The organism is Neolewinella persica DSM 23188 (genome assembly GCF_000373105.1).
Classification (GTDB): domain Bacteria; phylum Bacteroidota; class Bacteroidia; order Chitinophagales; family Saprospiraceae; genus Neolewinella; species Neolewinella persica.
In genome coordinates, this window is sequence record NZ_KB890447.1 from 134312 (window position 1) to 220500 (window position 86189).

Below are 86189 nucleotides of genomic sequence, written 5' to 3' on the forward strand. Positions count from 1 at the left end.
TAGTACCGGGTGCTGGGTTGCTGGGCAACAGCTGCCGCAAGGTTTGGCTGGCGTAGAAGAAACCGGCTTTGTCGGCGGCCTTTATTTCGATCTCTTCCGGGCTTACGTCAAGGACATAGCCTTCTGCGGACAGGCTGCTGTCGGTGATCAAACGGAAATTAGAGGTGCCGTTTACCATCAAAGTCAGTGGTTGACCTCCAGCGTCTTCAAAAGCATTCAGAAAGGGTAATAATTGCCCGCCTTGTTCCGTGCTTTCCAGGCTAATGATCAGGTCTTTGTCGAGGACAAAGTAGCCTTCCTTATCCGTTTGTTCCTGTGGTTGGGGAAGGAGTAGTGCCTTTCCCGTTTGGATGTTTTGGGGGGCGGGGCCGCAGGTGCAAAGGAGAAGTGTAAGGAGCAGGGGGAGTAGTCTGAGCATGGGGATAAAACTAGTGCTTGCCCCCTACTTCCGCAAGCAACACTGCTTATACTTCTTCCCGCTCCCGCAGGGACAAGGAGCATTACGCCCGACTTTCGGCTCCAGGTTGCGCACGGGCGTAGCCGCCCGTTCCTGTTCTTCCTCGTACTCCCGCATCATTACTGCGACTTCCTTCATACTCGCTTCAAGGATGGATTTCGTACGCTCAGAGACCGGGGCAAATGGTTCCGGAGCGGCTTTGGTAAGATGGTACTCTCCTTTATGGACCCGATCCATGATCACCTCCAGCTGGGCCGCAGCTACAGCCATTGCGGAGTTTTCCACGTCGCCATGCAGGAAGCCGAAGGAGACGAGCCGGTCGAGGCGCTGCCGCGCCTCCTCCAACTTGTCTTCCAACAAGGCGGCACGGATGGCCATTTCCTCGAAGGCGAGAAATTCCAGGGTGTGGTAGTAGCCGTCGTTCCCTGCGGGATGGTTCCGAATATCAAGTGGTCGGGGAAACCTTTTAAGCTCCTGCAGGAACTCCCCCTCGTCCTCGGAAGACATAGTGCTGGTGATGTTCAGCTCCAGGTGGTCCGGGAAGTCTCGCGTTACCCGTTCCATGAGCCTGCGGGCCTTTGGGGCCTTGCCGGTCAGGGCGTAGGCTCCGGCCAGTTCAATGGCCAGCATCGGGTCGTTCGGATATTTCTTTTGAATTGGCTCGATCCTGCGGAGGTAGTTGCGTGGGTTTTCCAGGTCATCTTCCGTGACGGTGGCGCGGAAAGCCGCTACTTCCAAGGGGGTGTTCCGGACGTCGTCCTCCCGGACTTTAATACCGTGTTCTTGTTCGAGCCAGGCGAATTGGAAAGGTAAATCGGCGTTGTCGGCGTCGATGTCAACATCGTCCGTATCAAAGTCGTCCAGGTCGTTCTCGTCCTCGTCCCAATCTTCTTCTTCCTCCAGGCTCATCAGGATCTCCCGACGAAATTGTTCCGCCCGCTGGGCGTCACGATACTGAAACCAATCGATCCGGACGCTGGTATCGTCGACAACATTCTTGAAATTCCGGAATGGTTTATGGCCATTAAGCGCTTGCTCCAGTGCCGTCCGTTCTTCTCCCGCCGGGAGTTGCTCCACGAAGGCCGCCATGGTACGGAAGCCATCACTGCTGCTGACGTCGTAGATCGGCTCGTAGCGGGCCTCATCAGCGGCGTAACGCTCCGCCTCGGCGCGGATTTGGTCTTCGCTCTCCTCGTCAAGGGCTCCCCAGTCGTATTCGTCCAAATCCCACGACCTGACGACCTTCTCCTCTGCCCGGTCGTAGTAGGCGTTCATGAAGTTGAAGGGGGTATCGACGAGTAATTGCAGGTCTTCCTGGCTGATGTTGGGCATGGCTTTGTGCATTTGAACACGAAGGTACGGGAGTGCGGGGGATGTGCTGTGCTGGAATAAAGAAAACGAGGGGATGAATATTCACGCTAAGCCAGACGACCCTTGCTTCGTGAACTTCCCCTGCACCTGCGGCCCCGCCCGTATCCGGAAAAGAAATTACCTGTTATCCCTACTCCTTATAAACCTCATAAAACGCAACCACCTTAAGTTGCAACAAATAGGAGTTGATTGCGTGCTGGTTGGCGTAAGCGAAGTAAAAATGGAAGATGTTTCGGCCTGTATCCTGATCTTGGGAAATGGTGCCGTTCAAACTTTGGAGCTGCTCCCCACTGACGATACCGAAATTTGGCCAATTAGGGTCGCGGGGAAACAGGGGCGTGTAGTCTTCTTTTTGGGTAAAAGCACCTCTTCTCAGGAGGTCGACGAAATCAAAACGCACCTGCTCCCGCTGGAACCGTTCTTCACTGAAGCCAAGGCCAGGTAATACTATAGGGTGCTTCAGGACATAAGCAGCCAGCGGAGCGCTAACACCCGGCTGACTCCATTCCTGGGGTACTTCTTCCACCAGTGCATCATAGGCCACAATGGGTTGTTCCCCGACACCGATCCAGTAAGCAAAAGCAATGAGTGAATCCTTAGTGTCAGGACCAGTGGTTTTCAGGTTGACGGGGATGTTTACTTTCATACTTCCCTGACGTACTCCCAGTGGGTTGCGCTGGCCGACCACCGTTGTGGAGAGATCGGCAGCTTGAAAAAGCAGGGTGTCTACCTGCCGTTTGATGGGCACAGTTGTTACGCTGGGTACGGGTGGGTCGGTGGGCAAAATTACATTCTCCATGGTATCCTGAAGCGTAATGGAAGTATCCACTTTGACCTCAACGCGGTTGTCGTCACTGCCGATAACCTTAGGTTTTACGGTTTTGCAGGCGTATAGCCCGAAAAGCAAGAGGGATAAGCTAATAAAAGTAATTCTTGTCATAGTAGCATGGAATTAACTTGTTTGGGTATTCCATTCCACCTCCAACCACTTATCGACCCACGGTAGGCTGATGACGGAAATGGTCCACGGAAGAAAACTAAGAATAATATCGTAACCGGCGCTGGTCACTTGCAGCGACCAGTGTGCGTCATGTTCCCGCAGCAGCCCTTCCCGCAAGATGAAGGAGCCCCGCAGGTTTTCCACCGTGGAGTTACTCATTTTGTCCCAATTCTGCAATATGGCGTTGAGCACCTGTTCAGAGATTTCAACTTCTTGCTCCGTTGGTTCCAACGTTGTCGGGACCGGGGTGGCCACCTCAAGACCGCAAAGCACTTTGTTGAAGGCCAGCTCGTGCTCCTCAACTTCGGTTCTCCCCGAAGCCAGGTATTCGAGGAGTAAGGCCCCCCGAATGGCGTCTTCTTCGCTGCGGAAGGTCGCACCGTCCAGCATGTCCAGCAGGCCGAAATAGCGAGGTAGAAAAGCGGCCAGAATGACCAGCCCGGAATTGTGGATGTACATGGAATCTTCCATCGCTTATGAGTTTGTTCCCGATTGTTCAGCCGCCGGACCTTCGGCGAAGAGGCCATCGTCCCAAAGGTTGGTGATGTGAAATTTAATTTGGCTTATTTTTCCTTCGTCGGCTAAGCCGTAGTGTCGGCGGGTCCGGACTTTTAGGGAGTAGTCCTCAGTATTGCCTGCCCATTTTAGCTCAATTCGGTTCCAGAACCAACCATAGTAAGCACGGGTTTTGGTAATCCGGCTCCGGGAGCCTTTGCCTCCGAAGGTGCTTAGGGCAATGGCGTGGGTCATGGCGTATTTGCCACGGCCTTTGGGGCCATCAATCCTGGCAACGACTTCAAAGGCATTCACCCCATTTAGGTTACTAAGGATGGAATGCCATTCCCCGTCACCGGGTACCTGCCCGTAGTAGGCATTCGTTTCTACGCTTGCTTTTATTCCCTTCATGGTAACTCCCGGTTATGTGTCATAATTGTGGTGATTTACGCCTGTAGATCTTATGTTTACCCGCCAATCATTACGGTAGGTAAGCCCAGCACGATGGCGCCGCCGTGGGCGGTGGTGTCTCCCATTCGGGCGGCTGGTTTTCCGCCGATCATTACGGTGGCGGACCCCTTCACGATGGAGTCTGGTGGTCCTACGCACACGCACAGATCGCCCATCACTGCGGCGGGCATTTTTCCGATCAATACGGTGGGGATTCCGGGGCCGACGATGGGACCGCCGACGTGTGGCATCGGTGGTACCCCAGGGGTGACCATCGGGCAAGTGTGCATATCGGTAAGTCTGGCGGCTGGAGGCATGGGTAGTGAATTTTGAAGGGAATGATTTTTGGCGCGGACGCTGGTGCAAAAAAGGTTAAAAGAGCGGGGGGGGAGGGAGGCGTTTTGTCTTCGTGCATTAGTTGATCATGACCATAGCGCCCTTGACGGTCGTTTGTCCACCGGCACTGAGTTCCGCAGTGGCGCCGCCTTTGAGCGTTGCACTTACTTGTCCATTACCGGCTACGTTTAGCCCTTTCAGGGATACATCGCCGCCAGCCGAAGCAGCGTCGATGTTTTGCTTTGCTTTCAGGATCAGTTTTCCGCCGGCGTCAATGGTAATGTCCTTAGCACTTTTTATCGTGATGCCTCCACCATCCATGGTCAGGGTGTTGCCGTTCTGGTCCTTTACGGTAATTGATTTGTCCTTGTCGGACAGGGTGAAACTGTTCTTCCCGGGGGTAGAGATGGTGAGCACTTTGTCCTTATCATTCAGCTCGACCTTGAGGTCGTTCTTGGTCACAAATGCTTTAATCGAATTCTCTTTGTTGGCGGTATATGGTGGCGCATTCCTCGAACTGTACACGCTACCCAGGATCACGGCGTAGCGAGGGTCGTCGTTAAAAAAGCCGACGATAACTTCATCGCCTACCTCCGGGAGGAAGAAACTACCTTTTCCTTTGGTGGCATAAAGCCCCGCCTGCCTGGCCCAGATGTCGGTTTCCAGTACGGGTATTGAGGTCAGGATCCGGTACTCGCCCTCGGGGTCCTCTTCGATCTGTTTCACTACACCGTTCTTTAAGCCACTCACCGAAGGGAGAAAGTTTTGGCTGCCGGTCGGCTGGGGGTGTTTTTCATGAAACAACTCCGGAGATAAACCGAAGCCCGTTTCTGTTCGCCAGGCTCCTTCTCGAATAGTATGGCGAATGCTGGAGATCAATGCCTCCCCGTTGAACCGGGCACCAAAACCCTTTAATTCAATGAGGGTGTTCAGCTTTGGTTTGGCGTTGCCGAAAAAGCTGACGTGCCCCCGGATGGCTGCCAGGCGGGAGCGTAAGAGAATCCCATCGGAAATTCCTTTTAGCTCATCGACTTTCATTGGGCCGGTAAAGGGCAGGGTGACGTCTTTTGCGGCAATAACTTTACCCAGTGTTTTGCTGTCCAGATTGCCCATTTTGTTGATGGTTGGCTCAGTGGATTTTGCCTCCACAAATTTGGCCGTGGCGAAATCCCAACCCGATGCTGTGACCGACGGCAACTGGTACCCTGCGTCGATCTCCGCATCAAAGTCGAAAACATCCCGATCGTAGATGAGTTCCAGCTCCGGGCTGCCGCTGGCCAATGGTTTTTGTACGAAAACCTTTCCTTCATCAGCGTATACAATCATCCCGCTGGCTTCCGCCCGGGTTACTACAAAGTCCCAGTCTGTGGTTCCAGTCTGCAGTAGCTGAGGATGTTCATAAGCGGTAGCGGCTACTCCCTTACCAAGGCTATGATCCCCGATGATGCTACTGCAAATGGCACTGTCGGTCTGCTTTGTGAAAGCTTTTACTTTTCGGCCGATGGTCATTTTCACTGCCTCGTCCTGGCAATGCAGTATTAGGTTGGCTCTTTGCTGCGGCTGGCTTTTCAGGCCATGCCGGATGATTATGCCCTTGAAGATTGTCTCCGTTTTGGAGTTGTAACCAGCTTTGATCTCTACCTTTTTGCCTGGTTCAAACTCGTCCGCCTCGCTAATCTCGAATGCTTTGTTTTCCTCACTCCCAAAGGGTAATAAAATACTAAAAACAGCAGCGGGAATTCCGTTGACGCGGTTGTTTACCTCAATCGACAGCAGGTCGTAGACATCCTTTATCGGTTTACCTTCTATTCGAATCTCAACCGAGAGGTATTCCATGTTTTCTACGAGGGGAGAAGTGGCCATTGATGATTAATTTTTTAAAGAATGGGGAATGTACTTGCGTTGCGGCAAATACAATCTAAGTTTCATGGCCTTATCTGTACCACGCTTTTTCGTTCAGGGCGAGTGGGCCGCCATTGAATGCTGAAATCCACCAGTACTTAGGTCGATGTATTTAAGTTGCATTAGTAAGCTTACTTATTACTACCGCCGCCAACGATCATCCATCATTTTCCTGACCTCCCGCAGGAGGTCGTCCATTAATTGTCGCCGGTCCTCAGGCGCGAGCCTGACGCCTTCGGCATTGAGGGTTTTAATGATGTCCTCCTTCAAGGGACTGATGTCTGCTTCGGTAAGTACCTGCGTACCTTCCTCCGCTCGGTCTTCGTCACGAGCGAGGCTTCCTTTGATGATTAACTCACGTATTTCTATGGGCATGGCATTATGCTTTTTCGAAAGATAAGCCTTCGTGCGCCAGCACGATTTCTTCTACCGCAATTTCACTGTTTTGTGCATTGAGGTCGGTACCGGAGACCTTCATCGGGAAGGCGTTTTTCAGGGTCCAGGTGAACATCGGGTTGTTCTCCTCGTCGAGCAGCTGAATGGTGACCGTTTGCCGGGCCACCGTATTCATCTTAACCTCGTTGAAGTAATCGTATAAGGCCGTGTCGTCCTTAAACATACCTTTCTTCAGCGTTACGTCGGATCCTTTGCGTAAACCGGGCATTTTGACGGTGGAGAAATCCACGCTGTTTCCGGAGCGATACTCAATGATGTCGTACTCCGTGTCGAGTCCAGAGACCTCCTGAAAGGCAATCACCCCCTTATCGCCAATGGTGGCTTTAAAGTGGAACTTTGGTACGGGCCAGGGCGTGTTGTTGTCATCTGCCATGATGGTAATAATTAAGGGTTAGTTGAAAAACTCGGTTTGGTTCTCTGCTCTTTGGTCCTTCACTTTTCACCTGCGTCCGCGCCCAAAAGCGCTAAGACTGCTGCATCTTCTGCTCGAAAGTGATTACGATGAACTCCGCCGGGCGGGTAACCGCAATTTTTATGCTGATGCGCATGTAGCCGTCCAGAATATCTGCCGGCGTCATCGTAGTTCCGAGGCCTACGTCGACGCTGAAGGCATCTTCTGCCGTAGCACCGGCAAGGGCGCCGGATTGCCAGACGTTGGTAAGGAAGTTAGTCAGCATGGCCTTCATATTGGACCAGGTGGAAGCTGTATTCGGCTCAAAAACGTACGGCTCCGCCGCGTACTTGACCGATTGCTCGATGAAGATGACCGTACGGCGAACGCTGATGTAGCGCCAGTCCTGGCTGTTGCCGTCGAGCGTCCGCGCACCCCATACCAGCACCCCTTTGCCGGGGAAGAACCGGATAGCGTTGACCGCCTTACCGTTAAGGGGCATATTGAGGTCTTCTTGCTGGTCGTTACTGATGCTGAGCGCCGGCTTGATGACCGCCCCTACGGAGACGTTTGCGGGAGATTGGAATACGCCAACGCTATTGTCCACCATGGAGTAGATGCCAGCCATGGCCCCACTGGGTGGCAGTAGGTTGAGTTGTTTACGAAGGTCCGACATCAATGATTTGAACATTGGAGAGACGGTCAGCAGCGTCTGCGTAAGGCTGGTAGCGTCAGCCTCAGTTACTTCCGCAATTTTTTTCAGTTCAGCCTTGATCTTTATGGCTCGATTCACCGTCTCGTTGCCATCGAATACATCCTGATTTAGCGACTTTTCGAGCAAGGAGGTCAGGGAGGTCACCTTGGTGGCAAGGAAGGTAGATTTGAATGCTGACCGGTTGAGGATCTCTCCTCGTTCATTGAATTGTTTTGCCGGGCTGTAGTCCATCACTTCGGTCGCCTCACCAAGGTTGGCAACGTTGAGAACACTGACCTCGGAAGGGGTGAGTATCGTCGTTTCTAACCACGGGTAGTAGGCCGCACCCCACTGTAAGTTATTGGTTCCGATACCCTCCCGGAACCAATCAATATCCGACGTCAAATCGTAATCCTGAGCGCTAAGGTTCTCCCGATTCATCCAGACGTCCATGATGGCGAACCGGCTGCGCATGTCCATACCACAATGCTTTAACATCTCTTGGTGGAGGCCGTAGATGGCTTTAACACTGTCTTCCAGGTTCCCTTGATCTACCGTGGCATTAACGGCTTCGGGAATAACGAGCATGGTGGGTTCCAATTCCTTCTGTAGTGGGTCTATGCCCGTCTTTAGCACCGCGATGTCCACCGTGTTTGGAGATTCAGTACCATCGTCGGCCGTTTTGGTGTACCCACCCACGGAGACGATGTAACAATCATTACCTCCGTTGGAAAAGAATATCTTCATCTGGCTGTGCAGCGTGAAGTAACTTTCAGTGATCGCCATTTTATAGGGCACGCCCTTTTCCGTCGAGGCAGCTACAGTTAGCTTTGTAGTGGGCGCACCTCCGAAGAACATCAGGTATTCTCCGTAGGAGCTGATTTTCGTTGGTTGGAGGGTGAGTGGTTTCTTATCACGAACGGCTTTTTCCGTGTAGCCGATGAAGGCGGGTACGGCGGTAGCTACCGGCACGGCTGAATTAGGAAAGGCACTTTTTTCTTCAATGTAGACGCCGGGAGTCTGGTATGTTTTTGCCATGGATAAGACTGGGTTTAATGGTGGTGGCCGGAATTAGAGGTAGACGTACATATCGGAATAGAATACGGGGTCTCCTGATGTGTCCGGAGTCGGTGAATCATCTCTACTGATGTGGGAAGCATCAGCAGAAGGTAGGTTGATAGTTGTTGGTGTTGTTCTCTCTGTCCCTCCCATTTCCATACTTAGCAAAAAACGAGCGCCAGGGCGTTGCCGCAGGGGAATGATTTCGGTGGTAAGCAGGACGGCTGTACTACCGTCAGGCATTTGCTTGGTGGACGGTGAATTGGCTGGCGGAGGAATTGGCTGTCGGGTTTCAATATCCAGGAGTTGAAAATTGGTATAGCCGGTATTGCCGCTGTCAATCAGGTGGTAGCGCCACCTGGTTGATCGTACGGCGAAGGCGATGGTGTATTCTCCCGGAGTAACCACCCCGTTGTCCAGGATTTTCGTTTCCCCGGATTCCGTTTCTCCGATGTAAATGGTCAGCAATCCAAGATCACCGTCGCGCCAGTTGCCGGGAAGGTCTATTGCCGGGCCATTGGTTTCCAGGTTGTTGAAGAACCGCGGATCGGTTGCTGATTTTTCATCTTCCGGTAAGGTGTAGTTGTGGAAGAGTGGATCAGTGGAGCGCAGGATGAAGGAAAGTTGGACCAGGTCCTCTGTTTGTAGTAATTGGCCCCCGGGCATTGACCCTACATTATAGAAGAGTTCAGTCCCGAAGTCCCTTGCTACCATTCTGATGCCCAGTTTTTGCATTGCCCGTTCTGTTTCCACGGCAGGGACTAGGCTGATCACCGGGCAGTTGCCATCCTGGAAGTAGTCGTGCCTGAGCCGTATGCTAGCGAGTGGTTCGTACTGTATTTGCATGGTTGAAACTGAGGTTAATTCTTATCAGGAGTGATGATGGTATTAATACCCGTGATTTCTGGGATTTCCGTCAGGATCTGATCTGTGGTAATCGGGATCATTCGAAGTTTCATGCTGATGGATGGCATCATCTTAGCGCCGATGGCGCTCCATAACCGATGTTGAGCCTGCTGGTCCAGGTTGGTTATTTCAACGGTGATCTTGTCAGCCCCGGGCGGCAGGCCGGGGGTGTTTTGTGGCGTAAAAACCTGCTTGCCCTGGAAAAAGGAGATGACCAGAGAGATGAATTTCAACGACTCTTCGTAACTGCCGGGGAAGTAGGCGGCAAACAACAGGTAGATGTTGAGGTAGATGGGTAAATTCCGAAGTGCCGGGCCGGTAGGAAGCTTATTGAAATTGCTCCGCTCCTGCTCAATACCCGTGAGCATGCAGACTACCTTATTTTTTCCCGAAAAGGCCACGGAGCCGGTCTGATCTACTATGTCTGATAGCACGATCCAGTCCTCAGGAGTTCTGGAGGTTGCCTGTTTCAGGTAAGCATTTAACTCATCAACTATTATGGGCAGTACCTTGTGAATCATTGTATTTAGAGGTGTGAGGTTCTATTTGTTGCTACAAAAATGTTAGCCCCCCAAATCTAAATAAAAAGCTTCTAGCATTCCACAGGCCGTGAAAAACAGCGGTCGAGCAGGCGAAAAACAGGTGTTTCTACGTGTTGTTGGGGTTATGTCGACGAAAACGATGGGTTGGGGGCGATGTTAATGATGGGGTTGTGTTGACGAAAACGATGGGTTGGGGGCGATGTTAATGATGGGGTTGTGTTGACGAAAACGATGGGTTGGGGGCGATGTTAATGATGGGGTTATGTCGACGAAAACGATGGGTTGGGCGTGATGTTAATGATGGGGTTGTGTTGACGAAAACGATGGGTTGGGGGCGATGTTAATGATGGGGTTATGTCGACGAAAACGATGGGTTGGGGGCGATGTTAATGATGGGGTTGTGTTGACGAAAACGATGGGTTGGGCGTGATGTAAATGATGGGGTTGTGTTGACGAAAACGATGGGTTGTGGGCGATGTTAATGATGGGGTATCGTCAACGAAAACGATGGGGCAAGCCCCATCGCTACAAGAGACGGACCTCCGGCCCTGGAACGTCAGGAAATTGATATTTGGGATTGAAATCCGGATAACCGAAAGCAATCAACATCCTGGTGTATTCCTGTTCGAAGTCCATCAGCTGGTTGTTCAGGCCATGATGAATTTTCTGTTTCCGTACGTAGGTTAATAGTCCATCCAACTTACGGTAATCGGCCGAAAAGGCACCATACCCATCTTGCCAACCAAACCATGCGTACTGCTCGCCTTTCGTTTTTATCCAACTGCTGGAGACAGACTTTACGTCGTTGAGAATTGTCGCTAATGCCTTTGTTCTGGGTAAGGTATGGACGATGTGTACATGATCTGGCGTGCCGTTGATTTCAAGGACAATGGCTCCGTAGTTGGCAAAACAACTAGTCATCACTTTGTGTAACTCCGGCTCGATGGTCTCGTCGATCCAGGGCTGGCGGTATTTGGTACTAAAGGTGGTGTGGATTATGATGCGGTCATAGGATTGTGGCATAGGGGGGCGTTTTGTTTGACAATGTTAAGGGAGTGTAAAATAAAACACAAATAATGTTTAATTTTTCTTTCAAACATTTTTTGCAGGGCCGGAGGTCCGTCTCTCGTAGCGAGGGGATTCATCCCCTCGTATTCGTTGTTGTGCAGGTAGGCCAACGAAACCGATGGGAGCAAGCCCCCTCGCTACGAGAGACGGACCTCCGGCCCTGCCCCGCAAACAGACGCAACCCTCGACCAGAATCCATAGTCCTTTGTGAAGGGTCATCCCAATGCCCTATCTTCCCTGCTCCTTAATCACCCCCACTATGCACCAGCGTCCGCGCCCCCAGAACCTAATACTCGTACTGCTATGTACGCTTTTTATCACCCACCTCTCCGCCCAGGAAGCCCGGCTGCTCCGCCAGCCCAACCTCGGCACGGACCGTATCGCCTTCACCTACGGCTCCGACGTATGGACCGCAGAGATGGACGGAAAAGACGTCCGTCGTATCACCAGTACAGCGGCCGTAGAAAGTGACCCGCACTTCTCGCCCGATGGCAAATGGCTGGCCTTCAGCTCTAATCGCGACGGCGGCACCTCGGTCTACATCGTAGACGCCATGGGCGGCATGCCCACCCGCCTGACCTGGCACCCCAGCGGTGGTGCCGTACGCGGCTGGACGCCCGACGGAAAATCGGTCCTTTTCGCCAGCTCCCGCAACAGTGCGCCGGTGGGCTTTAATCGCCTGTGGACGATCCCCGCCACCGGCGGGCCAGCCGTGCAACTCACCCACCAGTGGGGTTTTGACGGCAGCTACAGCCCCGACGGTAAAAGCATTGCCCTCGACAAAATGAGCCGCTGGGACACCGAATGGCGCGCCTACCGCGGCGGCCAGAACACGCCCCTGATCGTGCTTGATCTGGCCACCAACGACGAGGTGCTGATCCCCAACGAAAAAACGACGGACATACAGCCTAACTGGCTGAAAGGGGAAGTGTTTTTCCTCTCCGATCGGGACTGGACGATGAACGTCTGGGCCTATAATGTGAAGACCAGGGCCCTCCGCCAGGTTACCAAATTCAAGAAGACTGACGTGAAATGGCTCGACGCAAATGGCAGCCAACTGATCGTGGAGCAAGACGGTTACCTGCACACGGTAGACCCCGAAACGGGCAAAGCAAATAAGCTGAACATTAACATCGTGGCCGATTTCCCCTGGGCCGCTACGCAGTGGGAAGACGTGAGTAATAATGCGGGCTCCATCTCCCTTTCCCCGACGGGTAAACGTGCCGTGATGGAAGCGCGCGGAGACATCTTCACCGTACCCGTCGACAAGGGCGATTCCCGCAACATCACCCGGAGTTCGGGCACCGCCGACCGCGCACCGCTCTGGTCGCCGAAGGGCGATCAACTGGCCTGGTTCTCCGACGCCGACGGTAAGGGCTACCGCCTGCACCTGTCCAACCAGGACGGCCGGGGTGAAACAAAAACCCACAGCATCGGCGTCTCCAAAATGGCCTGGGACCCGGCCTGGAGCCCGGACGGAAAACACATCGCTTTTGTGGACGACGACGTGCGCATCCGCGTGATCACCCTGGCGGATGGAACGATAAAAACCGTGGATTCGGGCGGGACTAACCTGGATCGTAGCCGGACGGATCCCGAATGGAGTCCGGACAGCAAATACCTGGCCTACGTAAAATCGGCGGAGAATAACTTCCGTCAGATCCTGACCTGGAACAGCGAAACGGGGGACATTGAAGCGCTGACGAATCGCTTCGCCGACGCCTTCAGCCCCGCCTGGGACCGGGACAAAAAGCACCTCTACTTCCTCGCTAGTACCGACCTGGCCCTCGGCTCCAGTTGGGCAAACACCAGCGCCATGCAGGCCGACCCGAGCTACGCCGCCTACGTGATCGTGCTGCGCAACGACGAGGATTCGCCCTTCCTGCCCGAAAGCGATGAGGAGGAAGTGAAGGAAGAAAAGGAAGATAAAGCGGAAGGCGACAAAGAAGAAGGGGACAAGGAAGATAAAGAAGAAGAGGGCGCGGCCGCAGGTGCCATGGATAAGGACGAGGGAGCAGGCAAGGACGACGCTAAAGACAAGGATAAAGATGAGGGGGTACGCATCGACTTTGACCGGATTGAGCGACGGACAATTGCGCTCCCCGTCGACAACGGTAACTACTACGCCACCGCTGCCGGCCCGGCCGGCACCCTCTTCCTGGCCCGCCAACGGAGTGATAGCCCGGGTGGCCAACTCATGAAATTCACGCTAAAAGACCGTGAGGCCAAGGAATTCGCCGGCGGCCTCCGGCAGTTCTCCGTCTCTGCCGACGGGAAGATGATTCTGGTGCAAACGATGGGCGGCTGGTCCGTCGCCAAAACCGGCGGTCCCTCCGCCAAAGGTGGAGAGTCATTAAAACCCAGCCTCCGCATGAAACTCGACCGGCCGGCCGAGTGGAAACAGATGTTTGAAGAAGCCTGGCGCTACGAACGCGATTACTTCTACGACCCGGGCATGCACGGTCGCGACTGGAACGTGGTGTACGAACGCTATGCACCACTGGTGCCACACGTCCGCCACCGCGCAGAGTTGAACTACATTTTGGATCAGATGAACGGCGAACTTTCCGTGGGCCACAGCTTCGTTCGCGGCGGGGATTACCCGGATGTCGAAAGCTCCCGCGTCGGCCTCCTTGGCGCAGACCTGGTGGCCGAAAACGGTCGTTGGCGCATCAGCCGCATCTACACGACGGAGAGCTGGAACCCCCGCTTGAGTAGTCCGCTGGACCGCCCCGGTCTGAATGTTAAAGACGGTACCTACCTGGTCGGTGTCAACGGCCGCGAACTGACCGCCGCCGACAACCCCTACGAATTCCTGGACGGCACCCGAGGCCGGCAGACTACGCTCCACCTCAACGACAGTCCGAGCTTCGAAGGACAGCGCGAAGAAACGGTGGTCCCCATCTCTAACGAGGGCGCGCTGCGCCAGCGCGCGTGGGTGGAAGACAACCGCCGTAAGGTAGATGAACTCTCCGGCGGCAAACTCGCCTACATCTGGGTGCCGAATACCGGCGGTTCCGGCTTTGTCAATTTCAACCGCTACTTCTTCGCCCAGCAGGATAAGCTTGGTGCCGTCATCGACGAGCGCTTCAACGGCGGTGGTAGCCTCGACGATTACATGGTCGACCTGATGACGCGGTCGCTCCGCGCCGCCCTCACCAACGAGGTCCCAAATGCCAGGCCGCTGCGCCTGCCCGGCGGTATCCTTGGCCCAAAGGTGCTCCTGATCAACGAACGCGCCGGTTCCGGTGGCGACTTCTTCCCCTGGGCCTTCCGCCAGCAAAAGGCCGGTAAGCTGATTGGAGCCACCACCTGGGGCGGACTGGTCAAATCCTCTACCCACTACCGCCTCATTGACGGCGGTTCCCTCACCGCCCCCGACAACGCCGTCTTCGACCCCATAAACAATGTTTTTGTTGCCGAGAATGAAGGCGTTGCGCCGGACATTGCCGTCCGGCAGGACGCTAAGTCTTTAGCTGCGGGTAAGGACCCGCAGTTGGAGCGGGGGGTGGCGGAGTTGCTGAAGCAACTTGGGCAGATGAAGCAACAGGAGGTTAAGAATCCTCGGTATCCTACGCCTGCGGTTAAGGGGAATTAAAGCCCCGGCCGGGTTCAACAGCATTTATGCTGTAGGGCCGGAGGTCCGTCTCTTGTAGCGAGGGGATTCATCCCCTCGTATTCGTTATTGTTGCGCGGTCCTAGCGAAAGCTAAGCCCGCGCAACAACAAATGCGATGGGTTGGCGAAACAACGAAAACGACGGGGCAGGCCCCGCCGCTACGAGAGACGGACCTCCGGCCCCTGCCCACCACTAAGCAAAATTGGAAACCCGCCATAAATAAATGATTTTGGCCAAAAGTCACCCACCCATGCACCTCTTCTTCGATACCGAAACCACCGGCCTACCCAAAGACTGGAAGGCCCCCAGCTCCGCCACCAACAATTGGCCCCGGATGGTCCAGATCGCCTGGGTACTGACGGACGACGCTGGTAATAGCCTGGAAACCTACTCCGCCATCATCAGGCCGGAGGGATTTACCATCCCCAGGGAAGCATCCGATATCCACCGGGTTACTCAGGAGCGGGCCCTGGCCGAGGGGCTGCCCCTAAGCGAAGTGCTGGAGGCTTTCACTACCACCATGACCAAAGCCCAACAACTGGTGGCCCACAATATGGCTTTCGACGAAATGATCCTCGGGTGTGAATATCACCGCATTGCCGGTCGGGACCCGCTGCGGAGCAAGCCGAAGGCTTGCACCATGAAAAACGACGACATCATCGAATGGGCGGCCATCCCGCCGCACCGCTACGGTTCCTTCAAATGGCCGACGCTGGAGCAGTTGCACCGCAAGCTGTTCAGGACCGGGGTGCCCGATGCACACGACGCGCTGGTGGATGTGGAGGCTACCGTTCGGTGTTATTTTGGGTTGCGCGGGCTGGGGGTGATTTGAGGATGTAGCGGAGTTTGGGCTTTCATTGCTTTAATCCTTTTCGCTGCACCTGCGTCCGCGCCCATCTTATAATAGAGGCGCGGACGCAGGTGCAAGGAAAGGCTAAGGGAGCAGGGACCTTTCAACCCGGGGGTGAAACGGGACCGCAGGCTCCCGAAGCGTGTAACCGCCGTAGTTACTACTTTCGAGCCTGAAATTTCCGGTTGTAGGCGGTATCGTTTTCCAACTAAGTGCGTTGCCTGAGCCTTCATTCGGTATAGCTTCCCAAGATCGACTAAATTCAGAATATGAAGACCTTCCTAATGTGCAGCTTTGTCCTTCTAACGGTCCTTTCGTGCCAGGGAAGGGTGACCGCACAGACCAGCCTCGGTGATTATTTTCACGGCGGCAAAAAGCAACGCACCTTAATCTGCGGCCACCGGGGAGGCAGCGATTCGGCCTTACCCGAAAACAGCCTCTCCCTTTTTACCGCGCTGGCCGGGGCGTTTGGTCAGCAAGCGGTGATGATTGAACTCGACGTTCGAAAAAGTGCGGACGGGGAGCTCTTCGTGCTCCACGACGCTACGCTGGATCGGACCTCCACCGGAACGGACAGTATCCACATCGTCGAATCGGCCTACCTGCAACAACTCCACCTCAAAACCGACGCTGGCGAAGTGACCGAAGAAAGAATTCCCACTTTTCAGGAAGTTCTGACCTGGCTTGTTGCGCAGGAAAACGTGTTCCTGATGGTCGACGTAAAGGGAGACTGTTGGCGTGAAGTAACCGAAATGATTCGGGATAACGGGCTGACGAACAGGTGCCTGCTGCTCACTTTCTCCCTGGCCGATACAAAGCAAGCTTATGACCTTTTGCCAAATGCCTGGATCTCAACCCTGGTAAAAGATGCCGCCGATTATGACCAACTGCGCACCCTGAACCTGCCTACCAGCCGCCTGTTCGCCTACATCAACGGCAGTACCCCGAAGCGCCTGATAAAGCAGCTGAAGCGAGACGGTATTTTACTGACGACGGACGTTAGTGAACGGCGGAATGGGCACCCGGCGGCCCTGACCCGACGGTTTTACCGGTCTTTTATACGGAAGTACGGGCTGGGGGTGTTGATTACGGATTATCCGGTGGGGGTTAGGGAGGTCTTTTGAAGGAGTCGCTATCTTTAGCCATTACCCATACCCATACCCATCCCCATCCCATATGTCCTCCAACCTGCACCTGTTCTTCTTTATCGGACCACTACTGGTCAGCCTGGGCGCTTGCGCCCCGCCCCCGGAATCTGGTACGGACAAGGAATTCGTTGGCCGCGAACTACTCTTTGCCGCCGAGTTCAACGAGCCCGGCCCGGTCGACACTACCCTGTGGATACCGGAGCACGGCCTGGTACGCAACCGCGAATACCAGTGGTACCAGCCCCAAAACGCCGTGCAGACGGAAGACGGATTGCTCCGCTTCGAAGCCCGGCGGGAGGAGACCGTCAACCCCCGCTATGACCCCGACAGTAAGGACTGGCGCAAAAGCCGCCCCGCCGCCACCTGGACCTCCGCCTGCTTCAAAACCAAAGGGACGTTCGACTTTAAGTACGGCACCCTGCTCGTCCGCGCCCGCCTGGATACCGCGCTGGGCGCCTGGCCCGCTATCTGGACCCTCGGCGTAGACCGCCGCTGGCCCGCCAACGGGGAGATCGACGTGATGGAATTCTACCAAAAGCAGGGCGTCTCCAGCATCTTAGCCAACACCGCCTATTTGTCGGACGGCCCGGGCAGGAAGGCCAAATGGGATGGCTTCCACCGCCCGCTGCAGGACTTCCTGGACAAAGACCCCGCCTGGCCCGAAAAATTCCACCTCTGGCGCATGGACTGGACGGCAGAAGCCATCCGCCTCTACCTTGACGGCGAACTGCTCAACGAAACCCTGCTGAAAGACACCGTCAATCCCGACGGCTTTAACCCCTTCCAACAGCCTCACTACCTGCTGCTGAACCTAGCCATCGGCGGCGATAACGGCGGCGAGCCCCGGCCGGGTACTGAGCTTATTACTTATGAGGTGGACTGGGTGCGGGTGTATGGGGAGTGAGGGAGCGTGGTGAGCTTTTAGTCTGCCGAAATGTTGTTGTGGAATAACGTAAACTCCGGGTCTGGGTGGCACAAGAATAGTCCCGTAGCCCTGAAGTTCGATCACAAACGGGGCCGCAGGCTTCCGGAGGGGGTTAACCAACTCCACCAAAAAAAAATCCCAAAGGAGGTAAGGTTTTCCGCTTACCCGCAATCAGGTGGCAAATTAGTTAACCGAAACAAACTGCCATGAAGTCCTACACCATTTTATTCACTTTCTTCGCGATCCTGTTTTCCAGCCAATTGGACGCGAAGCTTTTTGACGCGACCATCGTCGACGTTGAAGGAAAGACAATCAAGTGCCAGATCAAGGCCAATATGATGTTGTTCCGAGATGAAGTCAACCCACTTTTTGTCATCAAACCGATTCGGGCCATTTTGTCCGACGGTTCAAAAGTTAAGTTTCGCCCCGACGAAGTGCAGCGGTTGACCCTGCACACTACGCCATCGGGAATGCGGGTTTTCGAAAGTCATCAGGTTAAGAAAAAGCGGTACCTGCTGGAAGTCGTCAGCACAGGCCCCATCCCGCTATTCAAGAAATATACTCAGCATGGATATGACGGTAGTGTAATGGCCCGTTATGCCCTCAAAGACCCTTACGACACTATCGTGTTGTTGAATGCAGATAAATGGCGCCGACATTTAACGGAGATCTACCCCCACGTCCCTTATTTCGAGCAAGAATTTGAACAGCGAAATTTCAAGTTCAGGGACTTAGAGGAGTTTTTGGCGGGGTATACCTCCGCAGATTTGGCTGGAGACAAATAACGCGCTCTACACAAGACTTCGCCTTTAACTCAAATAGAAAATCTATTCCTGACCCGTTGTGCAGCTGTTGCTGTGCGGCGGGTTTGGTGTTTTAGGGGCTGGTCGAGGGCTTGTAGGCCGAGCGCGAACGGGGCCGCAGGCTCTTGGAGTGGGTTGGGCGGGGGACGTGGTAATCGATTTTAGCCCGCCTGGATGGCGTTGCCGGATAACGAACAGGAGAGGGTAGATCCGGAGGGTCGCCCTGCGTAGCGGTGGGCTTTAGCCCATCGTATTCGTTATTGCATGGGGGCGATTCGGAAAGATTGCCCAACAACTAAAGCCGGAAGCCAACGAGGATTCGGCGGCGGCTAGTAGCCTTGAATGCGGGGTGTGGGCAAGATCGAAAACAAGGCGGCGTGGCGTAGCCTTGAAGGCGAAGGGGCGCGCACCAACGAATACCAGGGGCGGCGTTTGGACCTGCGGTCCTGCACTTACCCCTGGCTACGTAGGGTTACCCTCCGGGTCTCAGAATGCCCAGCGGGCAAAACAGCGTACTTCTGCCATCACTTGCCGGCCACTATCTTTGTTGCTAATGAAACGCACCTACTATTTCCTTGCTGCCTCCCTGTTCTTGATCGCTGCCTGCGCCGGCCCCTCCGAACCGACGACTTCGGAGGTGACCAGCTCCAATGATGACCCAGCCGCCGAGAAGGCCGCTATCCTCCGCGTACTGAACGAGGAGACCATCGCGGCTTTTAGCCGCGACTATACCGGTTGGCAGGACAAGTGGGTCCAGACACCCTACGTAACCAAAACCTACATGAACTTTGCCGACAGCAGCCTGACGGAAACCCTGGGCTGGGCCGAGGTTAACCAGTTTGTCGTCGACTATTTCGCGGAACATCCGGAGCCCGACCCGCTGCCCGCTCCCCTCACCACCATCGACGTGCGCCTGTACGGTACCGGCGCCTGGGTAAGCTACGAGCAGGACGACCCCGCCCGCGGCCGAAAGCGGGAGACCCGGCTGATGGAACTGATTGAGGGGGAATGGAAAATCGCGGGGATGGGGACGGTTATTTATGGGGAGTGAGGGGGTGTGGTGGTGGGCTTTCGCTCACCGAGAAGGTGTTGTCGGGCAAGGATAAGGAAGGGCGCGCGGCTTAGCGAGGGGATTTATCTCCTCGTATTCGTTATTGCATGGAGGCGATTCAGAAAGAATGCGCAACAACTAAAACCGTAGGACAACGAGGGTTCGGCGGCGGCGAGCAGCATTGAACACCAAGGACCGCGTACCAACGAAAACCAGGGGCGGCGTTTGGACCTCCGGTCCTGTACTTACCCCTGGCTAAGTTGGGCGACCCTCCGGGTCTGGGCTAGGGTTCAAATTTATGTTGTAGCGATAGGATTAGGCTATTAATTTCACCAGTTAGATATAGTCTTTTCAATCAGAACTATACTCTAGAAAAAATATGGGCTTTGATTAGATGATGATCAGTTGATTTATCCCTTTGTCGAACGCTTAAAAGTAACAGCTTGAAAAATTAATTGAATAATTTACCAATACGTTCCGCACATATTTTCACGAACTGAGTTAATGTGGAAGTAAGTCTCATTTATACGGCTATTGCCGAAAACCTAAATACCCACTCCTTGAAAGCCACCGAATCCAAACTCAATGAGTTTCTAGCCACCCCCAAAACCCGTTTTGTAATCCCTATTTACCAGCGTAACTACGACTGGCAAGACCATCAGTGCAGCCAGTTGTACAGCGACATTTGTAGCGTCGCCGAAGATGAAAACAGAGCTTCCCATTTCGTTGGTAGTATCGTCTATTTGCAGGATGGCGTGTATTCCGCTTCAGACGTAAAAGAACTGGTCGTAATTGATGGTCAACAGCGACTTACCACATTATCATTGGTTTATATCACATTATATCAGTTTGCCGAAGCACATGGATTGGAGGAAGAAGCTGCGGAATTAAAAGAAACCTACCTGATCAATCGCTTCGTCAAAGACCGACAGGAGAAGCTGTGGCAAACCGAAGAGAATGATCGTATCTACCAACGCCTCATCCGGAACCAGTCAGAAGAAGGCGAACCATTCAGCCGGATTCGGGAAAACTTTGCCTACTTCAAGGAATTGATCCGCGATGAGGCAACCTACCGAATGGTCAAAGAAGGTATGGGGAAGTTGTCCTTCGTAGATATCTCTCTGGAAAGGGGGAAAGACGATCCCCAGCGCATTTTTGAATCGCTTAATAGCACTGGTTTGGCGCTTTCTCAGGCTGACCTGATTCGCAACTACATCTTGATGGGCCACATCCGCGAAGAACAAGAGCGGCTCTACATTGAGTATTGGAAAGAAATAGAAAAAAACGCACGGGATGATGAAAGCAGAACCAATATGGTGTCCGATTTCGCCCGTGACCTGCTCACCTTCAAGAACAAGCGCATCCCACGTAAGAACCTAGTTTATGATACCTTCAAAATCCGTTTCCCCGAGCGGGAGAAATCTGAAGTAGAAACTTTGCTTAAAGAAATGCGTCGCTACTCTGAGCATTTTGGCAAACTCACTAATCCGGCCAGGGAACCAGATGCACAAATCCGCTTAGAGCTAGAGTACATCCGGCAACTGGAAATTAACGTCAGCTATCCATTTCTACTACAGGTGTACGATGATTACCAAGCAGAGGTGATTGATAAGGACGGATTAATCAGCGTCCTGCAATTTGTACAGCGCTTTGCCTGGCGACGCTTTTTGGTTAACCTGCCAACCAACGCGCTCAATAAAATTTTCATGCGCTTGTATGAAGAAATTCGGCAAGACGATTACATCAATTCTCTTGAAAGGGCCATTGTGCGTAAGAAAGGAACACAACGGATTCCTACGGATACCGAAGTAAAGTCCAGCCTGCGGGAAAGAGACTTCTACAATATAAGGTCTAAGAACAGGAGCTATTTCCTCGACCGCCTTGAGAATTATAATAATCGGGAACGCGTAGCCATCGATCACCTCACCATTGAGCACATCTTCCCGCAAAAGCCGACCCCTGCTTGGAAAAAAACGTTGACGGTGGAAGACTACGAGGCTTTCCAAGACAAGCACCTCCACCAACTCGGTAATCTCACCCTCTCCGGTAACAACGGCAGCCTTTCCAACCGCGCCTTCAAAGAAAAGAAAACCCTCAATACCGGAGGGAAAGAACAAGGCTATGAATTTAGCAGACTATGGCTTAACCGGGACCTGATGAAGCTTGACGCATGGACCGTTGCAGACTTCAAAGCCCGGCACAATCGCCTAATCAAGCGAACCCTGGAAATATGGCCTTACCCCGAAGTTGAAATCGTGGAAGACTTAGGCACCCGGGATGAAATGACCATCTTCGAAATAGACGACCCTACCGGTTTCAAGGTGAAATATGCCAAAATTGGTAACGAAACGATCGAGCCACGCTCCGTAAAAGAGTTCTATGTTACGGTACTTTCTAAGCTATTCGCCGATAACCCGAACCCAATGATGCAACCCGAGGTGTCGAAGACAATTCTTTTAGAAAGAAATGATCCGAATGCCGCTGATAACGAGCACATCGGAAGAGGCTACAGCGTGGATGCCGCCAATTCCTCGTGGGTGAAATTTAAGCGGTTGGAGACGGTACTTACGGCGTATGATCTGGAGGATTTTGTGCGGGTTCGGTTGGTGGAGGCTTAAGGTTTTATTCGCAAGTATAAATTTAACAAAACCCCATGAAACACCCACCCAACTTCTTCCGCCTAAACTACAACCACGGCCGCACCCACAGCGGGATGATCGCTTATTTGGTCGAATTATGGAATGCCGGAAAGGAAACCAGAGAACCACTTCGCCAATTTCTGGCGGGACTCGGAGTGAAGGATTTTCCTCCACACGAGAGGTACATCGCGCAGCTGGAATACAATAACATTGACCTGGCTATATGGAAATATCCGTATGATAAGGGAGATAAGCCACTACTCTTACTCGAAATGAAAGTGGACGACCACGAAGGCCGGAAATCATCAAGAAAAAAAGAATGGAAGGGTAAGATTCGCCAGACGGAGGCTTACCTCCTGCGGAACCGGCACGAAAACTGTAGTTACCTGTTCGTAACCCTTGGACTAGGGGAGCACTATGAGGACTTTGTTTGCCCGGAAGAGAGCAATAAGCCCGTTTGGCAATGGCTAAAACTCGAACATTTTGCCGCTGCCGCAGCATCTGCCGCTAAGTCTCTTTCCGACGACCAGTTACTTACCCAATGGGCCGGTGCCATGGCGGCTACGCTAGAGGATTACCGAAATCCCTGGGGTGAACCCAACACCGACGAGCGCCGTGCGGCGCTCTACCGCCTGGCGAACCTGCGGAAACTACTGCGAGCACGCTGGCAGCAACGCGACGAACTAAGCGAGGTGACCCCGAGCCTTTACGCCCGGGGACCTAGGGATACCATCCTGCATTTCCGAATGACAGGCAACGGCCCACTCTTTTGTGAAATCAATAGCAACGGCCGGCTGAATTTTAAGATTGCTTTCCCGGAAAGCATGAAAGACGCAAACACCAAGATTAGGGCGTACCGAGCATTAGCTGATGCGCTGAAAGATCAAGTACCGGAACTGAAGGTTAAGTCCATCTGTGACACGGCGAAACCCGGGGCGACAAAGACCTTGGCCTCCTTGGTATTAGGCCTACGGAAAGGGAGCTTACAACTGAGCGATGAAGCTAGCCTGGACTCCGTCATAGACCAGATAACCATCGGTGTGAAACTATGCCAAGCCATTAAAAACCAAAGCCCGTAGCTACTCCCCCCGCACCCGCGCCCCCGCCCCCCAAATTTTCTCTACATTGCGCCTCCTAACCTACAAACGCCCCAACCCATGATCACCGGCCAAATAAAATCCCAGGTAGACGCCATCTGGAACCTCTTCGCCAACGGCGGGCTCACCAACGCCCTCACCGTCATCGAGCAGTTCACCTACCTGCTGTTTTTGCGGCGGCTGGACGAGCGGCAGATCAACGAAGAAAAGAAAGCCAACCTGCTCGGTCAGCCGCTGAAGAACCCCATCTACGGCCCCGGCGAAGCAGACCTGCGCTGGCACAACTTCCTCAACTTCGGCCCCGAGCAGAAACTTGAGATCTTCACCCGCGGCATCCAGGTCAGCAACGACCCGCCCGAATTCCTCAACGCCTTCGATAAAATGAAGACGGTGGGCAAAGCCGGCGGCGTGTTCACCGAACACATGAAGGGGGCCACCTTCATGGTCAACAAAGCCCGGCTGCTCGATTCGCTGGTGATGAACATCAACGACATCACGATGAGCGACCGCGACACCAAGGGCGACCTCTACGAATACATGCTGAGCAAGATCGCCAGCGCCGGCCGCAACGGACAGTTCCGCACCCCCCGCCACATCATCCGCCTGATGGTGGACCTGACGCGGCCCACCAAAGACGACGTCATCTGCGACCCCAGCTGTGGCACCGCCGGCTTCCTGGTCAGCGTCGGAGAGTACTTCCACGAGAACCACCCGGACCTATTCCTGGACAAGAACTTCCGCCAACGCTACAACTCGGAGATGTTCCACGGCGTGGAGATCGACCCCAGCATGCTGCGCATCGGCGCGATGAACCTCCAGCTCCACGGCATCGAAGACCCCCAGCTGCTGGAACGCGACGCCCTGAGCGAGCAAAATGCCGACCAGCGCGATAAATACACCCTGCTGCTCGCCAACCCGCCCTTCAAAGGCAGCCTCGATTACGACAGCGTGGAGGCCAGCCTACTGCAAACGGCCAAGACCAAGAAAACCGAACTCCTCTTCCTCTCCCTGATGCTGCGGATGCTGCAGACCGGTGGCCGCGCGGCCGTGATCGTGCCCGACGGCGTCCTGTTCGGTAGCTCGAAGGCCCACAAAGCCATCCGCTCTGAGATCATCGAGAAGCACAAACTCACCGCCGTCATTTCCATGCCCGGCGGCGTGTTCAAACCCTACGCCGGGGTGAGCACCGCCGTCCTGTTCTTTACCAAAACCGGCACCGGCGGCACCGACGACGTCTGGTTCTACGACATGCAGGCCGACGGCTTCAGCCTCGACGACAAGCGCCAAGCCACCGAAGCCAATGACCTGCCCGATATCGTCACCCGTTTTTGGGCGCGGACGCAGGAGCAGGGGAGGGCTCGAACGGAGCAAAGTTTCCTGGTCCCCAAAGCTGAAATCGTCGAAAACGACTACGACCTGAGCATCAACCGCTACAAAGAAATCATCTACGAAGCCGTGGAATACGACCCGCCCGCCGCCATCATCCAGCGGCTGAAGGATATGGAGCAGGAACGGTTTGAGTTGTTGGAGGAGTTGGAGAAAATTATGGGGGAATGAGCGATTTAAGTATAAAGAAACTGGGAGAGATCACGATTAACCTTGATAGGAAAAGGATACCTTTAAATTCAAAACAAAGAGCAGAAAAAGAATCTTCCCCTCAATACCCATATATCGGAGCGAATAATATAATGGGATATATTGACGAATACATTTTCGATGACCGAATATTGTGTATTGCAGAAGATGGAGGGAGTTGGGGAAGGAATGAGAGGTGTGCTAAAATATATGAAGGAAAGGTTTGGGTAAATAACCATGCACATGTACTTACAGAGTGCGAAGGAATAAGTCTAGATTACCTATGTTATTTTCTGAATTTTGCTGACCTCTCAATGAGTATTACAGGTGCAACACGTGGCAAACTTACGCAAGGTGCACTGAACAATATCCTAGTTCCGGTACCTGAATTTGCTAACCAACAAAAAATCGCCCACCGCCTGGACCAAATCGACCGTCTCCGCCAGTCCCTGCGGGCGGAGGTGGCGGAATATGGGCGTTTGGGGGAGGCTGTTTTTTTGGAGATGTTTGCTAGGGATAAAGCAGTCAATTGGCCAGTTCGTTTATTCGGAGAATTAGCTGACTCTAGATTAGGGAAAATGCTTGATAAGAAGAAACAACACGGAAAAAGGCAGCGAAAATATCTTCGGAATGCAAATGTGCAGTGGTTCAGATTTGAATTAGAGGATTTGCATACAATGGATATAGAAGAATCCGAAGAGGAAAAGTATGGTTTAAAAAAAGGGGATGTTTTGATTTGTGAAGGTGGAGATATTGGGCGTGCAGCTATCTGGGACGATGAGCTTCAGTCTTGCTACTATCAGAAAGCGCTGCATCGTGTTCGGGTAAAGGAATCTCTAATGTCGCCTGATTTCCTAGTTCACTGGTTATACTTTCAGTCTAAGAATGGAGGCTTTGACGATTATAGTTCTTCAGCAACGATTGCTCATCTAACTGGAGCAAAGCTTAAGAAGATGAAAATAAGTTTACCCCCAATCAACCTCCAGCACAAATTCGCCGCCCGCATTCGCGCCATTGAGGCGTTGCGGGGGAAGGCGGAGTTGGCGTTATTGGAGGCTGATGGGTTGTTTGGGGCTACTTTGCAGGGGGTGTTTGGGGGATGAGAAGGTGTTGCTTGGTGATAAATGTCTATTGTTTTTTGTGAAAGCATATAGACTTGATTAACTTTGGTGAAATTCCTTCAAGTATTTTTGAAATGTTTCTCGTGGTTTAAACCCGGATGTTTTACGTGCACCTTTACCGAATGATCTTATGAGACTATCCTTCCACTTGTTGTTAGCGTGTATTTTTCTAAGTGGCGGTCTTGCTGCGCAGCTGTCCCCCTCGAACTTAGACGAAGACTGGGAGCACTGGTCGGAAACGGTAAAAATTTCGCTGGGTGTTCGTAAGGGCTTCATGAGCAGCGTGAGTTCTGCACCGGTGAACCTGAATACCTTTTTCGTGTGGAAGCCGGACCGGGAGATAGAAGAGATATGTGTTTTGGTGCGCACCAATGATGGGCTGTACAATGCCAATATGCGGTTTAATGTTGCGGGGGAAGCTCGGGGCTTCGTCGAGCTTGCCTGGCCAACGGCCTACAAAAAAGAATTACGGGGCTACAAGCGTGATGAAATAAGTATGATTGGGGCTATTGGTGATAATTGCGACGTCGGGGGGCAGGTGACGGCCTGTAGTTTCGTACCGGAAGAGGTTGTAGAGCATCTTACCTTTTTTGTTAAAACCAGCGGGCTCACCGAATTCTCTATTTTAGACCCTGAGACGGGCAGCAAAAAATCTTTTACTTGTAGTCGGCTGGAGGGGCTTGCGGCATCCAAGGGGGTTAATTGCCGTTGTGAAGTGCCGCTCAGGCATTTTTCAAATGGCCGGCGATATTTTATTCAGGAGTTTCCTGAAGGAGAAGAGTTGGGGACCAATAATACTTACGAATTGAAAATCCGGCTCTGATGAGTAATTTTATAGTCATTGTGCTGGCAGTGGCCTTTTGGGCACTGACTGTGTTTTTCTTCTATTATTTTGCACCTGACCGTCGTGCCCGTTTTCTTCGGCGGGGCTTGGTTTTCTTTTCACTGGTAGCCTTCACTGCCTTCCTCATTGCCATATACCGGCCAGCCAATGCGCTGTACACCGTGGAGGCTCGCACAGAATACCTGGAGTTTACGAGCACAGAGGTGGAAGGGCGTTTAAACCTCACTAACGTAAAATACATCAACCAGAGATCTCCGGTAATAGATTCTGTGTCCGGAAGTATCGCTACAGCACCGGGGGTGAAAATCCGACTGTTGCGAATTGGGCATGGTGCTTTTAGCATTGAATTAAGTTTTCCCGGTGACGCTCCGGGCCAACTGGGTATTTTTACGCGTACCGGGATGTCCCCCGATACCCTTATAGACCGCGCGCGCATAGTTTTGGCAAACCCCGATGAAGCGTTCAATGCTGGCAAAGGTCATCTTGTTTATTTTGAGGGGAAGGATTTGCAGGTAGGAAAGTATATTGCCAAGCCACCATCTTCCGCAAGTAGTGCCGTATTAAAGGAGGGGACGGTAACGGCGAGTGACCGCGAGCTGTTAGGTGAAGATCGCTATGAGAGCGTTCGTTACGACCTTGGCTACGGTGAAACGTTGACCTTTGAAACCAAGTTGAAGGACGGGCAGGCTTCAGGAGGGATTGGCTTCGCGGTTTTAGATGGGGGGGCTGGTTTGAAAATGGCCTATAATATCAATGCTGAAAACGCCCGAATTGGTAAAGCCGGGATGGATAAGTCTGATAAACACCTTCTCATCCGGCCAACCTTATTAAACCGGTTCTCTTCGGATGGCTTTTTGCAGGTTATTTCTTTCTTTTTCGCCAGCCTTTTGGTATTGACTACGCTTTGGACCTTCTACTACGATACCCGCTCCTACCACGAGCTTAAAAAAAGCATTGACAAATGAAGAAATACATACTATGTTTATTGGCTTCGACGCTTTGGTTCCTATCACAAGGAATACAGGGGCAGGCGCTCACTAATGGAGTTCGGGTGGTCAATCTGAAAGTGGATTATGATGAAGAAGGACAAGGGACGGTCTTTCGTCGGAACGGTGAAAGGCTTGTTGTTACGGCGGGCCATGTGGTTAAAAATGGCGCGGTTGTCGAGGTGGTCTCTGAGTTAAATGGCGCTAAAAGCGAGGCGTCGGGTGTACATCTTTTTAGCGGGCTCGATCTCGGTACCGTTACTTGGCCAGGACAGGCTTATTTAGAGGAATTACGCCCTTGGAAGGTGGGAGGAAACTATCGTAAGCTACTTCGGACGGGTAAGGATTTTCGTCTTGTTACGAGGGATAAAGATGGTCGTGAATCCAGGCGGGAAGTCAGAGTGGTCGGGGCAGAAGACGACAAATTAGATATTCATTTTGTAAGGGACTTTACCTTTGAGGAAGGAGAAAGTGGGGGCGCACTTATCCTTCGCCCCAAGAGTGGAAAGGACATCTACATGGGGCTGCTGTACGAGAAATCCGGAGACGGTGCCACCGGCTACGTTTATCCTGCAGATGTTATGGATGACCTGATAAAACGGCGGATGAAGGAGATTAAATCTAGCTCTGTGCGCAAATTAATTCCTGCTATTGGCTACTTGGGAGCGGTGGTTGCTGTAGGTACAGGCTACCTTTCTACTTATCAGAACGCAGAAAAGGTTTACGAAGATTACGCGAATAACTTACAGGAAAGCACATATGCAGCGTTGAACACTGGTTTTTCCAGCAGGGGTGCCGCTTATAAAGAGTCGGAGCGGCTGCGTAAGAAATCATTACGGCTTTATATGGTTGGTGGTGGTTTAGCAGTTGGTTCTGCTTTATATCAACTAGTAACCAAGCCAAGCAAGATTGACAAGCCTGTGGATAACGACTTTGAGTTTAAAGTCGAAAGCTCTGGAGTTTCCCTTACCTATACTTTTTAGACATTTAATCCCTCAATTATGCGTAACTTTATAATCCTGATCTCCCTTATCCTGCTTTCTGGTTGCCTTACAGACCCATTTAGTTCATTTGAGGAAATTGAGTCTATTTCAGAACCTGTCCGGATTGATCGCCAAATTTTGTCTTTTGAAGATTTTGAAGGTATTTCTGCCGGAGATAATAATTCAATTACTCCTTTAGGGGTGGTAACTGATTATACAGTTAGTGAAGACCCTGTTACAGGGAATAGTTTCCTGACAGGAAAGGGAGAGGGGAGTATAATAGTGCCAGAGGTAGAGCTTTCCTCTATTGATTCATTTACGTTTACTTGTTGGATGCGAACGTATTCAAATAATTTTGAACGTATTTTGTCTCAAACAGTTAATGGTGCGGATTCTGCGCGAATCATTATAACTAACGACCGGATCTCAGTGGGCGTAAATTCCTTGAATGATAGTGCTCCATTAATGGGATTATTGTTTAATGGAGAATGGGCCATGCTGACAGTTACTTCCGCTTCTGTGAATGTTGAGGTACCTAGTTCGGGCTCCTTAATCTACATCAATGGAGATTTAATAACTTCTTCCAGTGCCGGTCTATTGAAATTCGAACAGGGACCGGTACTTAAACTGATGGACCGCTTTACCGGAGATTTCGACGGACTGAAAATATTTGATACTAAACTTAACGAGGCTGAAATTAGAGACCTTTACCTTCAGAGCCGTTCGCGTTATCCTGAAAAACAAGAAGAAGCCATAGTGCCAGATGGACTGGCGTCTTATTACAGGTTTGACGATGGAGATGGCTCGCTTGATGCAGTCAGCAGACTGAACGGAACTTTTTCAGGAACTCCTACTTTCGGAGAAGACGTAAGTATAGCCTCTGGTCGTTCATTGTCCTTTGACAATACTTCTGGCAATAGGTCTGTTTTAGAAATTTCCTGCTCCTTATTCGATAATGTTAATGGTTTTTCGCTCTCTTTTTGGGCAAAGAGTACTGCAGCAGTTTATAGCCCGATGATTATTCAAGGACCGAATCTATTTGCAGGAACGCACTTAGTCAGTTTTAACAATGGAGAAGTTTTTGCTGGGAATACGGAATATTGTTTTACTTGCCCACCTAACGCGGAGGTGTATAATGATGGTGAATGGCATCACTTCACTATTACTTGTTTCAGTATAAATACCTCTGCGCCCAACATCCCAATGACACTATATGTAGATGGAGCCTTTGAGGGCCAATCGCCTAATAGCGAAATAAATTTCCTGTCAGATCATAAGCTTATAATTGGAGGAGATGGTTCCGGTACTTCATTTACAGGTAGTATTGATAATATTCGCTTGTACAATCGGCCGATATCAGAAGAAGAAGCACGTGAAATATTTAATAGTGGTTCATAGGTTGAATAATTGCCTGCTAACCTTTACCTGTGCAGGTAGTGGGGTGAATTTGACTTTGTCGGGTTAATTACCAGAATCTTTCAGAGTGAAGAAACCTTGGTTATTTTACTCTTTTTCCTATCTTATCATATGTAACTTTAGCTACCTCAGCCTTGTCCAACTTCACCTTCCTAACCCCCGAGTGGCCCACCCTTTATAATAAAGCTCGCCGCTCCGAAACCCGCGCTCGTACCGAGCCGGTTTCGTCATTGACCTACGCCCGGCTGGCCATGGAGGAAGCGGTTTACCAGCTATACGACTTGGAGTACCTGGACACGCCATATAATACCGCGCTTAATAACCTGATGACGGAGCCGGAATTTGTCCGGCTGGTGCCAACTACTCTGCTGAAGGGCCTGCACATCGTCCGGAAAAACGGCAACCAGGCTGCGCACTATGGCAATAGAGTGAGTGATCAGGAGGCGATTACGAGTTTGCACTACCTGTTTTCTTTCCTGAAATGGTTTGCGGGCAAATACAGTGAGGCGGAGCCGGAGTTGCCGGGAGGATTTGACGGCGGGTTCATTCCCCTGGAAGAGGGAGATGCATCGGCAAAGGTCGCCCAGGCAACAGCGCGCGCCCAATTAGAGGAAGCCATTGCGGCGGGACTGAAACTAGAGGCGGATTTTAAGAAATTGCAGGAAGAGCGGGATGCACTGGCGGCGGAAGCCCAACACAGTAAGGAAGCCCGTGCCCGGCTGCAGGCACAGATACTGGCCCAGCAAGCAGAGGTGGCGGAGCGCAAGGCAAGCCGCACGGTGGAAGTCGCCTCCGAATTCAGCGAAGCCGAAACCCGCAAGCACCTCATCGACGCCAGTTTGGCGGAGGCTGGCTGGCACTTGCTGCGCAATGGACGGGAGCTTGAATTTGAAGTGACGGGGATGCCGGTGTCCCGGCAAAGCAAGAACGGGCGGGGCTTTGTGGATTACGTTTTGTGGGGAGACGACGGCCAACCGCTCGCGCTGGTAGAGGCAAAACGCACCAGTGCCGACCCGGAAAAAGGACGCCACCAGGCTTGGCTTTACGCTAATGCCCTGGAGCAAACTTACGGCCGGCGGCCCGTTATTTTCTACACGAACGGCTACGATATTTATCTGCTCGACGATGCGTTTTACAGCGCTCCGCGTCAGGTGTCGGGCTTCCTGACCAAGGACACGCTGGTCTGGCGTATCCAGCAACGAGGATTGCGGCAAGACATCCGGAAGGTTAGCCCTAAAGCGGACATTGCCGGCAGGAGTTACCAGCAGTTAGCGATTCAACGGGTGACGGAAGCCCTGCTCGCGAAACCTTCCCCTGCACCTGCGGCCGCGCCTACTGCTGAAGCTCCCGTGCTCAATGACGGGCCGACCATAAATACCTATGCGAAACTACGGGGCAGTCGCCGTACCGCGCTGCTAGTGATGGCGACTGGTTCGGGCAAAACCCGGACAGCGGCGGCCCTGACCGACATATTGCTGAACCATGGCTGGGCACGCCGTATTCTTTTCCTGGCAGATCGCAATGCGCTGGTCACCCAGGCAAAGGACAGTTTCAACGAACACCTTCCAGAGGTTTCGGCCATCAACCTGACGACCGAAAAGGAGAACGATAAGACGAGGCTGGTCTTTAGTACCTACCCCACGATGTTGAACCGGATCGAGGCTTCTTATCGGGGCGCGGCCGCAGGTGCAGGGGAGGGTAAAGGCACCGGGCCCTACTTCGGCATTGGTCACTTCGATCTCATCATAGTTGACGAGGCCCACCGGAGTGTCTATAATCGATACCAGGCTATCTTCGATTACTTTGATGCCATGGTACTAGGTCTTACCGCTACCCCTCGCAGCGCCATCGACCGCAATACCTACGAACATTTCGGCTGCGCTGATGACGACCCTACCTTCGAGTATCCACTTGATGAGGCCGTTGCGGTCGGTCACCTGGTCAGCTACCAAAACATTGACGTCTCCACCAAATTCATCCGTGAAGGCATCAAGTACGCCGAACTAAACGAACGGGAGAAAGCGGCTTACGAAGAAGAGTTTCGGGACAACGTCAGCGGCGAACTGCCCGAGGAAATTGCGGCCTCCTCGATGAATAAATGGCTGTTTAACAAAGACACGGTCAACAAGGTGCTTGACACCCTGATGGCACAGGGCCTGAAGATCGAAGGCGGCGATAAAATCGGGCGAACCATCATTTTTGCCGTGAATAAAAAGCACGCTGATTTCATTACAGAATGCTTCATTGCTCGCTACCCGGAACTGCCCTCGGGCGCTATTGCCAAGATCTACAACGATATATCCCACGCTGATACGCTGATCAAGAGCTTTTGCAATAAGTTCGAGGAGAAATTACCCCAGATCGCTATTTCTGTGGACATGATGGACACCGGGATTGATGCCCCACGGGTACTGAACCTGGTATTCTTTAAGGTGGTCCGGTCCTTCGCCAAATTCTGGCAGATGATCGGCCGGGGCACCCGTACCTGTCCGGATGTATTCGGGCCAGAGCAACCGAAAGAGCAATTTCTGATCTTCGACGTTTGTCAGAATTTCGAGTTTTTTGCGGTGAACCAAAATGGCAGGGACGCAGGTAGCCAGTTGCCGCTCTCCGCTAAGATTTTCGTTGCCCGCTTACAACTAAGCCAGCTGCTGTTTCAAACCGGCGATGTTGAAAATGCCGGCTACGGTCGCCGCCTGCTGGATTTTCTGCACGGGCAATTGTCGGAACTACGTACGGAGGAGCAACAACGTCGTTTCCGGGTCCGTAATGCCCGTCGTTACCTGGATGCCTACGCCGACCGTAAAAAGTGGGACCAGCTGAACAACGACCACATTGGAGAATTGAACCGGGAGATTGCCCCATTGGTACTTCCTTCGGCGGACGAAGAGTCTGCCCGCCGGTTCGATTTATTGATGCTGCAACTACAAATTTTGGGCTTGCAGGGCGGCGGGTCAAAACAGGAACAACTACAGAGTAAATTGATCCAGATCGCGACCGGCCTGAGCAAGAAATTCGGCGTGCCGGAAGTATTGGCCAAAGCTGATTTGATTCATGAAATGCAAAACCCGGAATTTTATCCGGACAAAACCTCGGACGATCTGGATCACATCCGTACGGAGATCAGGAACCTGCTGATTTACCTTTCTTCAGACGGCCAGAAACCAATCTATACGAATTTTACGGACGGGGAGTTGGCGGGGACAATCGGAGAACCACTGCCTGGCGGCGGAAGTGATATCTATCGCCGTAGGGTAGAGGCTTATTTGCGGGAACACCGCCAACACGTCACCATCCGTAAGCTCCGAAATAACGAACCCATCACCCCGGCGGAGATGGATGCGCTCAACGACCTCTTGTTTCAGCAGGGCCCACTGAACAGCCGGGAAGAATTTTCCACCGCGTTTCCGGATAAGCCATTGACGGTTTTTGTCCGCCGCCTGTTGGGGATGGAAGAGTCGGCCGCCCGCGCTGCTTTTGCTGAATTTCTCCACTCCGGTACCTTCTCTGCTGATCAGATGACTTTTCTGGAGAACATCATCAGCTACCTGACGAAAAACGGCATCATCGACCCCGGAATGTTGTTTGAGGCTCCATTCACGGATTTACATGATAATGGTATCCTGGGGGTGTTTGATGATGCGCAGGCGCAGCGGCTGGTGGCGGTGGTTCGGCGGGTTAATGGGGAGGTAGGGTGAAAAGTTAGAAAATATTGGATGAAACATGGATTGTTTTTAAAGCAACTATCTTTCAGGCAAATGTCAAAAAGTAAACCTAAAAGTTTAGAATGTACAACATCGAGACTATATTTGCTGTTCCAGGGTCAGGCCAATCGGTGTATACCCTTAGGTTCAAAGAAGAAAGTTATGCGAACAGCAATGATAACGAGTTGTACAAAGTTTTCCGTCAGTGGCAGGATGGAGAATATCTCTCCCGCTTCTTCCGAGCCAACAAAACCAACTTAGAGGCTTATTATGGAAAAGGGATGACTTCGCTACGAGCTATGGAGCGAACGCTTGACGAGAGCCACAAGCTCTTTAAGAAGTTGATCGCTGCCCTATCGGATGCCGAGGCAGGCAACTTTTCACCCCTGAGTCAGCTTTTCACCAACGTAGATGATTCCCCCCGCTTTAGTGACTACGTCGAACAAAAAATAAAACGCTCTTGGCTGCGTCTTTTTGCGGTACGCACGGATGACGGTCTGTTCTTTATCACCGGAGGGGCCATTAAACTTACTGCTTCATTACAAGGTGACAACCCCCACGATCCTCCCCAGACAGACAAGGAATTAAAGAAAGCTAGAGCAGTGGCAAAATATTTTAGAGAAGTCGTAGACAAGGATAAGTTCTACGAAGTCTACGAGATGATTATTTAATGCAATCTTATGAAGAACGATAAACTGCGCCAATTCCTTCAGCAAGAAGCCAAACCTATGGCTGGTTGGGAAGAATTCAAGAACGGAATGCTTAACGCTGACCGTGAGGAGCAACGCTACCGTTTTCGGATTGCGGCGAAGATTCTGGAATACATTGCGGATAACGACCTGACGCAAAAGGCTTTTGCTGAGCAGATTGGCTGTAAACCTCAGTACCTCGGTCGGGTACTGAAGGGTAAGCAGGATTTGCGTTTGAGCACCATGTTAAAGATCCAGCGTGCTATGGATACTGACCTGATTCGGGTAGCAGAGGAAAGCTTTGTTGAAACGAAACAGCCTGTTGTTGAAACTAAGGTGGCCTTCGGGAAAGAGGTGGTTTTCACGCAGGCTGCCCTTCTCAATAAGTTTCCTAAAGGGTATTCTGATGCTGTCAATCCTCAATTCTTTTCATCATCAAAGTTTCAGTTGCCAGAGATGAGGCAACTCAGTTACCAAAAGCTTGTTCCTGGGAACCCCCGGTACGTTACTGCTGACGATGTAAACAAGATTCCCGAAGTTATTGCAAACGCCTAATTATTATGAGTGAAGATTTACGGATAGGCTTTCACTTGCTAGACATTAAACGGCTTACGTTTAACCTAGATGCTGGCGTTGACATCGCTGAATCTGAGTATAAACTGTCCGTCCAACTTGGATTTGGAGCCGCTCCTGGGCTGCAAAGGGTAAAAGCTGTTCCACGGATAATTTTTGAAGTTGAAGGCGAGGCATTTATTACGCTTGAACTGGCACTGACTTTCGCCATTGCTCCTAATGCGTGGGAAAGGATGATTAATGAGGATGGTGATTTAATTCTTCCCGTTGGTTTTGCTCGCCATCTTGGGGTAATTGGGGTAGGAACTGCGCGCGGGTTTCTCAGCGCTAAACTAGAGGGTGATCCAGATTACAGTCAGCTGGTTTTGCCTACCGTTGACCTTACTCAAACGGTGACGGAAGACATAGGAATTGCTTTTGCGGAGGAAGAGTAAATTGATGACAAAAGTATGGGGGAAACATTTAATAAAATAACCGTTGATGTTGGCACGGGGGCTTTTGCTCACGGGCAGGTATATGTCGCTGTTAGTAGATGTAAATCCTTAGAAGGAATACCATAGTTACCCAAAGCCGACAAGCATCAAATTTTAGTCAACACCCATTACGTCAACCAGCATTGAAGGAGGATCAGTTAAATTGTTTTAGGTTAAATTAACGACAGTTAATTTAATCGCAATGATTGAATTCTCCGAAAGCCACGAATTCTCAAGTCGTTTGATTTTCCCGCTAAGTTTTACCTGGCCCAGCAGCTCGGCCCAACCCTAAGACCCACTCGGCTAAAGCCAAGGGTACACGTGTACCTCCGGGTGCGCTTCGCGTCTACCTTCGGCGGTCAGCCGGAATGGTCTTCCCCCTCCTCCACCAACAACGCACAAACCCCAACCCCCAAAACCCCCGCAATCCGATACAACATCTCCACCCGAGGTTGCATACGGTTCAGGCACCAGCGCGAGACCGTCTGTGGTGATGTGTCCAGCTTTTCAGCTAGCCATTTGTATTTGATGCCTTTCTCATCCAAGACCTCCTTGATACGGTTGTAACGTTGCATGTTTCCAATGAAAGCCACTGGCGGCGCATATCCAAGTAAAACGATAAATGGAATTAAAATGAACTTTAAACGTTCAATTATTTGTACGTTAAACGTTCAAACGCTATATTTGCTATCGTAACGTAATCATTTCTTTCCACCCGGTTCCACCAAATCAGCTGCCCCAAAGCGGCCGGTCATACCCATGGCCAGTGCGGACCATCACCCACACGCCCACATGCTAACCCTACCAAAACCCAGCAGCCACCAGCTGCCCGGAGCACTAATCCTATGCCTACTAACCCTGCTCCTATTCACCTCCCTCCGCACCTGCGCCCCCGCCCAAATCACCCAACTCCCGGCGGTGAAAACAACGGTCCCCATCCCGAAGCCTCCACGGGGAAACATCGACCCGGCCCTCCCCGTCCTGGCCCTCGCGCAAAGCCCGCCCCACGTACAGCGCGTGGTGCAGCACCTGCGGACCATCAAAAGCTGGAATCCCCTCGCTGGTTTCCGGGGCGGCCGTACCTTTCGCAACCTCGAAGGAGTGCTTCCAAAAAGAGCGGTGTACCGCGAATACGACGTCTTGCCCAACCTGGCGGGCGTCCCCCGAGGCGCCGAACGCATCGTCGTCGACGCCACCCGCCGCAACTTTTACTATACCTCCGATCATTACACTACATTCACCCAAATCCTCCTCCCATGACCAAGACCGAATTCTTAACCGCCCTGGCCGAAGCCTACGACTTCGCCAAATACGCCGACTACACCGCCGGCAATTTAGACAGCGCCGACGAATGCCTGGCCGACGCCCGCGCCGCCGCCGGCACCGATAAATTAGACATCCGCCGCTTGTTCGAGGTCTTATTAAAAGACGCCACCCGCACCGAACGGGCGGGGATCATGGTCCTGTTGGACGATTACTTGCTGGAGGATTCAACGACTGACCCAGATCCGGAGGGGCGCCCCGCGTAGCGGTGGGCTTTAGCCCATCATATTCGTTTCAGCCCAAATAAAGATGGCGGACACCAAAACTGATGTCCGCCATTTGGTTGGCCGGGTAGCGGCTGTAGAAGGGCGATTGCTGCAATTAACCCATTAAATCACAGAATGGCCTGCAGGGTGTTGATTTAGTCACTAATAATATGCTTCAGGGAAGTGCTCGTTTTACCTGCCGCATTGGTTATTTGCAGGGTGTAGGTGCCCACAGGCAGGCCGCTTTTCACGAAGGTGAGTTGCGTGGTGTTTGGCGCTGCCTGCTGCCGGTGTACTTCTTTTCCTATGGCATCCAGCAGCCGAACCGTAACCGGAGCGTTCGAATCACCTGGCAGCATCACGGTGAAGACTCCCTGAGAAGGATTAGGGAAGGCAGTGGCCTGGGTGTTCGCAGCTTTGCCCACTGGGGCATTATCTCCAGTGAAGGACACCGGGGTGGTAAAGGTTTTGGAAGCAGAGTAGGCCGTCCAGGCACTGGTAGAGACGCAGCGACGGCGCATTCTTACTTCGTAAGTCCGGCCAGTCAGAAGGCCCGTGAGGTTGAAGTAGGCGGCTGCCGTATCCGTTACGTCGACCCAGGTACCATTTTGCAAGCGGTACTGCAGGTCAATGCGGTAGTTCGTACCTGCGAGGGAAACACGCGCGCTGTTTTTAGTGAGGTTCGATAGGCTGATCTGGCTGGTGGTTGGGACGGTGCAGGTGGCTACAGGAGCGGAGATATTGACGCTGATGGTACTACTGCTACTGGTCTTATGTAACAAAATCCAAGGTGAGCTGGAGGAGGCTCTTGACTCTATCCAGATTTTGTAAGCTCCTGGCACAGAACTAATAGTTGACTTTGAGAAGGTCAGTACCTTCGTCTGGTTCGCACTAAAGACTTCACCGTTTCTCAATTGGATTTCTCCAAGGAATTGGTTTGCGCTGGAATAGAGGGCACATCTGAAATTTGAAGTAATGGAGGAGTTATGATTGTTTTTTACCGTCACCTGGACGGTCAACCCCTGGCCCTGAACAATGGGGTTAGGGTTCAACGTGGAGCTTTCCAATCTGAAGCGATTGTAGCGAATGTACCTGGGCGCACTTACGTTCCTGGTGCCGAAGGTGCAATTACCCGTTCGGTTATACTCAGAGATTGATGCGGAACCATCAGCATTAACGGATTCTACGAACGCTACGTGCCCGTAGGTTGCACTTGCGCCAGGGTCGCCTGCGGTCCAGTGGGCGATAGCTCCCGGCGTGGGGACGTTTGACACGAAATATCCCGTGCTTTGCATTCTCATTGCCCACCTGCAGGCATGGCGTAAAGCACCTGAGTTGGAGTTGCAGTCTTCGGAGCCGCCTGTTCCGGTAATGTCGTTTCTGAACGGATCGTTGGCATCGCCGGGCGAATTGTCAAAGGCTTGATTAAGTTTGAAAGCGACGAAGGAAGTACACTGCTTTTTGTAAAAAAGCCAAGGATCTGAGCCAGCACTTGTTCCGCAAGTTCCGCCATTTCCATAAGGGTAACCGCTAGTCTGAGCAAGCATGAAAAAGCTGGACATTATTACCAGCACGAGGAGGAAAATCTTCTTCATTGACATATAGGGTTTGACCGGTTCCTGGGAACTGGCAAGTGATTGGTAAAGAAATTAAAGTCAGTATCCGGGCGGTAGAGGAGCGTAATTCTCGCAGCCGGAGCGGTTTGGGAGTGTAGACAAACACTAGCCTTAGTATAGCGTAATCAAGAGATTAGTGTTCGATACATAAGCGTAAATATTTTTTTAAAAAAGTTGACCTGGACCCGGAGGGTCGACCGGCTTAGCGGTAAGCTTTAGCCCATCGTATTCGTTGATCCTGCGGGGATCTCATGCTCCTATTAGAAGGTTATTCCTTAACGCCCCACCACCCGCACTCGTTCCGCTCCCGCTACGAGGAAGTACATGCCGCCTCATTGCTCCAATAACTTTCCCCTGCACCTGCGGCCTCGCCTGAAAATGCTTCGGAAGCTGCTTGGGGATCTGGTGGCAGTACCGACCATTTGGTGCCGTCAGCAGAACGTTTTACGGAGAAAATGTCATGGTTTTCGGTGGCGGATACAAACCACGATAATTTTACCGCTTTATGCCAGGTCACCTGAGCCGTAAAGCTTTCCCAGGCCCGGCAGCATGGTTTGGCACTTTATGGCAATTTGCCAACGTTTCGATTTTACCGTTTAACCCCAACCACTCCCAGCGTGCACTACATTGACCAACTTCTCTTCTTCTTCGGAGCCATCGGTGTCTTTAACAGTTTTATCATTGGGGGCTATTATCTGCTGACGGCGAAGCGGGAGAATTTACCGAAGATTATTTTCAGCTTATTCCTGCTGGTTTTTAGCCTGCGGGTAGCAAAGTCCCTGTTGTATTCCTTTTCCACGGTCGAGCCGATCTTCATCCTGCAGTCCGGGCCGGCATTTTTCCTGCTGATCGGACCGCTGTTCTACGCTTACGTCATCTCCGTTCAGGAAGCACGGGACGGGGCCATCAGGGCCATCAGGTTACACGGTCTGGTGTGGATGTGCGTGATCGCCTTCCTACTGGTCGTTTTCCCTTTTAGCCACTACGTGGCGACGAATAAGGAAATCATCCTGCCACTGATCAACCTCCAACTCCTGGTCTACATAATGGCTTCCTTGTGGCGCATCCGGTCCGTGATCTTTGATTTTCGGCGAACTACGGTGCTTAATAAATGGCTGGTGTTGCTGAGTACAAACCTTTTGCTTTTGTGGGCGGTATTTGCGTTCACCACATTCCGGTTCTTTGTTGTTGGGTCAATCATCTACTCAACCCTGTTTTATGGTTGTTTTTTCCTTCTCCTGAACAACAGGAAACTGCGGTTCGACCTGTTTCAACGAGCTGTTCCCCAAGACCTAACGTCGACATTCACCAGGGGAGGGGAGTTGGAGGAGGCTCTGATCACCCGCATTACCCAGCACCGCCTTTTTGCGGACCCGGACCTGAAGTTGCCCGACCTCGCTGAACAGATGGACCTATCGCTCCACGATTTGTCTCGTTTTCTCAACGATGACTTGAAGGTTAATTATCCTGATTTCATAAATTCTTTCCGGGTCGAAGAGGCCAAACGGTTGCTGGAAACTGATTCGGTTTTTACCGTTGAGGCGCTTGGTAACCATGCCGGGTTCAGGTCAAAGTCGGCGTTCTACCGGGCCTTCAGGAAATGTACGGGAACTACCCCGGCAAGGTACCAGGCAAGAGGGGCAAAATCGGATGGCGGGTGAGTTCGGGCTTTATACTACTGTTGGCCATATGAGATGAAAATTATTAGTAGGCGCCCTTTACGGCTAGCGTCTACACGCCTCTTTACCTAGTACCTCTCAGGCCATCATTATAGCTCCGCCAGCGGCGTTTTCTCCTCCGAGGCGTCGAGCTGGCGCAGCCGCGAGCACCTGGGAGGTCTAAAACGACGGGCGGGCGGCTACCACCTGGAGTAACCCGTAGAGGGGGTAAGTTTATTTTACTGTAGCTCCAGGCCTGAAATGTTCTGATCTATAAATCGGAACAAGAAGGGACCAGCTTTGCTTGCGGGCTGGCAAAATCGACGGTAAGATTGTAGTCGAAAGAGCACTGCCCCAACATTAAGTAATCCTTTTACCCAAGATATCCCGCATGAAATTGCCATTCCTACTAGCCGCCACCTTTCTACTGATCTCCAACTGTAATGGACAGCCGGAGGAGAGGTTTTATGCCGTCTTTCCCAAAATGCAGTACCTGGAGGACCTGGACTCCCTGGCGGCCAAACTGGTCTCCATCCACCCCTCGCCCTTTGAGTTTACCGGGGAGGCGGACTTTAACGAACGTTACCAGAAATTGAGGGACAGCGTCGATGAGGATACAGCATTCAGGGAGTTTATTTGGATGTGCAGCGAGCTGGTGGCCAGCCTTAATTGTGGGCATACGTCGTTGGGATGGTTTAATCAGGAGGCCAAAATCCTGCCAAAGAAACTGATGTTTCCGCTGGAGGGGAAGGTGATCGATGGCCGGTTGTACGTAACGGATCCATTGGTCAATCGTGAGGTAATCAGGCCAGGGGCGGAGATCTTTTCGATCAATGGGGTAGAGGTGACCACTTTGGTGGATCGGATCTATGCGCACATCAACTCGCAGGGAGATAACACTACGTATAAAGGATTGCTGATGAGCAGCTATTTGCCTTATTACGTCAGTTATGCGTTGGATTTTCCGGAAACGTTCAGTGTGGTTGTTTCCGGGGAGTTGGATCCCGTAAATCTGGCAGCGCTCAGCGAATACCGGCCCAAACCCAGGATTAGCCCGCAGGCGGCTTGCCAGGACAACTTGTGCCTGGAGATACTGAAAGACCAGCAAACGGCTCTGCTGACCATCCGTTCCTTTGCTTACTATGGGAATAAATTCCCCGAATATGAGGCCTTCATTGATCGGTCCTTCGCCGAAATAGAAAGCAAGGGGATCGAAAACCTCATCATTGACGTCAGGATGAATGACGGAGGGCCCTCTTATGCGGCCATGCATTTACTTAAATACCTATTCGATTCACCGTTCAGGTACTGGTCCAAAACTGCATTTGACGACGAGGCCGTCGAAGTCTACCAGCCTCACGCGAATGCGTTTGACGGTAAGCTCTTCGTCCTTATGGACGGGAATTGTAGTTCTACCACCCCCCACTTCTTATCGATATTTAAACAGAACAGATTAGGAGTGCTGATCGGTCAGGAAGCCAACGGGAACCATCTTACCTTCGGAGGGCAAAAATGGCTGGAACTGCCCAATACAAAAATTAAGTACTGCGTGGGCCGGAACACTTACATCTCCTCAGCGACCAACTTCGATAAGCGACGAGGTATCTTACCCGACCACCACGTCGTACAGGGTATAGGTGATTTGTTGGACGCTAAGGACACCGTACTGGATTATGTATTGGAAATGGTTGGGAGTACAGGGGAGTAGGTAGGCCATTCGTTAAATTCAGAACCATTCTCCGAATTCAGCCGTTAGGTTTTTAACCAACTTTTACCGCCATGAAATTGCAAATTATCTCCCGTTCCATCCTCTTTCTAGCCGTCCTGTTGTTAGTACTGACCGGCTTTTTTCCCTCGCCAACCATGATCGCCCTCACGGCCACCGCTTCGTCGGTACTCGTGCTCTGGCAGGCTTACGCCATTTTGCGGGATGACAGCGGACTGACCCCATATGACAAGCTATCGAAGTATGACGGGTACCTGCGTAAGTAGGTGCTAAGGGACGCCGTATAAATAACTTACTGGTTTGAAATACATTGGAAGCACCACTTTCGCCATTCAGTTATCTTCGATGAGCTACCCGGTCTAATATACCACCCGAAATTTTTTCCAGGCAGACCATTCTCCGGTGTCGTCACGCTTTCGGAAGTTACCATCTTTATGCTCATAGATGAGCGTATCGTTTTGATCGTAGGTACGAACGGTATAATCGTTTTTTCCAGTGTTCGATAGGACTGTTTGAGGAGCGTGGGTTTCAGTACCATCATATACCGCCGTTGTTACGCTGCGCGTAACCTGCTTACCATCAGCTTTCTCAATGACTTCTTTCTTTATCTGATTTTGCCAGGCGTCGTAGGTAAAGCTAGTGTGCGACTCCTTGAGTACGCCCGTTTGTTTGCCGACCTTCCAAACAGACTCTTTGTCGATCGAGATAATATGGTTGTTTTGATTGAAGGTGTTCTTCGTTGTCCTTTTAATTTTCGGATCGTCGAATGCTTCTAGCAACATATTTCCCCGGTCGTCGAAGGTCTTGGCGGTGATGCGGTCCCCGTTGAGGTGGGTGGTAAGCGTATTTCCTTCAATGGTGTAGGAGTCCGTAAAGCTTCTTTTCTCTTTTCCTTTTTTTCCTTTCTTGGAAGCTGTTATCTCTTGCGTGATCTCCATCGTCGCTGGTGACTTCTGTACGCGGTAAACTACTTTCGACGTCGATATGCTCGTGGGAGGCGTAGGTCGGATCGACTTTGGGCTGATGTACGATTCCTTTTGGGTTTCAATTTTACTGATGAGGCCCTGCTCATTGTAGGAAAAATTATGTATCGGTCGGTAGAAGATGTAATCCTTTTTCTTTGCTTTACTGCCTCGGTAAAAACCAACCTTGGTTAGCTTAGTAACTCTTCCGTTTTCAAACTCGGGGATGAACGTTGATCCCCGGTCTATCTTGGTGATCTTTCCATCCTTGTCGGTAAAAACGGAGGCCATTTTAAATTTCCCATGGTAAAGATCAAGCCTTTCGGGAGTTACCTGGTGAAGGGACAGGACTACTGCCGGTTCGGCCTTCAGTAAATTAGATTTTGGGCCCATTAAAGTTTTGTCGTAGTCAACTGACCAACGATTTTCCTCCATCTCTTTCAGAGAGGTAGGGTCCAGGGGTAAAAGGTTTTCTGGGAGCTGGCCTTCGAGCGGCATGGCGGCATTGAAAGCCGCTAATTTTTGTTCCAGATTGTCTATCGCTTGCCCGCTTAACAGGCCAGTCGTTAATAATAAGGAGACGAAAATTGAAATGCGTGAAATTGTCATAGAGGTTTTATTAGGTGAATAAGACGATCTTTCAAAGTGGATGTGTGCTAAAACAAGCATGGCTGGTTTACCACACGACATCCAGGTATTTATCAAGAAATGATCAATCGCAGACCCAAAGTGAGTCCTTTTCAGGTAGGTGTATATTCTCTCAAAAGAGCCGCTAAGGTAGGAAAACGTTTTAATTCGGGACCGTGAAGACCCCATTGCGAAACCAATGCATTGAACCTTTGCTCCAACAACCTCCCCGGCACCCGCGCCCCCGCCCAAAAGAAGTCAGCCGGTCAAACACGCACCTGACAGCGCACCAGACGCCGTACAGGGAAAGCGAAGAGTCCGAACGACAGCGACTCTCCGGCTCCCTGACTTTGCGACTCTCTGACTCCTTGACTATCTTCGCCCACCTATGGCAAAGGCAAAGAAAAAAGGCTCCAAAAAGGTCACCCCCCTAATGCAGCAGTACAACCAGGTGAAGGCCAAGCACCCGGACTCGCTGCTCCTCTTTCGCGTGGGGGACTTCTACGAAACCTTCGGTGAAGATGCCGTCAAAGCCGCCCAGACCCTGGGCATCGTCCAGACCAGCCGGAACAACGGTGGGTCCGACGTAGAGCTGGCTGGCTTCCCCTACCACAGCCTCGATACCTACCTGCCCCGGCTCGTAAAAGCCGGCTACCGCGTCGCCATTTGTGAGCAATTGGAAAAGCCCTCGAAGGAGAAGAAGATCGTCCGCAGAGGTGTCACCGAAATCGTGACGCCCGGCCTGGCCGTCGATGATAAATTACTGGAGCACAAGACCAATAATTTCCTTGCCTGTGTCTCCTACGCCGGCGGAAAACAGGACCTCTACGGCCTGAGCTTGCTCGACATCAGCACCGGCGAGTTCCTCGCCGCCGAGGGCGCCGCCGACTACGTCGATAAGCTGCTGCAAAGCTTCCAACCCAAAGAAGTCCTCATCAATAAGGGCCGGAGCAAAGACTTTCTCAAAACTTTCGGCGACCGGTTCTATATGACCACCCGCGACGAGTGGATTTTCACCACCGACTACACCCAGGAAAAACTCCTGCGGCAGTTCAACGCCGTTAGCCTCAAAGGCTTCGGTATTGAAAAAATGGAACTGGCCCAAATCGCTGCCGGTGCCATTCTCCACTATCTCGAAACCACCGAGAACAAGAACCTCCAGCACATCACGCGCATCAACCGGCTGGCCAACGACCGTTACGTTTGGCTCGATCGGTTCACCATCCGCAACCTCGAATTGCTACACTCTCCGCACGACAACGGCGTGCCGCTGGTGCAGGTCATGGACCAGACCGTCACCCCAATGGGCGGACGCCTGTTGCGTAAGTGGGTGGTACTGCCGCTCCTCGAAGCCAAGGCGATCAAAAGTCGGCACACCGTTGTCCGTGCCTTCGTCGAAAACGCCGTTTTGCTGCAGGACCTCGACGAGCACCTCCGCAAAATCGGCGACCTCGAACGTCTCATCTCCAAGGTGCCACTGGGCAAAGTAAACCCGCGCGAAATCCGATCGTTGAGTAACGCGCTTTGCGCCCTCGATCCGATCATAGGTCTGTTGGCAGATACGGGAAACCCCGTACTGTCCGACATTGCCAATCGCCTTGATCCGCTGCCCGACGTCTGCACCGAAATTGACCGCCAGCTGAAGGAATCACCTGCCGTGAACCTGCATAAAGGCGGTGTCATCGCTGACGGCTTCGATCCGGAACTGGATGAACTGCGCGACATCACCCGCAACGGTAAAAGCCGCCTTGCCGGCATCCAGCAACGCGAAGCCGAGCGGACGGGCATCAGCAGCCTCAAGATCGGCTTCAACAACGTTTTCGGCTACTACCTCGAAGTCACCAATAAGTACAAGGACCAGGCACCGGAGGATTGGACGCGTAAGCAGACGCTCACCAACGCCGAACGCTACATCACCGAGGAACTAAAGATCCTGGAAGACAAGATCCTTAACGCCGAAGACAAGATTCTGCAGCGGGAAGAGGAACTCTACGAAGAGCTCGTCGTCTGGCTCCAACAGTACATCGCGCCGGTACAACGCAACGCCGCTTTGATCGGCCAACTCGATTGCCTGCTCAGCTTCGCCAAGCTCGCCAACCGCAACCGCTACGTGGAACCGGTATTGGACGACAGCAAAGACATCGAGATCGTACAGGGCCGCCACCCCGTGATCGAAAAGCAACTTGCGGTGGGGGAGCAGTACGTCCCGAACGACGTGCAACTCGACCCCGACGGCCAGCAAATCATCATGATCACCGGTCCGAACATGAGCGGTAAATCGGCCCTGCTTCGGCAGACTGCCCTGATCTGCCTCATGGCGCAGATGGGCAGTTTCGTGCCGGCGGAGCGGGTTCGCTTAGGCCTCATCGACCGGGTATTTACTCGCGTCGGTGCCAGCGACAACATCAGCTCTGGCGAGTCGACCTTCATGGTGGAAATGAACGAGACGGCGTCGATTATGAACAACATCACGGACCGTTCGCTGATCCTGCTCGACGAGATCGGTCGGGGTACCTCCACCTTCGACGGCATCAGCATCGCCTGGGCCATCGCCGAGTACCTGCACAGCAACGGCAACACGCGGCCCAAGACCCTGTTTGCCACGCACTACCACGAGCTCAACGAGCTGGGCGACCGGCTGGAGCGCATCAAGAACTACAACGTGGCCATCAAGGAGCACGGCAACAAGATCATCTTCCTGCGTAAACTCGTGCCGGGCGGTTCCAACCACAGCTTCGGTATCCACGTCGCGCAGATGGCCGGCATGCCCCGGGAGATCGTGCGGCGGGCTACGGATATTCTGGCGCAGCTGGAGAGCCAGCACATCAATACGCAGCAGGAGGGCGGGGCCGCAGGTGCAGGGGAGAGCTCGTCGGCCGAGACGGCCGGCAGGCCTGGCTCGTCCGCCGAGCGTTCCGGTGCTCCCGCCGTAAAGCCCATAGCTGCTGCAAATTTCAGCCAACCCGCCCCCCAGCTCTCTATCTTCGAAACGGTGGACCCCACCGCCGGGGCCATCAAAGCCGCCCTCGAACAGGTGAACATCAACAACATGACGCCGATTGAGTGTATGATGAAGTTGAATGAGATGTTGGGGTTGTTGGAGGAGTAGTTGGTAATTACTTAACAAAGGGTATACCTTAGCATAACTATTAACCAGCTATTTACCCTCATTAATGAAATATTTCCTACAGTTTCTATTGCTCTTTACGCTATTTTATTCTGCTTGTGCGCAAACCCCGGAAACAGAAGAGCCAACTACCTCACCCAGCACTAGCCCGGAGCGCCCTCCTCAGGTAGAAGGGATAACCCTAAATACCGTCTCCTCCCGATTTACGAAAGCGCAAATGGGGCTAACATATAAATTTTCTAAAGACAAGCTACAGGGCATGAAGTATGGTGACAGTATTGTCATCCCATTCATCTATGAAGAGCTCCCTTACCGTTTAAGCCCAATCATGATCGCAAAGCTCAACGGGAAATTCGGAATGATCAATGATGAAAACGAGACAATAGTCCCCTTTGAGTACGACAGGATTCGCTATCACCGATCAGGGATAGTGATTGCCGTGAAAGACGGTAAGCATGGCGCAATTGACTTAGCCGGTGGCCCGCTGATCGCTTTTGATTACGAAGACCTCTCCCTGCCTTATTTCGACGTTACGTCGAATAAAGTGATCTTTAAAAAAGATGGCAAGATGGGCCTGATGACAAAGAACGAGGAAGTCCTGGTGCCCGCCGAATTTGAAATGTTTTACTGGGTAGCGCCGAATAGAATTGTATCGGCAGAAAAAAAAGAAGGAAAGTATAGTGTGCTCGATTCCCTCGGTAATATGGTCGCTAAAAATGCTTTTTCATCGCGTCCCGAATATTGGCATGACGGGCACTTTATCATTAAACAAGACAACTTATACGGTATAGCTTCAGAGAAAGGGAAAACGCTGATAAAGCCTGCTTACAGGCAACTAAAACGTTTTCCATTGGGCTACGGCTATTTAGGAAAGAACCTGGAGATCAGGGGAGAGAACGGCTACGGGGTATTGAGTACTAACCTAAAAGAAATCGTTCCTCCGCAGTACGAGAAAGTTGAGGTAAAGCCTAACGGCTTTACCATCGTACAGTCTGGGGATGACTTTGGAGTTTACACGCCTACGGGAGAAGTACTAATCCCCGTCGGGCTTCATCGTATTCGGAGCATTAATACACTTCACTTTAGGGTATTCGATAAGGAATCTGCCTTGTCAAAAATTATTGACACCTCGGGAAATGTCATCCTGAAAGATCTTACGCAGAGTTTTATTGCGGGAGCTGGAGAGGTGATTGCACTAAGTGTTAACCGTCCCGGATCACGCATGGTCTCCGGTTCTCAGATGTATGATAAAGCGGGTAACAAAATCAGTGAGGAAGTATACCGCGAAATTCGGGCCTTTTTACCTTTCCTAAGGCTAGAGAAAGACACTCCCAGCCGCTACGCAATGTTTACCAGTGACGGAAAACCCCTGACCGACTTCATCTATCAGCGAATGATTCTCGGGAGCGCCGAGGCTGGAGAACCAACGCTCGATCATTACCGTACACGAGCAGCCAGAGACGGACGTTGGTATGCATTGGATCAGTATGGGCGGGAGCGGGAAAAACTCGGCGTTTTCGTAGATCCGGATCAAAAATTTCTTGACGAATTATCGGCAAAAGCAGGAAAGAAAGTTGAGATGAAACCCTACACCGGACTCACCCCACAGCAAGAAAAAATACAGAAAAAGGTAGGGGAGACCCTTACCGGGTATTGGTACAATTCACATGTCATAGAGGAGGGCAAGGTACTCGAAGAAATTACCATTGATGCCGAAGGCAAGACTACTCGTATCCTGACGTGGTACGATTCTGAAAAAAAATACCACACCTTCAGGCAGGTTTACTTCGCCCAGTTTCTTGGAAATAGTACGGTCTTAATAAAACCCCAGTACGATTGGTTTGTCGATACTGGAGGTCGGACTAAACTTCCTGCGGGTCTTGAAAAGATCATTGAAAACCGGCTGGAAATCCAATACAACTACGGCGGGTCTGATCCCACGTTGGCACATTACGTCATGGGGAAAGATATGGGTATCGAACTGTCCAACAAGTCGGTGCATGAGGTCTTGGTTGATAACCTCATTGCGCAAAACAAATTGCGCGGAATATCAGAAGGGCGCCCGGGAGGCATAATGGACCCCAAGTACTTTATTGACCTCGACCAGAAGACATTGACCATAGGAACCTGTTTACCAAGTTATACACTTGGGAAGGTGGCCGAAGATAAGGATGGCCTCTATCTAATACCCACCACATTTCAGGGCAGTCGCACTGGTGCAATCAGCGGTATGATCATGCAAGTTCGCTACATCGGGCCAGATGGAAAAATGAAACAAGGTAACCTCCAATTGGAATTGATGAATGGCAGCACCATGGGGATACGAGAAGTGAATTAATGAAAGAAAGCTCTTATTATTGTCAGTAGCGCGCTATTTGCTTTTCATTTGCGGGCTTAACTTTAGTGCCAGACCTATTAACAAATGAAAAGCCTTTTAACCCTAATGCTCCTTTGTGGGTATCGTCTTACTATTTGCGGCAAACTACCAATTACCTGAACACCCTGGGCAACGGTACGCAGGAACTCACCATCATCACTGACTACCTGGTAACGGAAGCCGAGTTCAAGTCCATTGTCCGTGCCGTACAATACCAGGCCCCGGATTGGCCAACTATGGACGGCGAACACGCCGTTCACGTAAGCTATGAATGGGCCTGCGGCGAGCTGAACGACTTCGACCAAATTTTCCTGGTCACCAGCCCATCCATTTTTCCGGGGGTTAATGCGGGGGCGGATACCATCGTTTGTTTTCCTGACACCCTCTCCCTGAACGTTGCCAGCCCCCTGGGAACAAACTTCGCCTGGAACAACGGAGATACCTCCCGCATCATCACGGTGACGGAGCCAGGGGACTACGCCGTCACCGTCAGTAATTTTTGCGGTGCCGACTCCGCCTTTTTTATGGTAGTAGCTAATCAGGATCCACCGTTGACGAATGAAAGTTACCTCTTCGAACTGTGCCCCGGAGACAGCGTACGCTTTCGTCCGGAGAGTGACGGTGCCCGAACCCACTGCTGGGAGGACGGCAGCATTAATCCCTGGCGAACCTTTGCACGGCGGGAGATTACCGGGTCATACGCGGAGTAAAGGAGCAAGGAGGAGAAGGGGCGTCCGCAGGTCAAAATCCGTTGCTGGGCAAGCCCGCCAGAAAGCTTAAATCGGTTGAATAGAAATTGGGACAAGGGGCGGCTAAAATAGGTAAAAAGATAATTGGTTAACCAATTCTTATATTTACGTTCCAAACGTAAACTTGTCTAATAACCGTCGTATCATGCAAATTGCCATCAAAACAAGAATTAGCAGCGTGTTTGCGCTAGCCCTTCTCCTTTTCTCCTTTACCCTCTCCGCCACCACCTACCCCATCAACAGCGCCGACGACCTAGACGACCTAACCCTGGCCCCCGGAGACACCGTACTATGGGCCAACGGCACCTACGCCAACCAGGAGATCAATTTCATCCGATCCTTTGGTACCGCAGTAGCGCCCATCGTACTGAAAGCAGAGACCCCGGGTGGGGTGATCTTCACTGGGGAATCTACCATGAACCTCTACGGAACTCACCTGGTCGTCGAAGGATTTTACTGGCGGGAAGGAATAGGGGAGAACAACCACGTCCAGTTTCGCCGCAGTGGCTCTAACGAAGACCTGTGTACTGATTGTATTATCCGCGATTGTGCCTTCGACAACCTGTTTACCGAGGCCCCCGACAAAAGCCGGTGGGTCGTCCTCTACGGCCAGCGCAACGTAGTAGAGAACTGTACCTTCCAGAATAAGAACAGCACCGGTGTCGCTATTTTAGTAGAGCTTTCGTATCAGGGGGAAACGACTGCGGACCACGTCATCCGCAATAACTATTTCTACAACATCACCCCAAAAGACGATTTTGCCTCTAACCAGGGAGACAGCGAAACTATTCGGATCGGCTCCAGCAGCGAGCAAGCCGTCAATGCCCGGGTGACGGTGGAGCACAACTACTTTCAGGCGACTGACGGTGAGAACGAGATTATCTCCAATAAATCTGCCGGGAACCGCTATCTCCGTAATACGTTCCGTGCCAGTCGTGGTTCGCTCGTACTCCGGCACGGTGCCCGTGCCCGCGTAGAAGGGAATTTCTTCCTCGGTGAAGGAAAATCGAAGTCTGGTGGTATCCGCATCACGGACCGGGACCACGTGGTGGTCAATAACTTCTTTACCGGGCTGAATAACCTTGGCGACCAGTGGAACAATGCCATCACCATCGTCGCGGGCAACGCCACCTCCGGTGGCAATAGCAACGGCTACCAACAGGTAGACGACATCCTGATCGCCTTCAACACCATCTACAACGCCGACGACCCGATTTTCTTCAACGACCGGGACAACAACGTTTCTTCCGGAACCATCGCCTATAACCTGGTGTACAGCACCGATGGTCAATTAGTAGCGGGAGACTTCGCCAATACCGGTGCCGGCATGACCTACGAAGGGAACATCTTTGGCGGCTCGCCCGTCGGCATCACTAACGCTGGCATTACCGTTGGCGATGAAACCTTCGCTGCCGATGGGGAACTTTTTGTTCCCGTAACCGGTGGACTGGTCGATGGTGCGGCCGGGGCAGTCTACACAGACCTGGTTGAATTAGACGTGCGCGGCCTTACCCGCCCTGCCGTTGGCCGGGATGTCGGCGCTCATGAAGTGTCTGGTGCTACTGGCACCGCAGTGAACCAGCCCATCGTCAATAATGACGTCGGAAACGGCGTTGGTGCATCCTACCTGAGCGCCGATGGGCACAGTGGCGTGGCCCAGAGCCTGAGTGTTACCCCTACGAACTTATTCGCTGCGAGTGGCGGTAGCCAGACAATCAACGTTTCGGGCAACGTTGACTGGGAGGCAACGGCCGATGAGGATTGGATCAGTTTGTCACCATCCACCGGCTCAAACAGCGGAGTGGTCGAGGTCACGGTTTCGGCTAATTCGAGTGGTGGAGAACGCGCTGGCACAGTAACCGTAGCTGGGATGGGTCTCTCGCGGGAAATTGAAGTAGTGCAGGAGGTTGCGCTTACCCCGGCTAATTGTCCCCAGGGCACGAATATTGCCATCGAAGGAGCGGTCATTGCTTTCAGTACCCAACAGAACGAGGACAATGCCGCCACGAACGTAATTGATGAAAGTAATAGCAACCGTTGGTCCGCCGAGGGATATCCACAATTCCTGGTCATCGACCTGGGGGCAGCCTTTTCCATCAACACGGTTAGCCTCATTCCTCATCAGGAGCGGGACTACCAGTTTCTGCTCGAAGGCAGTAATGATGCGGACGATAATTTTGTGACGCTGGTTGACGCCACCGATAACGCATCGGGCGGAAGCTCCATTGATCGCAGTTTTGCAGAACAGACCTACCGTTACGTGAAATTGACCGTAACCGGCGCTGCAACTTACGATGGGCCATGGGTCTCCATCGGAGAACTGAAAGTCGGCTGTTCCGGTACCGCAGTGAGCACCCGTAACCCGGTTACTGCAGCTGCTGCCGCGGCCATTCTACTCCGGCCGGTGCCTGCCACCAACGTTCTTTACGTTGAGGACGTACCCCGGGAATACACCAACTACGTGCTTCGTGACCTGACGGGGCGCACCATACTGACCGGGCGGTTAACGGGAGAGGGGCTTGATTTGTCAAGTGTCCAGGCAAGTGGAATGCTGCTGCTTAGCGTCACCGGAACCGGCGTGCCGGTGCTGACTCGTAAGGTGGTCGTGCAGCGGTAGGCCTGCCTCACGATTTACGCATCGGAGCAGCTCAAAACGATGGGCTTCGCCCATGACCCGACGCCTCTGATGAGAAATCGTTTCACTCAAGGACTAAGTGATTTCTCCTCCGAGGTGTCGAGCCAGACGCGAAGCGGATGGTACAAGCTCCTCGGAGGCGTAAATCGAGAAACTGCCGTGGACTAGAGTAATTAATCGCCCCGCCTCCAAGCGAAGAAGCGGTGCTTTACCGCCTTACTCATCGCTCCTCCACCAGCCGATAAGTCCGCACCCAATCCACCAGCATCCTGTTTTTTGCCGGATTGGCCAGATCTTCGTCTTTAGCAACGATGCCCTGATTTGACCGCCAATGATGGTCTTCCGTATCCAGGATCATGACTAAAGGTTGGTCCATCACGTATTTTTCCTTATCCATTGGCGTTTTGGTGTAGTCTTTATCGAACATCTCGGACTGGTCCCAGGAGCCGGTGGGAAGTTGCTCCCCGTCAATGTAAAAGTAGATTTCCGTTGGGCTCTTCCAAAACATGCCGAAAGTGTGGTAGTTCTCCCGCCAGTAAGCAGCGTCGGGCAGCATCACGTGGTTCTGGTCGTTGAAGTTGCTGGTGATGCCGGTGGCCCTGCCGCGAAGGAAGACGTGAAAATTGGTTGACATATGCTTTGCGAAAAAATCTTTGGCAGCTCCGCCGTATACTTCAAGTACGTCTATTTCCCGCCGGCTGTCCCGACTGAGGAACCAGAAATTGGAGCTGAGTTCCAGGTTGCTGACCTTAATCCGGGCCTCAGTGTACACCGGGTACATCAGGTCTGCCTTACCGGTGATGATGCCACAGTTCACCTGCTCCGTCCCCTCCAGGCGGGAGGCTCGGATCACCAGGTTTCCGTTTTCTACCGATGAGTGATCGTTTTGCCACTGGGTAAGCCCCGGGCCGGTCCACTTATTGAAGTAGTGGTCGTTCCACCGTTTGTGGAATCGCTTCTTTTTACCATTGTAGTTGAAGTCGTCTGAGAGCTCCTTTTGAAGGATCCAGGTCTGGCCGGGGCCGGCATCGACGGGAACGGGAAGATCCGCCCAATCCTGCGCCAGAACCAGTGAGGAAAAACCTATGAAAAATAAGAGTAGGGAGCCGCGTTGTGCGCCTGATAAACTATGCGAACTGATCATGCGGCTAAAGTAGGTTACCCCTCAAGGTTCACTTGCCACTGAAGGTTCGTTTTTGGCGACGGATGGTTATTGCTGGCCAGACTCGAAAAATCCAAACAAGCGCTTAAACTCCAATTTCGATCATATTCATGAGCAGGTTTACGACGAATACTGGCTGGAGAATAGGTGTATCTACCTGTATTTTAGATGTTTAGGGGCAATAATCTTGCAGCATGTAAGATAAGTCCAGTAAATTACAAGATATGTGTTAGTCCGGGCGGGGTGAAGACAACAACTTTGCTTCGTCACGGAGGCTACTCCACTAATTTTTCCCATCCCTTATTTATCATACTATGAAAAACGCTGGATTTTTACCCATTATCTTTCTTCTTTTCGCGCCTTTTTTCCTGCAAGCCCAGGACTTTCTCGGTTCATGGACGATGTCCGGTACCACCCCTGAAGGCCAGACCATAACCAATACCATTGCCTTCAATGCCGACGGAACTATGACGGTCGATTTTGGCAACGACGGTAAGGTGGACGTAAACGCCACTTACACCCACAAAGGCAACCAGATTTCCGTCAGCGATACAAGTAAAGAAAGCGATTGCTACGGTAAGCTCGGCGTCTACAGCGTGACCGTTTCCGGAGACACCTTCACCGCCGTTCTCGTCAGCGATCCTTGCGACGCACGTCGAGCAGACAAGATGGTGATGACCCGCAAGTAATCTTATTCCCTTATCCCTGTATTCGGACATAATGTGGAGTGCCTTCCCGCTTGCGCCAGGCACCGCTGTGCGTCCAGCCTAAATTAAGCACTATGAAAACGAGAAGAAAATTCCTCCTTGGCACCCTTGGCGTGCTTGGTACTACGGCACTTGGTGGGTGGTTATTCCGCCAGCCCATTCTTAAACGTATCGCTATGAGCCAGGGCGACTTTGATGCCACCCTGCTGACTTACGCGCCAGATGGGGAGACGGCCTGCGTCCTGACCACCACAGCTACGGATGGCCCATTCTTTTTCCCGTCCCCCCTCCGGCAAGACGTTCGGGAAGACCGGGAGGGCGTTGATTTTGATTTCAAAATGCAACTGGTCCGCCATGACGATTGCACGCCGATTGAAGGTGCCAACATAGAAATTTGGCACTGTGACGCAGAAGGACGTTACAGTGGCTACCCGGAAGAAATGTCGCACGACCTGTGGAAATCAGCCATGTTCCTGAAGAATAATGCGGATTGGGATCGCCCGGATCTCCACACCGAACCGGTCACCGAGTCTAAATACCTGCGCGGCCGACAGGTGACAGACGCCGACGGGTGGGTGAACTTCCTGTCCGTTTTCCCCGGCTGGTATGCCGGGCGTGTGCCGCACGTCCACGTCAAGGCCTTCCTGCCAAACGGTGAGCAGGTCAGTACCCAGTTTTACTTCCCCAACGAATTCTGTGACGAGTTGTATACCACGGTTCCACCTTACGATAAGTACGGCAAGTCCGAATTTCGTTTCGAGCACGACGGTGTGCTGACCGAAGGAGGGGACGGTGCCGGTGTTTTGCTGAAGATGAACCGGAAGGAAGAAGCTGAGGGGCTTTGGGCTACCGCCAGAATGGGGGTGAAGATGGCGTAGGGGAGTATTGTTCGGTCATCTGATTTGTACTCCCATCGGTAGGGGCGCTAGGGGTAATCTGTCTGCCTGGCTCCTACCTGAAAGCAGGCCAGGTCATTGGTTACCACGAACTGGTGCATCATACCGCCGCCTTATGCATCATCGATCATGAAGGCATTCTTCGTAAAAGATTTTATGAAATGAATGGATTTAATTTCAAGGTGAATTCCCAGGAGGGCAAAAAACAAATATAATCTGCCTTAATTTAAAGTCGAAGGACGAAATATTTGCTGTTTTTGGGTGAAATGTTCTGAACGACAACCAGAAGTTGCCAAATAGCAATTTTACCCGCCTGTAGAGCTGGGTAACGTCAACTAAATGAAACGTCGATCATTTAATCCCACATTAGCCAACCAGGGTAGAAGGTAGATTGGTAACGCGGCAGTTGACAGTTGTACAGCAGGTACTTAAAACTCCAGTCGGTAGTTTAATATCGGAATTAAGCCCAGCTGTGAAGTCGTTACAATTTGATCCAGATTGGAACTGCGCACTGATTGAAGTCCAGGCTAATTATGTATTTTGCTCTCCCTACCTCGAACGGCATGTACTACCTCCTTTGCTGTCCTCAACGCCAAATTCTTTCTGGAAGAAAGAAATGACCTACTAGCTGCTGGTATACTTGAAAAATTTATCGCCGAAAATCCAAAAAGCTGGAAGCTGGGCGAAGTGTACCACCTGCGCTGTGAAATAGCCTTGTCCTACGAAGAAGAGCTGGCTGATAAATAGCTTAAGCGCTACTTAGAAGCAGATCCAAGCGTCAAAACGTTACGGTTTGCCCTTGAACAACGCCCCCAACGGACAAGCAAATTCGAAAACGTTTTACGAAAGGCCTCCCCGTGGGCACTGGCAACTTACCTCGAAGACGAGGATCGGCTCGACGAAGTTGTCGCCATACATGAAGCATACCCGGAGCAGTTTGATCTGACACGGTCCGTTTTTCAGTTTCATCAACGGTACCCGTAGCGGTATCCGAAGCAGGTAAATATAACAGCACAGAAAGTCCTGGAGGAAAACCTGGGAGAGACCGGTAATAATTACTACGAAAACGTCGTGTCAGCACTACTAATGTTGCAATTGGTAACTCCTCCGGAAGAGCTAGAAGCCCGGGTGCAAAAAATCGTTGTCGAAAATAAGCGCAAACGAAACCTCATCAAATACCTCCGGGAAGCAGGGCTTTGGGCCGGGTAACCCCTGCTTCTTAATCCTCCCATCTGCACCTGCGGCCGCGCCCAAATTGAACAGCAGATATTCCCCAAACAGAAATGTGCTCACCCCGAACGAACGAAGTGAGCACACCCATGCGGTAGCCCTACAAGACTAAAACCTACGGCTTAACCGTCCCCTTATTCTTAACCCACCGTTCCATCCACTGGTCCTGTTCCCACAACAGGTGCAGAATTGATTCCTTAGCGCGATAGCCGTGTGATTCCTTGGGCAGCATCACGAGCCGAACCGTAGCACCAAGGCCTTTGAGCGCGTTGAAGTAGCGCTCCGATTGCAGCGGGTAAGTACCCGAGTTATTGTCTGCTTCGCCGTGTACCAATAGTAGCGGCGTTTTCATTTTTTCAGCGTGCATGAAGGGAGACATGGTGTTGTATACCTCCGGCGCTTCCCAGTAAGAGCGTTGTTCGGACTGGAAGCCGAAGGGCGTCAGTGTCCGGTTATAGGCACCGGAGCGGGCAATACCCGCTGCAAATAGGTTGGAGTGACTCAGTAGGTTCGCCACCATGAAGGCACCATAGCTATGGCCGCCGACAGCTACACGCTCCCGATCAACATACCCAAGCTTATCTACCGCGTCAATGGCAGCTTGGGCGTTGCTGACTAACTGCTTGCGGAAGGAGTCATTGGGCTCCGTATCTCCCTCTCCAACAATGGGGAAAGCCGCACCGTCGAGCACGACGTACCCGCGGGTCACCCAGTAAATCGGGCTACCATAGTAGGGGTAGATGAATTCGTTGGGGTTGGCAGTCGACTGGCTCGCGCTGGCCTTGTCCTTATACTCCCGGGGATACGCCCACAGGATCATCGGCATCTTCTCTTTTTTTGCCATGTCATAGCCGACGGGCAGGTACAGCGTGCCAGACAGCTCCAGACCATCTTCCCGCTCGTAGCTGATGACCTCCTTATGCACTTTCCCGAGGGCTTCGAATGGATTTTCGAAGTCCGTTAACTGGGTCAGTTTACCACTTTTTGCGTTCCGGAAGAAGTAGTTGGGGTACTCCGTCGGCGACTCGATTCGTACCATGAGCTGATCCGTTTTCGGATCGTAATCCTGCAGGTTTTCAACTTTGTCGGTGTACTTAGATTGGTAGAGGCGCTCCGTCTTTCCACTCTCCAGGTCCAGCTTGTCAAGGAAAGGAAACTGCCCTTCATCGGAGTAGCCGTCGCCAAGCAGGAAGGCTTCATCACCTTTGAGGGCCAGCACGGAACGCCCGAGGGTATTACGCATCGTAACAAAGTTACCGGGATCGGAATACTGATCCTGATAGTTCCGGTCGGAGATCACTTTGGCTTTCTTGTTGGCGTCCGACGGGTCGAAGACGTAGGTCTTGGTGTTTCGGGTGTCCCACCAACGGTCGTAGGCGACGGCGGTATTGTTGTCTCCCCACTGAATCCCGCGAAAGCGGTTGATGGTTTTGAGCATCGGGATGCCCTTGCCGGAGAACGGGGCGGGCAGGCGGAAGACCTGATCGCGGAACTCGACTTCCTTAGCGGGGTCACCGTCGTCCAGTGCTTCGACGTAGATGAGGCTCGCGGGCCGGTCGTCCCGCCAGCTGACGTTGCGCCGACCGGGCTGGGTAGCCATGAAACCTTTGGGCAGGTCCTCGATCAGTGGTACGGTGTTTACGATGTTGACCCGCTCGCCGTCCTGTTTATACACAGTAGTGACGGAGGGAAAACGACGGTAAGGTACCAGGTAGCTGAACGGTCGCTCAACGTGGGTTACCATCACGTACTTTCCGTCCGGACTAAACGAAATGGAACCGTACATGTCGGTGGGTAGGAAAGCTTCGGACCGGCCGTCGAGCCATACTTTCATGATGGTGGAGCGCGCGAGCTGTTCAAAGTTGTGCTCGTCGTTAGGGTTTTTAAGCAGATCCTGATAGGTCCGGTTCTGGGCCTTTTTGCCATCGGCCGTGGAGATGGTTGGGCCGGTCGGTACGGCAGTAGCGCCGTCAATCAGTGGTTTACGATCCTTCGGTAGTACTTTGATCAGCATCGACTGTCCGTCGTCGAACCAGTTGATGACGTCGCCAAGGTTGGCGTTGATCGGTGTTTCCTTTGCGTCGGTAATTTGCTTTGCCGAAGCGGCCGCTACATCGAGAAACCATATTTCAACTCCGTCGGGAGAAGTGTGAGTCATGGCGACCTTAGTCTGGTCCGGGCTCCAGGTCAGGTTAGACAATTTTGGCTTTTCCGGGAGGCCCATTACCTTTTGTAGTTTGGTGTTTCCCGTCACGCTGCGCACCGCAACGTTATTGTAGTAAGTAGTCCGGCTGCCGATGTTTGTCTTTGGGTCTATTCGCAGCCCGCCTAGCCGCATTTCCTGTTGGCTCAGCTCTTCGATGGATTTGTAGGCATCGCGGTACAATAGTATCATCTGCGATTTATCTTCATCCATCAGCACCGTCGGGGCCAGGGGCACATCGACCAGGTCCATAATTGCTTTGTCGGGCGTTTGGTAGCCAACGTTCTGGGCGCGGACGCTGGTGCAAAGCAGGAATAGTAAAAGCAAGGGGAGGTAATAACGCATGGTATGTTGTTTTTTTGAGGTTAGAACTGGAAGATACGGAAGAAGTTTCAAGTTGCAGGTTGCAGGGGCGCTACGCTCCGGTTGCAGGGGTTGCAGCTACCGCACCAGGCAGTTCGCTGCGCTCGTAAATTTCAGGAAAAATCTAAAAAAACCTGGAAAATTTTGTTGAATTGCCTACGGCAATTTTTTTTCTGCAACCCCTGCAACCCCTGCAACCCCTGCAACCCCTGCAACCCCTGCAACCCCTGCAACCCCTGCAACCCCTGCAACCCCTGCAACCTAGTCCACCACCGCCCGTGCTAAAGCCAAAAACATCTCAGTAGTCCCTAAATCACTACCCGTGGTAAAGCCGGGATTAGCCGAATGCTTCACGATAACCGTATGCGTTGTTGGGTTGATGTAGATGAACTGGTTATAGACACCCACGGCCAGGAATTCTCCCTGGTCTCCCTCCGGGATCCACCACTGATAACCATAACCCAGGCTGTGGGCAGAACTGGTCCGTTCGCCGGGTAGCAGGTGGGGGGCGTCGGGCGTAACCGAAGCATCTACCCACTCAGCGGGAACGACCTGCTTGCCGCGCCAGTTTCCCCGGTGTTCATACATGCTGCCGAGTTTGGCACAATTACGGACGGTGGTATTCAGCCCGCCAAGCGCCATTTCCATACCGTAGTCGTCCGTCAGCCAGTAAGAGTCGTGTTCCATACCTAAGGGGTTCCATAGTTTCTCCTGCGCATAATCCGTAATGCCACGACCGGTCGCCTTCACCAATACCATTCCCAATACGTGGGTGTTGATGCTGACGTAATGGTTGTAAGTTCCAGGTTCATGCTCCCTAACGAGGTCTGCAGCAAAACCGTCCTGACTGGCACCCCAGGCAAAACCCCGCCCCCAACGGTTGATGTCGGACCAAAAGTCGCCATAATCTTCATTGAACGCTACGCCGGATGACATCTGCAGTACATCCTTGATGCTGACCCCTTCGTAGCCCGAACCTTTTAATTCCGGGCAGTATTCGTCCACTTTCTGTTCAATGCTTTTGATGTGCCCTTCGCCTACGGCAATGCCGAAAAGCGCCGAGAGAAACGACTTGGAGACTGACCAGATAATCTGCGGAGTGTCGGCGGTATGCCCGCGCAGGTATTCCTCGTGTACAATGGTATCATTTTGCAGCACCAGCAACCCCGTGGTGTAGGAGGAGTCCAGAAAGGTAGGAACGTCCATCGTCAGCCCGGCGTAGGTGAAGCTGGCGGGCAGCGGATCAACCGATGTATTTGTCGGAAAAGAAACGGGGTTTTCCGCAGCCTCAATTTCCTTGAATGTAATCATCTGGTTTGTCGTCCGGAAATTGTCGACGATGATGTCCCGGTCAAAAAAGTGCATCACCTGGTTGACACGTTTAAGTTTGGGGTAGTAATAAAGCCCGGCGCCCAGTAGAATGACGACAAGGACCAGTAGAACCTTTTGGTAAATTTTCATGCGGGAAAGGTAATTGATTCTTAAGCTAACGGCCGTAGATTCCTGGCTCTCTGAAACCAATTACTGCATCCTGCGGCCGCGCCACTACCTTATAATTACTACCTGCATTAATTCCCGTATTTTTCGGGCATGGCAAAAAAGAACAAATCGAGTATCTCTCTTAACAGCCTGCGAGACTACCTGGTGCAAGTTTCGCTGATCATCATATCACTGCTGATAGCCGTTGGGGTGGACCGCTGTAATCAAAGCGTTAAAAATGAGCGTACGCTCGACGCATACCTTGAGGCCATCCACAAGGAACTGGTGGAAGAAGAGGAGGCCACCAACAACAACCTGGGTGACTGTGAGAAGGACATCGATGGATTGTTAGGGGCCGCCCAGGGCTTCTCCTCCGGCGGGGACGAACAGCTTATACGTGCAATTGGTAGCACGGCTCAGGTCTTCGTCCGGGGTGTTTTCCGGTCTTTTTCGCCTACTTCATTCGACGTGATGATCAATTCAGGTCACGGCCTGTTAATGAAGGACCTGGAGCTTCGTCAAAGCCTGTCGGGCGTCATGGCCTTTCGGGAGAACTACATCAAAGCTGATCTGCTCAGGCATGATGAATTGACGCTGGAAGCAATTGGTGATTTCTCCGAATACCTGGACCTGGACTGTCTGCGACGGGTAGAACCCGCAGCTTTTCTTACGTGCCTAACCGATCGCCAGTTGGCAGAGCAAAACGGAGCCAGAGACCTGGCCGTGCTCCTCCGGCATTCCGAAATTCGTTCCTTCCACCTACAAGCTTATCAACGGCTGCTAAAAAGCGTTATTCCGATGGTGGAAGCGGCGAGGGAGAAATGATCATACAAGTAGTATTTGGTTGGATGAGTCGCTTAATCTTAGCCGGCAGACAAACTTTTGTCCGGCTTCGCCAGGCCAAAAGGATTTGTCGGACGGCCGGTCCGCCCGTCTGACGGGTTGAGCCGGTAACCGCCTACTGCCCGATCTCCAACCCCTCCCGCTCCGCCCAGTTCTCCAGCCGTTGGCGTAATTCCTGCGCTGGAGTAGCATTATGACGCCCATAGAATTGTACGATGCTTCTGCTTTTTACACGGACCTCAATGGTGGCCACACTGTGCCACTCGCCGCTCAACCGAAGCTCCCGGATTGACCAGATGGACGAATGCCGCCGCAGACAGGCCTCGGCATAAGTACCTACACAATGCCGCATATCGCGTCCTTCTTCCGCCAGCTGGTTGCGGTTGGTCAGTTCTACTATCTTCCACTTCCGGAGAGGTCCGTATTTGTTCAGCGTTTCCACCCAACCGGCGACGCCGGAAAGTGGAGGCCAGCGATCGGGGTCGCGTTCTTGCGCTCTGGCAGCATTTCTTTCCGCCTGGCGGCGCTGCGCTTCTTCCTGTCGGGCGTCGATGCGTGCATAATAGGCCGCTGCTTCCCGTTCCAGCTGCTCGATGCTGATGGCATTGACGGCAAAGCCGAACTGGTCACGTACGGCATGGTGCAGGTAACCGAGCAAATGATCCCCCTCGCCGGCGGACCAGTCAAATCGTGCGGCCTGAAGCTTTTGAACGATAGGGTCCATCGTTTCTTTCCAACCGGTCAGGGCTGCGGGCTCCGCTGGCCGACGAAAAAAGCGTTGCAGGGCAAGAGCCATCTCAGTGGATGCTCCCAGCGATAGAAAGAAACAATGCACGTAAGTGTCGGCCTCCCTGTTTCCCAGTTCATTAGGTAATGCAAGAAACTCCTTGGCCATGCGCCTGGAATAAGGCGGGTGGTCGGGTAGTTTGCGCAGGCTTCCCCCCGTAGCCAGCCAGAAGAACGTCTCGCTGTAATACTGGAATTCCTTGGCGCCATTGAAGTACGGCACCCCGTTGTTCCAGAGAATAACCGGCGGCAGGTATTTCACGATGTTGTCAAAGGAAACATTGTAGTAGCTATGCTCCTGTGGGATGTTGGGGACTTCCCTGCGGCGATGGTGCAGCCAGAGTTTGAACCAGTCGGCCAGGTGCTCCTCGTGGCCCGGCTGGCGGCAATCTGGAAATTTATCAAGTAGGGCGGGATAGGCTTCCTCCAGAAAGTCTTGGAGTTCTTCATTGGAGCAGAGCTCGCCGGCTTCGTGAAAGAAGGTTTCGAGCAAGAAGACGTAGGCCAGGCCGCAGGCAACCTGGTCGTTGGCCGGGAAAAATTGGTCCATAAATCTGGCCAGCTGATTGAGCGCCCTCAGCGGAGCCGCCCGCAATGTTCCTAATTCGTTGGGAGCGCAGAGGAAAGGGGGCAGATTTGTCAGTAGCCTCAGGGTATCGGCATCGAGCGTCCGGGCATCGAGATAGAGTAGGACGTCGAAGAGCGGTTCTTCGGCTGTTTTCCGGTCAATCCATGTGTCGAGGTGGTTCTTTATCAGCGGTATCCGTTTGCTTGCCGGAGTGCTTTCCCGTAGTAAATGAGCAAATGGCGTCATCTCTGCCACCAACCGACGGTAAATGACCAACAGGTGGCCCGGCCGGTCGCCCACCAGGTATCTGGTAGGGTCGAGCTGGCTGATTTCCTGATGGAATTCTACTTTCTCCGCTGGTGAGCTGTAGGCTAGTTTGGGGAGTGGGAATGACATGGTGAGGCAGGAATAAAGTACATCTTTTGGTAAATGTAAAGGACCTTGGCAAAAGTTGCGTTTTGGGGCGGGGGCGCAGGTGCAAAAGTAGGGGGGGGTATAGGAGCAAGGCAGGTGAAAGTAATCGCTCGTCGGCCGAGGCGCGACGCAGGAGCTGACTCGTCCGCCGAGAGATTCCGTATCTATAACGACCTCTCGGCCGACGAGTCAGGCCTTTCAGGCCGCCTCGGCGGACGAGCGGTCTTACCGAGGCTACTTGAATTCTTATCACCCCACATCCGATGTGTAAAATCCCACCTACCTTAGCCCCATGTCCATATTCCCCAACATTGACCTGATTGGCCAGCCAGAGTACGCCGAAGCCCTGCGGAAGCTGTCGCCCAACGCCGTAGCGGGCGTAGACACCTTGGTTGTTTATGACACCGACCTGGCGTTTCTCTCCCGTGTGCTCAACGCTGCGGGGTATGATGATCCGGCGCTGCAATTACACCTGCTGGGCTGGTCTCCGGATCAGGGGGATATCGACATGGCCGGCCTGGTCCGTCACTTGAAAATCAGGAAAGTGATGTTGTTCGGTCAGGAACTTAAGGGCCTGGGGCTTCACTTCAACGTGGCCGACTACTTCCCGGTGGAAGTGTCTGGTTGTACCTACCTGGTCTGTCCATCCGCAGAAACGATTGCTACGGCAAAAGCTAATGGAGACAACGGCCCCGCCGGTGCGCTGTGGCGGGCAGTGAAAGCCCAATTTATGAACCCGCAATAGTCCACCGACTTAAGCTACCTATGAGCCCAATCACGAAACTGGTTTTTGCGACCAACAATGCCCACAAAATAGCCGAGATCAAAGCCCAGCTTGGTGAGGCGTATGACTTTCAGAGCCTGGCGTCCATCGGCTGCCACGAGGACGTCCCCGAAACCTCGCCCACGCTGGCGGGCAATGCCGAACAAAAGGCCCGTTACGTCAAGGAAAAATACGGCTACGATTGCTTCAGCGAAGACACCGGCCTGGAGGTCGATGCCCTCAACGGCGCACCGGGGGTGATCACCGCCCGATACGCCGGACCCGCGCGCAGCGCGGAAGCCAATACGGCCAAAATATTTGCCGAATTGTCCGGGAAAACAGATCGTACGGCCCGGTTCCGTACGTTCATCTGCCTGGTCATGAACGGCGAGGAACACCTCTTTGAAGGCCGCTGTGAAGGCCGGATCAGTGAAGAAGTCAGGGGGGGAGAAGGGTTTGGTTATGACCCCATTTTTATCCCCGCAGAAGGAGATGGGCGGACGTTTGCCGAGATGAACGGAGCTGAAAAACGCAAATACAGTCATCGTGCCCGGGCAATGGCTAAGCTGAGTGACTTTTTACGGGAAAATGCCGCCAGCTGATGCGGACACTGATTCCAATCCTTTTACTGGCCGTCCTCGGTTATACAGGTTGGTACTACTGGGAACAGTATACGGATAAGCCCCTTAGGGCGAACCTGGTCGCTACGTCCATCGCAGACTTGAAACAAGTATTCATTACTGATGGCGTAACCGAAGATTTTGCCCTGGTCAGAATGGAGGGTACGGAGGACTGGGCGGTAAAACGGGAAATTACGGAGCTTTACGACCAGTCAGAGAAGGTCCGGAAATTACTAAATGGATTGGCCGGAATACGGACCGATTCCATCATGCGGAGTTTCCCGGAGGATGGATTCATTTCTCTGGTGCTGGAAAGTGAAGGGCGGTCAGAACTCGTCGATCTGTTCTTTTCAGAAGAGGGCAGGCACCTGGCCAGAAGAGGCGTGACGGGGGATGTTTTTGCCCTTAATGCCACGACGCTCGGGGGCATACAACCATTGTTAAGGTTTGAAAATTACCGGGAGCGTCGCCTGCTCCGCATCTTACCCGAGCGGATTGATAGCATAACGGCGGTCAGCAATGATTCCATTCACTGGAAGAGTAAGCTGCCAGAAGCCGTATTGCTCGCTAAAACTTTCATTGCACCTGCGACCGCGCCCTATGCCGAATATTTTGATGAAATAATGGACCGCGATAAGCATTTTGCTACCCTGAGCCTGTTCGCCAATGGAGAACCTCACCGAATCGAAGTGTACCTGGATTCTTTGTGGCCCAAGCCCTATGTGTTGGTTGGGGAAGATTATCCGCGTCGGTTTTTGGCGGTGGACAGCTTGAGGTAGGTTTCAGGTTTCAGGTTTCAGGTTTCAGGTTGCAAGGGTTGCAGGTTGCAAGGGTTGCAACCTGCAACTGGAGTGAAGCGACCCTGCAACACCTGCAACGGAGCGGAGCAACTCGTGCAACCTGCAACGTGAGCGAAGCGAACTTCTGCAACCGGAGCGCAGCGACCCTGCAACAAGGGGCGCAGTCCCCCCCCCCGACAACCCTTCCGCCCCCCAAACGTTATCCCAGTCCATTTCCCCGACCAATGAACATACGTCTTCTAATTTTCCTTGCTATCCTCCTGGCCCTCGATATTTACGCCTTTCAGGCCATCAGGAGCTGGCTGTCTCCCTACAAACCAGCCGTGCGTAAGCTCGGCTTTACCATTTACTGGGGCATCTCCCTGGTGGCTTTTACGCTACTGTTGCTTAACGTCTTCGAGGTGGTGGACGACTGGGGGAAAACGGCCAAACTATTCGTCCGGGTGGGGCTTTTCCTTTTCTGGATCTGCAAATTGCCCATCATTATCCTCCTTGGCGTTGACGATCTGAGACGCGGAGTAACCTGGGTCATCAATAAAGTCAGCCCGGTTTCGGAGCGGGATACCAGTCGCTCCCGATTCCTGTCAATGGCCGGTCTGGTGGCCGGTGGCGTACCCCTGACTATGCTGACTTACGGGGTGGTCCGCAACGCCTATCGTTATCGTCGCTTCGCTGAGGATATCGAGATCAGGGATTTGCCCGCCGGCCTGGAGGGATTGAAAGTTGTGCAGATCAGCGACATGCATTCTGGTAGCTGGACGCAATCCGAACCGCTGAAGGCGGCGGTGGAGATGATCAATGCTGAGAACCCCGACATCGTCTGCTTTACCGGTGATCTGGTCAATAATATTGCTACGGAGATGCTGCCTTACGTCGACATTTTTAAGCAGGTCAAGGGAAAGTACGGTGTGTACAGTATTCTGGGTAACCACGATTATGGGGACTACTACGACTGGGGGCATCCGCGCGGGAGCGCGGAGCGGGAAGCCGCGCAGGAGGCCAACATGCAGCAACTGTACCAAATCCACGCCGACCTCGGCTGGGATCTGCTCCGGGACGAAAACCGCCTGCTCGATATCAATGGGCACAAACTCGGCATCCTGGGCGTCGAGAACTGGGGCTCAGCTTTTCGCTTCCCCCGCAAAGCCGACCTGGCGAAGGCCACTGCCGGGACGGAGAATTGCGACTGTAAGATTCTGCTAAGTCATGACCCCACGCACTGGGACGCTAAAATCCGCCCTGGCTATCCTGACATCGACCTGACCCTTAGCGGGCATACCCACGGTTTCCAGTTCGGAGTGGAAATTCCCGGATTTAAGTGGAGCCCCGCCCAGTACCTCTACAAGCAATGGGCTGGTCTTTACACGGAAGGCAATCAATCTTTGTATGTGAACCGGGGACTTGGCTTCCTGGGTTACCCGGGTCGGGTGGGGATTCTGCCGGAGGTTACGGTGCTTACGCTTAGACGCGCCGTCTAGTAGACGCAAATTCGCTACGCTCTTTGCTTGGTAGACTGCCTTCGGCATCGGTAGAGGGTAGCCTATCAACGCGAATCAAGAGCTAAAGTGAATCTTTCTACTTTACAATGAACTTGGGATTCAGCGAATAATTGAAGGAGAGAATGAAAGAATAGGCTGCCGCACTAACCAATCGCTTCGCTACGGTGCACTTCGTGGCTACCTTTGGTAGTCGTTCGCGATGGTGAGCAAGCGTAGCCCAGTGAATGGTGCTTGCGGTAGCCATTCCATTATTCACCGTTTGATTGCCAGCGCGACTGTTTCAACAGATAAGTGCTCGTTTTAGCCCTTGATTCGCGTTATCAATCCACTAAAGCCATGCAGCGGTCGTCTATCCAAGCAGATCAGCCAGCGCTCCTTCCAGCTCAGGAAACTTAAATTTAAAACCTTCTGCCTCTAATTTGGCTGAAGAACAGCGCGTGCTGTCTAGGACGGTATGGCTCATTTCGCCGAGGGCAATTTTGAGGGCGAAGGCTGGCGCGGGGATGACCAGCGCGGGTTTTCCCTTTGCCGGGCCGAGGGCGGCAGCCATCGTTTTGTTACGGGCAGGGTGGGGGGCCACGGCGTTGTAGGTGCCGGTAAGCTGGTGCTCAATGGCGTACACAAAGGTCTCCACCATATCATCAATATGAATCCAGGAGTAGAATTGTGCGCCGTTTCCGAAGTAGGTGGAGATAAAGAAGTTTAGCGGGATCAGCATTTTCTCCAACGCACCATTATCGGGGTGCAAAACAATGCCGGTCCGGTTGATGCAGACCGGAATGCCCTGATCGCGCACGGCGTCTACGGATGCTTCCCACTGGAGGCAGCTTTCGCTGAGGAACCCACTTCCGGGGCCGTGCGCTTCGGTCATCAGTTTTTCGCCCTGGTTGCCGTAGTAGCCTACGGCGCTGGAGTTGAGGTAAAGTTTCGGCCTGATGTGCAGTCGCTTCAGTGTATCGGCCAGTAATTTGGTGCTGTCCGTTCGGCTGGAGATGATGAGTTGCTTACGCTTGTCCGTCCAGCGCTGGTCTGCGATGCCAGCCCCGGTAAGGTTGATGATGTACGCCACACTTCTAAAGGCCGCATCATCAATGGTCTGCTTCTCTACATCCCACTGGAAGGTCTCGAAGGGACTGTCCGGTCGCTTACTCCGGCTCAGGTGCCGTACTTCGTGCCCTTTTTCTTTCAACCGTTCACTGAGATGTTTGCCGATAAATCCGGTACCGCCGCCAATTAGTATTGTTGCCATGATGGTTAAAGTAGTCTTAGGTGCAAAGTGTTCAAAATAAGAAGCGACTGGTGAAAAAATGGCCAACTCTTATAACTGAAGCATGAAATTCGCTTTAGAGAAGGCTTTTAAAATTAAAAAATGGCTGGGTTCTCGAAAAATGGCTTATATTTGGCTCACCAAACTGGTGCACCACTTTGAAGAACCAACCTGGTGAACCAATATTAGATACCTTGAATTGAGAACTTTTCTGGATTTCGTGACAGGATAAATAAAAGAAAAGTAGTAGGCGAAAATGCCTTTTTTGGCAAAAAAGCATACGGAACTCAGTCTTTCTACTCACAGCTTATCGAAAATGCAAAACGTATGAATTTAAGAAATCAACTAATCTTAGTAGGAATATTCTTACTGAATATTTCAATCTACGCCCAAGACGCAACCCGTACCTTAACTGGTACGGTGACGGACACAGACGGCTTTGAGCTTATCGGTGTCAATATAATTATAACCGGCACCTCCAAGGGAACTACTACTGACTATGACGGGAACTACGAGTTGACCGTCAATACTGGTGATGTAATACAATTTTCCTACACAGGTTACCTGTCCCAGGATGTCACAATTTCAAATCAGACAGTAGTGGACATTACCTTGTCAGCAGATGCCGAGATTTTGGAAGAAGTTGTTGTAGTCGGTTATGGCTCTCGTAAGAAGAGTGACATTACCGGAGCTACAGCTAGGGTAAGTACTGAAGAACTGACTGCATTTCCCGTATTGGATGCGGCCCAGGCACTTCAAGGACGCGCAGCTGGTGTAGTTGTTCAGTCTAATAACGGTGGTGAGCCAGGAGCCCCGATCAACATTAAAATTAGAGGTAACACTTCTATTAGTGCGAACAGTTCTCCACTGATTGTTGTCGATGGATTTGTAGGTGCAACTATGCCACAAGCTAATGATATCGCTTCGATGGAGGTGTTGAAGGACGCGTCTGCAACAGCTATTTACGGTTCAAGAGGCTCGAACGGTGTTGTTCTGGTAACTACCAAGAAAGGTAAAAGTGGTAAGTTGACAGTTGAGCTCAATTCTACTTATGCCGTTCAAAACACGGCCAATAAACTTGACTTGTTGAATGCTAATGAATTTGCGGCTTATCAAAATCAAATTCGGGCTAACCAGGGTAATTCTACTCCTTACCCTCAAGGTGCTGCTGATACGGATTGGCAAGACTTGATTTACCAATCTGGTAATACACAGAATCACCAGCTTTCTTTCTCAGGGGGGTCAGACAAAGTAAACTTTTACGCTTCCGGTAATTATTTTGACCAAACTGGTATTGTCGTTAATTCTGGATTCGAAAGATCAACATTCTTAACGAACGTAGATGCACAGGTAACAGACAAGTTCAAAATGGGCATTAACCTTTTTGGCAGCAGAGGTGCTAAAAACGGCGTTACTACTCAATCAGACGGTTCGGTTACTGTTGGTGGAGATGATGTGATTTCTTTAGCTATGAGATTTGCACCAGACAAGCCAGTATTTAATGAAGATGGCAGCTTCACTACGAATGATGCCGTTGGCGATGAAGTTGATAACCCGTTTGCAGTTGCAACCGCAAGGGTGGATGAGACTACCACAAATAATTTCCGGGCTAACTTTTATGCGAGTTATGACCTCATGAAAAACCTGACGTTCAAAACGACATTTGGTTTAAGTAGCAGAAATGAGACTCAAGGTGTTTATCAGCCGTCATCTTTAGAAATTACGGCATCTGCTGTAAACGGAAGAGCAAGGGTTATAAATGAAAACAGGAAAACTATCTTGAGTGAAAATTACCTGACCTACAATACTGACCTGGGAAATGGTAGTCTGACTTTATTGGGTGGATACTCTTACCAAAAGAATGACTCTGAGGTATTTGCTGCAGCAGGTACAGGTTTCCTGTCGGATGCTTTTTCTTACTATGCTTTAGGTACTGCTACGGGTCTGTTACAACCTGGTTCTGGATTGTCCAAAGTAGAGATTCTATCTCAATTCGGAAGAGTAAACTACGACTACAATAATAAATACTTGTTTACTGCTACCGTTAGACGAGATGGAGCGTCAAATTTTGCCGCGAATGAAAAATATGCGATTTTCCCATCAGCTGCCTTTGGTTGGAAAATCTCCAATGAGGATTTTTTAATTGACAATCCAACTATTTCCAGCTTGAAATTGAGACTGAGCTATGGTGCTACAGGTAACCCGGCAATCAGCCCTTACCAATCGTTAGCAAGGTTTGCGAGTCTTTATGCTTCAAGAGAGGGACAAACTGTATTTGCCATTACGCCAGACCAGCCGGCAAACCCAAATCTTAAGTGGGAAACATCTTACCAATCAAACTTTGGTATAGATTTAGGCTTGATCGATAATAGAATTAATCTGTCCTTCGATTACTATAACATTGACACTAAAGACTTGATCTTAGGAAACAATGGTATCCCTGAATACTTCGGTAACCAGAATGATCAAATCCTTACTAATCTTGGTGAGATCAACAACAGGGGATTCGAAATTTCCTTGAATACGAAGAACATCGTTAGAGGTGATTTCAGATGGAGCACAGACTTTAACCTGTCTGCAAATAAAAACGAAGTAGCAGCTTTGATCAACGATGCCGATATATTTGGCAACGCTGCTCCAAGTTATTTCAGCCATGACCGGAGTTACATCCTGAGAGTAGGTGAAGAAGTTGGTCTTTTCTGGGGCTATGATTATGCTGGTGTTTACCAAGGAGGTGATCTGCCTTCAGGCACGCAAACCCTGGCAGGTGGTGTAGCAGGTGATCCATTGTTTGTAGATACCGACGGTAATGGTGAAATCACTGAAGCAGATAGAACAACTATTGGGAACCCTAATCCAGACTTCTCTTTTGGATTTACCAACAGTTTCACTTATAAGAACTTTGACTTGAACATCTTTTTCCAGGGCTCTCAGGGTGGAGACATTTTCAATATGACCAATGTACAGTTGAATAATGGCGATGCAAATACTACCCGGGACTACGTTAACAGTGCCTGGACAAGCTCAAATACCGATACCAATACTCCTCGTGTTGGAAACAACAGTAACCGAGAGATCTCATCTCGCTTTGTAGAGGATGGTAGCTACATCAGATTAAAGAATGTAGCTTTAGGGTTCAACATGCCTTCAAGTGTTACTGATAAGTTGAATATAGGTAGCCTGAGGTTGTCTGTTAGTGCTCAGAATCTGCTTACTTTCACTAACTATTCCGGCTTAGATCCTGAAGTAAACTACTTTGGTGCCAGCGGCAATAATAGTGCGTCAAGCAATGTTGTTCAAGGATTTGACTTTGGAAACTACCCAACCGTAAAATCGGTTAACTTTAGCCTCAACTTGAAGTTCTAGTATAGAATCCAAATTGTACATCAAATCCGTATGTACACTTGACAATAAGTAGTTTACACTTTTTAATTTATTACAAAGTTGTAGAGTGTAAACTACTTTTTAATTCATTCTTCAGTTTTAATAAAAAAAAGCATGAAATATTTAAAGTATTTGTTCCTTGCATTAGGAATGTCAATTGTCGGATGTTCCGACCTTATAGAAGAACCCGTTGGCTTACTGGCACCGGATGGTTTCTTTAAAACCACAACCGATATCCAAACAGCTGTCGATGGCGCGTATACACACGCAATCAATGAAAAATTCTGGGGAAGGAAACTTTCCATAGCACTAATGCTCCGTTCTGATATGGTAGATCTTGCTTCAAACGAAACAAGAAGGGTGGAGATGAATGAATTCACTACTCTGGCTAGTAATGGAATGCTTAGCGAATTTTGGCCAAAAACTTACCAAGGAATTGCTGCCGCTAATCAAGCAATTGCAGGAGCTGAAAATGTAGATGCATCCGAAGCAATTAAAAACCCGGTTACTGCACAAGCATACTTTATCAGGGCATTTTATTACTTTCATTTGGTAAGACAATTTGGAGCAGTTCCCTATATCGATGCACCAATAACAGATGCTGACGCTGCAGCCGCAATTAGTAAAACCTCAGCTGCTGACGTTTATGCTAACATTATTGCAGACTTGGAATATGCTAAACAATGGTTGCCCAATACACAACCTTCCCGGGCTATTCCTGCTAAATCAGCAGCGAGTGCTTACTTAGCTTTGGTGCATTTGACGATGGGTGACTACCAAAATGCGTTTGACGAGGCTAAAGAAGTGATTGACAATAAGGCAACTTATGACTTAGCTTTAGAAGCAGATTTTCAGACACTATTTAATGCCAATCTGATTGATGGTTCTAAAGAACCAATTTTTGCATTAGATTATAACAACGTTGAAGCTCCTGATAATGCCTATGATCAAATCGCTCCAATGACTGGTATCCGAGGAGACGACAGAAATTCAGGAGGTGGTTGGTCCGTTGCAGTTCCTGCGCTTGCAGTGTATGACACATGGCCTGCAGGGGATTACAGAAGAGCGGTTAGTTTGGATGAGCAAGCATCAATTGATGGTAATGTAGTTGAGTACACCAATTTTATTGTAAGTGGACATCAATTTGCTAAAAATCAACCATATATAGCAAAATATACCCGCTTTCCCGGACCATTTGCACGCGGAAATGCCAGAGCAACAAGCCATAACTATTCTATGTTGCGTTATGCAGAAGTGCTGTTGATCGCTGCAGAAGCAGCTGTTGAACTGGGAAACAACGCGTCGGCAACTACCTATATGAATGAGGTAAGAGCAAGAGCACGAGCTGGTGGATCATGGTTGGACACGGCACCAAGTGCTGTTCCCGCAGACATCACCGGCACTGTAACAGTTGCTGACGTTCTGGAAGAGCGCAGATTCGAGTTTGCTTTTGAATGTAAGCGTTGGTACGATATCGCCCGTAGACGAATTGGTGGTGAGGTATTTAGTGCTAATGGCTTAGAAGGAGCAAAACCTGAATTTAGTGCGGATGACTATTTATTGCCATTACCTGGAGATGAGATAGAGAGAAACACTAACCTAACTCAGAACCCCGGTTATTAAAACTACTTGGGCATCGATCGGTGCCTAGATGAAATGATGCAAAGGTTTGTCAACGGCTAATGAGCTGGTTATTAGCCCGGTAGCCGTTGACAAACCTTTAGTTTTATTGGATGGGGAAGGTTTTGAAATTAGCAGTATTCTGCAAAAAAAACTATGAAAAACTGGTGAACCAATTTTGCGGCCCCATTTTTTTAAACTAATTTGCCCCAATGAAACTTGATTCACTTGTAAAAAACGACAGTAATGAAGTCCTGACCCGGATTATTTCCAACATCCGGGATTTGATCAATTACAAAAACTTGGAACCGGGCGATAAGCTGCCTTCAGAAAGAGTCCTGGCGGAAAAGTTTGGCGTCAGCCGAAGGAATATCCGGGAGGCTATTGAAACTCTTGAGTTTTACAAGCTGCTTAAATCAATTCCACAGTCTGGGACATTCATCGCCAATATCGGACAAGTTGCCTTGAACGGAATGGTCGATGATATTCTGAGGCTAAGGGGGCATGACTTTAAGTCATTGGTGGAAACCAGGCTACTACTGGAGTCCAAGGCAGTGGAATTGGCGGCCAAAAGAAGAACGGAAGAAGACCTGGAGTTGATTGGCGTCGCACTTGATAGCTATAGGAAGAAGGTAGTTAATCGTGAAGATGCCTTACAGGAAGATCTGCTGTTTCATTTAGCTATTGCGAGGGCAAGTGGAAATAGTACGATGAATGCATTAATGCTGCAGATCACCCCCAAAATCATTTCAGTTTTTGAAAACAATCGCGTTTGTGATGATAAAGAAGATGTTACGAACCTTCGTAAACATGAACTTATCTTCGAAGCGATTAAAAATCAAAATGTAGAAATGGCCGTCAAAAGTATGGAGGAGCATTTTGCCACACTAGTCCAGTTTTGTGACAACTTTGAAGAAAGTAAATAAGGGGGGATTTAATCATTAGGTCACTTTTTTGATAAAACTATGTATCGCACGTAGTCGGAGAATCCTCTGGATTCGCTACTACCGAAGTACCATTAACTAAACAACAAAAATAATTTATGAGTAATTCAAATGGTAAAGTAGCTATCGTCACTGGTGCCACCGGAGGTATCGGCTTTGCAGTAGCGAAAAAATTAGGTTCGGAAGGATACTCCGTAGTGTTAAACGGAATCAACGATGACGAAGGTGCCAAAAGAGTTGAAGAACTCCTGGCAGAAGGGATTAAGGCCGAGTACTGCGGTTTTGATGTTACCAAAGAAGAAGCGGTTACTGCCAATATTACTAAGATTGGCGAAAAGTACGGCAAAATCGATGTGCTCGTAAATAACGCAGGAGGGTTAGGTGGAAGGTCCCGGTTTGAAGAAATGACAACGGAATTCTACAGGTTTGTGATGGCACTAAACCTGGACTCGGTATTTTTCGCATCAAGAGCGGCAATTCCTTTCCTTAAAAAGGGAGAAAACCCCACAATTATTAATTATACTTCTAATGCCGCCTGGAATGCAGGTGGCCCCGGTGCCGGGATCTACGGCACCTCCAAGGCAGGTGTTCAGACGATCACAAGAGCATTAGCTAAAGACCTGGCGGAATATGGAATACGGGTAAACGCCGTTTCTCCTGGTACCATAGATACGCCCTTTCACCAACAAATTAAATCCACAAAGCCTGAAGTATTTGCCTCTTGGGCTAACAACATTATGCTCGGCAGGCTCGGCCAGCCAGAGGACGTTGCCGGTGTTGTGGCTTTCCTTGCAGGAAAAGACGCTGCTTTCTTAACCGCAGAAACCATTCAGGTTGGCGGTGGCCAGGCCCTGGGAATCTAATCTTTGTATACGAGACCTTCGCAAGAAATCTCATCCTAAGTGACCCAACTGGCTTTAGGCCGGTTGGGTCACATGTATTTATTATAGCCTCGGTCACAACCAGCGTTGATTTTGCACCTGTAGAGCGAATGTGACTTCTATGAAGATAAGCCAGCTGTCGATCCCCAGGGTTGCCCTGCTGGCAAAAAGTGATTTCATTTCTGTTGCCCGAGGATCGTTTAAAAACATTTCATCAAAATTTATCCAGGATGCGTACCCGGGAAATTCCAACCGTAAGTCTGAAATTAAAGCCGCACGAAACCAAATTCCCTTACGTCAGATCTGTAATGGATGGCGAAATTGAAGGGGCTTATATTGAGCACGTAACGATTGACAATAATGGTATTGCTGATTTGCAATCAGAGGATTGCAAAACAATATACCTTTTCTTCCGGGGGCAAGGGACTATAGTGGCAAATAATTTAGATTATGAGATTGTGCCTGAGACAATCTTTCTCCCCAATGAGATCAAATCCATTAAGATTGAGGCTGAAGGGGAGAGTAAACTACATTACCTGAAAATATCAAGTAAACTTACTGATCAGGATAAAATGGAGTTAGAAAAATTCCCATCAGAAAATACGCAGTCGGTGTATTACGCCAAATTCTCGGACTGTCAATCCTACGTCGAGCCGATAAAAAGCCCCAACACCGTTAGCCGAACGATCCTGCCTAACAAAATAATTCCTCGGGTAGCGATGGGAACGGTTCAGACCAAAGGGCCCGATGAAGTCGGCGCCCACCAACATCCAATGTTGGAGCAACTGTTCCTGGGCCTTTCGAAAAACAGCTGTGTCGTTTATGCGGATAATGCAAAAGTTAATTTCCCGGAACACGCTTTGCTGCATATTCCACTAGGCTCCCGGCACTCGGTTTCCGTAAATGAAGGCGAAAACCTTCACTATGTCTGGATGGATTTCTTCCTGGACAGTAAGGGCGAAGAATGGCTGAAAACCCACATCGTTGAAGACAAAGACACTAATCATGGCATTCTCTAAAGACAAAGTACTCAAAGGGCTGGCAGTTTTCCTTCCCGGCATATTCTTACTTGGTTTTAACATCGGGACGGGGAGTGTAACGGCGATGGCCAAAGCGGGGGCTTCCTACGGCATGTCCCTGCTCTGGACGATCGTCGCTTCCTGCCTGACCACTTATTTTATGATCAATCTCTACAGTCGCTATACCCTGGTAACCGGAGAGACAGCCCTCCAGGCATTCCGAAAACACATTCATCCGGGGGTTGGCATTTTCTTCATTATAGCGCTTACCGCAGGTGTTATGGGTAGCGTGATGGGCGTAATGGGGATCGTGGCCGAAATATGCTTCGAATGGTCTAAAAGCTATGTTACCGGGGGAATCTCTCCCGTTATCTTTGCGGCGTTTTTCATCACGCTGGTCTACATAATCTTCTGGAACGGGAAAACCCGTTTTTTTGAACGGGCGTTAGCAGTCATCGTGGCCATTATGTCGGTTTGCTTTGTGGCCAATTTTTTCATCCTGATGCCACCACCGGCAGACATTCTGCAAGGGTTGATCCCTAATATACCTGAACTCCCAATTGATGAAGGTCGGGGACCTTTTCTCGTGATCGCCTCGCTGGTGGGCACTACGGTTTTTTCTGGCCTGTTCATCATCAGAACCACGCTCGTCAAGGAGGCGGGATGGACACTTAAGGATAGTAAGGTGCAACGAAAGGACGCCATCGTAGCCGTGACGCTGATGTTCATCATCAGTATGTCAATTATGGCTGCTGCTGCCGGTACCCTCCACGTAGCGGGGATCGGCCTTACCAAAGCATCGCAGATGATCGGGCTCTTAGAGCCAATGGCCGGCCCGCTGGCTACGGCAATCTTTGCGTTTGGAATTGTTGCCGCCGGGGTATCCTCGCAAATTCCGAACGTCCTGATGTTGCCATGGTTACTTTGTGATTACAACCAGTCGGAGCGGGAAATGACGCTTCCAAAGTACCGGGTAATGGTATTGCTGATTTCGCTGCTTGGCCTTGTTGTTCCCGTTTTTGCTGCGCGACCCGTTTTTGTTATGATCGTCTCCCAGGCGTTCAATGCCGTTATTTTACCCGTTACCGTCGCGTGTATTTTTTACCTCGGTAACCGCAAAGACCTGATGGGGGCTTACCGGAATAGTACAGTGACCAATATCATCCTGTTTTTCATTCTGCTGTTCTCCATCTTTACTTCCGCAGTAGGCATTCGGGGAGTATGGGAGATGATCAATATTTGATCGACAAGTCGCCTGGCTGATTGGGCGGGGCCGCAGGTGCAAGGTTAGTCAGAGAAGAGCAGAGCGTTTAACAATCATCGAACCCGTCCTTCATCCTATACGGAAGGGCTGAGGCGAAGCATGATTTCGCCGAAGATTACTATTCTTGGCATAACAGTTAGCTATACTTTTTATAAATTGGTTTCAGTGGTTCGATCTTTGGACACAGTATCCAGACACTCGCAATTGCAATGGAAGCCAGGGCTGCACCAATCACGAAGGCAGGTGTGTAATTCCCTCCGGAAGTTAACCAGGGGACCAAAGACGTCAGTCCTGCAACCGCAAGCTTTGCGGCCATTCCTGAAATACCCGCCAGGGTACCTACCGTTTTACCGCCAAATAAGTCGCTGGGCAGTGTCTGCACATTTCCGATCGCGGTCTGAAAGCCGAAGAGAATAGTAGCCATCAGTAATACTGCCGTTACCGGAGCCCCCGGGTTAGACATCGCCAACAAGGCGGGTAGCATGATAACACAGCCTAAGGTGATGACCAGTTTGCGCGTACGATCAACGTTCCAACCGGCCTTGAGGCGATTCTGCGCCAATAAGCCGCCGAACCAGGCACCGAACATGGCACCAACGTAGGGCACCCATCCGTAAATACCGATCGTTTTTACGTCCATTCCATAAACCTCTGACAGGTAGATCGGAATCCAGAATACAAACAGCCACCAGATGGGGTCAATCACGGCGGAAGCGATGATGACACCCCAGCTTTCCCGGTGGGATAGCATGGTAGGAAGATCAGGATTGTAGCCTTCATCAAAGTTGCCATCCTCGTCCAGGTCCTGGTTCTTTTGCCCGGTGAGGATGTATTCTCTTTCCTCTTCCGTGATCCAGGGATGAGATTTTGGCGGAGATTTTACCAATACCACCCATGGAATCAACCATAATAGTCCGGTGAGACCCACCAAAATGAAGATGACTTGCCAACTGAAATGAACAGATAAGTAGGCAATCAGGGGAATCGAAATAATGCCTCCGATGGCGGCACCGGAATTGAATATGCCCTGAGCCAGGGCACGCTCTTTGGTCGGAAACCACTCCGCGTTTCCCTTTGTCGCCCCCGGCCAGTTACCGGCCTCAGCAATGCCAAGGATTGAGCGAAAAACAGCAAAACTGGCCATGCCGCTAGCTATCGCATGAAATGCCGTCGCTATCGACCACACGCCAATAGAAAGAACAAAGCCCAGTCTCGTTCCAATCCAGTCAAATATTTTACCAAATATCGCCTGCCCAAATGCGTAGGAAAAGACAAACACCACCGAGATGAAGGCGTATATCTCCTTGCGTTGATCCTCTGTTTTATCGGGAAACAAATCCACGGAAATCTCCGGCCACAGTACGTTTAGCGATTGCCGGTCAATGTAGTTGATGACGGTAGCCAGCGCGATTAGCGCAACTACCCACCACCTTAGTCCTGATAATTTCATGAGTGTTGTACTGAGGGTAAGAAATCTTCCCGATGCGGGCTGAATACGTCGATCAATACACCGGTCTTAACGCAAACACAACCGTGCATTACGTGTGGTGGAATGTAGTAGGAGTCACCCCCGCGAATGGTTTTTACCTCATCGCCGATCGTCATCTCAAACTCGCCACTTTCCACGTAGGTTACCTGGCTGTGGTGGTGCTCGTGTAACTGACCGACTGCGCCGGGCTCAAAGTGAACTTTAACTAGCATTATCTTATCGTCAAAGCCGTGAATCTGGCGTTTCAGGCCAGGGCCGACCTGCTCCCAGGGAATATCGTTGCCGTAGAGGTACTCTTTACTTGCTTTCATATTAATCGGTTATATCTATTAAATGATGAACACCGGTCCATTCGTAGAGGCGTTCATTAATGGTCAGTTGATGAGCCGAAGCAGATTTGTTGTCGTTGTTTGCCAGAATGAGCATCCATGCTTGTCCATTTTTATGGGCAAACCGCAATGCCGTGTAATCGGGCGTGTCAATTACGATAGCGACCTGGCTAATTTGGCCGTAAGGTTCGTACGGGGTTTCGTTGCGGGGGGTGTAGCTGCCGTGGGTTTCTAGCACCGAGGCAAAGGTGGTGGTGGCAACGTCCGTTCTCCGGAGCAGGAAGGCAGGGTCGCGCCGCAGGTTGAACTCTGGGTCGTTGGCACCAAGGCGAAGCATTCTAACCTCGTCACCTGGCAGGGTGGCCATGGTTTGCGTATAGAAAGTTCCTTCGTTTAGCCATCCAATCTGAGCGGAGTTGCCAGCTATTCGGGCACTGGCCTCCAGCCATAAATGCTGGTAGCCATGCTTAGTACCCATCGGACGTAACACACTGTTTATGGTGTAGTCGAAGTCGGTGGAAAGCAATTGACCTTTATACCAGGTAGGAAGTTCGTGTACCGCTTTTTGCGTACCAACAGAGCGGAACACATCAATAAGTAGAGGTTGCGCGAACGCAGGTGCAGTGAAAAGGATCTGAGAGCGATGCAGGACGCGGCCGGGGTAGGCATTATCCGTCACGGCACTGATCAGCTGCACATTTGCGTCTTCTTCCGACGAGAAGGCGTACAGGTCGGGGTGCAGGTCTTCCGCAACGCTGATCTCTCCGCCGTAATGGGAAGTCTCATCAATCACCAACGTGTTGTGTGCAATGGACTGTTTTGCCCAGCTGTTGTTTTCTTTCAGGTAACGACCGCCACCCTTTTGATCGATGTTCACCCAGCGGGCCGCGCCGTAATCCTGGATCACTTCTCCGGTTTCGTTATAGAAAGAGTAGGCTAACTTGTCGTAGTGGCCATGCCCCATACCCTGAGCAGAGTATTTCATCACCAGAGCGGTTTGAGCACCTCCTTTTCCATACGCCCGCAGTACCCCAACACCGCCTTCGGTACCTTCCGCACCATCGGTGAAGATCATGGATGAGGGCGAGTAGGGGAGGGCAGCCCCCGTTGCTATGGCCTTCGCAACTGCTACACCAGCCTCATCGAGTGTGTAGACACCCTGCTGTTTTGCAAGGGATAGAAGCGTTGGGTCTTTACCGAAATAGTAGTAGGCGTAATCTACCGTTTTGATCACATCCGGAGAAAAAAGTGACATCCCTTTTTGAGAGTCGTTCAGTGGGAAGAAATCACCCGTAGGGTCGGCCTGGTTTAATAAGGAGAAGGCTGCCTTTTTCAGGATCTCGTCCCGGTAGGTCAGTATGTTGAGCTCCGGCCGTTTCTCCGCAAGCGCCTTTCCGAATAACAGAAAGGGAGAGAGGGCGTACCGCAGATAGTAAGGACCTTCAGTAAAGTATCCGTCGGGCGAAAAGCTGAGGTCCAGCTGGGCTAAAAAGCCGGCCCGGCCGTCTTTGTCTTTAATGCGTCCGGAGTCGTCATCACGCAGATCATCAGGCAGATCGGCAGAAGGAATGCCGTATAAGGCTCTTTGCACCAGTGCATCGTCGCCCATCACTAAACCGATCATCCCCACGGCAGCATTGCCCCAGGTTGAATGATTATGGATACGGTTAAAAAATTGAGGGTTTTCTACGGAAAGGAAATCCGCCATCGGACGGAACAGCTCATTATTGATCCGTTCCCGGTCTGCAGGTTCCAGCCAATCGTAAATGTCCGCATAACCTTCGCTGACGTACACCAGCCAGTTAGCATCATTTAGGCATTGCCAAAAAATCTTTCCGGTAGCGTAGGAACGATTCGTTGGGTGCCTGGGCCAGCCTCGGTAAACCGCTGCATACTGCAAGAGCGCATCCTTAAGAAACACCGCATATTTCTCTTCTCCGGTGAGCCGAAACAGCGCACCGGCATCTTGCAGGGTTGACCAGTTACGCTTGTGAATTTCGTGGGTGGGACCACCCGCCATGTCTTCTGGCACGGGGACTTCGATTCCAGCCCCGATAACCGCATCAACCCTGGCCTGAGTGGCTTCCAGTTGTTTAGTGAAATCCTCCGGATAGTTTGATTGGGTAGCCGCAAAATCCTGAGAACAGCCAACGCCTGACAGGAGCATTAAAACTGCGATGTGAAGTACTAATTTCATCTTGAATTAATCTTTTAGGGTGGTGCCAACCGCCCTGCCGTCGCGGGAAGTACCATTGGTTCAGGAAGTTTTAGCTACAGACCCCACCAATGAATACGGTCGGTGGCTGAACCGATGATGGGCTAAAGGTAGTAGACTGAAACTGGTAAACCAAATTGGTTCACCAGTTTTTTGATAAAAAACTCATCATTTACTTCGCTAAAGTATTTTATTGTCCGGGAACTTATCTGGAACGGTCGGCCCAATAGTTAGAGAAACCGTACCCGGACAGGTAAAGTGGCTAATTTGGGGAGAATCAAAATTCCAGCATTGCCAACCAAGGTTTTCTCCCTGCTTTGATTACCTTCGCGCGCCCTTAGGGTGTCGCATTTTGCGTTGTCCCGTCCCTTGCACCTGCGGCCGCGCCTGATCATCGGCCGGTAAGTTGGTAAACAAAGCTGACAACACATAGGTTACTTAGGTACGTTAGTGACCCGCAGTGTACATTCATACGTTACAATATGGGCAGATGTACGTCTAAACTAGTAAACAGGGCATCCTGAATTTTAATAACTGAAAAAATTATGTATTATTGGAGGTAAGAACACTGTGTGACAGTCGTTCTAAATAGACCTACAGATACACCATTTCCCATGGAACGATATAGCGAAAAAGACCTCGTCAAGTTTGGCGAGCGGATAAAAAAAGATTACCAGCAAGCGAAACTTGAGCTCAAAATGCTCCGGGACCAGGTTAGTGAACTGAGTGAAACCATGTCTGAGGGCTTCGGCGCCGACATGGGAGAAGACAGCAGTTCGGTTAGTCAACTGGAGCTCCTGAGTGAACAGGTATTGCGTAAACGGGACCTGATTCAGGACCTGCAAAACGCCATGCTGCGGATCAAGAATAAGGTGTACGGTACTTGTAGCGTTACCGGTAAGTTGATCGACCGCCAACGCCTGGAGGCCATTCCCACTACGACTAAAAGTGTGGAAGGTATGCGTCTGGAGGCAAGTGGACAGCTCGATATCACCGCGCAAGACATTGCCCGAAGGGCCGTGGAACGCCGTGAAGGACCAAACAAAATCATCTCCAAGATCAAGAAGCCGCCACCCCCGCCCCGCAAGGTGGAGAAAAAGCGCAAAAAGCCAGGCCGTAAGCCACGTAAAGTGGTGGAGGAAGACGACGATCTTATCTAGTAAATAGTTGGTAGTAGATAGTTGATAATGCTGCCGCAGGGGAATGCTCGCTTCGCTCGTGCAGCATACTCTCAAAGGAAGGCTATTGTCACCGCAAGCTGAGCCGTGCGACAGCACTACCTACTACCCGCTATCTACAACCCACCATTTACTGTTCCCAAAATAAAACATGCCTGCGGCACAGCCGTTATAACGCCAGTCATCAACCTACGTTATGTTCAAGCAATTTTTCCTTCCCCTATTTTTCCTCTTCACTTTTTCTCTGACGCTTACGGCTCAAACCACGACGGAAGAGGAAGCACGCGAAGACCTCGATTATTATAACACCGACGACGATCGTATTCAGGAGCGACGCGGCGATACCTTTGGTGAGAACCTATGGTTTGGTACCGGCGCACAGCTGGGCTTCCAGGGGGGCAACAACACCAGTTTCTTTCAGGTCGGCCTGTCTCCCATCGTCGGTTACAAAATCAATAACTTTTTGAGCGTTGGCCCACGGGGCAGTTTCGCTTATAACAGTTATAAGGAAGACTTTGGTAACGGTGAGTTCAAAGCTAAATTCGTTACCTGGTCAGCCGGTGTTTTTACCCGGGCTAAGATCGTTTTTCCGTTTTTCGCGCACCTGGAGTACAGCCTGCTCAATGAGGTCCAAAACTTCGATGCCAACGGCGATGCCATTCGCAGTACCCGAGCCATTCCCTTCCTCGGCGGTGGCGTTAGCCAGGGCGGTGGACAGGGTGGTGGCGTTGGCTACGAGATCCTGATTTTGTTTCGCCTTTCGCAGGCAGACCGGATCGGCGACAGCCCGTTCGAGTTCCGTACGGGACTTAATTTTAACTTCTGATTTTACGGTCTTCGGGCTGAAATACCGCAGCCGGTACCGTCATTGTGATGGTACCGGCTGTTGTTTTTTGGGGCGGGGCCGCAGGTGCAGTAAAAGGTTATTGAAAGCACCGGAAGGACCCTGGTCGAGACGCTGTGCGTCGAGTGGCCTATTGGTTGCTAGGCACCGGGAGGTCCGGCACCTGCACTCAACTTAATTCCGCAAAATAAAATCAGCCATCACCTCCCGGTGCCGACTTTTTTCGTTCAGTGCCATGTCCCGCCACAGCCCACCATGGTCGAGGTCGAGGACGTGGTAAATCGTCGCGCCACGGTAACCTGAAGCCCGGATAGCCTCCTCGTAAGTTTTGGTGTAATTGTACAGTCCTATTTCAGAAACCAGCAACATCGGTGCCTTTACCTGGTCGAGGTATTCAGTGGGGGAGGCCTCCAGCCAGCCTGCAGGGGAGGGCCCAAATACAGCTTCGACGTGCTGTTTGGCCAGCGGTCGGTTGTCGGGGTCCTCATGTTCAGCGAATACTTTGTGGTAGGCCGGGATGTCGTAAGCACCAGCAATGGGAAGTAGCCCCTTTATATCATCTAATTCGAAGCCATGCTTCTTAAGGTAGCGCGGGTCAGAGCCTAGTATCGCCGCAAGGTATGCACCACAGGAGTAGCCTCCGATAAATATTCGCTCGGGATCATAGCCATATTTCTCCGCTTGTTTTCTTAACCACGCAAAGGCGGCAGCTGCATCCTCGGCATGTGCCGGATGCTGTACGCCTTCGGTTCGCTCCGGCTCCACCCATTCCGCTGTACTCAATCGATGCCCGACACTCGCCACAGCAATACCCGATCTTGCCAGTTTCCGCGCCAACGGCATTTCCTGGTTCCGGTCCACGAACGCCCAGGCACCACCACCGAGCCAGAGCAGTAAGGGGGGCTTTTTTTTAGTTTCCGGGACCACCAGGTTAAGCATTTGTAAACTGTCACCGGTGGGTAAATATGCCAGGTTCGAAATTTCCTGATAGGCCACAGTATCGGCTTGCTGGCAATTGACCGTCAGTTGGCCACCAATGAAAAAACTGATGAGGAATAAGAGATAATGCTTCATGATTACTTTTTTACGATTATATCGTTCAGTAAGGACAGGGGTAAAGGACCGTACTGCAGCACTTGGGTGTGGAAGTCTATCCAGTCGAAGTCCTTCTTTTGTGCCGCAGCTTGCTGCCAGCGCAGGAAGGTCTCCGCACCATATTTGTAGGTAATGACCTGCGCCGGCCACCGGCGCATCCGGGCAATCTCCCGCCGGGCTATGTCGTCCAGTCCACTGGAATATTCTTGCCAGAAGCTGAGGGCCTTTTCGTCTGACCACCCGTAGTAATTCAGGCCAATGTCCATCGGTACCCGCAGGGACCGGATGAGGTCCCATTCCCATTTGCCGTATTCATCGAAGTCAGTAGGATAAGCACCAAACTCTTGGCCGATCTCTTCGATGTAGGCCGCCCAGCCTTCTACGTAGGCTGAATAATTGAATAACTGCGCTATTTCCGATCGCTCGCTAAGTTGACCAGTATAACTTCTCTCATAATGGTGACCGGGCAACCCTTCGTGGGTATACAGCCAGCCAATTTGCCGCTTTTCGAAGGGGCGATCAAAGTAGGTGTAATAAAAAGTATCGTCGCGGTAGAATCCGGGGACTTGCGCCATCCGCTCATTCTGGTTCTGCGCAATGTCCAGCGCCGGGATCATTTCAATCTTTGGGAAATAATCCGGCAAGGTGGACAGCAAGTGCCGATGCAACTTTTCGCAAGCTGCCTGTACTTCCGCCGCACTGTGAAAATAGCGCGCCGGAACAGTTAGTTGTGCATGAAAAACTGCGGGATCCCGTTCTTCACGGCGGGCAATTTCTGCCATGGCTGCTTTCACCTGCTTTACTTCCCGCAACCCGAAGGCGTAGAGGGAGTCTGGCTCTACCGACAGGTCCACCCATCGTTTTAAAAAGTAACGGTACCAGGCTTTTCCATTGGGTACGGTACTCAGTCCGCCAGTAGCGATGGTGTCTGGCCGGTTATTGTTCCAGTCCGCTTCCAGCTCCAGTCGGGCTAGGTTCAACTCCGTTTCGTAGGCCATAACCCGATAATCCAGGTATTGATCTGGGGAGAGATCTTTGGCCTTAACGCCGGCTAGGTCTTTTTTGACCTGGGTAAAGAACACAGCCTGCTGTTCTATCCCTTTCGGAGAGGCAATAGCTGACAGGTTGTCAACGTAGGCAATACGGAAACCTGGCACTTCGAGGCTTTCATAGCCAAACCGGAAGGCCTGTTTTAGTGTCTCGAAGTCCGTCGTCGCCATGGCGGGTTGTGCCTGGCAGCCGATACTGAGGAGTAAAATACAGGCGACGCTGGTATAAAAAGAATTATGCATAGGGCCGCAAGGTGGGGCTAAGGCGCGGAGATGGACTTGACGAATATTGCTAATTGCGTGTTCTGCGCGCTGGTTGCAGGGTCGCTTCGCTCCTGTTGCAAAGGCTCACTGCGTTCGCGTTGCAGGTGTTGCAGTAGTTCCACTGCTGCAACTCCCGCAACCGGAGCGCAGCGACCCTGCACCCCCTGCAACCGGAGCGCAGCGACCCTGCAACTCCTGCAACCGGAGCGCAGNCCTGCAACCGGAGCGCAGCGACCCTGCAACTCCTGCAACCGGAGCGCAGTGACCCTGCAACTCTCGCAACCGGAGCGCAGCAACCCTGCAACTCCTGCAACCGGAGCGCAGCAACCCTGCAACTCCTGCAACCGGAGCGCAGCGACCCTGCAACTCCTGCAACCGGAGCGCAG

The 86189-nt window shown here is 51.5% G+C and carries 69 protein-coding genes and 1 pseudogene (1 of these 70 cut by a window edge); 44 read left to right on the forward strand and 26 right to left on the reverse strand.

The window, feature by feature from the left end:
- The 13 genes and pseudogenes from B036_RS30170 to tnpA form a co-directional block, all read right to left on the reverse strand.
- Nucleotides 1-418, reverse strand: the 5' portion of a protein-coding gene (locus tag B036_RS30170; RefSeq protein ID WP_020570420.1) for a beta-N-acetylhexosaminidase. 1886 nt of this gene lie to the left of the window's left edge; the window shows 418 of its 2304 coding nt (coding positions 1-418); it begins with the start codon at nt 416-418; its stop codon lies beyond the left edge, outside the window.
- Between the two features lie 24 nt (nt 419-442).
- Nucleotides 443-538 (reverse strand): annotated as a pseudogene (locus B036_RS34615) (SEC-C metal-binding domain-containing protein); the annotation flags it as partial.
- A 1420-nt stretch (nt 539-1958) separates the two neighbouring features.
- On the reverse strand, nt 1959-2768 hold the full coding sequence (locus B036_RS0119560; protein ID WP_026232146.1) for a hypothetical protein: 810 nt from the start codon (nt 2766-2768) through the stop codon (nt 1959-1961).
- Nucleotides 2769-2780: 12 nt separating this feature from the next.
- Nucleotides 2781-3299, reverse strand: coding sequence for a contractile injection system tape measure protein (locus tag B036_RS0119565; protein ID WP_020570423.1), 519 nt, complete (start codon nt 3297-3299; stop codon nt 2781-2783).
- Nucleotides 3300-3302: 3 nt separating this feature from the next.
- Complete coding sequence (locus B036_RS30180) at nt 3303-3734, reverse strand: hypothetical protein (RefSeq protein ID WP_020570424.1); 432 nt, start codon at nt 3732-3734, stop codon at nt 3303-3305.
- A gap of 56 nt (nt 3735-3790) precedes the next feature.
- Complete coding sequence (locus B036_RS0119575; protein WP_026232147.1) at nt 3791-4090, reverse strand: PAAR domain-containing protein; 300 nt, start codon at nt 4088-4090, stop codon at nt 3791-3793.
- A 97-nt stretch (nt 4091-4187) separates the two neighbouring features.
- Nucleotides 4188-5972: a type VI secretion system tip protein VgrG gene (gene vgrG / locus B036_RS0119580; protein WP_020570426.1), complete on the reverse strand. Its 1785-nt coding sequence runs from the start codon at nt 5970-5972 to the stop codon at nt 4188-4190.
- A gap of 180 nt (nt 5973-6152) precedes the next feature.
- On the reverse strand, nt 6153-6386 hold the full coding sequence (locus tag B036_RS0119585; protein WP_020570427.1) for a DUF5908 family protein: 234 nt from the start codon (nt 6384-6386) through the stop codon (nt 6153-6155).
- A gap of 4 nt (nt 6387-6390) precedes the next feature.
- A complete protein-coding gene (locus B036_RS0119590) occupies nt 6391-6840 on the reverse strand; it encodes a phage tail protein (RefSeq protein ID WP_020570428.1) in 450 nt (149 codons plus the stop codon).
- A 91-nt stretch (nt 6841-6931) separates the two neighbouring features.
- A complete protein-coding gene (locus B036_RS0119595) occupies nt 6932-8590 on the reverse strand; it encodes a phage tail sheath family protein (protein WP_020570429.1) in 1659 nt (552 codons plus the stop codon).
- A 33-nt stretch (nt 8591-8623) separates the two neighbouring features.
- Nucleotides 8624-9457 carry a hypothetical protein gene (locus tag B036_RS0119600; RefSeq protein WP_020570430.1) on the reverse strand — a complete coding sequence of 278 codons (834 nt, stop codon included), beginning with the start codon at nt 9455-9457 and terminating at the stop codon, nt 8624-8626.
- Between the two features lie 14 nt (nt 9458-9471).
- Nucleotides 9472-10038 carry a DUF4255 domain-containing protein gene (locus B036_RS30185; protein WP_020570431.1) on the reverse strand — a complete coding sequence of 189 codons (567 nt, stop codon included), beginning with the start codon at nt 10036-10038 and terminating at the stop codon, nt 9472-9474.
- A gap of 546 nt (nt 10039-10584) precedes the next feature.
- Nucleotides 10585-11082 (reverse strand): IS200/IS605 family transposase, encoded by a 498-nt coding sequence (gene tnpA / locus B036_RS30190; RefSeq protein WP_020570432.1) that lies wholly within the window; start codon nt 11080-11082, stop codon nt 10585-10587.
- Between the two features lie 304 nt (nt 11083-11386).
- On the opposite strand from tnpA, the gene B036_RS0119615 reads away from it, so the two are divergent.
- From B036_RS0119615 to B036_RS0119700, 18 genes are all read left to right on the forward strand, one after another.
- Nucleotides 11387-14725, forward strand: coding sequence for a S41 family peptidase (locus B036_RS0119615; protein WP_020570433.1), 3339 nt, complete (start codon nt 11387-11389; stop codon nt 14723-14725).
- Nucleotides 14726-14974: 249 nt separating this feature from the next.
- The gene (locus B036_RS0119620; RefSeq protein WP_245557492.1) at nt 14975-15577 is read left to right on the forward strand and encodes a 3'-5' exonuclease; all 603 of its coding nucleotides are present in this window, start codon (nt 14975-14977) and stop codon (nt 15575-15577) included.
- A 287-nt stretch (nt 15578-15864) separates the two neighbouring features.
- Nucleotides 15865-16719 (forward strand): glycerophosphodiester phosphodiesterase family protein, encoded by an 855-nt coding sequence (locus B036_RS32370; RefSeq protein WP_026232148.1) that lies wholly within the window; start codon nt 15865-15867, stop codon nt 16717-16719.
- Nucleotides 16720-16771: 52 nt separating this feature from the next.
- Nucleotides 16772-17647: a glycoside hydrolase family 16 protein gene (locus tag B036_RS0119630; protein ID WP_020570436.1), complete on the forward strand. Its 876-nt coding sequence runs from the start codon at nt 16772-16774 to the stop codon at nt 17645-17647.
- Nucleotides 17648-17874: 227 nt separating this feature from the next.
- Nucleotides 17875-18453 carry a hypothetical protein gene (locus B036_RS0119635; RefSeq protein ID WP_020570438.1) on the forward strand — a complete coding sequence of 193 codons (579 nt, stop codon included), beginning with the start codon at nt 17875-17877 and terminating at the stop codon, nt 18451-18453.
- A 571-nt stretch (nt 18454-19024) separates the two neighbouring features.
- Entirely contained in the window at nt 19025-19522 is a 498-nt protein-coding gene (locus B036_RS0119640) for a hypothetical protein (RefSeq protein WP_020570439.1), read from the forward strand.
- 560 nt (nt 19523-20082) lie between these two features.
- Entirely contained in the window at nt 20083-22140 is a 2058-nt protein-coding gene (locus B036_RS0119645) for a DUF262 domain-containing protein (RefSeq protein WP_026232150.1), read from the forward strand.
- Nucleotides 22141-22175: 35 nt separating this feature from the next.
- The gene (locus tag B036_RS0119650; RefSeq protein ID WP_020570441.1) at nt 22176-23240 is read left to right on the forward strand and encodes a hypothetical protein; all 1065 of its coding nucleotides are present in this window, start codon (nt 22176-22178) and stop codon (nt 23238-23240) included.
- Between the two features lie 78 nt (nt 23241-23318).
- Complete coding sequence (locus B036_RS0119655; RefSeq protein ID WP_020570442.1) at nt 23319-24815, forward strand: class I SAM-dependent DNA methyltransferase; 1497 nt, start codon at nt 23319-23321, stop codon at nt 24813-24815.
- The gene (locus B036_RS30200) at nt 24812-25936 is read left to right on the forward strand and encodes a restriction endonuclease subunit S (RefSeq protein ID WP_020570443.1); all 1125 of its coding nucleotides are present in this window, start codon (nt 24812-24814) and stop codon (nt 25934-25936) included. Before B036_RS0119655 ends, B036_RS30200 begins: the two co-directional genes overlap by 4 nt.
- A gap of 148 nt (nt 25937-26084) precedes the next feature.
- Nucleotides 26085-26777, forward strand: a complete 693-nt coding sequence (locus B036_RS0119665; RefSeq protein WP_157472241.1) for a hypothetical protein — start codon at nt 26085-26087, stop codon at nt 26775-26777.
- Nucleotides 26777-27763 (forward strand): hypothetical protein, encoded by a 987-nt coding sequence (locus B036_RS0119670; RefSeq protein WP_020570445.1) that lies wholly within the window; start codon nt 26777-26779, stop codon nt 27761-27763. The genes B036_RS0119665 and B036_RS0119670 overlap by 1 nt, the downstream gene beginning before the upstream one ends.
- Complete coding sequence (locus B036_RS0119675) at nt 27760-28767, forward strand: hypothetical protein (RefSeq protein WP_020570446.1); 1008 nt, start codon at nt 27760-27762, stop codon at nt 28765-28767. The genes B036_RS0119670 and B036_RS0119675 overlap by 4 nt, the downstream gene beginning before the upstream one ends.
- A gap of 18 nt (nt 28768-28785) precedes the next feature.
- Nucleotides 28786-30165: a LamG domain-containing protein gene (locus tag B036_RS0119680; protein WP_020570447.1), complete on the forward strand. Its 1380-nt coding sequence runs from the start codon at nt 28786-28788 to the stop codon at nt 30163-30165.
- Between the two features lie 152 nt (nt 30166-30317).
- Nucleotides 30318-33881, forward strand: a complete 3564-nt coding sequence (locus B036_RS0119685; protein ID WP_020570448.1) for a DEAD/DEAH box helicase family protein — start codon at nt 30318-30320, stop codon at nt 33879-33881.
- Nucleotides 33882-33970: 89 nt separating this feature from the next.
- Nucleotides 33971-34558 carry a hypothetical protein gene (locus B036_RS32375; protein WP_020570449.1) on the forward strand — a complete coding sequence of 196 codons (588 nt, stop codon included), beginning with the start codon at nt 33971-33973 and terminating at the stop codon, nt 34556-34558.
- Between the two features lie 9 nt (nt 34559-34567).
- On the forward strand, nt 34568-35131 hold the full coding sequence (locus tag B036_RS32380; RefSeq protein ID WP_020570450.1) for a helix-turn-helix transcriptional regulator: 564 nt from the start codon (nt 34568-34570) through the stop codon (nt 35129-35131).
- A gap of 5 nt (nt 35132-35136) precedes the next feature.
- Nucleotides 35137-35583: a hypothetical protein gene (locus B036_RS0119700; protein WP_020570451.1), complete on the forward strand. Its 447-nt coding sequence runs from the start codon at nt 35137-35139 to the stop codon at nt 35581-35583.
- A 398-nt stretch (nt 35584-35981) separates the two neighbouring features.
- Here the strand turns inward: B036_RS0119700 and B036_RS0119705 are convergent, their stop codons facing one another.
- Nucleotides 35982-36197 (reverse strand): helix-turn-helix transcriptional regulator, encoded by a 216-nt coding sequence (locus B036_RS0119705; RefSeq protein ID WP_020570452.1) that lies wholly within the window; start codon nt 36195-36197, stop codon nt 35982-35984.
- A gap of 217 nt (nt 36198-36414) precedes the next feature.
- Between B036_RS0119705 and B036_RS32385 the strand changes: the two genes are divergently transcribed.
- Together B036_RS32385 and B036_RS33690 are read left to right on the forward strand one after the other, a co-directional pair.
- Nucleotides 36415-36882 carry a ribonuclease domain-containing protein gene (locus B036_RS32385; protein WP_157472243.1) on the forward strand — a complete coding sequence of 156 codons (468 nt, stop codon included), beginning with the start codon at nt 36415-36417 and terminating at the stop codon, nt 36880-36882.
- Complete coding sequence (locus tag B036_RS33690; RefSeq protein WP_020570454.1) at nt 36879-37151, forward strand: hypothetical protein; 273 nt, start codon at nt 36879-36881, stop codon at nt 37149-37151. The genes B036_RS32385 and B036_RS33690 overlap by 4 nt, the downstream gene beginning before the upstream one ends.
- Nucleotides 37152-37306: 155 nt before the next feature.
- On the opposite strand, the gene B036_RS0119720 is transcribed toward B036_RS33690, so the two are convergent.
- Nucleotides 37307-38746, reverse strand: a complete 1440-nt coding sequence (locus B036_RS0119720; protein ID WP_020570455.1) for a CHAP domain-containing protein — start codon at nt 38744-38746, stop codon at nt 37307-37309.
- Between the two features lie 638 nt (nt 38747-39384).
- Here B036_RS0119720 and B036_RS0119725 point away from each other — a divergent pair.
- From B036_RS0119725 to B036_RS0119735, 3 genes are all read left to right on the forward strand, one after another.
- On the forward strand, nt 39385-40428 hold the full coding sequence (locus B036_RS0119725) for a helix-turn-helix domain-containing protein (RefSeq protein ID WP_026232152.1): 1044 nt from the start codon (nt 39385-39387) through the stop codon (nt 40426-40428).
- 388 nt (nt 40429-40816) lie between these two features.
- A complete protein-coding gene (locus tag B036_RS30220; RefSeq protein WP_020570457.1) occupies nt 40817-42133 on the forward strand; it encodes a S41 family peptidase in 1317 nt (438 codons plus the stop codon).
- Between the two features lie 71 nt (nt 42134-42204).
- A complete protein-coding gene (locus B036_RS0119735) occupies nt 42205-42417 on the forward strand; it encodes a hypothetical protein (RefSeq protein ID WP_020570458.1) in 213 nt (70 codons plus the stop codon).
- Between the two features lie 93 nt (nt 42418-42510).
- Here the strand turns inward: B036_RS0119735 and B036_RS0119740 are convergent, their stop codons facing one another.
- Nucleotides 42511-43722 carry a hypothetical protein gene (locus B036_RS0119740; RefSeq protein WP_020570459.1) on the reverse strand — a complete coding sequence of 404 codons (1212 nt, stop codon included), beginning with the start codon at nt 43720-43722 and terminating at the stop codon, nt 42511-42513.
- A gap of 406 nt (nt 43723-44128) precedes the next feature.
- Between B036_RS0119740 and mutS the strand changes: the two genes are divergently transcribed.
- From mutS to B036_RS0119760, 4 genes are all read left to right on the forward strand, one after another.
- Nucleotides 44129-46849: a DNA mismatch repair protein MutS gene (gene mutS, locus B036_RS0119745; RefSeq protein WP_020570460.1), complete on the forward strand. Its 2721-nt coding sequence runs from the start codon at nt 44129-44131 to the stop codon at nt 46847-46849.
- A 64-nt stretch (nt 46850-46913) separates the two neighbouring features.
- Nucleotides 46914-49205 carry a WG repeat-containing protein gene (locus B036_RS0119750; RefSeq protein WP_157472245.1) on the forward strand — a complete coding sequence of 764 codons (2292 nt, stop codon included), beginning with the start codon at nt 46914-46916 and terminating at the stop codon, nt 49203-49205.
- A 134-nt stretch (nt 49206-49339) separates the two neighbouring features.
- A complete protein-coding gene (locus B036_RS0119755) occupies nt 49340-49954 on the forward strand; it encodes a hypothetical protein (RefSeq protein ID WP_020570462.1) in 615 nt (204 codons plus the stop codon).
- Nucleotides 49955-50138: 184 nt separating this feature from the next.
- Nucleotides 50139-52610, forward strand: a complete 2472-nt coding sequence (locus B036_RS0119760) for a chondroitinase-B domain-containing protein (protein ID WP_020570463.1) — start codon at nt 50139-50141, stop codon at nt 52608-52610.
- A gap of 238 nt (nt 52611-52848) precedes the next feature.
- Here B036_RS0119760 and B036_RS30225 read toward each other — a convergent pair whose 3' ends face one another.
- Entirely contained in the window at nt 52849-53772 is a 924-nt protein-coding gene (locus tag B036_RS30225; RefSeq protein WP_020570464.1) for a LamG domain-containing protein, read from the reverse strand.
- 332 nt (nt 53773-54104) lie between these two features.
- Here B036_RS30225 and B036_RS0119770 point away from each other — a divergent pair, with 332 nt between their 5' ends.
- From B036_RS0119770 to B036_RS33695, 4 genes are all read left to right on the forward strand, one after another.
- A complete protein-coding gene (locus B036_RS0119770; RefSeq protein WP_020570465.1) occupies nt 54105-54479 on the forward strand; it encodes a hypothetical protein in 375 nt (124 codons plus the stop codon).
- Nucleotides 54480-54571: 92 nt separating this feature from the next.
- Nucleotides 54572-55375, forward strand: a complete 804-nt coding sequence (locus B036_RS32390) for a peptidase associated/transthyretin-like domain-containing protein (RefSeq protein WP_020570466.1) — start codon at nt 54572-54574, stop codon at nt 55373-55375.
- 558 nt (nt 55376-55933) lie between these two features.
- Complete coding sequence (locus B036_RS0119785; RefSeq protein ID WP_020570468.1) at nt 55934-56140, forward strand: hypothetical protein; 207 nt, start codon at nt 55934-55936, stop codon at nt 56138-56140.
- Nucleotides 56141-56464: 324 nt separating this feature from the next.
- A complete protein-coding gene (locus tag B036_RS33695; RefSeq protein ID WP_157472247.1) occupies nt 56465-56602 on the forward strand; it encodes a hypothetical protein in 138 nt (45 codons plus the stop codon).
- A gap of 136 nt (nt 56603-56738) precedes the next feature.
- Here the strand turns inward: B036_RS33695 and B036_RS0119795 are convergent, their stop codons facing one another.
- The gene (locus B036_RS0119795) at nt 56739-59171 is read right to left on the reverse strand and encodes an alpha/beta hydrolase family protein (protein WP_020570470.1); all 2433 of its coding nucleotides are present in this window, start codon (nt 59169-59171) and stop codon (nt 56739-56741) included.
- A gap of 279 nt (nt 59172-59450) precedes the next feature.
- Complete coding sequence (locus B036_RS0119805) at nt 59451-60650, reverse strand: serine hydrolase domain-containing protein (RefSeq protein WP_020570472.1); 1200 nt, start codon at nt 60648-60650, stop codon at nt 59451-59453.
- Between the two features lie 129 nt (nt 60651-60779).
- On the opposite strand from B036_RS0119805, the gene B036_RS0119810 reads away from it, so the two are divergent.
- On the forward strand, nt 60780-61493 hold the full coding sequence (locus B036_RS0119810; protein ID WP_020570473.1) for a hypothetical protein: 714 nt from the start codon (nt 60780-60782) through the stop codon (nt 61491-61493).
- 133 nt (nt 61494-61626) lie between these two features.
- Here B036_RS0119810 and B036_RS0119815 read toward each other — a convergent pair whose 3' ends face one another.
- Nucleotides 61627-63261, reverse strand: a complete 1635-nt coding sequence (locus tag B036_RS0119815; RefSeq protein WP_020570474.1) for a PcfJ domain-containing protein — start codon at nt 63259-63261, stop codon at nt 61627-61629.
- Nucleotides 63262-63571: 310 nt separating this feature from the next.
- Between B036_RS0119815 and B036_RS0119820 the strand changes: the two genes are divergently transcribed.
- The 4 genes from B036_RS0119820 (at nt 63572) to B036_RS0119835 (ending at nt 66940) form a co-directional block, all read left to right on the forward strand.
- Nucleotides 63572-64024, forward strand: a complete 453-nt coding sequence (locus B036_RS0119820; protein ID WP_020570475.1) for a hypothetical protein — start codon at nt 63572-63574, stop codon at nt 64022-64024.
- 20 nt (nt 64025-64044) lie between these two features.
- The gene (rdgB, locus tag B036_RS0119825) at nt 64045-64644 is read left to right on the forward strand and encodes an RdgB/HAM1 family non-canonical purine NTP pyrophosphatase (RefSeq protein ID WP_020570476.1); all 600 of its coding nucleotides are present in this window, start codon (nt 64045-64047) and stop codon (nt 64642-64644) included.
- Nucleotides 64644-65441 carry a hypothetical protein gene (locus B036_RS0119830; RefSeq protein ID WP_020570477.1) on the forward strand — a complete coding sequence of 266 codons (798 nt, stop codon included), beginning with the start codon at nt 64644-64646 and terminating at the stop codon, nt 65439-65441. The genes rdgB and B036_RS0119830 overlap by 1 nt, the downstream gene beginning before the upstream one ends.
- A gap of 245 nt (nt 65442-65686) precedes the next feature.
- The gene (locus tag B036_RS0119835) at nt 65687-66940 is read left to right on the forward strand and encodes a metallophosphoesterase (RefSeq protein ID WP_020570478.1); all 1254 of its coding nucleotides are present in this window, start codon (nt 65687-65689) and stop codon (nt 66938-66940) included.
- A 370-nt stretch (nt 66941-67310) separates the two neighbouring features.
- On the opposite strand, the gene B036_RS0119840 is transcribed toward B036_RS0119835, so the two are convergent.
- Nucleotides 67311-68210, reverse strand: coding sequence for a TIGR01777 family oxidoreductase (locus B036_RS0119840; protein ID WP_026232155.1), 900 nt, complete (start codon nt 68208-68210; stop codon nt 67311-67313).
- Nucleotides 68211-68555: 345 nt separating this feature from the next.
- Between B036_RS0119840 and B036_RS0119850 the strand changes: the two genes are divergently transcribed.
- From B036_RS0119850 to B036_RS0119880, 6 genes are all read left to right on the forward strand, one after another.
- Nucleotides 68556-71594: a SusC/RagA family TonB-linked outer membrane protein gene (locus B036_RS0119850; RefSeq protein ID WP_020570481.1), complete on the forward strand. Its 3039-nt coding sequence runs from the start codon at nt 68556-68558 to the stop codon at nt 71592-71594.
- 132 nt (nt 71595-71726) lie between these two features.
- Nucleotides 71727-73235 carry a RagB/SusD family nutrient uptake outer membrane protein gene (locus B036_RS0119855; RefSeq protein ID WP_020570482.1) on the forward strand — a complete coding sequence of 503 codons (1509 nt, stop codon included), beginning with the start codon at nt 71727-71729 and terminating at the stop codon, nt 73233-73235.
- A gap of 209 nt (nt 73236-73444) precedes the next feature.
- Nucleotides 73445-74158, forward strand: a complete 714-nt coding sequence (locus B036_RS0119865) for a FadR/GntR family transcriptional regulator (protein WP_020570484.1) — start codon at nt 73445-73447, stop codon at nt 74156-74158.
- A gap of 116 nt (nt 74159-74274) precedes the next feature.
- Entirely contained in the window at nt 74275-75039 is a 765-nt protein-coding gene (locus B036_RS0119870; RefSeq protein WP_020570485.1) for an SDR family NAD(P)-dependent oxidoreductase, read from the forward strand.
- A 248-nt stretch (nt 75040-75287) separates the two neighbouring features.
- Entirely contained in the window at nt 75288-76076 is a 789-nt protein-coding gene (locus tag B036_RS0119875; RefSeq protein ID WP_020570487.1) for a cupin domain-containing protein, read from the forward strand.
- Nucleotides 76063-77319 carry an Nramp family divalent metal transporter gene (locus B036_RS0119880; RefSeq protein WP_020570488.1) on the forward strand — a complete coding sequence of 419 codons (1257 nt, stop codon included), beginning with the start codon at nt 76063-76065 and terminating at the stop codon, nt 77317-77319. The genes B036_RS0119875 and B036_RS0119880 overlap by 14 nt, the downstream gene beginning before the upstream one ends.
- Before the next feature lie 157 nt (nt 77320-77476).
- Here B036_RS0119880 and B036_RS0119885 read toward each other — a convergent pair whose 3' ends face one another.
- Genes B036_RS0119885 through B036_RS0119895 form a run of 3 tightly spaced genes read right to left on the reverse strand, consistent with a single transcriptional unit; the run spans nt 77477 to nt 81355 of the window.
- Nucleotides 77477-78790 carry an MFS transporter gene (locus B036_RS0119885; RefSeq protein ID WP_020570489.1) on the reverse strand — a complete coding sequence of 438 codons (1314 nt, stop codon included), beginning with the start codon at nt 78788-78790 and terminating at the stop codon, nt 77477-77479.
- On the reverse strand, nt 78787-79140 hold the full coding sequence (locus tag B036_RS0119890) for a cupin domain-containing protein (protein ID WP_020570490.1): 354 nt from the start codon (nt 79138-79140) through the stop codon (nt 78787-78789). The genes B036_RS0119885 and B036_RS0119890 overlap by 4 nt, the downstream gene beginning before the upstream one ends.
- A 1-nt stretch (nt 79141) precedes the next feature.
- On the reverse strand, nt 79142-81355 hold the full coding sequence (locus B036_RS0119895) for a heparinase II/III domain-containing protein (protein ID WP_020570491.1): 2214 nt from the start codon (nt 81353-81355) through the stop codon (nt 79142-79144).
- Nucleotides 81356-81987: 632 nt separating this feature from the next.
- Here B036_RS0119895 and B036_RS30240 point away from each other — a divergent pair.
- Nucleotides 81988-82533 (forward strand): TraR/DksA family transcriptional regulator, encoded by a 546-nt coding sequence (locus tag B036_RS30240; RefSeq protein ID WP_020570492.1) that lies wholly within the window; start codon nt 81988-81990, stop codon nt 82531-82533.
- Nucleotides 82534-82747: 214 nt separating this feature from the next.
- Complete coding sequence (locus B036_RS0119905) at nt 82748-83377, forward strand: hypothetical protein (protein WP_020570493.1); 630 nt, start codon at nt 82748-82750, stop codon at nt 83375-83377.
- A gap of 192 nt (nt 83378-83569) precedes the next feature.
- Here the strand turns inward: B036_RS0119905 and B036_RS32395 are convergent, their stop codons facing one another.
- Together B036_RS32395 and B036_RS0119915 are read right to left on the reverse strand one after the other, a co-directional pair.
- Complete coding sequence (locus tag B036_RS32395; RefSeq protein ID WP_020570494.1) at nt 83570-84469, reverse strand: alpha/beta hydrolase; 900 nt, start codon at nt 84467-84469, stop codon at nt 83570-83572.
- 2 nt (nt 84470-84471) lie between these two features.
- Nucleotides 84472-85782, reverse strand: a complete 1311-nt coding sequence (locus B036_RS0119915) for a DUF885 domain-containing protein (protein ID WP_020570495.1) — start codon at nt 85780-85782, stop codon at nt 84472-84474.
- Between the last annotated feature and the right edge of the window lie 407 nt (nt 85783-86189).

Coding starts and splice junctions, on each gene's coding strand:
- B036_RS30240 (WP_020570492.1), top strand. CDS start 81,988: ATGGAACGATATAGCGAAAAAGACCTCGTCAAGTTTGGCGAGCGGATA.
- B036_RS0119915 (WP_020570495.1), bottom strand. CDS start 85,782: ATGCATAATTCTTTTTATACCAGCGTCGCCTGTATTTTACTCCTCAGT.
- B036_RS0119885 (WP_020570489.1), bottom strand. CDS start 78,790: ATGAAATTATCAGGACTAAGGTGGTGGGTAGTTGCGCTAATCGCGCTG.
- B036_RS0119630 (WP_020570436.1), top strand. CDS start 16,772: ATGTCCTCCAACCTGCACCTGTTCTTCTTTATCGGACCACTACTGGTC.
- B036_RS0119600 (WP_020570430.1), bottom strand. CDS start 9,457: ATGCAAATACAGTACGAACCACTCGCTAGCATACGGCTCAGGCACGAC.
- B036_RS0119675 (WP_020570446.1), top strand. CDS start 27,760: ATGAAGAAATACATACTATGTTTATTGGCTTCGACGCTTTGGTTCCTA.
- B036_RS32390 (WP_020570466.1), top strand. CDS start 54,572: ATGAAAACGAGAAGAAAATTCCTCCTTGGCACCCTTGGCGTGCTTGGT.
- B036_RS0119805 (WP_020570472.1), bottom strand. CDS start 60,650: ATGAAAATTTACCAAAAGGTTCTACTGGTCCTTGTCGTCATTCTACTG.
- B036_RS0119640 (WP_020570439.1), top strand. CDS start 19,025: ATGAAACGCACCTACTATTTCCTTGCTGCCTCCCTGTTCTTGATCGCT.
- B036_RS0119735 (WP_020570458.1), top strand. CDS start 42,205: ATGAAATTGCAAATTATCTCCCGTTCCATCCTCTTTCTAGCCGTCCTG.
- B036_RS0119835 (WP_020570478.1), top strand. CDS start 65,687: ATGAACATACGTCTTCTAATTTTCCTTGCTATCCTCCTGGCCCTCGAT.
- B036_RS0119615 (WP_020570433.1), top strand. CDS start 11,387: ATGCACCAGCGTCCGCGCCCCCAGAACCTAATACTCGTACTGCTATGT.
- B036_RS32385 (WP_157472243.1), top strand. CDS start 36,415: ATGCTAACCCTACCAAAACCCAGCAGCCACCAGCTGCCCGGAGCACTA.
- B036_RS0119575 (WP_026232147.1), bottom strand. CDS start 4,090: ATGCCTCCAGCCGCCAGACTTACCGATATGCACACTTGCCCGATGGTC.
- B036_RS30220 (WP_020570457.1), top strand. CDS start 40,817: ATGAAATTGCCATTCCTACTAGCCGCCACCTTTCTACTGATCTCCAAC.
- B036_RS0119840 (WP_026232155.1), bottom strand. CDS start 68,210: ATGGCAACAATACTAATTGGCGGCGGTACCGGATTTATCGGCAAACAT.
- B036_RS0119590 (WP_020570428.1), bottom strand. CDS start 6,840: ATGGCAGATGACAACAACACGCCCTGGCCCGTACCAAAGTTCCACTTT.
- B036_RS0119770 (WP_020570465.1), top strand. CDS start 54,105: ATGAAAAACGCTGGATTTTTACCCATTATCTTTCTTCTTTTCGCGCCT.
- B036_RS0119815 (WP_020570474.1), bottom strand. CDS start 63,261: ATGTCATTCCCACTCCCCAAACTAGCCTACAGCTCACCAGCGGAGAAA.
- B036_RS30200 (WP_020570443.1), top strand. CDS start 24,812: ATGAGCGATTTAAGTATAAAGAAACTGGGAGAGATCACGATTAACCTT.
- mutS (WP_020570460.1), top strand. CDS start 44,129: ATGGCAAAGGCAAAGAAAAAAGGCTCCAAAAAGGTCACCCCCCTAATG.
- B036_RS0119595 (WP_020570429.1), bottom strand. CDS start 8,590: ATGGCAAAAACATACCAGACTCCCGGCGTCTACATTGAAGAAAAAAGT.
- B036_RS0119905 (WP_020570493.1), top strand. CDS start 82,748: ATGTTCAAGCAATTTTTCCTTCCCCTATTTTTCCTCTTCACTTTTTCT.
- B036_RS0119680 (WP_020570447.1), top strand. CDS start 28,786: ATGCGTAACTTTATAATCCTGATCTCCCTTATCCTGCTTTCTGGTTGC.
- B036_RS33690 (WP_020570454.1), top strand. CDS start 36,879: ATGACCAAGACCGAATTCTTAACCGCCCTGGCCGAAGCCTACGACTTC.
- B036_RS32370 (WP_026232148.1), top strand. CDS start 15,865: ATGAAGACCTTCCTAATGTGCAGCTTTGTCCTTCTAACGGTCCTTTCG.
- B036_RS30180 (WP_020570424.1), bottom strand. CDS start 3,734: ATGAAGGGAATAAAAGCAAGCGTAGAAACGAATGCCTACTACGGGCAG.
- B036_RS30225 (WP_020570464.1), bottom strand. CDS start 53,772: ATGATCAGTTCGCATAGTTTATCAGGCGCACAACGCGGCTCCCTACTC.
- B036_RS32395 (WP_020570494.1), bottom strand. CDS start 84,469: ATGAAGCATTATCTCTTATTCCTCATCAGTTTTTTCATTGGTGGCCAA.
- B036_RS0119795 (WP_020570470.1), bottom strand. CDS start 59,171: ATGCGTTATTACCTCCCCTTGCTTTTACTATTCCTGCTTTGCACCAGC.
- B036_RS0119565 (WP_020570423.1), bottom strand. CDS start 3,299: ATGGAAGATTCCATGTACATCCACAATTCCGGGCTGGTCATTCTGGCC.
- B036_RS0119870 (WP_020570485.1), top strand. CDS start 74,275: ATGAGTAATTCAAATGGTAAAGTAGCTATCGTCACTGGTGCCACCGGA.
- B036_RS0119585 (WP_020570427.1), bottom strand. CDS start 6,386: ATGCCCATAGAAATACGTGAGTTAATCATCAAAGGAAGCCTCGCTCGT.
- B036_RS0119700 (WP_020570451.1), top strand. CDS start 35,137: ATGAGTGAAGATTTACGGATAGGCTTTCACTTGCTAGACATTAAACGG.
- B036_RS0119875 (WP_020570487.1), top strand. CDS start 75,288: ATGCGTACCCGGGAAATTCCAACCGTAAGTCTGAAATTAAAGCCGCAC.
- B036_RS0119890 (WP_020570490.1), bottom strand. CDS start 79,140: ATGAAAGCAAGTAAAGAGTACCTCTACGGCAACGATATTCCCTGGGAG.
- B036_RS0119895 (WP_020570491.1), bottom strand. CDS start 81,355: ATGAAATTAGTACTTCACATCGCAGTTTTAATGCTCCTGTCAGGCGTT.
- B036_RS0119820 (WP_020570475.1), top strand. CDS start 63,572: ATGTCCATATTCCCCAACATTGACCTGATTGGCCAGCCAGAGTACGCC.
- B036_RS0119720 (WP_020570455.1), bottom strand. CDS start 38,746: ATGAAGAAGATTTTCCTCCTCGTGCTGGTAATAATGTCCAGCTTTTTC.
- B036_RS0119740 (WP_020570459.1), bottom strand. CDS start 43,722: ATGACAATTTCACGCATTTCAATTTTCGTCTCCTTATTATTAACGACT.
- B036_RS0119760 (WP_020570463.1), top strand. CDS start 50,139: ATGCAAATTGCCATCAAAACAAGAATTAGCAGCGTGTTTGCGCTAGCC.
- B036_RS0119865 (WP_020570484.1), top strand. CDS start 73,445: ATGAAACTTGATTCACTTGTAAAAAACGACAGTAATGAAGTCCTGACC.
- B036_RS0119855 (WP_020570482.1), top strand. CDS start 71,727: ATGAAATATTTAAAGTATTTGTTCCTTGCATTAGGAATGTCAATTGTC.
- B036_RS0119750 (WP_157472245.1), top strand. CDS start 46,914: ATGAAATATTTCCTACAGTTTCTATTGCTCTTTACGCTATTTTATTCT.
- B036_RS0119880 (WP_020570488.1), top strand. CDS start 76,063: ATGGCATTCTCTAAAGACAAAGTACTCAAAGGGCTGGCAGTTTTCCTT.
- B036_RS0119830 (WP_020570477.1), top strand. CDS start 64,644: ATGCGGACACTGATTCCAATCCTTTTACTGGCCGTCCTCGGTTATACA.
- B036_RS32380 (WP_020570450.1), top strand. CDS start 34,568: ATGAAGAACGATAAACTGCGCCAATTCCTTCAGCAAGAAGCCAAACCT.
- B036_RS32375 (WP_020570449.1), top strand. CDS start 33,971: ATGTACAACATCGAGACTATATTTGCTGTTCCAGGGTCAGGCCAATCG.
- B036_RS0119560 (WP_026232146.1), bottom strand. CDS start 2,768: ATGACAAGAATTACTTTTATTAGCTTATCCCTCTTGCTTTTCGGGCTA.
- B036_RS0119665 (WP_157472241.1), top strand. CDS start 26,085: ATGAGACTATCCTTCCACTTGTTGTTAGCGTGTATTTTTCTAAGTGGC.
- B036_RS30185 (WP_020570431.1), bottom strand. CDS start 10,038: ATGATTCACAAGGTACTGCCCATAATAGTTGATGAGTTAAATGCTTAC.
- B036_RS0119810 (WP_020570473.1), top strand. CDS start 60,780: ATGGCAAAAAAGAACAAATCGAGTATCTCTCTTAACAGCCTGCGAGAC.
- B036_RS0119650 (WP_020570441.1), top strand. CDS start 22,176: ATGAAACACCCACCCAACTTCTTCCGCCTAAACTACAACCACGGCCGC.
- rdgB (WP_020570476.1), top strand. CDS start 64,045: ATGAGCCCAATCACGAAACTGGTTTTTGCGACCAACAATGCCCACAAA.
- tnpA (WP_020570432.1), bottom strand. CDS start 11,082: ATGCCACAATCCTATGACCGCATCATAATCCACACCACCTTTAGTACC.
- B036_RS0119655 (WP_020570442.1), top strand. CDS start 23,319: ATGATCACCGGCCAAATAAAATCCCAGGTAGACGCCATCTGGAACCTC.
- B036_RS0119705 (WP_020570452.1), bottom strand. CDS start 36,197: ATGCAACGTTACAACCGTATCAAGGAGGTCTTGGATGAGAAAGGCATC.
- B036_RS0119670 (WP_020570445.1), top strand. CDS start 26,777: ATGAGTAATTTTATAGTCATTGTGCTGGCAGTGGCCTTTTGGGCACTG.
- B036_RS0119635 (WP_020570438.1), top strand. CDS start 17,875: ATGAAGTCCTACACCATTTTATTCACTTTCTTCGCGATCCTGTTTTCC.
- vgrG (WP_020570426.1), bottom strand. CDS start 5,972: ATGGCCACTTCTCCCCTCGTAGAAAACATGGAATACCTCTCGGTTGAG.
- B036_RS0119850 (WP_020570481.1), top strand. CDS start 68,556: ATGAATTTAAGAAATCAACTAATCTTAGTAGGAATATTCTTACTGAAT.